This is a genomic window from Aquimarina penaris, assembly GCF_040786285.1.
Taxonomy (GTDB): domain Bacteria; phylum Bacteroidota; class Bacteroidia; order Flavobacteriales; family Flavobacteriaceae; genus Aquimarina.
Map to the genome: position 1 here is coordinate 173,015 of NZ_JBFMKQ010000004.1, position 115,343 is coordinate 288,357.

91 protein-coding genes and 1 tRNA gene (2 of these 92 running past the window's edge) are annotated in these 115,343 nt (G+C 34.6%); 58 read left to right on the plus strand and 34 right to left on the minus strand.

The features are described 5' to 3' along the window. The 4 genes from ABW637_RS17710 to ABW637_RS17725 all read right to left on the minus strand — a co-directional run. Positions 1-107, minus strand: the beginning of a protein-coding gene (locus tag ABW637_RS17710; RefSeq protein WP_367586057.1) for a hypothetical protein. The gene continues 1,102 nt to the left of window position 1, outside the view; only the first 107 of its 1,209 coding nucleotides appear in the window; its start codon is at positions 105-107; its stop codon lies beyond the left edge, outside the window. A gap of 382 nt (positions 108-489) precedes the next feature. Next, positions 490-1,263 carry an outer membrane lipoprotein-sorting protein gene (locus tag ABW637_RS17715; RefSeq protein WP_367586058.1) on the minus strand — a complete coding sequence of 258 codons (774 nt, stop codon included), beginning with the start codon at positions 1,261-1,263 and terminating at the stop codon, positions 490-492. Positions 1,264-1,386: 123 nt separating this feature from the next. Continuing rightward, positions 1,387-3,768, minus strand: coding sequence for an efflux RND transporter permease subunit (locus ABW637_RS17720; RefSeq protein ID WP_367586059.1), 2,382 nt, complete (start codon positions 3,766-3,768; stop codon positions 1,387-1,389). Between the two features lie 267 nt (positions 3,769-4,035). Continuing rightward, entirely contained in the window at positions 4,036-4,632 is a 597-nt protein-coding gene (locus ABW637_RS17725; protein WP_367586060.1) for a TetR/AcrR family transcriptional regulator, read from the minus strand. A 176-nt stretch (positions 4,633-4,808) separates the two neighbouring features. Between ABW637_RS17725 and ABW637_RS17730 the strand changes: the two genes are divergently transcribed. The 5 genes from ABW637_RS17730 (at position 4,809) to ABW637_RS17750 (ending at position 8,259) form a co-directional block, all read left to right on the plus strand. Then, on the plus strand, positions 4,809-5,390 hold the full coding sequence (locus tag ABW637_RS17730) for a TetR/AcrR family transcriptional regulator (RefSeq protein WP_367586061.1): 582 nt from the start codon (positions 4,809-4,811) through the stop codon (positions 5,388-5,390). Between the two features lie 7 nt (positions 5,391-5,397). After that, entirely contained in the window at positions 5,398-5,835 is a 438-nt protein-coding gene (locus ABW637_RS17735; RefSeq protein ID WP_367586062.1) for a DinB family protein, read from the plus strand. 64 nt (positions 5,836-5,899) lie between these two features. Further along, the gene (locus tag ABW637_RS17740) at positions 5,900-6,652 is read left to right on the plus strand and encodes a hypothetical protein (RefSeq protein WP_367586063.1); all 753 of its coding nucleotides are present in this window, start codon (positions 5,900-5,902) and stop codon (positions 6,650-6,652) included. A 67-nt stretch (positions 6,653-6,719) separates the two neighbouring features. Further along, positions 6,720-7,139: an SRPBCC family protein gene (locus tag ABW637_RS17745; RefSeq protein ID WP_367586064.1), complete on the plus strand. Its 420-nt coding sequence runs from the start codon at positions 6,720-6,722 to the stop codon at positions 7,137-7,139. 121 nt (positions 7,140-7,260) lie between these two features. Continuing rightward, positions 7,261-8,259: a zinc-dependent alcohol dehydrogenase family protein gene (locus tag ABW637_RS17750; protein WP_367586065.1), complete on the plus strand. Its 999-nt coding sequence runs from the start codon at positions 7,261-7,263 to the stop codon at positions 8,257-8,259. A gap of 30 nt (positions 8,260-8,289) precedes the next feature. Here the strand turns inward: ABW637_RS17750 and ABW637_RS17755 are convergent, their stop codons facing one another. Next, a complete protein-coding gene (locus ABW637_RS17755; RefSeq protein WP_367586066.1) occupies positions 8,290-8,649 on the minus strand; it encodes a hypothetical protein in 360 nt (119 codons plus the stop codon). Positions 8,650-8,736: 87 nt separating this feature from the next. Between ABW637_RS17755 and ABW637_RS17760 the strand changes: the two genes are divergently transcribed. The 8 genes from ABW637_RS17760 to ABW637_RS17795 all read left to right on the plus strand — a co-directional run bounded on the left by ABW637_RS17760 (position 8,737) and on the right by ABW637_RS17795 (position 16,007). Beyond that, on the plus strand, positions 8,737-10,461 hold the full coding sequence (locus ABW637_RS17760; protein ID WP_367586067.1) for a tetratricopeptide repeat protein: 1,725 nt from the start codon (positions 8,737-8,739) through the stop codon (positions 10,459-10,461). A 123-nt stretch (positions 10,462-10,584) separates the two neighbouring features. Continuing rightward, entirely contained in the window at positions 10,585-11,427 is an 843-nt protein-coding gene (locus tag ABW637_RS17765) for a hypothetical protein (RefSeq protein ID WP_367586068.1), read from the plus strand. A gap of 351 nt (positions 11,428-11,778) precedes the next feature. Then, positions 11,779-12,360, plus strand: a complete 582-nt coding sequence (locus ABW637_RS17770) for a TetR/AcrR family transcriptional regulator (protein ID WP_367586069.1) — start codon at positions 11,779-11,781, stop codon at positions 12,358-12,360. A 50-nt stretch (positions 12,361-12,410) separates the two neighbouring features. Then, entirely contained in the window at positions 12,411-12,881 is a 471-nt protein-coding gene (locus ABW637_RS17775) for an SRPBCC family protein (protein ID WP_367586070.1), read from the plus strand. A 14-nt stretch (positions 12,882-12,895) separates the two neighbouring features. Then, on the plus strand, positions 12,896-13,792 hold the full coding sequence (locus ABW637_RS17780; RefSeq protein ID WP_367586071.1) for a hypothetical protein: 897 nt from the start codon (positions 12,896-12,898) through the stop codon (positions 13,790-13,792). 13 nt (positions 13,793-13,805) lie between these two features. After that, positions 13,806-13,934: a hypothetical protein gene (locus tag ABW637_RS17785; RefSeq protein ID WP_367586072.1), complete on the plus strand. Its 129-nt coding sequence runs from the start codon at positions 13,806-13,808 to the stop codon at positions 13,932-13,934. 114 nt (positions 13,935-14,048) lie between these two features. Next, positions 14,049-15,161, plus strand: a complete 1,113-nt coding sequence (locus ABW637_RS17790; protein ID WP_367586073.1) for an SRPBCC family protein — start codon at positions 14,049-14,051, stop codon at positions 15,159-15,161. Between the two features lie 3 nt (positions 15,162-15,164). Further along, positions 15,165-16,007, plus strand: a complete 843-nt coding sequence (locus ABW637_RS17795; protein ID WP_367586074.1) for a helix-turn-helix domain-containing protein — start codon at positions 15,165-15,167, stop codon at positions 16,005-16,007. A gap of 184 nt (positions 16,008-16,191) precedes the next feature. Here ABW637_RS17795 and ABW637_RS17800 read toward each other — a convergent pair whose 3' ends face one another. The 10 genes from ABW637_RS17800 to ABW637_RS17845 form a co-directional block, all read right to left on the minus strand. Next, positions 16,192-16,731 (minus strand): DUF2911 domain-containing protein, encoded by a 540-nt coding sequence (locus tag ABW637_RS17800; protein ID WP_367586075.1) that lies wholly within the window; start codon positions 16,729-16,731, stop codon positions 16,192-16,194. Between the two features lie 26 nt (positions 16,732-16,757). Next, positions 16,758-17,279 carry an SRPBCC family protein gene (locus ABW637_RS17805; protein WP_367586076.1) on the minus strand — a complete coding sequence of 174 codons (522 nt, stop codon included), beginning with the start codon at positions 17,277-17,279 and terminating at the stop codon, positions 16,758-16,760. 18 nt (positions 17,280-17,297) lie between these two features. Further along, on the minus strand, positions 17,298-17,930 hold the full coding sequence (locus ABW637_RS17810; protein WP_367586077.1) for a hypothetical protein: 633 nt from the start codon (positions 17,928-17,930) through the stop codon (positions 17,298-17,300). Between the two features lie 40 nt (positions 17,931-17,970). Further along, a complete protein-coding gene (locus tag ABW637_RS17815; RefSeq protein WP_367586078.1) occupies positions 17,971-18,579 on the minus strand; it encodes an SRPBCC family protein in 609 nt (202 codons plus the stop codon). Positions 18,580-18,697: 118 nt separating this feature from the next. After that, positions 18,698-19,573, minus strand: coding sequence for an RNA polymerase sigma factor (locus ABW637_RS17820; protein ID WP_367586079.1), 876 nt, complete (start codon positions 19,571-19,573; stop codon positions 18,698-18,700). Positions 19,574-19,640: 67 nt separating this feature from the next. After that, positions 19,641-20,171 (minus strand): DinB family protein, encoded by a 531-nt coding sequence (locus ABW637_RS17825; RefSeq protein ID WP_367586080.1) that lies wholly within the window; start codon positions 20,169-20,171, stop codon positions 19,641-19,643. A gap of 74 nt (positions 20,172-20,245) precedes the next feature. After that, positions 20,246-20,977, minus strand: a complete 732-nt coding sequence (locus tag ABW637_RS17830; RefSeq protein ID WP_367586081.1) for an alpha/beta hydrolase — start codon at positions 20,975-20,977, stop codon at positions 20,246-20,248. A gap of 74 nt (positions 20,978-21,051) precedes the next feature. After that, positions 21,052-21,561, minus strand: a complete 510-nt coding sequence (locus tag ABW637_RS17835; RefSeq protein ID WP_367586082.1) for an SRPBCC family protein — start codon at positions 21,559-21,561, stop codon at positions 21,052-21,054. A gap of 90 nt (positions 21,562-21,651) precedes the next feature. Next, positions 21,652-22,512, minus strand: coding sequence for a phosphatidylserine decarboxylase (locus ABW637_RS17840; RefSeq protein WP_367586083.1), 861 nt, complete (start codon positions 22,510-22,512; stop codon positions 21,652-21,654). Positions 22,513-22,823: 311 nt separating this feature from the next. Next, on the minus strand, positions 22,824-23,699 hold the full coding sequence (locus ABW637_RS17845; protein WP_367586084.1) for a DUF6503 family protein: 876 nt from the start codon (positions 23,697-23,699) through the stop codon (positions 22,824-22,826). A gap of 247 nt (positions 23,700-23,946) precedes the next feature. Here ABW637_RS17845 and ABW637_RS17850 point away from each other — a divergent pair, with 247 nt between their 5' ends. From ABW637_RS17850 to ABW637_RS17950, 21 genes are all read left to right on the plus strand, one after another. Beyond that, positions 23,947-24,825 carry an RNA polymerase sigma factor gene (locus tag ABW637_RS17850; RefSeq protein ID WP_367586085.1) on the plus strand — a complete coding sequence of 293 codons (879 nt, stop codon included), beginning with the start codon at positions 23,947-23,949 and terminating at the stop codon, positions 24,823-24,825. A 41-nt stretch (positions 24,826-24,866) separates the two neighbouring features. After that, positions 24,867-25,733: a helix-turn-helix domain-containing protein gene (locus ABW637_RS17855; RefSeq protein WP_367586086.1), complete on the plus strand. Its 867-nt coding sequence runs from the start codon at positions 24,867-24,869 to the stop codon at positions 25,731-25,733. A gap of 75 nt (positions 25,734-25,808) precedes the next feature. Then, positions 25,809-26,207: a putative quinol monooxygenase gene (locus ABW637_RS17860; RefSeq protein WP_367586087.1), complete on the plus strand. Its 399-nt coding sequence runs from the start codon at positions 25,809-25,811 to the stop codon at positions 26,205-26,207. Between the two features lie 112 nt (positions 26,208-26,319). After that, entirely contained in the window at positions 26,320-26,823 is a 504-nt protein-coding gene (locus tag ABW637_RS17865; RefSeq protein WP_367586088.1) for an SRPBCC family protein, read from the plus strand. A 20-nt stretch (positions 26,824-26,843) separates the two neighbouring features. Continuing rightward, positions 26,844-27,440 carry a DinB family protein gene (locus ABW637_RS17870; RefSeq protein ID WP_367586089.1) on the plus strand — a complete coding sequence of 199 codons (597 nt, stop codon included), beginning with the start codon at positions 26,844-26,846 and terminating at the stop codon, positions 27,438-27,440. A gap of 74 nt (positions 27,441-27,514) precedes the next feature. After that, the gene (locus ABW637_RS17875; RefSeq protein WP_367586090.1) at positions 27,515-28,135 is read left to right on the plus strand and encodes an SRPBCC family protein; all 621 of its coding nucleotides are present in this window, start codon (positions 27,515-27,517) and stop codon (positions 28,133-28,135) included. Between the two features lie 404 nt (positions 28,136-28,539). Next, the gene (locus ABW637_RS17880) at positions 28,540-31,599 is read left to right on the plus strand and encodes a SusC/RagA family TonB-linked outer membrane protein (protein WP_367586091.1); all 3,060 of its coding nucleotides are present in this window, start codon (positions 28,540-28,542) and stop codon (positions 31,597-31,599) included. 5 nt (positions 31,600-31,604) lie between these two features. Beyond that, positions 31,605-33,179 carry a RagB/SusD family nutrient uptake outer membrane protein gene (locus ABW637_RS17885; protein WP_367586092.1) on the plus strand — a complete coding sequence of 525 codons (1,575 nt, stop codon included), beginning with the start codon at positions 31,605-31,607 and terminating at the stop codon, positions 33,177-33,179. A 19-nt stretch (positions 33,180-33,198) separates the two neighbouring features. Beyond that, positions 33,199-34,632 (plus strand): hypothetical protein, encoded by a 1,434-nt coding sequence (locus ABW637_RS17890; RefSeq protein ID WP_367586093.1) that lies wholly within the window; start codon positions 33,199-33,201, stop codon positions 34,630-34,632. A gap of 53 nt (positions 34,633-34,685) precedes the next feature. Then, positions 34,686-35,663 (plus strand): glycoside hydrolase family 16 protein, encoded by a 978-nt coding sequence (locus ABW637_RS17895; protein WP_367586094.1) that lies wholly within the window; start codon positions 34,686-34,688, stop codon positions 35,661-35,663. 234 nt (positions 35,664-35,897) lie between these two features. Continuing rightward, a complete protein-coding gene (locus tag ABW637_RS17900; RefSeq protein WP_367586095.1) occupies positions 35,898-37,385 on the plus strand; it encodes a xylulokinase in 1,488 nt (495 codons plus the stop codon). 7 nt (positions 37,386-37,392) lie between these two features. Further along, entirely contained in the window at positions 37,393-38,718 is a 1,326-nt protein-coding gene (xylA, locus tag ABW637_RS17905; protein ID WP_367586096.1) for a xylose isomerase, read from the plus strand. 7 nt (positions 38,719-38,725) lie between these two features. Then, complete coding sequence (locus ABW637_RS17910; RefSeq protein ID WP_367586097.1) at positions 38,726-40,342, plus strand: sodium:solute symporter; 1,617 nt, start codon at positions 38,726-38,728, stop codon at positions 40,340-40,342. Positions 40,343-40,353: 11 nt separating this feature from the next. After that, positions 40,354-41,010: a fructose-6-phosphate aldolase gene (fsa, locus tag ABW637_RS17915; protein ID WP_367586098.1), complete on the plus strand. Its 657-nt coding sequence runs from the start codon at positions 40,354-40,356 to the stop codon at positions 41,008-41,010. A 26-nt stretch (positions 41,011-41,036) separates the two neighbouring features. Then, positions 41,037-41,738, plus strand: coding sequence for a phytanoyl-CoA dioxygenase family protein (locus tag ABW637_RS17920; RefSeq protein ID WP_367586099.1), 702 nt, complete (start codon positions 41,037-41,039; stop codon positions 41,736-41,738). After that, on the plus strand, positions 41,739-43,076 hold the full coding sequence (locus ABW637_RS17925) for a glycoside hydrolase family 2 TIM barrel-domain containing protein (protein ID WP_367586100.1): 1,338 nt from the start codon (positions 41,739-41,741) through the stop codon (positions 43,074-43,076). Positions 43,077-43,084: 8 nt separating this feature from the next. Then, positions 43,085-44,077, plus strand: a complete 993-nt coding sequence (locus ABW637_RS17930) for a Gfo/Idh/MocA family protein (protein WP_367586101.1) — start codon at positions 43,085-43,087, stop codon at positions 44,075-44,077. Positions 44,078-44,091: 14 nt separating this feature from the next. Then, positions 44,092-45,630 (plus strand): sugar porter family MFS transporter, encoded by a 1,539-nt coding sequence (locus ABW637_RS17935; RefSeq protein ID WP_367586102.1) that lies wholly within the window; start codon positions 44,092-44,094, stop codon positions 45,628-45,630. After that, positions 45,630-47,228: a glycoside hydrolase family 43 protein gene (locus tag ABW637_RS17940; protein ID WP_367586103.1), complete on the plus strand. Its 1,599-nt coding sequence runs from the start codon at positions 45,630-45,632 to the stop codon at positions 47,226-47,228. The genes ABW637_RS17935 and ABW637_RS17940 overlap by 1 nt, the downstream gene beginning before the upstream one ends. Before the next feature lie 10 nt (positions 47,229-47,238). Beyond that, on the plus strand, positions 47,239-48,384 hold the full coding sequence (locus ABW637_RS17945) for a glycoside hydrolase family 26 protein (protein ID WP_367586104.1): 1,146 nt from the start codon (positions 47,239-47,241) through the stop codon (positions 48,382-48,384). A 12-nt stretch (positions 48,385-48,396) separates the two neighbouring features. After that, positions 48,397-49,437, plus strand: a complete 1,041-nt coding sequence (locus ABW637_RS17950) for an aldose epimerase family protein (RefSeq protein ID WP_367586105.1) — start codon at positions 48,397-48,399, stop codon at positions 49,435-49,437. A gap of 356 nt (positions 49,438-49,793) precedes the next feature. Here the strand turns inward: ABW637_RS17950 and ABW637_RS17955 are convergent, their stop codons facing one another. Further along, the gene (locus tag ABW637_RS17955) at positions 49,794-50,831 is read right to left on the minus strand and encodes a LacI family DNA-binding transcriptional regulator (RefSeq protein ID WP_367586106.1); all 1,038 of its coding nucleotides are present in this window, start codon (positions 50,829-50,831) and stop codon (positions 49,794-49,796) included. A 161-nt stretch (positions 50,832-50,992) separates the two neighbouring features. Beyond that, positions 50,993-52,042, minus strand: coding sequence for a hypothetical protein (locus tag ABW637_RS17960; protein ID WP_367586107.1), 1,050 nt, complete (start codon positions 52,040-52,042; stop codon positions 50,993-50,995). Between the two features lie 251 nt (positions 52,043-52,293). Here ABW637_RS17960 and ABW637_RS17965 point away from each other — a divergent pair, with 251 nt between their 5' ends. Further along, the gene (locus ABW637_RS17965) at positions 52,294-53,727 is read left to right on the plus strand and encodes a hypothetical protein (RefSeq protein ID WP_367586108.1); all 1,434 of its coding nucleotides are present in this window, start codon (positions 52,294-52,296) and stop codon (positions 53,725-53,727) included. Positions 53,728-53,873: 146 nt separating this feature from the next. On the opposite strand, the gene ABW637_RS17970 is transcribed toward ABW637_RS17965, so the two are convergent. Next, positions 53,874-57,920 (minus strand): T9SS type A sorting domain-containing protein, encoded by a 4,047-nt coding sequence (locus ABW637_RS17970; protein WP_367586109.1) that lies wholly within the window; start codon positions 57,918-57,920, stop codon positions 53,874-53,876. Positions 57,921-58,110: 190 nt separating this feature from the next. Then, positions 58,111-60,999, minus strand: coding sequence for a helix-turn-helix and ligand-binding sensor domain-containing protein (locus ABW637_RS17975; protein WP_367586110.1), 2,889 nt, complete (start codon positions 60,997-60,999; stop codon positions 58,111-58,113). Positions 61,000-61,425: 426 nt separating this feature from the next. On the opposite strand from ABW637_RS17975, the gene ABW637_RS17980 reads away from it, so the two are divergent. Beyond that, positions 61,426-63,051, plus strand: coding sequence for a long-chain fatty acid--CoA ligase (locus ABW637_RS17980; protein WP_367586111.1), 1,626 nt, complete (start codon positions 61,426-61,428; stop codon positions 63,049-63,051). 66 nt (positions 63,052-63,117) lie between these two features. Here the strand turns inward: ABW637_RS17980 and ABW637_RS17985 are convergent, their stop codons facing one another. Further along, positions 63,118-63,747 carry a LysE family translocator gene (locus tag ABW637_RS17985; protein ID WP_367586112.1) on the minus strand — a complete coding sequence of 210 codons (630 nt, stop codon included), beginning with the start codon at positions 63,745-63,747 and terminating at the stop codon, positions 63,118-63,120. 76 nt (positions 63,748-63,823) lie between these two features. Beyond that, positions 63,824-64,381: a dihydrofolate reductase family protein gene (locus ABW637_RS17990; protein ID WP_367586113.1), complete on the minus strand. Its 558-nt coding sequence runs from the start codon at positions 64,379-64,381 to the stop codon at positions 63,824-63,826. A 397-nt stretch (positions 64,382-64,778) separates the two neighbouring features. On the opposite strand from ABW637_RS17990, the gene ABW637_RS17995 reads away from it, so the two are divergent. Beyond that, positions 64,779-65,987 (plus strand): cytochrome-c peroxidase, encoded by a 1,209-nt coding sequence (locus tag ABW637_RS17995; RefSeq protein WP_367586114.1) that lies wholly within the window; start codon positions 64,779-64,781, stop codon positions 65,985-65,987. A gap of 183 nt (positions 65,988-66,170) precedes the next feature. Here the strand turns inward: ABW637_RS17995 and ABW637_RS18000 are convergent, their stop codons facing one another. Both ABW637_RS18000 and ABW637_RS18005 read right to left on the minus strand, forming a co-directional pair. Continuing rightward, positions 66,171-70,100 (minus strand): family 16 glycosylhydrolase, encoded by a 3,930-nt coding sequence (locus tag ABW637_RS18000; protein WP_367586115.1) that lies wholly within the window; start codon positions 70,098-70,100, stop codon positions 66,171-66,173. 38 nt (positions 70,101-70,138) lie between these two features. After that, on the minus strand, positions 70,139-72,190 hold the full coding sequence (locus ABW637_RS18005) for a cellulase family glycosylhydrolase (protein ID WP_367586116.1): 2,052 nt from the start codon (positions 72,188-72,190) through the stop codon (positions 70,139-70,141). 685 nt (positions 72,191-72,875) lie between these two features. Here ABW637_RS18005 and ABW637_RS18010 point away from each other — a divergent pair. The 8 genes from ABW637_RS18010 (at position 72,876) to ABW637_RS18045 (ending at position 92,272) form a co-directional block, all read left to right on the plus strand. Next, positions 72,876-74,453, plus strand: coding sequence for a solute:sodium symporter family transporter (locus ABW637_RS18010; protein ID WP_367586117.1), 1,578 nt, complete (start codon positions 72,876-72,878; stop codon positions 74,451-74,453). Then, positions 74,454-77,264 (plus strand): helix-turn-helix and ligand-binding sensor domain-containing protein, encoded by a 2,811-nt coding sequence (locus ABW637_RS18015; RefSeq protein WP_367586118.1) that lies wholly within the window; start codon positions 74,454-74,456, stop codon positions 77,262-77,264. Positions 77,265-77,520: 256 nt separating this feature from the next. Continuing rightward, on the plus strand, positions 77,521-80,538 hold the full coding sequence (locus ABW637_RS18020; protein ID WP_367586119.1) for a SusC/RagA family TonB-linked outer membrane protein: 3,018 nt from the start codon (positions 77,521-77,523) through the stop codon (positions 80,536-80,538). 4 nt (positions 80,539-80,542) lie between these two features. Further along, entirely contained in the window at positions 80,543-82,009 is a 1,467-nt protein-coding gene (locus ABW637_RS18025; protein ID WP_367586120.1) for a RagB/SusD family nutrient uptake outer membrane protein, read from the plus strand. A 12-nt stretch (positions 82,010-82,021) separates the two neighbouring features. After that, positions 82,022-83,611, plus strand: coding sequence for a PKD domain-containing protein (locus ABW637_RS18030; protein WP_367586121.1), 1,590 nt, complete (start codon positions 82,022-82,024; stop codon positions 83,609-83,611). 15 nt (positions 83,612-83,626) lie between these two features. Further along, positions 83,627-85,240 (plus strand): glycoside hydrolase family 16 protein, encoded by a 1,614-nt coding sequence (locus tag ABW637_RS18035; protein ID WP_367586122.1) that lies wholly within the window; start codon positions 83,627-83,629, stop codon positions 85,238-85,240. A gap of 135 nt (positions 85,241-85,375) precedes the next feature. After that, positions 85,376-87,697, plus strand: coding sequence for a beta-glucosidase BglX (bglX, locus tag ABW637_RS18040; RefSeq protein ID WP_367586123.1), 2,322 nt, complete (start codon positions 85,376-85,378; stop codon positions 87,695-87,697). 252 nt (positions 87,698-87,949) lie between these two features. Then, positions 87,950-92,272 carry a glycosyl hydrolase gene (locus tag ABW637_RS18045; RefSeq protein ID WP_367586124.1) on the plus strand — a complete coding sequence of 1,441 codons (4,323 nt, stop codon included), beginning with the start codon at positions 87,950-87,952 and terminating at the stop codon, positions 92,270-92,272. A gap of 445 nt (positions 92,273-92,717) precedes the next feature. On the opposite strand, the gene rsgA is transcribed toward ABW637_RS18045, so the two are convergent. The 3 genes from rsgA to ABW637_RS18060 are packed head-to-tail and all read right to left on the minus strand — an operon-like array spanning position 92,718 to position 95,113. After that, positions 92,718-93,785: a ribosome small subunit-dependent GTPase A gene (gene rsgA / locus ABW637_RS18050; protein ID WP_367586125.1), complete on the minus strand. Its 1,068-nt coding sequence runs from the start codon at positions 93,783-93,785 to the stop codon at positions 92,718-92,720. Between the two features lie 55 nt (positions 93,786-93,840). Then, positions 93,841-94,272, minus strand: a complete 432-nt coding sequence (locus ABW637_RS18055; protein WP_367586126.1) for a hypothetical protein — start codon at positions 94,270-94,272, stop codon at positions 93,841-93,843. A 31-nt stretch (positions 94,273-94,303) separates the two neighbouring features. Further along, positions 94,304-95,113, minus strand: a complete 810-nt coding sequence (locus ABW637_RS18060) for an MBL fold metallo-hydrolase (protein WP_367586127.1) — start codon at positions 95,111-95,113, stop codon at positions 94,304-94,306. Positions 95,114-96,239: 1,126 nt separating this feature from the next. On the opposite strand from ABW637_RS18060, the gene ABW637_RS18065 reads away from it, so the two are divergent. The 7 genes from ABW637_RS18065 to ABW637_RS18095 all read left to right on the plus strand — a co-directional run bounded on the left by ABW637_RS18065 (position 96,240) and on the right by ABW637_RS18095 (position 101,937). Beyond that, positions 96,240-96,956, plus strand: a complete 717-nt coding sequence (locus tag ABW637_RS18065) for a PspA/IM30 family protein (protein ID WP_367586128.1) — start codon at positions 96,240-96,242, stop codon at positions 96,954-96,956. Between the two features lie 94 nt (positions 96,957-97,050). Further along, positions 97,051-97,419, plus strand: a complete 369-nt coding sequence (gene speD, locus ABW637_RS18070; protein WP_367586129.1) for an adenosylmethionine decarboxylase — start codon at positions 97,051-97,053, stop codon at positions 97,417-97,419. Next, positions 97,420-98,220 carry an ion transporter gene (locus ABW637_RS18075; protein ID WP_367586130.1) on the plus strand — a complete coding sequence of 267 codons (801 nt, stop codon included), beginning with the start codon at positions 97,420-97,422 and terminating at the stop codon, positions 98,218-98,220. A gap of 5 nt (positions 98,221-98,225) precedes the next feature. Then, on the plus strand, positions 98,226-98,759 hold the full coding sequence (locus tag ABW637_RS18080; protein WP_367586131.1) for a DUF4178 domain-containing protein: 534 nt from the start codon (positions 98,226-98,228) through the stop codon (positions 98,757-98,759). A 10-nt stretch (positions 98,760-98,769) separates the two neighbouring features. Further along, complete coding sequence (locus tag ABW637_RS18085; protein WP_367586132.1) at positions 98,770-99,471, plus strand: hypothetical protein; 702 nt, start codon at positions 98,770-98,772, stop codon at positions 99,469-99,471. 33 nt (positions 99,472-99,504) lie between these two features. Then, complete coding sequence (locus tag ABW637_RS18090) at positions 99,505-100,374, plus strand: DUF350 domain-containing protein (RefSeq protein WP_367586133.1); 870 nt, start codon at positions 99,505-99,507, stop codon at positions 100,372-100,374. Positions 100,375-100,398: 24 nt separating this feature from the next. Then, entirely contained in the window at positions 100,399-101,937 is a 1,539-nt protein-coding gene (locus tag ABW637_RS18095; protein ID WP_367586134.1) for a polyamine aminopropyltransferase, read from the plus strand. On the opposite strand, the gene ABW637_RS18100 is transcribed toward ABW637_RS18095, so the two are convergent. Together ABW637_RS18100 and ABW637_RS18105 are read right to left on the minus strand one after the other, a co-directional pair. Beyond that, positions 101,934-103,445: an NAD(P)-binding protein gene (locus tag ABW637_RS18100; protein WP_367586135.1), complete on the minus strand. Its 1,512-nt coding sequence runs from the start codon at positions 103,443-103,445 to the stop codon at positions 101,934-101,936. The two genes, ABW637_RS18095 and ABW637_RS18100, sit on opposite strands and share 4 nt — an antisense overlap. Positions 103,446-103,454: 9 nt before the next feature. Next, entirely contained in the window at positions 103,455-104,996 is a 1,542-nt protein-coding gene (locus ABW637_RS18105) for a polyamine aminopropyltransferase (protein WP_367586136.1), read from the minus strand. Between the two features lie 324 nt (positions 104,997-105,320). Here ABW637_RS18105 and ABW637_RS18110 point away from each other — a divergent pair, with 324 nt between their 5' ends. The 4 genes from ABW637_RS18110 to ABW637_RS18125 all read left to right on the plus strand — a co-directional run bounded on the left by ABW637_RS18110 (position 105,321) and on the right by ABW637_RS18125 (position 107,750). After that, positions 105,321-105,953, plus strand: coding sequence for an AraC family ligand binding domain-containing protein (locus tag ABW637_RS18110; RefSeq protein ID WP_367586137.1), 633 nt, complete (start codon positions 105,321-105,323; stop codon positions 105,951-105,953). Positions 105,954-105,956: 3 nt separating this feature from the next. Beyond that, positions 105,957-106,340: a hypothetical protein gene (locus ABW637_RS18115; RefSeq protein WP_367586138.1), complete on the plus strand. Its 384-nt coding sequence runs from the start codon at positions 105,957-105,959 to the stop codon at positions 106,338-106,340. After that, complete coding sequence (locus ABW637_RS18120; RefSeq protein WP_367586139.1) at positions 106,321-107,379, plus strand: hypothetical protein; 1,059 nt, start codon at positions 106,321-106,323, stop codon at positions 107,377-107,379. Before ABW637_RS18115 ends, ABW637_RS18120 begins: the two co-directional genes overlap by 20 nt. Positions 107,380-107,609: 230 nt before the next feature. Beyond that, on the plus strand, positions 107,610-107,750 hold the full coding sequence (locus ABW637_RS18125) for a hypothetical protein (protein WP_367586140.1): 141 nt from the start codon (positions 107,610-107,612) through the stop codon (positions 107,748-107,750). Positions 107,751-107,982: 232 nt separating this feature from the next. Here ABW637_RS18125 and ABW637_RS18130 read toward each other — a convergent pair. Together ABW637_RS18130 and ABW637_RS18135 are read right to left on the minus strand one after the other, a co-directional pair. Continuing rightward, positions 107,983-108,056, minus strand: a tRNA-Arg gene (locus ABW637_RS18130). Between the two features lie 183 nt (positions 108,057-108,239). Then, on the minus strand, positions 108,240-109,577 hold the full coding sequence (locus tag ABW637_RS18135) for an SPFH domain-containing protein (protein ID WP_367586141.1): 1,338 nt from the start codon (positions 109,575-109,577) through the stop codon (positions 108,240-108,242). A gap of 379 nt (positions 109,578-109,956) precedes the next feature. On the opposite strand from ABW637_RS18135, the gene ABW637_RS18140 reads away from it, so the two are divergent. Beyond that, complete coding sequence (locus tag ABW637_RS18140) at positions 109,957-110,469, plus strand: adenine phosphoribosyltransferase (RefSeq protein WP_367586142.1); 513 nt, start codon at positions 109,957-109,959, stop codon at positions 110,467-110,469. A 48-nt stretch (positions 110,470-110,517) separates the two neighbouring features. On the opposite strand, the gene ABW637_RS18145 is transcribed toward ABW637_RS18140, so the two are convergent. The 4 genes from ABW637_RS18145 to ABW637_RS18160 form a co-directional block, all read right to left on the minus strand. Then, entirely contained in the window at positions 110,518-111,324 is an 807-nt protein-coding gene (locus ABW637_RS18145; protein WP_367586143.1) for a hypothetical protein, read from the minus strand. A gap of 110 nt (positions 111,325-111,434) precedes the next feature. Beyond that, positions 111,435-111,587, minus strand: coding sequence for an SsrA-binding protein (locus ABW637_RS18150; RefSeq protein ID WP_367586144.1), 153 nt, complete (start codon positions 111,585-111,587; stop codon positions 111,435-111,437). A gap of 69 nt (positions 111,588-111,656) precedes the next feature. Next, positions 111,657-113,879 (minus strand): M56 family metallopeptidase, encoded by a 2,223-nt coding sequence (locus tag ABW637_RS18155; protein WP_367586145.1) that lies wholly within the window; start codon positions 113,877-113,879, stop codon positions 111,657-111,659. Between the two features lie 3 nt (positions 113,880-113,882). Further along, a complete protein-coding gene (locus tag ABW637_RS18160; RefSeq protein WP_367586146.1) occupies positions 113,883-114,239 on the minus strand; it encodes a BlaI/MecI/CopY family transcriptional regulator in 357 nt (118 codons plus the stop codon). A 178-nt stretch (positions 114,240-114,417) separates the two neighbouring features. On the opposite strand from ABW637_RS18160, the gene ABW637_RS18165 reads away from it, so the two are divergent. Beyond that, a protein-coding gene (locus tag ABW637_RS18165; protein WP_367586147.1) for a calcium/sodium antiporter crosses the window boundary here: on the plus strand, positions 114,418-115,343 show its 5' portion. 28 nt of this gene lie beyond the right edge of the window; 926 of the gene's 954 nt are visible here — the first part of the coding sequence; its start codon is at positions 114,418-114,420; its stop codon lies off the right edge, out of view.

The following is a 115,343-nucleotide window of genomic DNA, read 5'->3' on the forward strand; positions in this document are numbered from 1 at the left end:
TTTAATTCAAAATCATGATTCACTTTTTTGGGTGTTTCATTTTGAGAATGAATACTTTGTAAGCTATATAGCAGTAGTATTATAAAATAGATATATTTAACTTTCATGTACTAAATTTTAATGCTTTGATCTTTTACAAATCCAAGGGTAGTGAGCATTATTCCAATTAGAATAATGAATAATAGAGCAATAAAGAATGGGTTTTGATATAGAAAAAATAATCCTAGAGTGCATAGACAGAAAAATACTCGTATTGCTATAGTCCATTTGTATATTTTTTCGACTTGATATTTAAAAATCAGCAGGACCAAAAATCCTAATCCTAAGAACATCATACCCAATAAATTTCCTAAATCTGATGGATATATTGTATTGCTCTGTAAAATGGAAAACACAAGGCCGGGTCGTAACAATAGTAACAATCCACTAACCAAAAGAACCGTTATGGGGTATAATAGACTTAGCCTTGTGTATTTCATTGTCTTTTATTTATTGTCCGGCTCTCTGCAGCGCAACCTGAGTGAAATCTTCCTCGACTAGGTTAGCCTCAAAGTTATATTCACTAAATTTTAGTAATGTCTCTTTATTACTTTGGTGATTAACCATATTGAAAGTCAAAGCTCTCCAGTATTTTCCTTTGTATAATTTGTAATCACTATAATTTAGTGTCTTTAAAAGAGAGTTTTTACGATCGTAGAATTCCACTTTTTCAATACGATACCCTTTATCTTTATTATACGTTACAATACGTCTTGTATACCCTGATTTTGGATCAACTGGATCTTGTTCGACAATCAAAAGACTTCCCTTTTCTTCTAGAAATTTATAAGAATATTTCTCTACTTCTTGTGAAGAAAGATCTTCATAAGCAAACTCGCTGCCCACAAAAGGACCAGACTTATTATTAGATGATATTCTTTTTACTCTTTTGATTGAGGGCAAGAATAGCCACTGATCATCTGATCCAACTTTATGAGTAAAAGTTAAGGTAGAGGTTCCTTTTACATCTTTGGGACTATTAAAAACAATCATGGATTTATCCCCATCTTCTGTTTGTTCCAACGTTCTGGTCACTAGTAAACGTTCACTGGTTTGGCCATTTTTGTTTTTCAGAGTCATTTTCAGGTTTACTATCGAGCTGTTAAACCCTTGATCTGCTTTGTCTGCCGCTATGGCAATTTGTAACCCTCGTTCTTCTGCACTTTGTGCAGATAAAGTTGTTATTCCGAATATTGCGACTACCGCAAAAACTATTTTTTTCATTTTTAATATGTTTTTATTATTTATAACTTGATTTACTATATATAAATAACAGCAAGATTTGAGCGATTCGTCTCGGGCCAATCAAACTCAAACCCTACTGTTACATCCTTTTTTATTATAAAGCTATTTGTCTAATTGTATTTGAGGTTTTAGTTCTTCTACAGGAGCTTCTACTTCACTCTTTTTACTAACAAGAATTAGTAATGATGGTAGTAGAATGAAATCTATAATTAGTGCAGAAAGTATGATTATAACGGTTATCCTTGCCATGTAACTATTTAGAGCAAATGATGAAGTAGAAAGTACAGCGAATCCTGCTAAGAGTACTATTGTTGTGGTTACTAATGCTTTACCAACCGTTTCAAAAGCGTAAACAACTGCTTGTCTAGAATCATAACCTAATTCACGTCGAGCTCTAAGGAACTTACTCATAAAATGCACTGTGTCGTCTACTATGATCCCTAGTGTCATCCCAAAAACAATCACCATCCCCGTATTGATCTGTGCCTTGTACATTGCCCAAAAACCAAAACCTACCAGAACCGGAGTTACATTGGGAATAATACTAAGTAATCCTAGTTTGAAGTTTCTTAAAGCAAACATTAAGACCAATGAAATTAGGAGTAATGCAATTATATTTCCCTTAAACATGCTGTCTGCCTGTCGAAATCCAAGTGTAGAGAACATCAAGGTTGGACTTACGCCTATGGCATGCATAGATTCTGGGGTGTTTTTCTGTAACCAGTTTTCGGCTCTTTTAGAAAAAGCGATCATTTCTGCGCTTGAGATATTTTCGATCGTTACGGTAACTCGTGTCTCTGATTTATCTACGTTTATTTGATTGTTTAAGTCTAAACCAAAGGGTAGTGACAGTTCATATAACAGTAAGTATTGAGCTGCTTCTTCACGATTATCAGGAGTACGGTAATAACTTTCGTTATCCCCATGCATAGATCGATTTACTCTACGAGCAACCTCACTAAAGGCATTTACATGTACCACCTCTGGTTGTTCGTTTAACCAGTTTTCAAAGGCATTTAATTTTTGAAGGTATTCGGGATTGTTTATTCCTCCACTTTCTCCACTTCCTACCGAGAATTCAACATTATAAATTCCGGTTAGATTTTCACTAATGTAGTCTGTATCACTTCTAAATTCTACAGTTTCATCGAAATAATTAATAAACTCATCATTAAACTGATTTTTTGTAGCTAGATAGGTAAGTCCACCAATAACAGCTAATGAAATCAGGGATAATCTTACAGGTTGCTTAGCTACAAAACGACCAAGATTAGTGTATAAACTAGTTTTCTCTATTGTAGCTTCTTTTTTAGCTTTTACTTTTATAGGTAAAATAGCCATAAGAGCTGGTAAAGCCGTTGTAGAATATAAGAAGGCCATTGTCATCCCAAAAGCCGTAATATTACCTAAGTCCCAAAACGGCGGTACATCACCAAAATTCATGGTTAAAAATCCAATAACTGTTGTTAAGCTGGTAATAAATACAGGCATAAAATTAAGCCGCATGGATTCAGCCAATGCATCTTTTTTGGTATATCCATCTTTCCGCATTTTTTGCAACATGGTGATGAGAATATGAATACTGTCGGCCACTGCCAGTGTTAAGATCATGGTTGGAAATACTGATGAAGGAGGAGTAAGTTTTATACCCAAGATTCCTACAAACCCAATAGCACTCATAATTGAAAATAGCACAACTACCAGAGTGGCTACGGTGCTAAAAAAACTTCTGGTGAGAATTAACGTCGTAATGATTACGATGACTAACATGATCATGGTAAGCATTAAATCTCTCATAGAGGATTCAAAGAAAGCCGTGTTTAAAGGAACCAAACCAGATGAATGTACTTGAAAATCAGGATGCTTCTCTTTAAAGTCTGAAATAGCTCCGCGCACAAAGGCCGTCACCTCAGGTATTTCTTTAGCACTGTCTTCTCCTGGTAGTCGAACAGTAACATTGATAGCCGTTACACTCCCTTTTTCGTTTAATAAACGATTTACCAAAAGCGGTTCTTTTAATGCCTTTTCTTTAATGCTTTTAATCTCTGCATCCGTTTTAGATGCAGATTCATAAGATAAATCATCAACATACAAATCATCTCCCTGGGCACTAGTATGCTGAAAATTGGTAATGGCATCAACTCTTGAAGAATAAGGGGTATTCCATGCCTCTGCTGTTAACTCTTCTATGGCGATTAAGTTTTCTTTTGTGAAAACATCTCCGTTAGAAGGGGAGAGTACGATTACAATGTTGTCATCTTTGGTATATTTTTCTTGTAGTGCATCAAAAGCTTCCAATTCTGGATTAGATTCACTGAAAAATACGTGATAATCACCATCAAACTCCATATTACCTTGCGAACCAAGCCCCATAGCGATAATCAAAGTTGTAATTAATACAGGCCATTTGAATTTGATTGTAAATTCTGCCCATTTTTTTGCAAACGCATTCGTGGCGTTACTTGCTTTTTTAAGTGCATTCATATTATTTGTTGTTAGTTGACCAGTCGACTATGTACTTAAACGAAAGCCTTCCTGATACAGATTGTTATGAGTTTTATATTTAGACGATTTAATTCTGGATAATAGGACAGATCATAAAAAGAAATTGAACTAAAATTGTTAAATAATTGACCGGTCGGCTATTTTTTATATGTTTTTATTTGAGCGTTAAGTTATAGTTTATAAGTTATTCGAATAGTATTTAAAAGTTAATAACTGACCAGTCGTCTATTAAATATTTAAAAAAAATTATTTTAGTAGAATCATTCTGACCATTTTAGTAAAATTATCAATAGGATAGGCACTATTCATTGCTTTCATTGTGATCATTGCCCCTTTGCCAGCGTCTTCCATAAAAGCAACAAGATCTGAAGCTTCAATGTTAGAGTCGACTTCACCAAGTTTTTGTGCTTCTTTTATTACTTGTGTTATATGTGCCTTGATCATTTCGGTCTTGGTGTTAATAGCATTCCGAATCGCTTCATTATGTTCTGCCATCTCGTTCGCTAGGTTACAACCCATACAACCCATTTTACAATCAAATTCTTCCTTCAAAACCTTTGAATGAAACTCATAAAAATCGATAACTCGTTGTCTTGGTGATACCGACTTATTTTGCAAAATCTCTAATGCGGGCGGAAATTGCATATCAAAGTACTTTTCGATAGATTTAACCGCAAAATCTTCTTTACTATCAAAATAGAAATAAAAAGAACCTTTAGGTACACCAGCTTCTTTTACAATATCATTTACACTTGTAGCATTATAACCTTTTGACCATAGTAGCATCATACCCTTTTCGATAAGGGCATCGGCTTTTATTTCATGTTTTAGGGTCTTTGACATTGTTTGTTACAATTCTGAGGCAAAAATATGACCACTCGTCTAGTAAAACAAAATTTTAAGTGTTAAAGTTTTGTTTATAGCTAGATAACTCTTTAAAAATAAAAAATTTTGGTCCGAATTTGTGGATACTAATAATTATTCTATATTTGCTATTAGATGGATCAGTCTAATTGATTATGAATATTAAACATAGCAAAGAAGATATTATTAAAACCGGAATGAATTTATTCCGGTTAAAAGGGTATCATCATACAGGAACCAAAGAGATTATTGGTGAAGCTGGAATATCCAGGGGATCATTTTATAACTTTTTTAAAGACAAAGATGATTTTGGTGTACAAGTTTTAGATTATTATACTAAATGGACTTCGGATTATTTAGAGGAATTATTATCAGATACGGACAAATCACCTATGCAAAGGATTATACATTTGTTTACCGAATTTGTAAATACTTATAAAGAGGTAAACTATAAATGGGGATGTCTTTTGGTAGGAATGACCCAAGAATTGGCTGGTATTAATGAGGTTTTTACGAAGGCTTCACGCAAAAATTTTGAGACACTTATTGATCCTCTTTCCGATTGCATTGAGGAAGGACAAAAAAAGGGTGAAATATTGAACCTATGGACTCCACGACAATTAGCAATGAATGTCCTTGCAGGGTATAATGGAAGCTTAATTCTTATGAAATCCGGCCTGAATAGTGAGCCGCTTGATGCTTTTCTTGCACAATTAGAACATTCACTTAAATCCTAGAAATAGTATGACTACAAAGGAATTGGTAAAAAAATGGAAAGGGAACAAAAGGTATACGTTAAAATTTATTGAGATGATGCCCGAAGAACATTTTGATTTTAAACCAGTAGATGGAATGAAGACTTTTCAATCTCAGATTAGTCATATTACCTCCTGGCTAAGAACACACAGCCGGTTTGTGACAGGCATAGAGTTCCCAAAGGTAAGAACAAGTTCTAAAGAAATGGTTTTTGATGCCCTGGAGAATTTTTTTAACACCTTTATTGCCAGCTTGGAAACCTTGACCACAGAACAACTTACTGAGGTAGTGGATGTATGGTATGGAAAAACCACTAGGTATCAAATTGCCAATGTCATGGATAATCACCTTTCGCACCATCGTGGTCAGATGGTGGTATACCTGAGACTAGCAGGACACAAACCACCTTCCTATATTGGATGGTAGTTTTTTTATTTTTTAATTAGACAGACTGATCTATATAATTAATTTTAACCTTTAATCCATAAAAATGAAAACGAAAAAAAATCTTTTTAGTATGCTTCTCACAATTGTGGTTACATTACCATTATTGGCCTGTAAGAACCCTGCTAAGTCTGCATCTTTTACTATTAAAGCGGGTGCCTTAGTAGAAGTGATGTATATTGATGCATCATCTCAAGTAACCAATAAAGTAGAGGGACTGCTCCCTGCTTTTTCGAAAAATGTATCCTCAATAGGAGGTGAAGTATTAGCCAAGTTTAAGGTAAGCAACTTGGCCAATACAAAACGTAAAATGACGCACATTGTTTTGTTACAATGGAGTGATATCTCAAAAAGAACAAATCTACAGGGGCAAGATACTTTTAAAAAACTACTGGAGGCCGTCGGTAAAGAAAACATCCAATTCGGTTTCTTTGGAGCTCAACAGGATACACCAGTAACTTTACAAGCTGATAAAATTTATGACTTTACGAGTGCTTGGTTTATAACTGATGATCCCTGCGCATTTCCACCATTATTCCAGGTGTTAGGAGGTTATTTTCAAAAAATAAACCCCATAACTAAGGCATACGGAATTTCGCAAACAGCTTTTTTCGGGCCGCATCCTGCTATGCCAAAAGAACCAAATGCGTTCATACCACATATGTTCGGAATCTTTGAATGGCAAAAATACGAGGATCGGGAGGTGTTTAACAATGATCCGAAATATACGGCGCATGTAGACGTACGAAATGCTGTGCTTAAGGAGATGGATGTAATTTTTGCCAAACTAATGCTATAATTTTTTTATCAATCACATAAATAGATTGGTCTGTTTATTTAATGTTTAACTTTTATTATTTCTTACAATGAAAAAAACAATCAAAACAACAAATTTTGTAAATGCGCCTTTGGATAAGGTATGGGCCAAAGTAGGCCCCGGTACTAATATGGATAAATGGATGCCTATCGTTGCCAGTTGTACCGTAGACGGGAACAAGCGAGTATGTGGGACTCACGAAAACGGAACTTTATATGAAACAATTTTGCAGTCTGATGAGGAGAACAAAATATTTCAATATCGTATTGATGAGCAATCCATGCTTCCTGTATCCGGAATTATAGGTACTATGAAGCTCTCAGAGAAAAATGGAGGGACTCAATTGGATTGGGATGTTGAATTTGATATCTCAGAAGAACACGAAGGCGCTTTTTCAGAAATAAAAGCAAACACTGAAGGGCTGTATCAGATGGCTGCAGCCAGTCTTGAAGAATATACCAATAGTTAGTTTTAGAGATGCTAAATCGGTCCTTTTTAAAAGGACCGATTGGCTTTTTAGATACTATAGGATTTATAACATTAACATGTTTACGGTTAAAAACTTAAAACAATAACATAACAAATAGGCTATGTATAAAAATGTGAAATTTAATAATGCTGAAGGCCCTAAGGCGCTAGAAATCATAAAAGAAGCTATTCCTATACCTGGAGATAATGAGGTTGTAGTACAAATGAAAGCAGCTGGATTAAATCGTTCAGAACATATGTACATGAACGGTGTTTATGTAATCGATCCAGTTTTTCCTTCATTAATAGGAACTGAAGGCTCCGGAGTTATTCATACCAGAGGTAAAAATGTAACCGATTTTAGTATAGGGGATGCTGTATGTATTACGCCTAATATTCTGCCGAACGAATATGGAGTTATCGGTGAATACGTTTTAATTCCTAAAGAAGCTTTGGTTCCAAAACCTCAAAATCTTTCATTCGAGGAATCCGCATCAGTATGGATGTCGTTAACAACTGCTTATTGCGGTTTAATAATGAATGGTGGACTCAAAAATCAATCCGGACAAACTGTAGTTGTAACAGCCGCAAGTGCTCCCATAGGCGTTGCAGCCATGCAAATGGCTAAAAAATATGGAGCTACTGTTATTGCTACATCTCGCACTTCACAAAAAGATGCTTTTTTACTTGAAAATGGAGCAGATTATATCATTCATAGTGATCAAGAAGATATTTCAGAAAGGATACTCGCGATAACCAACAGCAATGGGTTTGATATTGCATTAGATTTAGTGTTAGGTTCTTTTACAGGAAAACTTGCATTGGCTGCATCACAGCATGCCACTATTGTTGCAGGAGGTATTTTATCTATGGAAATACCACAACTACCCTTTTTTCCTGTGGTAATGAAGAATTTAAAGATAGTAAGTTTTCATGTAGTATTTCATTTACTACGAAATCCCGAAGCATTCAAAAAAGCAGAAAAGGAGATTTTTGAAGGTTTACAATCCAATACGTACCGACCGGTAATAGATAAGATATTTTCATTAGACCAGGTAGCAGAGGCGTATGAGTATTTTGGGACCGGCAATCAAAGAGGGAAAGTAGTAATTACTATTTAGGCTAAACAAGATTACTCATATCAATTTTATTCATTTACCACGAGACTTACGAACTGGAGGGATATTGCCGATCAAAGGGCTATTGCTCTTTATTAGCTCCACAATTTTTTCAGCACTTTCTTCAAAATCGTCAGCATCTTCAGGAAGCAGGAGCCAGGTTTTAATCTTATACGTTTCCAGATTTCTAAAAGAAGGAAACATGGATTTTAAAGCTTCATGATGTTCAATTTTGGTGGCAATCCAAATACCATTGTCAATGGGGTTATCATCTTTTTGTCTCGTAGCCAAAATGATCTTTTCACCATAGTATATAGCAACATTGCCGAACATCCTTTTTGTTCTTACGGGTAGTGAGTATATTAGATCAAGTATAAATTCATACGGAATCATAATTCAAAAGTATATGTTTTGATAACCTTAACCTTCCCATTCCCTACAAATTTCTAAAAGAGTTTTAATTACTTTTATCTTTATCATATGTCAAGACGAATAGTCATATTGCCTTTTGATACCAAAAATGTTCACCTTCAATATTTTGTAGAGAGCATACAGGATTTGTTGATCGAAGAGTTGAACCGTTCCAGAACTTTCACAGTAATCTCTAAAGAATCTGCAAAAATAGCTTTTGAATCATCAAAAAATATCCAAGGTATCCCTAAGCAACTAGATGTTTTTGAACTGATCCACGGATCTATTGAAGAAGAAGATACTATTAATATTAAGATATGTCATTACCAATTGAATCCTGAACATGTTGAAACAAGGGGATTTTCGATATCCCATACTAATATTTTTGCCATAGGAGAAAAATGTAAGGAGATGATGCTTGGGTTTTTAGGTATACAAAATGAGGTTTCGGCTTCCTTAGGACATTATCGCTCAATACAACCGAATTCTTACCAAAAACTGATATTAGGCAATTATCATTTTAATCGTTGGACACAGGACAATGTTGCTGAGGCTATAGACCTGTACCAAAATGTTATCGAACATGAACCTGATTACGCATCGGCATATCTAAAATTGGCTAAATGTTTTATTTTTCAGGCAGGAAGAGGATATGCAAAGCCTAATAATGTGTATCCCAGGGCACGAGAGGCCGTAGAAAAAGCATGGGATCTACAACCTCATTCGGGCGAAGCAATCATTTATAAAAATCTGATAGACTTCTTTTATGATTTGGATTGGAGAAATGTGTATAAAAGTATTGAAAAAGGACTTGCAAATCATGTTGATGCAAGTGAAGCCTATCAACAACTTTCGTTTTTTTGGTATGGCTTAAAAGAATATGATGCCGCTTTGGACGCATTGTATTCGGCTCTTGAGTATGACCCTATTTCCACAGGAATTCTTAATATGATTGGAGATGTGCAGTTAAGTGCTAAGCGATATGATAGTTCGGAAAAAACCTTCCTGTCTATTCTTAAGATGGTACCCAATGATGCAGCTTCTCTAGAGAACCTTCTATATATTGCCGCACTACGGGGTAATCGATCAAAATGCTTGTTCTACTTGGGTAAATTAAGAAAAATACTTCCCAGAGAAGAGCGTTTTGTCCCTAGAATGGCCTATGCCTTCGGTAAATTCGGAATGGAAGAAGAGGCGAGAGCATATCTTGATTATTATGATACCTTAGAAAAATTAAAACCGTATCGAGTTTTACATAATTTTAAAGCTCAGGTATATTCTGGCTTGGGAGATTGGGAAAAAGTTATGGATTGTATCGAAAAAGGCTGGAAAGCAAGAACAGGAATTCTTTATATCCTCACCGATCCTCAGTTCGAACCTATACGAAAATGGAAACGCTATCGAAACTTGATTTCAGAAATTCAGCTTCCGAAAAAGGCTGAAGATATTCATTATATAAGTTTAACAACCGATATCAAAAAAAGTATTCGTGTCAATCTGAAAGCATTATTATTTATAAAAGCAGAAGATAATTATACAAGACTGTATTTTTTTCAAAATTTCAGGGTTGAAGAAAAGTTGGTACGAGCAACTTTAAAGACTATAGGAAGACAACTACCACAAAATTTCATTCGAGTTCATAAAACATATATACTGAATATTGATGTACCGTTTCAAGTATTTGGAAATTCTAAGACCAGATTTATTACTCATACCCAGCACGATTTTGAGATAACTGTAAGTCGCGGCTTGGATAAAACTATTTTGAAGTTTCTTTTAGAAAAATCCCAATAACTACCCTTTTACTACAAATCCGCCTTATTTTTCCTAATAACCTACCCATTGATAACATAAAAATTAAAGAAAACCGGTTTCTTCAGATTTTTGAGGTGTTCATGATAATTTAAAAATGGAATAATGAAAACACTTCAAACATTTACAATGGCAGTACTTATTGTCGCAACGACTACAATGTCTGCCCAAAAATGCGATCCAACGGCTTGCAAAACAACAAAAGAAAAGAAAATAGTTATGGTATCAGGAAAAATGTCCTCTTCAACAAGTAATGCAGGAATAGCTGCAGATGGTAATCAAAAAAGTATAAACGATAGTGATTATGTGTTAATTGATCTAGTGGTGCTTAATATGGGTTATGGAGAAAAAGACAGGGCCGCGTATAGTAAGAAAACAGCTAAAATTGCATCAAAATACCAATTGAAGAAAGCACAAAGTTATGGTATTCAGTCTCATCTGGCCGGTATGGGGCCAAAGAATGCTTTCGAATTTAATTTATGGACCATGCCTTCACCTACCTCAATGGCAGCATTAGGGCAAGATCCAGCATATCAGGCCAATGTTCCTAACCGGGATAAAATACATGATATGAAAGCATTAACCTTATTTTTGGCTCGACCAAAAACAGGATTTGGTGGTTTTACACCAAAAGACGGGAAATCATATTTACTTGATTTTGTAATTATGAATGAAGGAGCAGGTGCATTACAACGATCGATTTATAATTCGAAGGTTCGCAAGATTGCCAAAAAACATAATGTGGATATGGTTGCCTCTTTTGATGTTTTACAAGAATTGGGAGGAGCAATTCATAATGTATTAGAAGTAAATATATGGGAGATGGATAGCCCAGCTAGTATGAAAGCTTTGGGAGTTGATGCAGAGTATCAGGCCAATATAGAATTTAGAAATCAGATTCATAATATGCAGGATCTTACCTTATATATGGCCAATGCAAAGCGGTAGGAACTAAAACGTTAAAATCCCTAGCTGTTCAAAGTTCGAATAAATGAAAAATAAAAAGAAAGAATGGTTTAAATCTCTCTTTGTATGTGATTGTAAAGGCTGCAAAAATAGAAATGATAATGCTATAGATGATAAGAACCCAAAGCGCAGTTTTTATTACACTCTTTTTAAAGGAGGACAATAACGAAATGATGGGTCTACATGAATTTGTATGAATGATGAATGGTGAACAACAGGGAGAGGCCAACCTTTGGTTTCTCCCTGTTTCCCTATATAGATAAGGTTTTGGGGGTAAAGTAAAAATTAAACCAATTGGTCTAAATTAAAAATATTTTATATATTTGTCCCGCTATGGGATACAAGCATAACAAAGAAGATATATTAGAAACTGGATACCAGGTGCTTCGTAAGAATGGGTATCATGATGTAGGGATTAATCAAATTTTAAAAGAAGCAGGTATTCCTAAAGGCTCTTTTTATAACTTTTTTGAATCCAAAGAAGATTTTGCCAGACAAGTAGTGGAGTACTATGGCTGTAATAACAGTAACTGGATAAAAACGCTTTTCGACGAATCCACGGAAACTCCAATTAATAAACTGAAATCCTTTTATAAATTATTGGTATCCTACAATGAGCAAGATAATTATAATGGCGGTTGTTTGGTAAATTCTATGAGCAATGAGGTTGGACGAAATAGTGATACGCTTGCGGCAGAGTTGGATAAGCAATTTAAACAGTGGTTGGTTATTATTAAGGATGTTGTAAAAGAAGGGCAGGAGTTAGAAGAGATCACCACCAAGTATTCATCCATGGAGATAGCAGAATACCTACATTCAGGTTTTTTCGGTACATTTTCCAGGATGAAGGTTACAAGAAGTAGGACATATATGGATGTTTGGATCGAAATGACTTTTAACTTCATAAAGGCTTAAATTTTTTTGATTATAAAATAAGTAGAACGGTCTAATTATATAATATAAATATGAAATCACTTAACGTAAAATCCTTTACTAATGCTCCTGAGCAAATACAGGTCAGTCGGCTGGTTGAAGCCTCTATCGATAATGTTTGGAAAGTAGTTGCCGATCATCAAGGTATGACTCAATGGATGCCCATGATCAAACATGTACATCTTGTGAAACCAGATGCCAAGGGCACCTGGGGAGAAGGCTGTGAACGACACTGCCAGTTTGGTAATGATCTGCTCCAGGAAAAAATTGTGCATTGGGATCCACCGTATGGGTACGCCTATAGTATTGCCGATATGCATATTGTAAAAAATCATGTCGGGCATATTGAGCTCATGGAAAAAATGGATGGAACCCTGATAACATGGACTCAATATTTTGAACCTCAAGGCAATTTCGTAAAGAAATGGATGGCTAAAAATATAATGTTGCCACAGGTAATGAAAAAAGCCCTTAAAAATCTAGAAAAGAAAACCGCTGCATAAACTTTAAATCATAAATGATGAAATCAATTCTTAAAATTTTAGTGATTACCTTGATCACTGTTGGAATACAATCCTGTAAATCGGTTGATCTTCGAACCGAGGTAGTACTTAATAACCCAAATAGTGATGAACAAAAAGGAAAACAACTTCTTGAAAAAGCTGTGAAAGCTATGGGATATGATAAATTAACAGATGCCCAAGTATATGAAGTAACTGCACAATTTAACTGGAAAGGAATTTGGCTTACCATGCCCATGAATGCCTTACCTGGGAATAATAAAAAGGATATTAAATTCCGTTTTGTTACGAATTCTTTTGATGGACAAGTAGAGTATTTAGAAGGCCGCAAGAAAGGAACGATTCAAGGATTACAGTCCTGGGAAGGGTATAAAACCGAGGTAAAAAGTGATTACCTGAAACAACATGAGCATGATCGTTATATCTGGGGATTGGCGACCTATCACTATTTATTAGAAGCTCCTTACAGAATTCTCAACGAATGCGATGTGATGAGGTATGCAGGTGAAACTAAATTTCAAGGAAAAGCGTTTGATCTGGTATATGCCACCTGGGGAACTGAAGCACCCAATAAAAAGTATGATCGATGGCTTATTTATATCAACAAAGAAACTGGATTTATTGATATGCTCCAAGTAACGATCAATGATTTCTTTTTACCCATGCCAAAGGGAATGCAACATGCCACGGTACATATAGAAAGAGAAAAAACGAGTATAGGAACTCATATGCCTAACAATGTGATCATTCAGTTAAAATCGCCCAAAAAAAAGGAAAGCAAAGTATATTCTTTTGCGCTTCGGGATTATAGATTTGACACTTTTTCAAAGGAAACACTATATCCCATTGATGATTTGAAATTCTATGGCAACTCAAAACCCGAAGCAGAATAAATATTGTAGACCAATGAAAGAAAACAAGAAAAAATGGGTGATGTCTTTGTTTAAAGAAGATATCGAAGATATGCCACCTACACCTAAAAAGAATAAAAACAACCTAAAAAAGGATTATTTCTTAAAACTTTTTAGGCAATAATACTCAAGACTCCTCTGCAGGAGTCTTTTTTGTTACAAAATTACCATTATTTGAGCTTATTCTCCAGATGATTTGTGCGCTGTAAATCGATCTTTGAACAAAAATACTTCTAAGATGAAAACAGCAAAATTAATTACAGTAAGTATGCTTCTTTTAATCTCTACAACGTATATAAAAGCACAAGATATGGATAGAAAAAAATCGAACATTCAAGCAACTTATAAAATTGAGATAAATGCTCCTATAGATAAAGTTTGGGAAGTACTTGCAGTGGATTATGCCGGTATTGGTAAATGGGCCTCGGGAGTAAATCATGTTGTAGAATCCAGTGGAGAAGGGATTACCGCCAAACGATTTTGTTCAATAAGCGCATCAGGATTTAATGATACCCGAGAACGTGTGATCAAGTTTGAGCCAGAGAACCATTATTTTGAGTATGAACTGTATGAGGGATTACCGGGTTTTGTAAAATATTCAATTAATAAAGATAAGCTTGTAGCAAAGGGAAACAAGACCATTTGGATATCTACAAATGATATGCGAGTTGGAGGATTTATGGGGCTCACCATGAAATGGATGATGCGAAAACAACTTACCAAAGTTCTTGAGAACAAAGCGCAAGAGCTTAAGTACTTTGTTGAAACAGGAAAACCACACTCCAGAAAGGTGAATATTATGAAAAATAAAGCTATTAAGGATACAAAGATGAGAGAAAAGGTCATGTCTGTTGTCGTAGAGCGGGATATTGATGCACCAATAGATAGAGTATGGGAAGTATATGGGAAAGGTTTTGCCGATATTTCTAAAAGTCATCCAGATTGTCCACACTCAGAATGGTCACCTGGTCATGATACTGCTCAAGAAGGAGCAATGCGTGTGATGTATATGACCGATAGTCGTAAGAAGAAATATTTTGTGGATAAGATTGCAAAATATAATCCCGAAAAATACCATATCACCATTGAGATTGTAGATAAAAAAGGTTATGCCAATATGAATAAAGAATATACTTGGGTGAATATGGATGCAGAAGAAATAACCGAAAAGAAGACTCGATTAAAAATTCGTTTTAATTATCTTACTAAACCTAAGTTTTTTAAGGGTTTGGCTAAAGGACCTTTACGAAAAGCTTTTGAACGTTATGCTTATGGGATTGATTATTATGCCAAAACGGGAGAGCCTGTAACCAAGAAAAAATGGAAAGAGATTAAGCATTTGTATCGATAAAATATGATATTGAAACAACGACATATGGAACTTGGAGGCAAGGCGGTAATTAGTCACTTTACCTTTCGTCCTCCTTTGGTCGCTGCAGCTGATATGACCAATGAAGCCTGTTTTATATTTCCTATTCAGACTCAAGGGAACTTGTATAGAGTAGACGGGAAAACACAGGTTGGAAAAAATCAGGCGGTATTAATGAAATGCGGTACTTATGTTAACAAATGGCATGGTATAACCCAAGATCAAGTAGCCGAAGTAGTAATTCTTAGGTTATTTCCTGAGATCATTCAGTCTGCTATTAACGCAGATATTGGGAGTAAGATACAGGAGCGTTTGAATAAAGAAAGAACAACGGCAGTGATACAGCTTGATGTGCTGCTAAAGAAGTTTTTAGAGGGGCTTTTCTTTTATTTTGATAACCCTACTTTGGTAACTGATGAATTGGTAATGCTGAAGATCAAAGAACTTACCTTGTTACTGCTTAATGCAAAGGACTCTGACCCAATAATTGAGCTATTGAACAACTTATTTAACAAAGAGTTGTATACTTTAAAAGAAATAGTAGATGCCAATCTATTCGAAAACTTAACATTGGTAGAATTGGCTTCCCTTGCCAAAATGAGTATTTCAACCTTCAAAAGAAAATTCAAGGAACTGATAGGTGACACTCCAGGAAGGTATATCAAGAACAAACGCATGCAACAAGCAACTTACTTGTTAGCCAATACCTCAAAAAGAGTTTCGACAATTGCCTATGAATGTGGATATAGTGATCCTGGATATTTTGCTAAGACTTTCAGGAAAGAGTACGAGCTGTCACCCAAAGATTATAGAAATATCAGAGCATAAGAGTGTTATATTTAAGCTAAAAGATCAATTATTTGAAGACCATAATTAATGACCCAAATAAAATAATGTTCAACTTCCACAAAGAAGCAATGCCAGTTTATCAATCATTTAACCATCATACTTAAAAAGATAAAGTGGTAACTGGCATTGCATTTTAAAAAGATAAGTTTCAGGGATTAGCGTCTTAATTGTAAAAAGGAACCTCTACAATGGTATCATCCCATCCTAAGAACATATGATATCCTTGGTCTGCGGCTTCAAAAACAATACTAAACACTTCTATGGCGTTCTTACTTTTTTTAACAGGCACTTTTATACGAGCTACATCTTTACTTTCTTCATATGAAAATGCTCCCCAACTATTCAAATCTGAATTAAGGATAACAGTCCATTCCTTTTCTCCAGGGATAGTAAATAGAGAGTATGTACCTGCTTTTATGGTATTACTTCCAAATTTGTAATCTTGGAATAGTTCAATTTCAGTAGATTCATCGGCTCCGGTGCGCCATACCTTTCCATATTTCTCTAAGCTACCAAAGATGACCCTTCCATTTTTTTGTGGACGGCTATAGATTACTTTGATAGTGGGTTTATCTTTCCATCCTTTTTTGGCATATGCAATATCAGTAGGACTTTTTTGAAGTCCTGTAAACTTTTGAGCTATTACAGGTGGCGCTGTTAAAAATGCCACTACGATAAGTGAAAGTATTACTAATTTTTTCATGGTAAGATCGTGTTTAAATTATTTAATTAGATTCTGTTTTTTTCCTTTTTATATTTTGCAAGAGTTGCTTTCTTTCTAGGGTGTGTATCACCAGTTTCGGCATATACTTTTAATTCTTCAAGAGCTTCTGTTAAAATTTTATTCATATTCTTTTTCATCATTCCTTTCATTAATAAACCCATAACTCCTTTTGTTACCATCTCTACCTCCATTGCTATTTCTGTACCTTTATTCTTTACTTCGTGTGTCCAGGTATTAGTAGCTCTTATAACCATTTTAGGCATACCCTTTACTATTTGATACTTAAAGCGGTAATTTTCAGGGTCAAATTCAATGAGTTGTTCACTAGTTTTACTAAAGCCTTTATAACTAGGTTGACAGACTCTTTCATTGCAAGGTGCCCCATTAATACCTTTTCCTTTTCCTTCGGAAGCATTAACACCTGAGATCCATTTATGCACATTGCCAAAATCTAGTGCAGTTATCCTCCATAGTTCTTTCCTAGGGATATTAATTTGAATCGATTTTTTTAATGAAATTTGTTGCATAGTTGTTTTTTTATAGAGTTAGTTGCTTGGAGGTCCAGGAAGAGATACATCTACTGGATAAGCTTCTGGATTGCCTTTTAAAAGTACTTCACCACCCAAATTTGCTATGCCAAAATCTACTCCGGCATTCATTTGTATTGTAAAAAATTTCTCGAATCCAATTTCTCCTCCGGGGAAAGGTTTTGCATTATCAAAATCAAAATAGCTATTCATTATATGTAGGGTTTTTCCACCTGAATCTTTTTTGAAGAAGTGAACTACTTCGAAGTTTTTTACTGGAAATGGCACCGTTGTTTTTTCCGTGTCTACCTCAATAATTATAAAATTAGGATAATTTACTGCTACTATTCTTTGAACTAGCACTACGGGTTGTTTGAACGTACAAGTCATTACAGAACCCACACCAAATTCACCCCGTTTGTCAGACTTACTATGGTCCCATATCCGTGTTTCAAACCCAGGAGAGAGTGCTCCATCAAAGACCAAAGCGTTAAATATATTTTTTGGTTTTGTGTTGTAAATGGTTAGGTTAGAAGTTCTGATTTCCTCTTCAGAATGAATTCCTACCGTATTACTTGATGATTGACCAAAACCAAGACGTATTTGCAATAATAGAGCTAAGCACAATAAAGTTTTAAATATATTTTTCATTTTGTTAGAATTAATTGCTTGTAAAAGCCTTGATTGAGTTTTATTTTTTTGCTTGCTCTGCTTTATACTTTTTATTAGCAGCTATTTTTCTGGGATGCGGTTTACCAGTTTCTGCAAATACTTTTAGTTCTTCTAAAGCTTCTCCAAGTCTGGTGCTTACCGCTTCTTCCATTGTTTCTTTCATAATTATTCCCATTAAGCCTTGGAGTTCCATATTTACTACCATCGTCATTTGCGTTCCATTACCTTTGGTCTTGTGTATCCATTCGTTTGTTCCAGACTTCAACATATCTGGCATTCCTTCCGTACCAGTATATTTAAACCTATAATTATCGGCATCATACTCCACAAATTGTTCAACAATCTTGTCAATACCCGCTACCGCCACATAACAGGCCCTTTCGCCAACAACAGACCCATTGAGCCCATTTCCTCTTCCTTCAGAAACATTTACTCCTGCATCCCATTTTGAGTTGCCCCCAAAGTCTAAAGCTGTGATTTTCCAGAGTTCTTCTTTTGGCACTTCGATATAGATGGTTTTACTTAGTTGGACTTTACTCACTTTTCCAGATGTAAAAAGAAAAGCCAATAAGACTATTCCTATTAGTCCACCAAAGACAAGTCCTATTCTTTTTAAAATTAGCTTCATTGATACTTTTAATATTTGTTTATACTGTTTAGACAACACTAAGAAGCAAGTGTGAAAACTTTGAATAAAAAAAGCGAGACATTAACTGCCTCGCTTTTTGTTTTGGATCTAATTACTATTAATTAAGGTTCAATTTTGATTTCCAATTAGAATTCTCAATGACTTTGGTTATAAAGGATTTACGATCAAAATCTTCTTTGAAGGTTAAATTTTGATACAATTCGGCATATCGTTTGTCCATTTCATCAATCATAAAATCGGCATCTTCTTTTATGAAGTTTTGAAATCGCACATATTCTTTCTTGTTGAAAAGCAAATCTTTAGCATTTATTACTTCCATATCTACTGCAACCTTTACTTTTTTATGACACCGACAGGGGTTGGATTTGTTCACTAATCCACATTTATTTTGCATAAAGGTGTAAAGGTCTTTGCGAGCCTTACTTAGTTTAGCTCGAAAATTATCCTTGCTAATTTGCATAATTTCTGAACCTATAATATGATCACCACCCATCATTTCACCAATAATAAAGATAAGCCGTTGTTCACGTGTAAGACATAGGAGCATTCCCGAAATACAACTATAATTCATTTCCTTCACCAATTCTCGAGATTCCTTTTGCTCTACCTCACTCATATCATGATTTGGTATAGAATCCAGAGCGTAGGCCATATCATCAAAGCCGGTTAGTCTTTCTTCACAATGTTTCTTTTTTTCATTGAGGAAGTGATTTACCACTATGCGGTATGCCCAAGTTCTAAAGGTGCTATTGAATTTAAACTTACTTAGATGCGTAACAATTTTAAGCATTGCCTCCTGGGTCAAATCTGCAGCGTCATTGGGGTCTTGAACCATTTTCCATGCAACATTATAAATATATGGTTGATGTTTACGCAGTAATTCATCCAATGCGTTGCCATCACCTTTTAAGGAATTTTTGATTAGCTCTTCGTCGCTACTATCCGATACGTATGATTTTGAGAATGGATTCATATGGTTGTTTATCTATTTGGACAACAAAGATTAGTAGGTGTGAAAGATTAATTTATAAAAATTTATATTACAAATAACGTTCTTTTATCACTTCAAAATGATGTTTTTGATGCCCCGAGATACACATACCAATCATACGTACAGAAGTTTTAAAACCATCAAGAGTACCAAGGACGATCAATTCTTGTTGACTGAAATTTTCAAATAGTTCCTGGGTTTTGGTTCTCACATTACGAAATTCTTCTAGCAATTCTATTTTTGTTTTGTCTTTGGCAGGAGCTACTGTAGTAGATTGATTGTAATAAATCGTGTGTTTTTGCTCAATATTGCGGCCTGCCACAATCTGGGCACGTTCACTCATAATTTGTTCATAAGAAATGATGTGCTGTATTACTTCACGAATCGTCCATTTACCAGAACCGTATCTGTACCCAAATTTATCTTTTGGTATGTTTTTAATAAAGGATATCATCTCTTGTGTTGTGTTTTCAAAAACTTCGGTGAGTGTCTCTCCTTTATACGATTTATTTGAATAATAAGAAATGGCTTGGCTGTACTCATTGTCAGGTATGGTGTTCAAGTATATTTGATTTTTCATTTCAGATGTTTTTTTTGGTGTTTGTCCCTGGCAGAAGGCCAAAGTAAGACAAATGCACACTAATGTGATAGTTTTCATTGGTGTTGTTTTAAGAGAAAACCTAACATTACTTCTAACTGCCCGTTCCAATTTTTAAAATCATGTCCTCCCTTTGTTTCAAGAGTTTTGATAGTATACTTTTTAGAAGTATATATGGCTTTCAAATCTTTAAAATAACTTTCGGCATCATTAATACCTGTAGAAAGAAAAATGTTGAGGTTTTTATTTTTAGAAAAGGTAATATCTTTCATTAACTCCTCTTTTTTGGGATAGATAACCGGAGAAAGCAATCCAAAGTTCTTAAAAGCAGCAGACTTTGCAGAAAAATAAGCTCCATTCAGCCCGCCAAAGGAAATCCCTATCAACGATCGATCTTCGGGATTAAAAGTTTGACCCATGGATTTTTCGATAGTTGGAAGCAGCTCCTCTTCAAAAAAGGCCAAATATTTTGGGTTATTAAAAAAGTAATTATTGCGATTGTCTTTCCCTGTTTTTGGATCAATAGTACTTACAAACACATAAAATGCTTTTGGGATTTTTTCTTCCTTAGACAGCTTTTTAATAATGTTTAAGCTTCCATTCTTTATAAACTTTTTACCATCTGTAACATATACAATAGGCTTGTTTTTATTCCTAGAATCGGTGTCATAAGAGATGACAGTTATGTTTTTTGATAATCGTTTACTGGTAATCACTGTAGATTGCTCCTGCGATAGAGAAGTAAAACAAATAAAAAATGGACATAATAGCACAAAAAAGCATTTCATTGTAGTATAGTTTTGATTAAAGATGCTTGAAAATATACTTTTCAAGCATCTCTCTAAATGTACTAAGTAACACGTTATTTCGACGCTGCAACAGCAATATTGCTAATCATCTCACCTGCTGATTGGTTCAAGAATCCTAAAAACTGCTCTTCAGTCATCTGGGGGTTTTTCATAAACTGCTCGTAGCTACTGGTCCAAACAATCATAGATTTTTTGTACCCCAGATCGACTACTTTGAAATTGTTGACCATTCCTTTTACCGGAACACCTTCCAGAAGTGCATAGGTATACGTTCTACCAAGATCATCAAATCCTACTATACTTTCTTTAAAATACCCTTTTCCGTCGGGAGTTGTACAAACACGCTGTCCACCAATCCCATGATTCCCTGTCCATTTTACATTGGCAACAGCAGACGAATATTTGTCAATATCATCCATTTGTCTTAGTTTCCCCCATACGTTATCGGCAGAAGTTTCTACTACTCTGGTCAACGTTACCTTGGCATTTGCTTTTTGTGCATTGATTTGTGTAAAACCAAACATGGCCACAGCCGCAAAGCTTATTAATTTTACTAATTTCATGATCTATGTTTTTAAAAGTTACTAATTACTCTTTTAGATTCAGAAATAAGTAAGGTGTGACAACCAAATAATATTTTTCAATGTTAAACATTAGTATTCTGCTCCCATGTACACCAAACTGTTTTTAAAGTGATGTTTAGGCATTTCAGGAGAAATCATACAACAGGTAGAACCCAAATAAAATAGCGCAATTTCATCTAGCATCGAAACTTTAGCATCGAGTTTTATATTTTTTGGTAGTTCAATTGTACCCACTGCTGGACCGCCAACAATAGATAAGTGCCATATCCTATCGTTATTGTCTTTGATGTCAATATTAATTCGCTCATTCCTAAATGCAGGGATAGAAGGGTTATTTTTATAAAACCATGGACGTAAAATGACTAAGTCTCCCTGAATATATTGCACCCGAGTAATCACTCCGTCAACTGGGGCGTGTATTCTGTGGTAATTCTTATTGTGCAAGAACACATTAGTAAAAACATGATCCTTATTAATTACCTGCTCGTCTATTCCGAAGATTTGATGAACCGATCTTATATCTCCTTTTACATTTGTTTTCCGGATCTTATGTACATGATCGATATCGCATAACACCCCCTCGCAGGGCCAAATGTGTTTAGAACTTACCGTAGGAAGTTCTTTGAATTTTCGTATAAAAAAATCTTGAAACGTATGGTATTCGGTTTTACCAAACGGAGGTGTAAATTGATCTAGATAATTATCCTCGTCGTAGTGAAATTTGCAATATGGATTAATTAGATGTCTAGATATTTTAAGGTTGAAAATTGTAGCATATACTTTTGAGATGAAGCGTTGAAATTGACTTGGTAAACTACCCCATATTTTTAGAGAAAAGAACTCGTATAATGAAACGTGTTTAATTTTTGGGGGATCTGAAACATCAATTTGATAATCAAATTGTGAAGAAATTTGAATCTGTTTGGACATGATTTTTTGATTAATGAATGAAATAAATTTCAATGTATGGACTTTTCTATACTAAGTCAATAGGGTATTCCCCAAAATCTTCTTAAATAAGCTAAAATATGTTAAAATTAAGCGACTGTTTGTATTTCAGTTTCTTATGATATGAAATAGAGAAGAATAAGATAAAATGACTAAAAAAGATTAAGAAAATTAGGTAAGCTGAAATATAATTTTGGCCTATTGTTTTAAAATTTATCATGTCGAAGATTGACAAGGATTCCCCAAAACTTCGACATGTTTAGTGTATGATTTAACTTATATTTTGAAACGGATTATATTTTCAAATCTTCTGGTTTAAATCCGTTATTAAATTTGACATCGGTAGAAATTTCAGATAATGAAGGTTCTTCAGGAAATTGGCCTTTATCATCAGGGATATAAGCGTATCGATGTGTAGGTACTTGTATACCATCAATCTCGGTGTACTTTACTTTCATTAATAGCACAGTTTCATTAATCCCCCAGGCAGGTAGAGAGAAATAGAACTGATCGATAAGTTTGGTTTCTGGATTAACAAATAAAATATAGGCATCATTGGCTTCTTTACCTGTTTTTTGAGGATCGTAAGTAACGGTAACTTTATCATAAGCTTTTCCACCTACAGTTTCTTGTCCTACATATTCATACGTGGTTCCCGGATCACCGATTTTAAAGTTCATCGTAAACCAATAATAATTTACTTGTCTTAAGAAATCTGCACTGCCAATTACTTTTTCATCTGTAACTTCTTTACCATCCATGCTTACCGAAGCTTTACCTTTTGCATAGTTTTGGATAATTGGTTGATCACCTTCTGGTAGAACATTAACCTGATGGGTGGTATATTTACCCCAGGAATATTCTCCATCAAAAATATAACGTTCTACAGATACATCTTTTTTACCGTCAGCTTGTTCATACGTATAGGTGTATTCTACATCTTTGAGATTCCAGAGATTGTTCCACTTTCCAGATGCATCTGCTACAGCCTGGATAATGGTCTCAGGTTTATTTATATCATAAGTAATTTCTTTCTCTTGAGAAGGAGGTGCTGTTTCTTCTGTTTTTTCGGTTTCAGTCTCCGTATCGCTTTCTTTTTTCTGATTACAGCTTATCAATACTAAATATAAACTTAGTACTGTTGTTTTGATAATTTGAGTGATTTTCATGATGTTGGTGTTTAAGAGGTTATATTGTTTTATTAATATTCTTTTTTATTACAGGAAATTGTAAAAAAGACCTTATTAAAGGTATCAAAATCAATGCAATAATTAAAGTTCTTAACATAAGAATAATGAGGCCTAATTTCGTTTCCAAATTCAAAAATCAATAAGCAATATTATATGTCTAAAAATAAGTACCTTTAAACTTGTCACACATTCAAAAATATCGCATCTAAGTAAAAAAAGGTGTATCATGGAAAACCCATTTTTAAAACAATATAAAGGCGATATTACGGACCTGCAACTAGTGAATGAAGTTAAATCGGGCAATAAAAAGTCATTAGAAACATTAATTTTAAAACATCAACCATACATATATAATATTGCATGGAAGATGGTGCGAAATCCAACCGATGCCGAAGATCTCACACAAGAAGTAAATATCAAGATCATTACCAAACTTTCTCAATTTGAAGGAAAAAGTTCTTTCAGGACTTGGTTATATAGAATCGTTGCAAATCATTTTTTAATGACCAAACGTAAGACTTCGGGTACTGTTCTTAGTAGTTTTGATGCTATGGAGCAGGCCTTGGATAATACTCCAGAGGTACCGCTTACAGAATTAGAACAGAAAGAAAACAAACAAGTAATACGGGAAATGAACTATATGTGTATGAGTGGGATGCTATTGTGCTTAACCAAAGAACAACGATTGACATTTATTCTTGGAGAGATGTTTAACGCAGATCATACGATCGGTTCTGAAATTTTAGGAATATCTAAGGATAATTTTAGAAAAAGATTATCTCGTGCAAGGGCAGATATATTTAACTTTATGAATGATAAGTGTGGTTTGGTGAATAAGAGTAATCCATGCCGTTGTCACAAAAAAGTAACCTATGCTATCAAAGGTAAGGCTATAGATAGTAAAAACCTGCTTTTTAACCGTTTAGAGTATTCAAAGTTTAGAAATATATTGAGGCCCAAAGCAGATAAAATGCTGGATTACGTTGACGAAAAATACAGCGAACTCTACCAAGAACTTCCTTATAGAAAGAATTTTGATAAAAAAACCTTTTTGGAGGATATTGTTAATGACGAGCATATCAAAAATCTAATGAATCTTAATTGAAAGTATTATATTAGATAGATTCTCAAAACAAGAGGAAATAGATGATACTTGTATACAATAAAATATTCCTTCTGGACAAAGTGGTTTTCGGACAGGTAATAGCTAAACCTACAACTAGAACTGCTGCTACCACGCTAGAGGAGGCATATCTATTACATGTTAAAGAAGGAGAATGTTGGGTGTTTTCTGAAAGTGATAAGCTATTTATTGGTAAAGGCGAATCTGTTGTGCTTCAGGGAATGTATGTGGGGAATATGATACCCGATATGAAAACGGGAATGTTTGAAGCATTATCGGTTCGGTTTCATCCAGAAATACTTAAATATGTTTCTCAAAATGATCTATCCTTATTTTCCTGGAACAAGAATCAAAAGATGCTTCAAACCACTGCAAAACTGGAGGGATCATTTCTTATTGATAGTTATTTTGAACAGATACAATATTATTTTAAGAATAGACATTTGATAACCGAAGAAATACTAGGTTTGAAAATTAAAGAAATGGTATTACTCTTGCTGCAAACAAAACAAGCGGACAAGGTAAAACAGATTTTACAGCAACTTTTTGACCCAGGAACTAAAAGTTTTAGAGAAGTAATTGAAACACATATATATTCTGACCTTACTTTAAGAGAGTTATCTCACCTTACCAATTTGAGTCTGTCTTCTTTCAAACGACATTTTGAAAAAGAATACCACACCACACCAGCCTCTCATTTATGGAAGAAGAGACTTAATAAAGCGAAACATTTGCTAGAAAACTCTAATGACTCGATTTCGGAAATTGCATTTAAGTGTGGTTTTAAAACTACAAGCCATTTTTCCAAAAAGTTTAAGAAAAGCTTTGGGGAGACACCTACCTCTTTCAAATTGAACCTCACAGAACACAAATTGAACACTACAGAATAAGCTTTATTAAGGCTGTATTTTAATTTTACACATGTTGATTTTGATAAAAAATCGAAGTGTATAAACTAAAACAGTATGAACAATTATTTAAAAATGATGTTACAATGTTTTTTCATTGCAACACTATGTATTTCTTGTATGACAACAAAAGCACAAACAGCAGATGAGCCAAAACTAGCTTTGATTTTAAAATTTTACCCTACTGCAGGTAAAAAAGAAGCCTTCAAAAAGGAGTTGCATACCCTTTTGAATAAATTAGCAAAACAGTCTAATTTTGTCTCCGTAGCATTTCACGAAGATGTAGATGATCCTAATATTATTATACTCTATGAGGTTTGGAAAGAAGAAAATCCAGGAGTCTTTATGCAAAAAACGAATGCGAATCCCGATTTTCAAGCTTATCAAAAAAACATAAATGGGATGCTTTCTAAACCTCCTGAGGTGCAGTTTTTAAAACCTTATAATTCTTTGTGAATTGATTATTGACATTATATAAAGCCCGAACAGATAGTTCGGGTTTTTTTATACCAAGTCGTCACAGTTCTTTCTTTCCTACATCTAAGTTGTAAACATAAAGTATAGTATTATGAAAATTCAACAAACCATTAGTGTAGAAGCACCTGACCAGAAGATATGGGAAGTGCTTTGGGATCAATATGATCGAGCCTGTGATTGGGCCAGTACCGTAAACCATTCTGAAAAAAGGAAGGTGCCCGATTCTGAATATAATGGGCGTAGCTGCCATTCGACCTGGGGAGAAATTAGTGAAATAGTGGATAATGTAGATGAGAAAAATATGACCTACACTTATCATGCAGATGGACTCCCATCAATGATGAGAAAAGCGAAAAATACCTGGAAAGTTTACCCTAAAAGTGTGAATACCTCAGAAGTTTCCATTGATTTGGAGATAGAGCTAGCCCCGGTTCCAAAAGCACTAATGAGCTGGATGATAGTACCAAAGATGAAAAAAGATATCATTCAAACATTGGTTGATCTCAGATATTTTGTTGAAACGGGTAAACAAACTGTTGCCAAGATCAAATCTGATATAAGATACTTTAAAAAACATCCAGCCAAAGCTTTCTAAAACTCTAAAATGTATAAATAATGAAGTCAATTCAAATTAAACTATTGTTACTGGTAATAATGAGTACTATATCGTGCAATACACAAACAAAAGAACCGAAAATTGTTGAAAAAGAAGTAATCAAAGAAATCTATAAACCCATGGATATACAAGTTTTAAAATCTCAATATGATCTGCATGCAGGTTTGTTTTCAAAAAATCTAGACGGCATAACCGATACCGAAGCAAATAAACGAATTAATAATGCAAATAGTTTGGCTTGGATAGCAGGACATACGCTCGACATTCAATATAACCTTTCTATGTTATTAGGGTTGGAGACTCAAAATCCATATGCAGAACAATTTGCATTTGGAAGCAAATTTGACCCTAAGGCTAAGTATCCATCATTATCAAAAATGAAATCAGACTGGGATGCTTTATCTCCCAAAATTTCTGAAGCACTTGGTAAATTGACTCAAGAACAGTTGGAGGCAAAGGCCCCATTTCCAATCCCTTTTCCCGAGCAAACCATGAGAGGTTTGTATGCTTTCCAAATGCATCATCTGGGATATGAATTCGGGCAAATTGGGTTATACCGAAAGTTCTTAGGAAAATCATCATTTAGTTATCAATAAAAACAAAGTGTGACACTAAGCTTGTCGAAGTGCACATTTTAGAAAAGAAATATCAAATAATAAATAACGGAATTATGAAAACAACAATAAAAATGTTGGTTGCAGGTATTGTATTGGCAATATTTAGCACCTCAGGATTCTCTCAGAGCATGTCAAAAAAGTACAGAACACTAAAAGTAGAGACCAAAATTAATGCGCCCGCAGAAAAAGTATGGGAAGCCATGGTTTTAGATTATGGAGAAATAGCCAATTTCTCACCTTATATCTATGCCTCAAATTATATAAGCGGTTCAATAAAAGGAGAAAAGGGAGCACAACGCAAATGTAGTTTTAATGAAAAGGGATCTCGTTGGACTCATGAGCGTATTGTGGATATTGATAATTCAGCCATGGTGATGCGTAATATTGTAATAGATGCAGAAAAATTTCCTTTAGATATGGATAACTCTCAGGCTTTCTATCGTGTAAAAGATAATGGAGATGGAACTTCTACAGCGTCTTATGAATTTCAGTTCAGGACCAAACCAGCTTTTATGGGGGCAATTGCAAAAGGCAGTTTTCGTAAAACTCTAGCCGGTACTTTAGTAGGTCTAAAACATTATGTAGAAACCGGTGAAAAGGTAAATGCTGAAAATGGGAAATACAAAGAAGTTAAAAAGAAATACCCGAAAGCAACCGTAGTAAAAACCAGATAGTATACCAAAAATCTAAAGATTTAATTAAAAAATGACTCGCATGTATTTGCGAGTTTTTTTTGTTTGAGTGACGACAATGATAATGATTACCAATTATATCCTTTCCCTTTTTTTTGAACTAGTCCTGTTTATGAACTTTCGGTGTTTTATAAAGACTATTATTTACTTAAACGTTTGCGAAAAAAAGAATAATTTTTCTTTTTTGGAATATAAAGATCTATTAAACAGTTGTTTATGATTTTTATTTGAAGAAAATAAATTTTCTTAATCGTGTTTTTGAAAGCCTTCTATTTATGTGTAAACCGTACTTTTTTTGAATGAAATCTCATAAAAAATTAATTTAGAACCATTAAAATTCACAAGAACAAACAAAAACAATCAATTAATAATTTAAAACAGTCAGTATGAAAAATAACTTACTAAAGATTCTTTTTATTGGGATCGTTTTGATGGTAAGTAACACTTATTCACAAAGTGTTTCGGGAATAGTTACTGGAGAAGATGGGATTCCGGTTCCAGGAGTAAATGTAATTGTTAAAGGAACGACTAATGGAGCATCTACAGATTTTGATGGAAATTATTCGGTCAATGATGTATCAAAAGATGCAATTTTGGTATTTAGTTACTTAGGCTTTCAAACCCAGGAAATTCCAGTTTCTGGGAAAACAACGATAAATGTTTCATTACTTTCTGATTCTCAGGCTCTAGATGAAGTAGTAATTTTGGGATATGGTCAGGTTCAAAACAAGAAAACGTTGACCACTGCAATCGCAACAGTAGATCCCGACGTCATAAAACAATTGCCCATATCTCAAGCAGAATCTGCATTACAAGGAACGGTGCCTGGGGTAGTGGTACAGCAGAATTCAGGATCTCCAGGATCTCCTCAGACCGTTAGAGTAAGAGGAATCGGGACACCTAATAATTCAGATCCTCTTTATATAGTTGATGGAGTTCAGGTGCCTAGCTTAACATTTTTAAACCCTAATGACATCAAGTCTCAAACAGTGCTTAAAGATGCTGCATCTAGTGCTATTTATGGTTCTAGAGGTGGTAATGGTGTAGTTTTGATTGAAACGTTAAGAGGAAAAAAGAGAAGTTCAAAACCAGAAGTCTCAATTCGAGGCTATTATGGTATTCAGAGTTTGGCAAACAAACCTGATTTAATGAATAGAGATCAATATGTACAATACTATAATGAAGGTGTTGCGGCAGCCGGAGGAAATTTGGCAGCCGGTTTCAGAGGTGAATTTACAGATGCAGAACGCCAAGCACTACCAGATACAGATTGGTATGATGTGTTGTTTAACGATGCGCCTATCCAGGATATATATGCTTCAGTAGTAGGAGGAGGAGAAAAAGTAGCTTATGCAGTTTCTGGTGGTCATTTTGGACAAGAAGGTATTCTTGGAGGGGATAACAAAGCCGAATTTAATAGAAGAAATATTAGAGGTGCGTTTGATGGAGATATAACAGATCGGTTAAGTTTTAATGTTGTGGCTCAATATCAGAAACAAGAACGGTATAATGTTTCCCAAAACAATGGTGGGGCAGGAGTCGGTATAAGTAGCTTTATTAATGCATTGCCTCCAATTTATCCTGCATATGATGAGCAAGGTAATTTTTTCAACCCTGGGTTACAAAATAGTAGTCCAACTGCAAACGGAGTGCCACTAAACAGCCTTGGTGCAGTACAAAATCCATTATTCTCCCTGGCATTACTGGACTCACAAACCGTTCAGGATATTCTAAATCTATCAGTTTCTTTGGATTGGAAACCTATTGATAATCTAAAAATCAAAGGGAATTATGGAGCATTTAGTGCATCTATTTTTAATCGATCTTTTTTACCGCTAATACTTCAAGAAAATCAAGAATATGATACCACAACCAATGTGTTTTATCAAGAAGTATTGAATAAAGGTATTACAAGACAATATGGAGGAACAGCAGAATATTCTTTCCCAAAACTGGCACAAAAGTATCATTATTTAAGTGCTCTTGCAGGTTATGAAGTTGTGGATACTAAATTTATTGGTGGCCCAACGGTAAGAACTCCAGGACCATTTTTTGTAAATGATTTCGAAAGTGTCAATTTTGCTTTATCTGTTGAAAATAATGCTGATGCTACAATAACAGCAGGTTCATCTATACCTTTAGGATTGCAATCCTATTTTGGAAAAGTTGATTATAATTATAACGATAAATATTTACTTAGTGCGGTTATAAGAAATGATCAATCTTCTAATTTTGGACCCAATAAACGTTCGGGCTGGTTTCCAGCTGTATCAGCAGGTTGGGTAATCTCTGAAGAACGTTTCTTAGAAGATAGCAATAACGTAAATCTTCTTAAAATTAGAGGAAGTTGGGGAGTGAGTGGTAATGATGGATCTCCTAGAGCATTGGCTTACAAAGCGTCTGTAAACAACCGATCGGCTTATGCAGGTCAACCGGCGATTGTATTAACAGGGTTATCTAATCCAAACCTGCAATGGGAAGAAATTACGCAACTCAATGTAGGGCTCGATATCAATGCATTTAATAATAAACTTGGCTTTACTGCAGATTATTATGTGAAAGAAACTAGCGGTATTTTGTTACAAGCGACTACACCTTTAACTTCTGGTGTTAACCCTTCTGTAGAGAATACAGGTGATATCGAGAATAAAGGTTATGAATTTATAGTATCCTGGAGAGATACCTATGCCAGTGGATTTTCTTGGAATGCTAGTGTAAACCTCGGATTTAACGAAAATGAAGTAACAAGTTTAGGTGAAACTTCTTTCATAGATAATGCTCAGGCACAACAATTTCAAGGAACAATTTCTAGAACTAGAGTGGGAGACCCTATTGCTAGCTTTTTTGGATTTGTTGTCGAAGGCAGAGATGCTGCAGGTAATCTAATCTTTGCAGATATGGATGGTAGCGGTAATAATAAATTAACTCCAGACGCAGATGATAGAACAATTATAGGAAATCCTAATCCTGATTTCACCTTTGGAGTAAATCTTGGTTTTGATTATAAGGGATTAGATTTTTCTGCATTCATGTCTGGAACTGTCGGTAATGATATTTTCGATGCTACAATTCGATATGATGCCGTGGGTACAAATAGACCTTCATCATATATAGAAGAATCCGATACTCCAAGAAATATTGCAGCCACTACTTCAACAAATGGAGAACAGTTGATATCCGATTTTCATGTAAAAGATGGTTCTTATATGAAATTGAAGAATGTAACTTTAGGATATACCATTCCTGAATCAGCAGTTAAGTCAATAGGCGCATCATCTGTAAGAGTTTATGTTTCGGGTCAGAACTTATTTACATTAACTAAATATTCTGGATTAGATCCAGAGATTGGACAAAATAATTCAGCTAGCCCTTTAAATATAGGGATTGATCAAGGGTTTTTCCCGCAATCACGTAACTTTTTACTAGGTTTTAATTTTAATTTTTAAAAACAATGAAAGTATTTAATTATATAGAAACAAAAAGGGTAACACAAATTTTTATGTTGCTTCTTAGTGGGGTGGTATTATTTCCTTCTTGTTCTGATGACATATTAGATAAAGAACCCATAACCGAAATTGTTCTGGATACAGCTTTTAATACAGAAGAAGATGTAGTATTTAGTCTTAATGGTGCTTATGATGCCTTGCAATGGCAAAATGTTGCAGGAAGTCAAACTTTTCCTTTAATGCAACAAGGAGTAAGAGCAGATGACCTACATTCTCAATCGGCTGCTTTCTGGCAACCAGGTGCACAGTATGATCAATTTAATACTATTACACCGACTTTGGCATCTGTAGCTTCGGTATGGAGTAAATGGTATCAAGGAATTGCAAGAGCTAATTTTACTATAAAAACCGCAGAAGAGTTTGGCAATTTTGAAACCTCTGGATTACAAGATCAAATCATAGCCGAATCTAAATTTTTAAGAGGATTGTATTATTTCGAGTTAGTACGTCTTTTTGGAGGAGTTCCTCTTTTTGATGAACCCATAATTTCTGCAGATCAAGAACAATTTAAACCCAGATCTTCTGAAGCAGACGTGTATACTTTTATAGAAAATGATTTAAAAAGTGCCGCAGCTATATTGCCGCTTAAAGGAGGCGAACGAGTACAAGGTTCGGCAACATCAGGTGCTGCTTTAGCATTGCTTTCCAAAGTATTCTTGTATCAAGAGAAATGGACTGAAGCAGTTGATGCTGCACAGCAAGTGATCAATCAAGGAGTGTATGTGTTAGAGTCTGATTTTAGAAATAATTTTCTTCAGACCACCGAGTTCGGGGCAGAGTCTGTGTTTGAAATTAATTATGTTGATGGTTTTTCTACCGTTGATTTTAACAATGTTCCTCAAGCACAAGATGGCTCCGGAATGTGGAAATGGAGTTTCCCTTTCCTAACGGGCTATAATTCTTTCAATAATTTTATTCCCAGACAAGATTTGGTTGACTTTTTTGATGATAGTGACCAAAGAAAAGCTGCTACATTTTTACTTCCTGGGCAAAGTACAAACTCTCCTGGCTTAGCTGCATTAGGATGGGATCCTGTTCCTAACGATTTTGGGTATGCTATAGGAGTTAATACAGGAGTAAGAAAGTATTTTTTAACGTTTGAAGAAGTACAAGAGCTAACCACCGAGTTTCAATCTCCTTTAAATGAAAAAGTGATTCGATATGCAGATGTATTACTAATACATGCCGAAGCATCCATTATGGGTGGCGGAGGTAATGGCTCAGATTCCTTTAATTTGATTGTAGAAAGAGCATATGGGGCAGGTAACCCCGCTATTCCTGCATATACTATGCAAGGGGTTAGAGATGAAAGACGTAGAGAATTAGCTACAGAAGGATGGAACCGATTTACTGATCTGGTACGTTGGGAAAAGGCCGATGGGGGCGGAGTGATCAAAAATGCATTAAATGCGGTTGGTAAGTTTGGTTTTAATGCTCCTAGAGATTTATTATTACCGATCCCTCAGCAAGAAATAGATACATACCCTCAAGGGATGTTAGAGCAAAATCCTGGTTATTAATAATAGTAAGCTTAAAAAAATGAAAAAAATAATTAATATAAAATCGTTTAGAAAAGCAGGAGTGTTAGTAATGACTCTAGGTCTTTTCATAGGTGCTTTTTCTTGTACCGAAGATACAGATTTCGGATTGCAATCCATTTTGCCTTCTCATAATGATGGTATCCAAAATCTTGATGAGGATGGTATAGATTGTGGTGGGGGAAGCGGTATAGATTGCCCAAGTTGTGAGGATGGTATTCAAAATCAGGGAGAAGAAGGAGTAGATTGCGGAGGACCTTGCAGTAATGTGTGCCCCGAAGCTACACCAAGGTTTGATGCTTTAGTAAATGCCGGATTACCATATTTTCATTCATTCGAGTTAGAGGACTCTTCAGTAAATTTAGAGTTACCGGCGGATAACAGTGTTATTTTAGATTTCGGTGTTCCAGATCCAACAGGTTTAGATGAGATAGTAGGAAGATATACTCGTCCTGAAGGAAATGTTGCTGATGGTTTTTCGGATTTTAAGTTTGAAACGTTTTCTTCAACTATAGATTTTTCATCGTACAATAAATTTACATTAGATGTTTTTATGCCTTCTGATAATGGGTATGATGCTAGCCTGGTACCGATGGTCGAGATCATTTTATTAGATTCTACAAACCCAATGTTTTGGGAGACCTGGACTGTTTTAAATGCAGTAGTTGATCCAGCAGATTTTGATTCTTGGGTTACCGTTGGTTTTGATGGCGGTGCTGCACTGGCAGCAGCAACAATTTATAATACTATTGCAATTAGAATTGGAGGGTCGAATCACCAGATTCCGGCAATATTCTATCTTAGAGATTTCCTTCCAACTACTAGTTTAGTACAACCAGGCACCCCTCGAGCTGATGCCTTATCGTCTAGCGGATTACCAAGATACTTCACATTTGAAGCTGGTGATGCATCGTCTGGGTTAAATTTAGAACCTAGAACTACAAATGCAGATGGTAGTGCATATAGTCAAGGAGTAAATATAGCATATGGAGTAGCGGACCCTGCAGGTAGTATTAACGGGGTGGCTAGAATAGTGCGACCAGAAAATGGACCTTTTGGTGGTTTTGAGGATTTAAAATTTCAGCCTCAAGAGGAAGTAATTGATTTTTCAGAATATCATAAGTTCAAAATAGATGTATTTATCCCTTCTACAAATGATTTTTCAGGATCATTAACTCCAACTGTAGATTTAATCTTACATGATGATAATCCTGATTTCTTTAACCGTTGGACGGTGATTACAGAAACAGTAGCTGAAGCTGATTTTGATAAATGGATCACGCTAGAATTTGATGGTACTAATGCGGCGGCTGCAGGATCAGGAACACTGTTGCCAAGCAATACTTCATACACAATATTTACATTACGTGTAGGTGGAAGTGGTCATGGAGAATCAGGAGAATTCTTTGTAAAGGATTTTGTACCTTTTAAATAAAAAATAAATAAAAGGGAGAAGAAATTCTTCTCCCTTAATGTAATGCTATAACAATGATTAAAGAAAGAACATATATATACATATTCATTATACTAGGAATGCTTTTGATCGCATCTTGCTCATCGAGTGATGATGGAGGTTCTGGAACACCAAATCCAGTAGCCGCCACATGTACCGATGGCATTCAAAACGGTAATGAGACGGGTATAGATTGTGGTGGAAGCAGCTGTGATAGTTGTCCAACAGGAGTTGTTATTCCTACTTCTGGATTTGATGCACCTACATCATATGATGGTTATGATATGGTTTGGAGTGATGAATTTAATGATAACGAATTGTCATTGCAAAAGTGGTCTTTTAATATAGGAGATGGGTGCCCAAACCTATGTGGATGGGGTAATGAAGAATTACAATCCTATACCAATAATGCCGAGAATTTGTTTTTTGAAGAAGGTAATTTAGTTATTGCAGCAAGAAGTGAAGGAGGATCTAGTTATTCTTCTTCCAGAATTAATACAGACAATAAATTTGAGTTTCAATATGGTCGAGTGGATATAAGAGCAAGTATGCCCTCTCCCAGAGGAACATGGGTAGCTTTATGGCTTTTAAATCATAATTATACAATTACTAATCCAGGAGCTTGGTGGCCTAATGGCGGAGAAATTGATATCATGGAGTATTTAGGTGAAAAGCCTACTGAAGTTTTTGGAACCGCCCACTACGGAAGTGATTTTAATAGCCGTAGATTTAACTCTAAAGAATATCCAGCCCCAGATGAAAATTATAACAAAACATATTATGTGTTTTCTATTATTTGGGAAGAAAATAAAATTACTTGGTTAGTAAATGATGTAGAATATCACTCAATTACACCATCCCAAACTAATGGTCAACCGTACCCTTTTAATGATGAGTTTTACTTGATAATGAATCTTTCAGTAGGAGGGAACCTACCCGACGCATCACCTTTAGCCACTGATTATCCTGCTTTTTTATTAGTAGACTATATCAGGGTGCATCAAAAAAAATAGAAATACCCCATTTTATATTTGAATAACAAGCTAGTTTTTGATTGATTAAGGAAGGGAGTTTTTTCTCTTGTTCTCTAGAAACGACTCCTTTTCTAATCTTATTTACAAGTTTAAAAAAGAAATTATTATAACTAATTACGAAAATTCTAAAGGTAGATTTTCGGTGATTTGATGGATAGAAGTTTCGTCTCTGCTAAATAAGTTGAAATTTTGTCCCATACAAAAATTCATATAATGTATTACATAGGTTTTGACATAGGAAGTTCCTCTATAAAAGCTGCTTTGATTCATGCCGAAACGGGTAAATCAATTGCTTCTGTAAATGAACCTCAAGAAGAAATGGATATTATCTCAATTCATAAAGAATGGGCAGAGCAAAATCCAGAGTTTTGGTGGGAATACGTGTGTAAGGCTTCGAAACGAATTCTTAGAGAAAATGCTGTTAATAAGGATCAAATAAAAGGAATAGGGATTTCATACCAAATGCATGGTTTAGTGCTATTAGATGAAAAAGGAGAATTGATTAGAAATTCTATCATCTGGTGTGATAGTAGAGCAGTAGAAATAGGAAATAAAGCTTTTATAAATATAGGCGAAGCAAGATGCATGACAACTTTGCTCAACTCACCGGCAAACTTTACAGGATCAAAACTGAAGTGGGTAAGAGATAATGAACCCGAAAATTATAAAAGGATTGATAAGTTTTTATTACCTGGAGATTATATCGCATATAAATTTACAGGAGTTGCCAACACTACAAAATCAGGGCTTTCAGAAGGTACGCTTTGGGATTTCAAAGATGATCAACCTGCACGTTGGTTATTAGAGTATTATGATATTGATCCAAACCTTATACCCGAAATAGTTCCTACGTTTTCGCACCAAAGTGAGTTGTCGGTAAAGGGAGCCGAAGAAAGTGGACTTAAAGAAGGAATACCTATCCTATATAGAGCTGGGGATCAACCCAATAATGCATTATCGCTTAATGTATTTAATCCCGGAGAAGTAGCAGCTACAGGAGGCACGTCTGGTGTTATCTATGCTGTAACAGATAGTCTTTTTGCAAAAGAAGGAGTGAAACTCAACAATTTTGCGCACGTTAATCATACCAGAGAAAAAGCTAGTATAGGAAAACTTTTGTGTATTAATGGAGCCGGAATTCAATACAGATGGTTAAAGAATAACCTTAATCTTGAAACGAACTCCTATCAAACCATGAATTCTCATGCATCAAAAGTCCCGGTGGGTTCAAATAACTTGCAACTGATTCCTTTTGGAAATGGTGCAGAGCGAATGTTTGATAACCAAACGATAGGTACTCATATTTGTAATTTGAATCTAAATAAGCATACTCGGTCACATATTTTTAGAGCTGCATTAGAAGGAATTGCGTTCTCTTTTGTCTACGGAATGGAAATTTTGAAAAAAGATAATACAGAAATAAAAGTAATTCGAGCAGGCAATGATAACCTGTTTCGCTCAGAAATTTTTTCGAATACTGTAGCAACATTAATCAATCAAGAAATAGAAATTTATAATACAACTGGTGCTATTGGAGCAGCTCGAGCGGCTGGACTAAGTGATGGCACATTTAAAGATTTCGGTACCATGATTACCAAAAATGATCATGTGATGACGTATCATCCTCTACAAAATCAAGATGATTATGTAGAAGCATATAAAAATTGGAAAAAAGAATTAAATAGAATTATAGAAAAATAAAGTACAGATGGCTTTGATAGGAAATAAAGAATATTTTAAAGGTATTAATGATATAAAGTTTGAAGGAGCTGCTTCAGATAATCCAATGGCGTTCAAATACTACGATGCGAATAAAGTGGTTGCCGGTAAAACGATGAAAGAACATTTTAAATTTGCCATTGCATACTGGCATACCTTCTGTGGTACAGGAGCTGATCCATTTGGGCCAGGAACACTTAACTTTGCCTGGGATACATCTGAAGATGCAATTACCGCAGCAAAACAAAAAGCCGATGCAGCTTTTGAGTTTATCACCAAAATAGGATTTGATTACTTCTGTTTTCATGATTATGATTTGGTTAGAGAAGCAACGACGTTTTCAGAATCAGAAAAAAGACTATCAGCCATTGTTGATTATATCAAAGAAAAACAACAAGCTTCCGGCGTAAAACTTCTTTGGGGTACTGCAAATTGCTTTTCGAACCCACGTTACATGAACGGTGCAGCTACTAATCCGGATTTTAATGTCTTAGCAAGAGCAGGCGGGCAGGTAAAACTGGCTTTGGATGCCACAATTGTACTTAATGGTGAAAATTATGTGTTCTGGGGAGGTAGAGAAGGATATATGTCACTTCTAAATACCAATATGAAACGTGAATTGGATCACATGGCTACATTCTTAACAGCAGCAAGAGATTATGCAAGAGGACAAGGGTTTAAAGGAACTTTTTTTATTGAACCTAAACCTATGGAACCAATGAAGCATCAATATGATTTTGATACCGCTACATCCATTGCTTTCCTAAAAGAACATGGTCTTGATAAAGACTTCAAGATTAATATCGAAGTAAATCACGCTACCTTGGCACAACATACTTTTCAACATGAAATACAAGTTGCAGCAGATGCAGGAATGCTAGGTAGTATAGATGCTAATAGAGGTGATTATCAAAATGGTTGGGACACAGATCAATTTCCAAACAATATTGCAGAAGTTACCGAAGCGATGTTGGTATTCCTTAAATCAGGAGGGTTACAAGGGGGTGGTGTCAATTTTGATGCTAAAGTGAGAAGAAACTCTACCGATATGGAAGATGTTTTCCTGGCTCATATAGGAGGTGCAGATGTATTTGCACGAGCATTAACCATAGCAGAAAGAATCATTTCTTCATCCTCATATGATAGTTTAAGAGAGAAAAGATATAGTTCTTTCGACTCTGGAAATGGTAAAGCATTTGAAGAAGGAAAATTGGATCTAAACGAGCTTTATAATATTGCTAAAGAAAATGGAGAGTTAGAATTACAAAGCGGTAAGCAAGAATTATTCGAAAATATCATCAACCAATATATCTAATATTCACATGAAATCAGTATTAGAGTTTGGGGATTGGATTGTTTTAGGGTTGTATTTTTTAGCCTTAATAGGAGTAGCCGTATGGGTGATTCTTCAAAAAAACAAAAATACCGAAGATTACTTCCTGGCCGGTAGAAATGTGGGGTGGTTCGTAATAGGTGCATCTATCTTTGCCTCTAATATTGGTTCTGAACATGTAGTAGGCTTAGCCGGGACTGGTGCAGAATCCGGGATGCCAATGGCACATTACGAGCTTCATGCATGGATCGTATTGGTGCTTGGTTGGCTGTTTCTTCCTTTTTATATGCGAAGCAAAGTCTTCACAATGCCAGAATTTCTTGAGAAACGATTTGATAGTAGATCTAGATGGTTCTTATCCGTTTTTTCATTGGCGGGCTATGTAATAACTAAAGTATCGGTAACCATATATGCAGGAGGAATAGTGGTTTCAGAACTAATAGGAATCCCATTCTGGTATGGTGCCATAGGAATAGTAATTTTTACTGGTATTTATACCGTAGTAGGAGGGATGAAAGCTGTAATTTATACTGAAACATTACAAACCATCATTCTTATTGCTGGTTCTGTTATCATTACCATATTAGGGCTACATGAAGTAGGCGGTTGGGATACATTAAAAGAAACTGTAGGCTCTAACCATTTCAATATGTGGAGATCTATGAACGATCCTGATTTTCCATGGACAGGATTACTATTTGGAGGTACTATTGTTGGGATTTGGTATTGGTGTACCGATCAATATATTGTGCAACGTACATTGGCGGCCAATAATATTAAAATAGGAAGAAGAGGAGCAATATTTGGAGCCTATCTTAAGATTTTACCCATTTTTATATTTCTTATCCCAGGGATTATAGCATTTGCATTAGCAAAACAAGGAGTATTAACGTATGAAAAAGCCGATGAGGTATTTCCGATACTAGTAAAAACATTATTGCCTGTCGGACTTAAAGGGCTTGTGGCAGGAGGTCTGATGGCGGCGTTAATGAGTTCGTTGGCATCAGTATTTAACTCCTGCTCTACAATTTTTACAATTGACATCTACAAGAAGCTTAAGCCATATACTTCAGAAAAGCGATTACTTAACGTAGGAAAACTTGCCACGGTAATTATGGTGATTATGGGTATAATTTGGATCCCGATCATGAATAAAATTGGAGGAGGCGTTTTGTATCAGTATTTACAAAGTGTACAATCCTATATTGCTCCACCCATTACAGCTGTGTTCTTATTAGGTGTGTTATGGAAGAGAGTAAACTCTAAAGCGGCAATAGTAACCTTGTTTTCTGGATTGGTAATCGCCGCATTAAGAATCACTGCAGAGATATTTAAAGAAGATGTATCAGGAATCATGCACCAGTTCGCAACCATAAATTTTGCGCATATGGCAATTTTCATGTTTATTTTTTCTGTTATCATATGTAGTACAGTTAGTTTACTTACGAACCCACCAAGCTATGCTGCAATTGCAGGACTATCCTTCGGGACATTAACCAAAGAACACAAATTAGAGAATAAAGAAAGTATTACATTATCAGATATTATACTATCTGTTTTATTAGTGCTTATAGTAATAACCATATTGTCCTACTTCGTAGGATAAAACTAGAAGAAATGAAGTTTTTTATAGATACAGCAAATTTAGATCAGATAAAAGAAGCACAAGCACTTGGCGTATTAGATGGTGTTACGACAAATCCGTCATTAATGGCAAAAGAAGGCGTAAACGGAAAAGAAAACATCCTAAATCACTATCGTAATATTTGCGAAGTCGTAGAAGGAGATGTTTCTGCAGAGGTTATTGGAACTACTTTGGATGAAATGATTAAAGAGGGTGAAGAGTTGGCGGCATTACATCCACAAATTGTAGTTAAAATACCTATGATAAAGGAGGGGATAAAAGCCATAAAATATTTCACAGATAAAGGAATCAAAACCAATTGTACTCTTGTTTTTTCATGCGGACAAGCATTACTTGCAGCAAAAGCAGGAGCAACATATGTATCTCCATTTATTGGAAGATTAGATGATATTTCAACAGATGGTTTATTACTTATTGATGAGATTCGAAGAGTATATGATAACTATGGTTTTCAAACACAAATTCTTGCAGCATCAGTAAGACATACGATGCATGTGGTGAATTGTGCCAAAATAGGAGCAGATGTTATGACAGGTCCGCTTTCGGCAATAGAAGGGTTACTAAAGCACCCATTAACAGATAGTGGTCTGAAGAAATTTCTGGAAGACGCACAATTGATGCAAGTATAATATCATTGATTATAAAAGGAAGAGATATGGATGAGGATTTAATAATAGACGAATTTTGGGAAAATGGTTTCATTATTTTTGAAAACTTTTTCAGCCCGGTATTAATGGATGAGTATAATGACAAGATACTTGATCATTATGGAGTTAACCCCGATTGGGAACATACTGATGAGTTTATCACAAAATCTGCTGTAGAAGTGATCCCATGGTTTCCATATAGGGAAGGAAAACGATATTTTGACAGGATTAATAATGATAAGCATTTTAATGCTATTACAGATCTTATTTTAAAGGAACATTGGAATAATCTGTATTGTATGATGATGTTTTCTAAAGCGGGTAGTGTAGGTCAGGCATGGCATCAAGATTGTTCACCCGATGATAAAAAGTTGTATAATCTTAATAGATTAGTCTATACACACGATATTACAGATGAAACTGGTGGAGAAATAGTGATTTTTCCTAAAACTCATAAAGCAGGTATATTACCAGCGGGTATTCCTAATGAAGATCTGGAAGGTCAATTAGTTTTAAAACCAAAAAAAGGAACGGTAATTTTCCTACATGGGCATTGTTGGCATCGAGTAATGCCAGTAAAAAAAGATAGAATTTCATCTAATTTTAGAGCAGTCCCTAAAAATACTCCAGAGGATATAACCGACATCTGCGTATATCGTAATATGCGCTACAAATTTTCAACAAGTGAAGTAATAGAAGAACGTAATTAAATGATGAAAAAACATATTTTTTTAACTCTCATTAATCTACTTTTTTTCTCTTGCATAATAACAAGTCAGAAAAAAGAAAATAAAAATAATAAGCCTTCAATGGTTGAGGTGAAAGAAGTAGAAGGGCAATATAATTTTTTCGTAAACGAAGAAAAATTCGAAATAAAAGGTGTTGGCATTAATTATGCCGATGGTCATGATTTTGAAGCTTTACATAAAGCTGGAGGTAATGCTTTTCGAACCTGGACTGTAAAAAATGCAGAACAAGAGCTGGCTGCAGCCGAAAAATACGGATTCATGGTGGCTATGGGTATTAGTATCGGGAAAGAACTCTATGGCTTTGATTATAATGATAGAAGAGCGGTTGCTGAACAATTTAAGAAAGTAAAAGCCATTATAAAAAGGTATAAGAATCATCCTAATGTACTATGTTGGGTAGTGGGTAACGAATTAAATTTGCTATTTAACGAAAACGGTACTTTGCGACCTGTAAATCCAAAAGTGTATGATGCTATGGCCGATATCATAGATTTTATACACAAAGAAGATCCCAATCATCCGGTTACTATCACATTTGCAGGGGTTATCAAAGAGCATTTAAAAATAGCCTTAGAACGTTGCCCTCAAATCGATATGGTGTCGGTACAGGTATATGGGGATTTAGAAAATGTAGAAGAACGTATGAAGAATACGGGTATTCAAAAACCATATATGATTACCGAATTTGGCCCAATGGGCTTTTGGGAAATGCCAAAAACTGAATGGAATAGAGAAATTGAAGAAATTAGTGGCCCCAAAGCAGATGGGATTTTAAATAGAATACAAAAAGGACTAATCAATAATAAATCTGGTAAATGCTTAGGTGGATTTGCCTTCGAATGGGGGCAAAAACAAGAACGTACACCTACCTGGTACGGGATGTTTCATAAAGACGGAAGTCAAACAGAAACCATAGACAACCTAACCAAACTATGGACTGGGAAATATCCCGAAAACCAGGCACCACGGGTTGATTCTTTATTACTTGATGGTAAAAAAGCAACCGAGAATGTATATCTGAAACCAAAACAAAAATATACAGCGCAGGTATTTGCTTCAGAACCAGATAATGATACCTTAGTGTATAAATGGGTAGTTTCAAAAGAAGTAATCACCAGGAGTCAAGGAGGCGAAAAAGAACTAGAGCCGCCGGTAATAAATATAGAGGTTCTTTTAGATAAAGAAGGTAAATTTACCTTTTTGGCCCCAAAAGAAGGGGAGTATCGAATTTTGGTGTATGTCTACGATAATAAAGGCAAAGCAGGAGGAGGTAATATTCCGTTTATGGTAAAAAAATAAATCAATTAATGACGGCATATAAAAAAATAAAATGGGGGATCATTGGGCTAGGTAACATAGCGCATCAATTTGCTAAAGATCTTGCTCTGGTGTCTGATGCAGAATTAACTGCAGTAGGTTCTCGAACCATGGATAAAGCAAAAAGCTTTGCTAACCAGTATAATGTCAAGAATATTTATGGGTCTTATGATGAATTAATTGCAGATCCGGATCTTGATATTGTTTATATTGCTACACCACATGATTCTCATGCCAGTTTAACAATAAAGTCTTTAGAACAGAATAAACATGTGCTCTGCGAGAAACCAATAGCACTACATTATAATGAAGCTGTACAAATGATAGAAACTTCCAGAACGCAGCATAAATTTTTTATGGAAGCCTTTTGGACGCGTTTTAACCCTTCAGTTCAAGAAACCCTAGCAAAGATTAAAAATAAAGAAATAGGAGAGGTAAAGTATATCAACGCAGACTTTGCCTTTAATGTAGGAACCCCTCAGGGTAGAATGATTGATATTAATACAGGAGGAGGATCGTTATTAGATATGGGCGTGTATCCATTGTTTTTGGCTTATGTAGTACTTGGGATTCCGGATAAAATATTAGCTTCTGCCAACTTTTATGAGTCTGGAGCAGATAAACAAACATCCATGATTTTACAGTATGACAATGCACAAGCCGTATTGCATAGTAGTTTTGTATCTCCTTCAGATATGGTAGCAACAATTAGCGGAACCGAGGGTAGAATTCGATTAAATACCGTCTGGCATGAAACGCAATCATATTCTCTTATTAAAAACAATCACGTAGTAGACTATCAATTTCCAACCAAAGGAAAGGGGTTTACATACGAGATAGAAGAATGTCATCTTTGTATCAGAAATCAAAGAATAGAAAGCGAGATCTGGTCACATCAAAATAGCCTTGATCTTATTAAAATAGTAGATGAGGTAAGAAATCAAACAGGATTAAAATTTCCTTCAGAAAAACAGCTTAATTAATTTTAGAAAATAATATGTCAAGAAAAACACTTTTTATAGCATTCGTGGTTTCCCTGGGAGGGTTCCTATTTGGTTTTGATGCAGGGATTATCTCAGGAGTTATGGAGTATGCCGGTCCGCAATTCGATTTAAGTGTTGGCCAACTGGGGTGGGCAGTAAGTAGCCCGTCTTTTGCTGCCATGATTGCGATGTTGTTGGCTGGTAGATTAAGTGACCTTGTTGGAAGAAAAAAAATATTGTTGATCGTCGCATTTTTGTATGCACTATCGGCTCTATTATCTGCATATGCTATATCATATCATATGCTTTGGATTGCCAGAATGATAGGAGGGCTGGCTTTCGGAGCTGCATTGATACTAGCACCTACTTATATTGCCGAAATTTCAACAGCAAAAAATAGAGGAAAACTGGTTTCAATACAACAATTAAACATTGTATTAGGGTTTTTTGGAGCATTTCTTTGTAATAACTATTTGAATGGATTGAACAATATTGAAGGTGGTTTTTTTACCGATGAAAGTGTATGGCGATGGATGTTAGGAATAGAGTTAATACCTGCCCTATTATATTTTATATTATTGTTCTTTGTCCCCAGAAGCCCACGTTGGTTATTTGTAAAAGGAAAAGAAGAAGAGGCAAAAAATGTGTTAGTTAAGTTGCACGGAAAAACTACAGCCAATATTGAAGCTGAAGCAATAGCTAGTAATATCAATAAAGAAAAAGGGAGTAAAAATGCTTCTATATCTGAGTTATTCAAACCCGCCATTCGCTTTATACTTGTCGTTGGATTAACTATAGGAGTATTACAACAAATTACAGGGATTAATGCTATTTATTTTTATGCGACCTCTATTTTTAAACAAACTGGTATTGGTACTAATGCTGCATTTGCATCTGGTGTTTTATTAAGTTTTACAACTGTTGTATTTACAATTGTAGCCATGTTTTTAATTGATAGACTAGGAAGAAGACCATTACTTTTGATTGGTATTGGTGGCATTGCAATTAGTCTATTACTCTGTGCCTACGGATTTAATCAAGCCACATATCAATTAACCAAAGAAGAAATAGTACAACTAGAAGATATTGATCAACAAAAACTAATGCCAATTTCGGGTAAAATTTTTGAAAATGATGTTGATTTTAAAAACACGATGACAGAAATCCTGGGAACACAAATCTATGCCAAAAACGAAGGAGCAATCCTTGAGGTGGCTACAAATATGAATGCTACTTTGGTGCTAATCGGTATTTTAGGATTTATCGCATGTTTTGCATTTTCATTAGGTCCGGTGATGTGGGTAATGTTGTCAGAATTATATCCCAATAGATATAGAGGATTGGCCATTGGCTTTATTGGGTTTGTAAACTCATTTGCAAGCTGGATCGTACAACAAGTATTCCCTTGGGAACTTGCTAATTTGGGTAATGCTATGAGTTTCCTGATTTTTGGTGTAATAGCATTGTTTGGCTTCTTTGTTTTACTTAAAATACTACCAGAGACTAAAGGAAAGTCCCTGGAGCAAATAGAAAAAGACTTGATTACGAATTAATGAGTATGATCAATAATCCAATATTAAAAGGTTTTAATCCCGATCCGTCAATTATACGAGTAGGTGAGGATTACTATATTGCTACCTCTACTTTTGAGTGGTTTCCCGGGGTGCAAATACACCACTCTAGAGATCTTAAAAACTGGAAAGTGATTGCTCAACCACTTAATAGAGTTTCTCAATTAGATATGAAAGGTAATCCCGATTCTTGTGGAGTATGGGCACCTTGTTTGTCTTATGACAATGGGATGTTTTATCTGGTATACTCTAATGTGCGATCTTTTGATGGTGTGTGGAAAGACACTCCTAATTACCTAGTGACTACAACCAATATTACGGGAGAATGGTCAGATCCGATTTATCTAAGTTCTAGGGGGTTTGATGGATCTATGTTTCATGATACTAATGGAAAGAAATACTTCCTCAATATGTTGGTTGATCATAGAAAAGGTAAATTTTTTGGAGGTATAGAATTGCAAGAGTATGACCCTAAACAAAAGAAACTGATAGGCGATGTACAGTATTTACACCCTGGAACATCATTGGGGTGTACCGAGGGGCCACATATTTTCAAGAAAGATGGGTATTATTATTTGTTATTAGCCGAAGGCGGAACAGAATATGGTCATGCAGAATCAATTGCTAGGTCAAAAACTCTTTTCGGGCCCTATGAAATCCATCCAGATACGGCAATCATTACTTGTGCATCTGATCCATCACATACTCTTCAAAAATCAGGACACGGTGATTTTGTAGAAACCCCAAATGGTCGATGGTATTTTGTGTTCTTGGTGGGTAGACCATTATCGGAACACGGGAGATGTATTTTAGGGCGTGAAACTGCCATAGAAGAAATAGAATGGAGGTCCGACGGCTGGCCATATTTAAAAAGCGGATCAACATTACCACGACTCGAAGTTCCGGGATTAGATGTAGAAGAATTTCCATTTAAAAAGACTTCAATAAGAGATGATTTTGATGCTAAAGATCTAAGTATTGATTTTCAATCCTTACGAATTCCTAGAGATGAGAGCTGGGTTTCACTTTCTGAAAGAAAAGGTTTTCTTCGACTAAAAGGAAAAGAGAGCTTAGCTTCTATACATACACAGGCACTCATAGCCAGAAGAGTACAACATTTTAAAGTAGAAGCATCGACTTTAATAGAGTTTGATCCAAAAAATATTCTAGAAATGGCTGGGGTGGTATTTTATTACAATACGGGTCATTATCATTACCTACATGTGACTTCTAATGATGAAGGAACTAAGAAATTGCTAAGAATCATTTCTTCAGATCATTTTGCAATGGTAGAGCAAGAGCAAGAAATCGATATTACGGGTCAAGAACGTATTGTTTTAAAAGGGGTTCTTAATCATACGATACTTCAATTTTATTATAGTATCGATCAAGAGAATAGTTTTCACCCTATTGGAGATGAATTAGATGCCAGTATATTATCAGATGATTATGTGCGTGATAGAGATGAGCGATACAGACCAGCATTTACAGGAATGTTTGTGGGGATGTGTTGTCAGGATTTAGCATACAATAAAAAACATGCTGATTTTGATTGGTTTGAGTACAAGGAAATAAACTAAAAAAGGGATTATGTATAAAAAAGTAATCGTGGTGTTAAGTGTTTTAAGCATTTTAGGATGCAAGAATGAATCACAACCGAAAGTAACCTCAGAAGAGGTTAATGAAGACAAGATAGAAACGCCTAAAAGAAAACTAGCTAAATTCGAACCTAAAGAAGGAGAAGTACTGCTTTTTGTAGGTCAAGAGTTAGAAGCCGTAGGAGGATTAGAAAAATATAATGACGGGTATCTTGATCATTTTGATACTCCAGCAGGTTGGACCACCTATACTAATATTAACCCTGGAGAAAATTCTTTCGGAAGAATACAGGAAGGTTTAGATGGTTTATGGGAAACCCACGATTGGGGAGATCATGATTATAATGCAACCTTGCAATTAAATGATCCTGATTATGCAAATATGGCTTTAGCAATAGGGCTTCAGTTTGTAAATCACGAAGAAAAAGTTGCCGACGGGACTCATGACAAATACATCAGTAAACTAGGAGATTTTTTATTATCTTTAGGTAAAAGGCCAGTGTTTTTGCGTATTGCCTATGAGTTTGATGGAGATCCTTGGAATCATTATGATCAAGAAAGTACCATAAAAGCATATAAAAGAATGGTGGATATGCTAAGAGCCCAAGGAGTAACCAATACGGCATATGTATGGCAATCTACAGGGTTTATGTCTCCCGAAGATGGGCAATTAGAAGCTTGGTACCCAGGTGATGATTATGTAGACTGGTTAGGTTTTTCATTTTTTAACCGTTGGGAAGATCAAAAAATGATCGAATTTGCGCGAAAAAAAGGAAAACCTGTATTTATAGCTGAAGCATCTCCAACAATTTCTGATGTCGATGCAAAAACAACAGGCAACACAATTGAAACACAATTAAGTAATCCCCAGCAAGCTGAAGAGGCTTGGCAAAAATGGTTTATCCCATTCTTTAAAACTATTGATGAAAATCCAGATGTAGTAAAAGCTGTGCATTATATAAATTGCCATTGGGATTCTCATCGCATGTGGTTTGATAATCCGACCTTTAAGAAAATTGATGCAAGATTACAGCTTAGTGATTCGATAAGTAAACGTTGGAAAACAATTACATCTGATCCAAAATATATTAAATCATCTCCTGGATTATACGATAAACTTTGGAATGATGTTCAATAAACAAGCCCGAAATTGAAGACAAAAAAGAGAAATATAAAACAAAAATCATCTGGTTTTCATAACCAAAATGAACTCTTGATTTTATCGTTGAAGAATGATAATGGAATGCGATTACGCATTACCAATTTTGCAGCTACCATAATGAGTCTAGAAGTTCCTGATGCCAATGGAAAATTAGTTAATGTTGTTGTTGGTTTTGATTCTTTACAGGATTATATCGAAAAATCGAAAAACAAAGTATCAAGATTTCTTGGTGCTTCTATAGGTAGATATGCGGGTAGGATTTTTAATAAAAAAATAACGGTTAATGATATTGATTATCCACTGTATCACGAAGATGGAATCCATTTGCATGGTGGTAGGCATGGTTTTGATGAACGAGTTTGGGACGTCGATTATATTGATGAAGATGAAATGTCGATCTCTCTTTCGTATCTAAGCGAACATCTAGAAGAAGGGTATCCTGGAAACCTTAGAGTAAAAGTGACATATCAATTGACCAATGATAATGAATTAAAGATTACGTATCAGGCAATTTCTGATCAGGATACGGTTATAAACCTTACAAATCATGCATATTATAATCTAAATGGAACAAATACGATTACTGATCACATCCTACAATTAAATTGCTCTAATTACCTGGAAGTAGATCATAAACAACAACCAACAGGAGTTATAAAATCTGTTTTGGGAACTAAATATGATTTTCTTACTTCACAGAAACTAGATAAGCTTGAAGAGAAAGGAAGTATAGATGATACCTTTATTTTTGATATAGAAAAAGAAGCGAAAGTTAGTATTTGTGCTAAAGAAAGTGGTATTAAAATGGAAGTCTATACGAATCAACCTGCAGTAGTAATTTATACACAAGAAAAGTTTCCGGATTGGGATTTTAGGAAGGGAGTAAAGTATGGTAAGTTTCCGGCAATCTGTTTTGAAACCCAAAACTATCCAGATGCTCCAAATCATACCAATTTCCCATCTGCCTTATTAAAAGCAGGAGAATATTATAAGAACCGAAGTGTTTTCAAATTTAGTATACAGCATTAGGAAAAAACCTCTACATAAGACATATTCAATAACTCATTGTGCATTTAGATATTTTTTAGCCAAACTCCGTCAATTCGAGTGCTTCGACTTTAGGAGAAGTGTATCGAGAATAGGATTATTGGTTAAAAAAAGCTATTCTCGATACATTTTGTCTTCATTTCATTACGCAAAATACTCGAATTGACGCTTTTTTTGTAATGATTTTCCTAAATGCATAACGGGTATTCAATACTATGAATGTACATTGGCAGGAGCTCTTTACATTTTTAAAAATAGCTCTCGCAGGGGTGCAGGAACTCTTTATATTTTTAAAAATAACTCTCGCAGGGGTAATGAAGTTTTATTATATACGATATTTAATAAGGAAGAGGTTTTGTAGTTTCGCGCTCAATGAGGTTAGTTTTTATCACTTTTGTAGTGTGCGAAGTTTCAGAATTTTCATTTTCTAATTTCTCAATGAGCATCTTTGTTGCCGTTTCACCCAAATAAATCCCATGTTGACTTATAGTGGTAATGGATGGAGTAACATGCCTAGGTAATACTCCATTGGTAAAGCCAATAATAGAAATATCTTCAGGAACTTTATATCCTTTTGATTTAACCATTCTTAATGTGCTCACAGCAGAATCCTCTTCTAGGCAAAGCATAGCATCAACCTTTTTATTAGAACCAAGTAGAATTTTTAGTAATGTATCAATATCATTAAACTCATCTACCTTCAGAACTAATGACTCATCAATAGGAATATTAGCTTCTGTTAGGGCTTTTTTATAGCCCTCTAATCTTAATTTTCCAACACTTAGATTATGAATGGTGGATACAAGGGCTATATTTTTACATCCTGTTTCAATAAAATGATTGGTCGCATTATAGGCGCCTTCTTTATCATTTACAATAACTTTGTCGCATTCTATTTCATCGGTTACACGATCAAACATTACCACAGGAATTCCTTGATTAATCGTATTCTGGAAATGACTAAAATTTTGTTTTACTTGTGTTTCTTCTGCAATAGATAAAATAAAACCATCTAAAGCAGAGTTTTTAAGAAGCTCCATAGCACTAACTTCTTTCTCATAAGACTCATTTGAGATACAAGTAATAAGATTATATCCTTTTTCGGTTGCCGTTTTTTCGATACCAACAAATACTTTAGTAAAAAAGTGATTTAGGATATTGGGTATAATAACCCCTATTGTTTTAGTTTTTTTATTCTGTAGATTTAATGCTATACTATTGGGTTTGTAATGGTGTTCTTTTGCATACTCCTGAATTTTAGCCTTGGTTTTTGTACTGATCTCATAGCTGTCATTCAAAGCTTTGGATACAGTAGCAATAGAGACATTAAACTCATTAGCTATATCTTTTAATGTTATTCTTTTCTTTTTGGTCATTGTACAAATTATATGCCTTCAATTTATAAGAAAGATTCTATAAATTTCAATAAAATTATAAAAAGAAATAAGGGTTTGGTGATTTTATGACCAAACCCTTATCCTCTACTTAGGGCAATACTACACAACTAAAGGTTGTGAATAATTAATAATGGGGCTTCCTAATTGTTTGAGTCATATCTTTTAGATGCAGCGTTTACACCAGGTTGCCATGTTCTGGTAAAGTTTGCCATATTATCTTGAACCAACTGAGGTAAGTCTCCTGCATATTTATCTAATGCACCATCACCTAGATATAATCCAACGTATGCCAATACATCGTCTGTTGCAAGTCCACCATTAATGGTAAAGATAGGCTCAAGATTTAATACTTGACGAGGATCAGAACCTTTAGCCATGCTCGCTTCATTTCTTGTTAAAATACCATCATTATTAGTGTCCAATAAATCTGTAAATTCAATAGCAAATTGATCACCGGTTTTACCGTTGATATTAATACCTATAAGCAAAGCTTTCATATATATAAGGAAATCACTTTTAGTCATGGTTGGGTTGATAGAAGGAACATTTCCTTGATAACCACACTGTGCAATGAATTGATCACTAATATTAATACCCAAATTTCTTTCAATATCTAAAACAGCTTCTTTTGTATTACAAGGGTTACTAACTACACCTTTAGAACTTACAAATAAACCGTCACTATTCATACATCCACTTCCGTTGGCAACTACTGTCACGCAGGTTAAATTATCAGGGTTATAGTTATACTCTCCACAGGGTGTTCCACCACCACCGTTTCCGCCGCCGTTTCCATCGCCACCACCATTACCATCACCGCCGCCGTTTCCATCTTCATTACAACCTCCTGCTTGCGCTTGGTTTGCATCTGTCCAGCATTGACCACAAGCCGAATATGGGTGAGAAGATGGGCAATCGTTGTTTTGGTTGCCACCATTATCTCCGCCACCGTTATCTCCACCACCGTCACCACCTCCAGTGTCGGTACAACCACCAGATTGCGCTTGATTTGCGTCTACCCAACATGCTCCACATGCTTCATAAGGATGTGAACTAGGGCAGCTTGCTTTACCATTGGCATCAATAATTTTTGATACTGAAGCATCTGAATCGAATCCATCACTTTCACAAGAGACTGTTACTGCTAACAGTAACATTGAGAAAATAGCTAAGTTAAATACGTGTTTCATTTCTTACAATTTTAATGTTTACTTAAATTTTTTAGTGCTTACATAAAGTAATATTGGTTAGGACTTTATGTTCAAATTTTACGAACTCAATCGTTTGAGCTAATTTCGGTAAAAAACATATTTCTGTACTGGTAAATAATACTTCAATAGTTCCTGACTCATACACTTTTACCACGCATTTTGTGCTAAATGCAATTATAGCGCTGTTTTTTTAAATAAAAATCTGTTTTTTTGCTAAAAAAATAGGATTAATGAGATTGTGTTCGAAATACTTTGGTTTAGCGTTAATTTTTTTGTTTTTAGTTAGTTGTAACCCCGAAACTAACGCAAAAAAGACAGCAATAGTACAATTAGAAAAGAATAGTTTTATAAGTAGTGGAGGAAAAGTTAATGGAAAACTACTTTGTCCAACAGCTGTGAATGATGTGATTATTAAGCTAGATAGTTTGAGTCTTTCACCAAAAGAGGGATATCCAAAAATGACTATTAATGGTATTCAGGATTTCATTCAAAAGAATAATATCAATAGTATTGTAGAATTATTAAATAAGCTGCCCGACCACTATAAAAATAATTTTTCTCTAGTAGAACATACAAAAGGAGAAGGGCAGTCGAACTTAAGATTTCCTAGAATTGTCTTATTTGGACCCGATGGTGTTTTCTTAATGAATATTAGTACAAAACCTGATGATCCAAAACATGATTTATTGGATTGTGCAGAATTGAATGAAGAAAGTGGCATATGGGAGTTTTCGCAATTTGATTTTACAGAGAAGAAACCAAAACTGCATAGAAATCCTGAATCTTGTATACGATGCCATGGGGATAAACCAAGGCCCGTTTGGGGTACCAATATGGATTGGCCAGGGGTTTTTGGAGATAATGAAGCTGCAGGACCTAATGGAGAAGCATTATCCTATAAACATGTGTTAAGAATGAGAGAAATCATTAAAGGGGAAACATTTTCTGATCGATTTGATTTTTTAAAGTGGTCAGATCAAAAACTTAGCTCGGGTGGAATTCGACGTATAGCTGATAATGTTTTTGGGGCAGAATTGTTAGTTTCTAATTTGGCAATGGGTACTGCAACTGCCAGAGGTGTGTTTGTTAGGATGAAAAAAGAGCAACCTAAGAAATATAAAGCGCTTAGAGAAGCATTATTATTATTAGGGTATGAATATATGGTAAATGGAATTTTAAGTGATCTGGAAAAGCGAAATATAGAAGAACTTGTTAAGAGTTATGGAGGATCAGGGGGAAATATAGATGACCTGTTATTCGTTTTAGGAATCGATGCCAAGGAATCATTTTCATTAAGTACTCTTGCTAAAGAGGAAAAACCGAAAACTAATTGGAGTTTAGGAGCAGGGGATCTATATGAGCAGGTTTTATTGCAAGTGCTTTATGATGTGGCTAAAGATGACCAGGATTTAAACCAGATATTACTTTCGGTTCCTAATACCCCGGGGATTTTTGGGTGTGAAGATTTAGGAAAAAATATAAAAGAGGTAATCGATTTTAAAATGTTACATATGCATGGCCTTCTGGGTCGTGCAAGATATGAGGTGAATAAAGTGTACTATCCTCAGGATGTAGAAAATATAAAAGCAAAAGTTTTTATACCTATTTATGAAAAATTAGCACCCTATCTAAAGAAGAAAATTGAAGCTAGTCAAGTATTATGAGAGTTAACTAATACAATATCGATATTAAAAAGGGGTTGATTCTAAGAATCGACCCCTTTTCGGTTAAAAGCAATTAAATTAGAAATTATTCTTCTTAAATTTAATTTTAGTTAAGTTGAGTTTGTGTGAAGAATAATACCACTTCTCTAATTTATTATTAATGATTTAGTGGTTTTAGTTTTGTTTGTATTAAGAATAGTAATTAAGTACATTCCTTTTTCTACATCATTCAGATTTATTCTTATTTCATGATCTGATGGTTGTGCTATTATGGTCTTAATGGTTCTGCCATTTAGATCACTAATTAATATCTTTCCGATGGTTTTACTTCTTACCACAAATATCCCTTCAGATGGATTTGGAAATATTGATGTTTTAGGCTCTACAGTTTTGGCTAATAGACGATTTGACGATAATCGAGATTGTAATAACTGGCTATTAAGACTGCTACTGCCATGTAGCCATATTGATTTATCAATTTCTGACTTCCAGTTATTGGCAATAGTTGAATTTACCTGAACTCCGGCACGACCCCAATATCCGTTGGCTCTGTTTCCTTGTCCGAATAATGCAGTATCATCTTCCCAGTTGGCATTGATATAATGTACTTGTCGTATGATATCTTTATTATCATAAATATACTCGAAGAAAGGAGCAAACCATTCATTCCAAAGTCCATTTGCTGATTTATTTACACAACCTTGTGCTGCATTACCATCCCATACGTTAGAGATGTTGCAATCTCCCAGGTTAATTAAATCATATCCTTGCGGAGTTGATTCGGCAATGTATACAGGTTTGTTTTTGCTTCTTGCAAACGTAAGAACCTCATTAGCTTTTTCTCTTTGCGTAGGAATTCCTGGTAATACCGATGTGGTTTCATCGGGTGTTATAAACCATGATAGTCCCATCCAATCTACATAATCATCACCAGGATACCAGCTTTCGATATTTCCAAAGTTACCTTCTCCAAATTGTATGTCAAGCACATCATCAATAGGTGAAGAGCTGGATTGCCATACATAAGCGACATTGGTAACACCTTCAGAACGCATAATATCGACTACGCGCTTATAAGCGTTGATATAGTTGGCTCTGTTTTCGTAGCCTACATTCCAGTTGCCATCAAATTCGTAGCCTATTCTTAAATATATCGCCCGATCACCATATCTTTTGCAAAATGAAGCTAATCTTTTAATTTCGTTATCCCATTGCCCTTGACTTACTTGGGCTAAACACCCCTGGCACCAGTAATTGATTCCGTTTGCGGTTGCTTCTCCTTCGGTCATACTTAATCCGATCGATAAACTCGAATTTGGATAGGCGAAAACAGAGCTACGGGCATTTAAGGGCCCTGCTCCCCAATCCACATCTATGGATGTACCATTTCCGTTCGTGGCTACTCCTCCGTTAGCTGTTTCTCCCAATGCCCCGTATTGAGGAAATTGCGAATCTAGTAAACTATAGAAAGAGATATATGTTTTAGTTCCTCCCATTTGAGGAAATCCTTTGCCTTGTACACCACCATCATTATAATCTTTTACAGTTTTAAGGTCTTGGCCTATGGTAAGCAGGATTTTGTCATTTGGGGGAAGTAACTTAGCACTTAAGCCACTTGTATTGCAAGGTTGGCAACTACCTCCACAATCTACTCCCGTTTCGTCTCCATTCTGGATTCCGTCATTGCATGTAGGATCAACAGGACAAGGCTCACAACTACCACCACAATCAATACCCGTTTCATCTCCATTTTGGACACCATCGTTACAGGTTAGAGTGGTTCCGCTTTCAAAAATTCGAACATTTCGAAAACTACTTGTGTTACCAGACCCACTATCAAAATCATTAACCAATACAAGGTACATTTCGTTACCAGTATAATAATCTCCTACAGGAATACTAAAAGATACATATCCACCTGCAGTGTAGTCAAAATCACGATTCCCCCAGTTTTGTGTTCCGTATAACTGAAAAATCTGAGAAGAAGACAATGACTCGTTACTATCAAAACCTATCCCGTGTATTTCACCTTGTGATGTGCTTTGAAATTCAAATTCTAATACTGTATTGGCAGTAATAGTATATTTTGTGTTGGTTCTTCTCCATGTATTGTCGGTTAATGCGGCTGTAAACCCGGCATCTTGGATAGTAATATTAGCAGCAGTATCCTGATTAGAAAATGAAGAAGTTCCCACTTGATTAAAGTTTATACAATCTGAACATCCTCCGCCACTACCAGCAGCAATAGTTACTGCTCCAAGATTTTGTGGACATTCATTATTACCCCATCTGGTATATACTTGATAAGTGCCAGGGGCTAGATTTGAAACTGTAGTAGATCCACTGTTGTCAGGAACATTGTAAGGATAACTAGAGCCACCATTTAGGCTAAATTCAATATTTGTTCTACCTGAAGTGTTAGAAAAACTAAATGTAATGCTTCCATCATTTAACCCTTGTGAGCTTTCATCAGTTTTGCTTACTGTGGCATTAGGAATATCAGATCCTGTACAGGGTTCATTACCGCCATCATTTTCACTTATAAAATTGAGGTAATCTACATTTAATGCAACATCTCCACTATTGTTTACTACCTGGAAAGATGCTCCTGCGGGTACGACCACATTTAATGTAACCACAGTATAAGACCCAACCCAGGCTCCGTTAGAAGTAAAATTAAGATCTCCTTGATCTTGTCCATTCACTTTTATTGAAATCTTTCCCGTGTTTTGTGAAGCATAGATAAATTCTACTTTATCTGCTTTTGGAGCATTTGATATGGTAAATCCATTTCCGTTACCATCAAGATACGCAACACCTTGGCCATTACTTGCAGATCCATCATTATAATATTGCGCTTGCCCTGTTAGGTTTCCTGTTTCGGCTTCTATTTTTGTAATTGTATTTCCTCCGCCGGGATTACATGGAGCACAACTACCGCCACAATCAATACCAGTTTCATCTCCATTTTGGATACCATCATTACATGTGGGTGCAGTTTGACACGGCTGGCAACTTCCTCCACAATCTACACCGGTTTCATCTCCGTTTTGTATCCCATCATTACAAGTTGGTGCGGGTCCTGATGTAATTCCGAGATCATTTAATAGATTTGGTCCACCGTGTAGAAAATTACCATTGTTAATATAGTTGTTCCAGTTTGTTGAAATGGTATTGTTTGCTTCAATTCTGGTATCACCCCAAAAACCGTTATTGGCATCTGGCCATTTCCATTGTGGTTGGGATTGCCAGTCTGCATTAATGTAGGCCACTGCTCTTATTACATCTCTATTGTCATCTACGAATGGAATAAGCTGATCTCTGAAGAATTGATTCCAAATTCCTTGTCCTCCTAGTTGTTGTGGAGATCCAGGATTATCGAATGGATGAAATGTTCCTTGATCAAATTCATGATATTGTGCCGATACTTCGGCCATCATAATGGGTTTATTTCGGGTTCTGGAGAAGTTTAGAATATAGTCTAGATTGTCGCCATTAAAGTTTTCATCAAAAAAGAAAAACGACAGGCCTACGTAATCTACATATTGATCTCCGGGATAGTAACTATCAATACCATTTTCTGGTGTAGCGCCCCAAGTGGCAGATTGCCATACATAGGCAACATTAGTCACTTGTTTTTGATTTAAATAATTTACAATATATCGATATGCCGCTTGATATTTACCAGGGTTATAATTATTCCAAGGCCCATCGAATTCATATCCTATTCTTAAATAAATAGGTCTGGGGGCATTTCTTTTGGCAAAAGCAGCAAATTTATCTAGCTCGTCATTATGTTGCCCATTTACAATTTCGGTTAATCCATTGGGATGATCTTCTCCTTGACCGTCATTTTCTTCAACCATCCACAATCCTATAGCCAGAGCTGAGTTTGGATATCGATCTAATGCGGCTTGTGAACCGATATCGCCTGCGCCATAGTTTGTAATGCTATTTAATCCAGCCATAGTATAGACATCTGTGTACATCGTTACTCCGGCGGGTGTGGGGAAACGCCCGCTATTTACATAACCTGCTACTGAGCCTAAATCCTGACCTATGATTACCATAGTCTTACCATTTATAGGCGCAAACTTACCGGGTATTGTATTTTGTGAAAAAGAAGAAAAGCATCCTATCCATAATATATGGATAAATAAAAATATGCTTTTTGTTGTATTGGAAATTAACATGATTAGTGATTTTTAAATTACCAATTACTTAGATGTAATTGATATGTATTTTAATTACTAATTCAAAGTTAAGAGGGTGTTTTATAAAGATGATATAATCGGGGTACTTTTAAAATACTGAAACACTACAGTTTTACTACGCAAAGTATATTTTGGCGAATAGATTCCTATATTTTAAACCAAAAAAAGCCTAAAACCGAATGATAAAATCTGTGAGATTGACCGAGGTGTCAAGATTCATTTTCTTCCTAATTCTGAAGCGCAAAGATTCTACTCCTCGATATGAAATACCCATTAAAGGGGCAATTTCTTTACTAGACAGGTTTAATTTTAGGTAAGCACATAGTCTTATTTCTCTAGGGCTTAGATCTGGATACCTATCTTTTAAGCGTTCTAATGAGTTGTCATGAATCTGATTGAAATGAGTTTCAAAATGTTTCCAATTACTCTCACCTTCTATTTGATTTTCTAATAATTTTATGGTGTCCCGAAGTTGTTTTCTAATCTTTCCTTCAGACTCATTATAAATTTCGTTTAAAGATTTTTTTAATTGTAATAACTGATTATCTATTTGTACCGTTTGCATTGCCGATGATGCAAGTTCTTTATTTCTAGATTCGAGGTCTTCTTTTAGAGTTTTATTGTCTTTTTTTATCTTCTCATTTTTGGCTTTAAGCCTTTTTTCCTCAAATTTTACTTTTTGTAATTCGATTTCTCTTTTGTGTGCAATTTTAAGTTTTTCTATTCCTTTTTTACGCTGTTCGTTTTTTATCCATATAAATGTGTAAATCGCAAGAATTAATAGAATGCTATAAACGATAAACATGGGTATGGATTTATACCATGGGGGCTTGATTTGAAATTTGAAAGAAGTTTCATTTCCAATTTTATTATATACATTTTTTGCTCTAACCTTAAATATGTATTCTCCAGAAGGTAGAAAATTGTACTCTTTTTGTGTTTCGTTGTTCCAGTCAGACCAATCTTCATCCAAGCCATCCAGATAGGTTTGATAGGTTATAGAACCAGGGTGTTCGAAAAACGGAGCTACAAATGAAAAATTTAATTTGTTTAAATTAAAAGGGATAGGTACTGATATAGAATCTTTTCTTATACCCGTTACATAATCCTCTACATTACCATATACAATAGAATCTTTGATTTTTACATTTCTAAGTAATGTACCCAGTTCTTTATTATAGTTTAGATTAGAGTCTTCGTGATAAATGATTAAGCCATTTTTGGAAGTGAAACCCAGGTCTCCATTATCAAATGATATAAACTTTTCGAAAGCTGGAATAAGTTGTGTTTTTAATCTTTGAAAAGGAACACGTTCTATAGTATGATCCCCATTCGGTGAAAAATCTATAATCCCGATATCATCGTTTCTATCGTACCCTTGGATAAAGAGTACTTTGTTTTCTGAAATACCAGTTAACCTTCGGACTAAATTGTGATTTGTTAATATGCTTGTATATTTACTATTAACCACCATCGAATCCGTTTTCTTATCATAATTATAAACTCCTAATTGTGTACCGAATAATTGAGAGTCATTGGTGTCTAGTAAACTAATGAATAAGTTACTCGGAAATCCTTTTTGTTGATCATATAATGTGCTTTTTATAACTTTGGTATAGCCAGGGTCTAATTGTAATTGAAAAACACCTTTGTACCCATGCGATACCCACAAGGTGTTGTTTTTATCAAAGACGACTTCTCTGGCAGTTTCATGAAAACCTTCAATTTTATTTTTTAATTCCCAAATCCCATTTATCTTTTCGTATACAATCAATCCGTTATAAGTTCCTTGAATAATTAGATTTTTGGTATTGGGTACACGCACAAAATTCCATCCACCCTTAATTTCACTAATCGGTTCTATTTTATTGTTTTGAAGAATAAAAGATCCATTGTGAGCTCCAATAAACAAGGTGTCGTCAATCACCGTTAGATTCCATATTTGACCTTCGATTCCTGTGGCTTGTTTAAATATATCGCCATAGTAATTTTGAGGCCATTTACTATAATATAAACCATTAGATGTAGCTATATATAAGGTGTCATTATGTTTTTTTACATCGTAAGTTGTACCGTATATCCCATCTTTTTCTGATAAGGTATAAAATGGAGATTTTAATTCTGCATAACTAATACTTCCTTCTAAAGTGATCCATAAATTTTCGGATCTGTCTATAAATAAATCCAGGATATTATTGCTAAGAAGTTCATTATCACGATTTAGTTTTTGTAATAGATTTCCATTCTTATCTGAAAAAAGCACACCATTGTTTGTGGTTCCAATACAATATATTCCATTACTTAGAAGAATTCCGGATGATACATTAATGTTTGAAAAGTCGAAAAGCTCATTATTCCCCCATGATTTTAATACTCCATCTTTTATTAGGTGGATTCCATTTTTGGAGGTAACAATTAACAAGGATTTTCTACCGTATGGGAGTATTCGTTCAACTGCATAATTCGAAAGTTCGTTGGAAGTATAAAGGAGTTCAATTTGATCATCGACCAGAGTATGTATGGCGTTTGAATTATCTACAAAATAAAGAGTATTATTAATTTTCGAAGCATGTTTGATTCCATTGTTATGCGCAATACATTGAATTTTATTTTCTAAAATATTGTATTTTATAAGCTGCTCATTTGTACAGAAATATATGTTATTCCCAACTTCAAAAATCTCCCATACCTGTGAGAAATGCGTACAATTATCAGTTAATAAGTCATTTAATGAAACATAGTATATTTGGTCAAAGGTATTTTTTGTGGTGAAGCCAATTTCATTATTACTACCAATATATACTCTGGATCCGTAGGATAATAATGAGCTAATTGGAGATCGGTTTTTTGGCTGTAAAAGGATATTCCAGTCTTTGCCTGTGAATTCTAGTAGTCCATATTCATTTGCAAAATATAGTATTCCGTCTGTGCCTTGAGTAATATCAAAAGTTTTTGGAGCTGCTTTGCCAATAGTAGTGTTAGCATAATTTCTCACTTCCGAAACCTTCTTCCATTTTTTTTGTGCGTTAGCATGTAAAATGGAAAACAGTGACAGCATGATAAAGACTGTACTGTGTTTTACTATTATTTTGGGTAGTGACGAATGCATTTTGTTGTTTTACAACGGTTCTCTTTTTGTTAAAAATATGTCAAATTAATAAATAATCACTAAAGAGGAAAGAATTCTTACTCCTGGGCTTATCTAAACAAGAAGTAAAGTATTGCTGGACAATGAAGTATTTAAAAAATAATGGGTTCTACAGTAGAAAAGTCTAAACACGAAAACGTTTGAGTGATTTGTAGGAATAGAGGTTGTTATTCGCACGTTTTTTGACTTTTGAGGTGTAGTTTACAATAGTTAAACCTGTAGAGATCATCTAAAAATCAAATTAATTTATTAGTATGTTGCTACTGTTTTAATTAACAGTTGATTTTCGTAAATTTAAGTTTTGATTACTACTCTTATAACTTAAAACCACCTATCATGAAAGGACAAATCATGTCTTACCAGCTTACTACTAATGCTATTTTAGAGTATGGTAATAGCGTTTTTCCGCATCAATCAATAATTAGTCATTTACCCAATAAAACAAGACATGAGTATAGTGTTGCAGATCTCTACAAACGATGTAAAAAACTTTCCAATGCCTTGATTACTAAACTAGGGGTTAAACGTGGAGATATGATAGGTACTTTTGCATGGAATCACTATCAACATGTTGAACTGTATTATGCGATTCCGGGTGCAGGTGCTATATGTCATACCATCAATATTAGATTGTCTGAGCAACAGATAGAATATATTATTAATAATTCTGAGGATAAAATCATTTTTGTTGATGCTTCTTTGGTCCCAATGTTGGAGAAAATGGCTTCGCTTTTGATTACCGTAGAGCATTTTGTGATTATTAACGCTTCTTCTGGTTTTAAAACTACATTACCTAATGTTGTTGATTATGAAGATTTATTAGAAGGTGTGTCTGATGATTTTGATTGGATAAAGAGTGAAGAAAATGATGCTTGTGCAATGTGTTATACCAGTGGTACGACCGGTCAACCCAAAGGAGCCTTGTATTCTCATCGTTCTACTTATCTTCATGCATTAAGTATTATGTCACCCAATGCAGGGTGTTACAGTGCAAATGATACCATACTTTTAATCGTACCACAGTTTCATGTGATGGCATGGGGGTTTCCGTATATGTGTTTATTAGCGGGAGCAGCAATGGTACTTCCGTCAATAAATCTTCAACCAGATGCAATAATAAGTATGTTAGAAAAAGAAAGAATAAATAAAGCCAATGGTGTGCCTACCATTTGGCTTGGAGTATATGAAGCATTAAAAAAGAATCCACCCAAAGAAAAATTGGCGTTAGAGGAATATCTCGTAGGAGGATCAGCATTACCTCAAAGTCTTATTGAAGGTTTTGAAAAAGATTTTGGAGTAAAGGGAGTACACGCATGGGGAATGACAGAAACATCTCCTTTAGGAAGCATATCAAGATTACAACCCAAACATAAAAACTTACCGCCAAAAGAGCAATTAAAAATACGAGCCAAGCAAGGGATAGAAATACCGGGGATAGAACTAAGAATAGTACAGGAAGATGGCACCGTAGCTCCAAGAGATGGGGTTGCAGTAGGTGAGTTAGAAGTACGAGGTGTATGGGTTATTGATTCATACTATAAAACGACAAGTAGAGAAAAATTTTCTGATGATGGGTGGTTTAAAACCGGTGACGTAAGTACAATAGATGCTGATGGATATATGGAAATTACCGATCGCACTAAGGATCTTATAAAAAGTGGCGGGGAGTGGATATCTAGTGTCGCCATCGAAATAGCAATAATGGGTCATGATAAGGTAATGGAAGCGGCAGTTATAGCAATACCCGATAATAAATGGGTAGAACGTCCGCTTGCAGGAGTTGTTCTAAGGAATAAAGAACAAAAAGTTACCCCAGAAGAATTAATAGCCTTTTTAGGAAAAGATTTTGCTAAATATCAAATTCCCGAACATTATGTGTTCTTAGATGAAATCCCTAAGACCAGTGTGGGGAAATTTAATAAAAAGGAAATGAGACGCCTTTATTCAGAAGGGAAATTATAAGTTACTGTCTTATTATTCTTGTGTTTTAATGTTTTTTGTTTGCTCGATGAATCATGAGTTTTCATCCTAATTATTAGTTCTCTTTACCATCGATAACATCAAACCACTAAAGATTAATAACGTTCCAATAATTTTGTTTTGCAAATGGATTTTCTCTCGATTCTCGAGGTATCTTTTTAATTTTGAAGCGAATTTGACATATACTAATAAACAAATTCCATCAATTGCTAAATAGGTAATTCCGAGAACAATAACTTGTGGCGTGAATGCCAAATTTTGATCAATAAACAGAGGAAAAAGAGCTGCAAAAAATACAATTGCTTTTGGGTTTGAAGCAGACATAAAAAACCCTTCGCTATAGAGCTTTAAAAAGCTTTTTTCCTGTTTCTTTTTTTTGAATTCTCCAATTTTGGGAACTGAAATGATTTTTACTACCCCCATGTATATTAAGTATCCAACACCCACCCATTTTATTAGGCTAAAAATTTCTCCAGAAGAAATTACTATCGATGCCAACCCCAGAGAGGATAACATTATTTGTATAGAATTGGCAGAAAGATCTCCCAATATTGTTCCTATTGTTTTTTTAGCCCCATGACTCATGCTGTTAGCCGAGGCTAGTAATACACTTGGTCCAGGGGTTACACCAATTACTAAAACTGTCCCGATAAAAGAAATCCAAAGTGTAGTATTCATATTGATAGCTTATTAATTGGTTAGTGGTTTATATATGGTTGATACGAAGTAATAATTATACGTTTTACGGTATATGTTATTCTTCTTTTTTTACTTCATACCATAATTCTACCATTCCGTCTTTGTATGTTGTAACGTCTTTTAGATGCAATAGCTGTTCTTGGCCGATGTAATCAAAAAATAGTGTTCCGTCACCCAAAATAATGGGCATGATCGATATTATAATGTCGTCTGCCAATTTCAGACGCATAAATTCTTTGGTCATCATTGTTCCTCCAACCATCCATATATTCTTATATTTTGACTTTAGTTGGTGATTTACAAGTTTTTCCAGATCACCTGAGTAAAATTCGACATTTTCTTTGTCAACCATCAGATCTCTATGGGTTAACACGATAACCGGGACATCACCATAGGGCCATCCAAGTTTTAGTGCATGTTCATATGTTCGAGAACCCATAACATAGCAGTCTATGCTTTTGATGAACTTTGCCACATCTTCTTCGGTAAGGACAATCCCTTTCTCGTAATTATCAGTCGATTGAAGCCATGAAACTGTCTGGTCTTTTTTGGCAATAAAGCCATCAAGACTCGAAACCATATGTATTGTCACTTTTGATGTGTCTGTTGCCATTTTTCAAATATCAACAAGAATAGCATAGTTAGTAATTGCTATTATTTCTATAAAAATAATAATTACCAATAAAAATATTGGTCAATTTTGTCTGATATCTGAAATAACTGTATTTAAAAGCGGCACCGATAGAGTCAAAACTGGTAATCATAGATGTTTACGTTTAATATTAATCTGGTTAGTATGTATAAGAATACCAATTCTCCAAACTCTTATCTTTTTTTGAATGACCCAATTACATCTTGTATTGAAGCTTCTTATGAATTCTTAATAAAATGTTAACTATATGTTATAATTATGTATTTTTGTTAAAATAATTAACAAAATAAAAAAGACACTTGACTTTTTAGACTTTCTATAGTCTAACTAGAAGTAATCAATTTTAAAGCCCTAAAATATGAACTTAAAAAAAATAGTATTGTCTATGTCTATAGTCACATTAGTTTCTTGCTCTGGTGATGAGGACGGCTATACGGATATCTCAAATGAAAATTCGGATACTACCGAAAACCCTACATTTACAGGAAGTTTAACCGTACTTCAAAATGTTTTTGGTGATAATATAGATCCTAATAATTTGGATAATTATGCGAATCAAGTTGTTCCCAACTATGTTACCAAGGATAATACAGGTGGTAATACGATAACAGATGCTAAAGCAACACTAGGTCGAGTTTTGTTTTATGATAAAAACCTATCTGTTGATAATACCATTGGTTGTGCAAGTTGTCACCAGCAAGCCTTTGCATTTGGTGATAGCAATGATGTAAGTACAGGAGTAAATGGTGTAACGGGTAGACATAGTATGCGTTTAATTAATACAAGATTTGCCAGAGAAACACGTTTTTTTTGGGATGAACGTGCTAATACATTAGAAGAACAAACTACACAGCCTATACAGGATCATGCCGAAATGGGCTTTAGCGGGCAAAATGGAGATCCGGCACTATCAGATCTTTTGATAAAGTTAGAAGCCTTGGATTATTACCAGGAATTATTTCAGTTCGCCTATGGCAATACTACCATAACCGAAGCACGTTTACAAGAAAGTATGGCTCAGTTTATTCGCAGTATACAATCTTTTGATGCTAAATATGATGTAGGTAGGTCAGTTGTTCAAAATGATAATCAGCAGTTTCCTAATTTCACAGCACAGGAAAATGAAGGAAAAGATTTGTTTTTTAGACCACCAAACGAAAATGGAGCAGGATGTATAACGTGTCATGCTGCACCAGAGTTTGATATTGATCCAATGAGTTTAAATAATGGTGTTATTGGTATTTTTGCAGATGCCACGGCAACCGATCTTACGGTAACCAGAGCACCAACCTTACGAGATGTTTTTAATAGTTCGGGAGTTATTAATGGGGCATTAATGCATGATGCCAGTATGGCTTCTGCAACTGATGCTATAGAGCATTATAATGATATTGATGCTACGGGAAATACAAATTTGGATAACCGTTTGCGTGGAGGACCAGGAGGTAATGGGCAGAACCTTAACCTAACTACTGCAGAAATTCAGGCGCTCGAAGCATTTATTAAAACACTATCAGGGACCAGTGTGTATACAGATACAAAATGGAGTGATCCTTTTATCAATTAATTAGTATTGGTATTTAGAATATGAAGTGATTTAGGTAATATTATTTCATGATCCAGGCAAAGTACTGTTTTAAGAATCACTTAACTTTGTTTCAAAAAAGAAGCGAGCTTCATTTCTGAAACTCGCTTTGTAATTCACATTTTTTGTGATTCATTCGTGACCTCGGCTGGATTCAAACAGGAACTATTTTTTCATTAATTTAATGCTTTGTTTTTTAGAATTTCCGTACAGGTTTAAAAAGAAAAGACCTTTTTCATGATTTCTTATATCCAAATTGATATTTAACTCTTTAGGATTAATTTTTTGTTTTAGAACTATCTTTCCAAGTATGTCAACTATTTCAAGATTATTAAAGTTATGTGTTGTGGATAATTGTATTTGTACTTTATCTAATACAGGATTAGGGAATACCAATACATTCTCTTTCAGATCATTTTTTGACTTTGATACTCGTAATGCATTACATTGACCAGCAACAAAATTATGTCTGGAATTAGCTGTGTTATTTTCACCTCCTGTCGACAAACTATACGTATAATAGAAATAAATAGTCTCACCTTCTGATGCATTGATTTGGTATGCTTCATTTGGGCTTACGATATATCCAGGATATGAACCTGTAGCCGATGTTCCATAATATAGAATACAAACAGTATCACCAGTTCCTGTAACTTCTGGTTTGAATGTTATTGTAGGATTTATCACATCTGATGAAATCTCATAGCTATATTGACCATTAGCAGCAACTCCTGAACAAACTATACCTCCTCCAGGGATATTTGTTGCTTTTTTAAATTCGATGAAATTGATATTCAACCCCGGAGAATCAAATACAATTCGTATCTCGTGTGTTCCGGATGTGATAAGAATATTTTCTGCAGTAACGGTCTGATAATTTTGCCAATTCCCTGTGTTTGGAGTAGAAATTACTTCTGTAATAGGAGAACCATCCAATTCTAAATGAAAAGAGCCATTTCCCCCAGGTGACGCTACTCTAAAATCAATATCATAAGTATTTGATGCTTCTGTAGCCTTAATATCATACGCTAACCATTCGTCAGCATCAATCCAACCAACATTATACAATCCTGTTTCATCACCTGTAGTTTCAATATCTACATCATCTTGTCTATTATATGCACTGCCACTATTTCCTGGAGTTGAATCATTATAACCAACTCCCGGACCGCCAGGCTTATAATCTTCGGCCTCTAAAATACCAGGGATATTGGTATAAGAAATAGGAGTATTGTTAGTTACTTTGATAGTAGCAGTACCCGAAATTGAACCACTTGTAGCGGTAATACTAAAACCACCTACCGAGGAACTCGTGTATAATCCATTGGTGTCTATTGATCCTCCATTGGTTGTCCACGTGTATGCTGCTGATATGGGATCGCCGTTTTGATCATATCCTTGAGCCGAGAATTGTTGTGTTGTACCTAAAGTAATTTGAGTAGCCGAAGGGGTTAAAACAATACTGGATAACACCGGATTAGGCTTAGTAACGTCTTCTTTTTTCAGAATACGCAAATTATCCATGTAAAAGGTTTCTCCAGATGCTATACCTGGATTAAAAAGAAAAACAACACTATCAATCTGGCTATCACTTACTACCAAATCTGGGGTTGCTGTTAGAACAAATTCAATCGTATGCCAGGTATTGGTTTCCTCAACTTTAGCTTGATAAATACTATGTCTTCCGATAGGATAATTTTCACTGGTGGATAATGTTCCAGCTTCTAATTGCCAACTTACAATGGTTCCGATGGGAGCAGAAGTGTAAATATCCATAGCAAACCTTTTTTCTTCAGCAACATATGCACTGGCATCATTTATAAAGGATGTATCAAAAAATAAAACATCGTAAAGCTCACTTATATCTCTTGAATATTTACCGGTTTTTATAGACGAATTTATAGTATTGGGTGATGGGTTATTGGCTGCAAATTCATAAGTACCTGTTGTTGTAGGATTGTATACCAAATTATTAACGTTCTCAAAATCCTGAATCATCTCTAGGAAGTTATAGTTTGCAGGTAGTTTTGTTTTTCCTATTCTGAAATTGTCGATGTAATATGTTTCTGAAGTATTAGAATTTGGATTAAACAATATCGAAATTTCGTCAACTGCTACACCAGATGTTGCTACATCTGGGGATGAAGCATATGCAAATTCAATCGTATGCCAGGCATTTTGAGCCTGAACCACTCCTATATATTGGCTATTTCTTCCGAATGGAAAATCATTTTCAGAAATCACCTGATTTTCTAAGCTTAATGTTATTTCTGTCCCTATTGGCGCAGAAGTATATAGATCCAAATAAAAGATGTTATCACCTTCTACAAAAGGAGTACTATTTTCAATCACATTGGTAGAAAAACTAACGACATCATAAAGCTCTGTAGCGCTTCTAGTATAACTAGCGACATTGCTACTAGCGTTAACATTGTTTGGGTTTGGGTTAGGTATTTTTGGACTATACTCTCCGTTTTCAAAGAAAACAGTTAATTGATCTATATCTTCATAGTTTGAAATAATTTCTTCTTCTAGTAAAATTGCTTCAGGAACTTGCATTTTTCTGAAATTATCAAAGTATACAATATGGTCAGTATTACTATTTGAATCAATCAATACGACAAATTGATCTGTTTCAGAGGCATTAACATTGGTGTCGGGTCGATCTAATAATTCAAATTCTAGAGTTTCCCATTCATTTGTTGTATTTGTTCTTGCAATATATCTACTATGTCTTCCTGCAGGATAAGTGTTTGTTGATGCCGAGCTATTTTCAATTTGTAGCATAAACTCGGTTCCTATAGGTGCATTACTATACACATCTACCCAAATCTCCTTTTTACCGGATACAAGTTCTGATGCATTTCCGATATTAGAAGATGATATATAAAGTCCGTCATAGATTGCTCCTGATGATCTTTGGTATTTTCCAACGAGTTGAGAAGTATTTATACTATTTGGACCTGGATTTGTAACAGATTGATTTAGAATACCATCGGTGACCGATGTGTAGGATATATTTCTGTTCGCATCAAAGTCTTCATAGACAAAGTCTAAGGACCTTTTCGGAATTACTTCCACATTCATTTCTAAGGTATTCTGATCACAACCCGGAGTATTGATTTGCACGAATACATTTCCACCACTAGTACCCCAATCTACCGTAATTGAGTTAGTGCTCTGACCTGAAGTAATTGTTGCGCCATTCGGAACTGTCCAGCTATAAGAAGTATTATCGCTAGGGGTAACCGTATATCTTTTATTAGATGTTCCTGTCTCAACTCTATTATCTCCAGTTAACTCTTGGCTCAAGGTACCATTGTACACCCTAACATAATCAACTTCCATTTGGGTAGGATAATCAGACGGGGTTGGCTGAATGTTACCTGTATAGGGTGTACCTGGGCCACCAACTGCAACATTAAGTATGATATACCAATCTCCTTGAGAAAAAGGCCAGGGATCTACTGTGTTTGCAGGAGTTACTGTATGGTATAATTGATTATCTACATACCATCGTATCTCGTTTGGTTCCCATTCTACAGCATATTGATGAAAACCCGCAGAAAGATCTAGACCGGCACTATATTCCCTACCATTAAATCTCCAACCTCCATTAGAGTAATGAACCGTACCACCAACTTTTTCAGGATTTTTATGTTGGGCCTCCATAATATCGATTTCACCAGTAAAGGGCCAATTTCCATTTTCGGGAAGCATCCAAAAAGCAGGCCATATTCCGCCAGCCGAAGGGAGCTTAATACTGGCTTCATACCTTCCATATCTTGAGTTGAATTTCTGGGAAGTTGTAAGTTTTGACGATGTGTATTGTTTACCACCAAAGCTTTCATTTTTGGTAGTAATAATAAGCTTTCCATTACTTAGACTAGTATTTTCTGCTCTATAGTATTGTTCTTCTGCATTTCCCCATCCACATAGACTAGGGCATCCGTCTCCAATATCAAAACGCCATTTGCTTTGATCTACTGAGTTGCCTGAAAATTCGTCACTAAAAATTAGATCTGTACACTGGGCTCGAATATTCAACACTAGAAGTAATAGTAGTAGTGTTGTTATAAATACTTTATTTTTCATAATAGGAGTTTACGTTATTTCTTCTGATGATTTTATGGCTACTTTTTTGTGAATTGAAAAGATCTCTTTTGTGATCCATCAATTATTGTGAGGATATAGTTGCCGCCCTTTAAGCTTGAAATATCTATTTTATTGTGTTCAAAGTTTATTTTGGACTGAAGAATAGCTCTTCCGGTAAAGTCAGAAATGTAGATTAAAGACGTTTCATCTATTCCTGTTACATTTAGAAAATCTTCAGCAGGAATTGGATACAATCTGACAACAGTTACATCGTTTTCATTCAAATTAGTAGTAGGAATTATTTGAAACCAATTGATATTCCAATAATTACCGGTAGCCATTAATCGTAATGTTTGACTTCCTTTGGAAAGATTGATTATTCTTGTTACAGTTTTCCAGCTTTGCCACCCCCCTGTAGGAGATTCATTAACAGATGTTACTATTGTATTTCCGAGGAGAAGATCAAATTTAATATTTTCACTAGAGGCCGCTACTCTAAAATTGATTGTATACTGTGCGGTTTCAGGTACATTTAAACGATGATCCATATAATCTCCAGATTCAATATAACCTGCATTTTGTCCACCACCAGTATCTGTTGTAGCCTCAAATCTTATACCAGATTGGGCGCAAAAGTCTTCAGCTTGAATTAAGCCGGTTATAGATTGACCGTTATCTGTACATGGTCCTGGAGGTACTACATTTTTAATAATTTGAAACCAGTTGATATTCCAATTATTACCTGTTGCGGCTATTCTGAATGTTTGGTTTCCAGCAGAAAGATCGATCGTTTCTGTGACTGTTTTCCAATTTTGCCAACCTCCCGTAGCAGAGCTATTCACAGAGGTTATCATTGTATCTCCGGTGAATAGATAAAACTTAATAGTTTGGTTAAATGCCGCTACTCTAAAATTGATTGTATACTGTCCAGTTTCTGGTAAATCCAAACGATAATCCATATAATCTCCAGATTCGATATAACCTGCATTTTGCCCGCCACCAGTATCTGTTGTAGCCTCGAATCTTATGCCCGATTGAGCGCAAAAGTCTTCAGCTTGTATTAAATTACTAATATTTTGACCATTACCTGTACACATAGTAGGAACGGTTGTATTGTTCCAGTTTTCAATAATATTTTTTAAATAAAAACCGGTCTCTGTTAGGTTATTTGCAAGAAGACCTGAAACTCCAGCATTACCTGCTACAACAGAAGCTCCTTCGACTTTATCACTTACAGACCAATTTGCATGACTAATATGATTGTCCTTCAAAAATTGCATCCATTTTTCGGTTTCAGGTTTGTCAGCGCCCCCATCTCCATTGGCATTAACAGCTCCCCATTCTGTTACAAATAGGGCTATTCCATTATTCATAGCTTTTGTAGCTTCATCTCTTAAGAATTGTTTGTGGTCACCTGCATAAAAATGTAGGGTATATGCAATGTTGTTTTGCGTTAAAGGGTCATTTGAAGCGTCTACTACTTTTTGTGACCATTGAGGTGTACCTATAATAATCAAATTATCGGGATCAACTGCTCTAATAGCATTAACTACTGCGTTTGCATAGGATTTCACAGTACTCCAAGATTGAAAAACGGGCTCATTATATACTTCATAAATAACATGATCATTATTACCATACAGTTGCGCCATTTCCGTAAAAAAATCAATCGCTTCTTCTTGGTATTCTTCGGCTTTATGAGTATGCCAGTCAATAATAACATAAATACCTTCTGCAATTGCTGCTTCTACTACAGCTTTTACTTTGTTCTTTTCTCTTGCTGAGTTTGTGATGTAACCTCCTTCTTCTTCTACACCCATAGCCGCTCTAACGATATCACTTTTCCACTCCTTAGCAAGGTGGCTTACCGTATTAGAGTTGTAAAATTTTCCGCCGACATCCCAGTTACTCCAAAACAAGCTATTACCAGCAAGGCTTAGAGGTTTGTTGTTTTTGTTGACTACTTTGTTACCTAAGACTCTTAAGCGGCCGTTTTGATCTACAATAGATTGCCCTTGTGCACAATTGGGAATAAGATAAGTTGCAATAAAAATAACCAAATAGATTACACATGTTTTTTTTGATTTCATAATTTTGGTTTATATAAGTTAGTTAATTCTTTAAGTAAATGTTAAAATTTTGTTGTTTCAAAAATACTCTAAAGAGGTAGTAAAAGAATCTTTTGGCACCACTACAAAAAACATACAGTATTGCTACAATAGAAATTGTAAACAGGAATAAAGTGTTTTAAGCCCTTTGATTATGAAGAGTTTTGAAATCAATTTAGATTTCGTGACACATCAATAAAATATAATTCTGTGTAGATATGTTCTAATTTTGTATAGGTAATGTTGTGTGTTTTTGTGTTTTTATTAAATGCAATTGGAGTGGAAAGTGTTAAATTTTTACAATTCTGCTTAGCATGTATTTTTTAATAGAATTGTATTATACTGATATTATGTGTTTTATGAATTTTTTTGATATGTATGTAGAAAGGTTTCTTATGATAAGAAATAAAAATATATTGAATTTTCGATAATTATTAGATCGACTATGTTCCTATTAGATTAAAAATTTAGTGACAAGATTGATGAATTGAAAATGTTAAACTAGGAATAAACCCTGAACTGATAGAAAATTGATGTTGAGCTTTTTTAGAAAGCTCCGAAATAACTATACAAAAACTATACAGCAGTACTTTTTTGATTCAATATCTACAATTTTTATAGTAATATCTAATATTTTTAGTGATTCACAAATTATTAAAATTTTAACATGAGTATTATTTCATTCGTAGGATTTACACTTTTAGTGGCAATTATATCATATATAGCGACCAGAAAAACTGATGAGACATCATCAGAAGGTTATTTTTTGGGTGGGCGTAGTCTAACAGCTGTAGTAATTGCGGGGTCGCTATTACTTACCAATCTATCAACAGAACAAATAGTAGGGCTTAATGGCCAGGCATTTACAGAAGGTATTCTTGTTATGGCATGGGAAACATTGGCTGCTATTGCTATGGTAATTACGGCAATTTTCTTATTACCTAGATACCTTAAAGGTGGAATTACAACAGTTCCTCAATTTTTAGAACGACGTTATGATACTACAACAAAAGCAATTACCTCAGGGTTATTTTTATCAGGATATGTAGTGGTATTTTTACCGGTTGTTTTGTATACAGGCTCATTAGCAATTACCACAATGTTTGATATTCCTGAGTTATTAGGAGTGTCAAAAAACGCTTCGATATGGATTTGTGTATTTGGTATAGGTATTACGGGGTCTGTTTATGCAATTTTTGGGGGCTTAAAAGCTGTAGCAGTTTCTGATACGATTAATGCAATTGGATTATTGATAGGAGGAATTATGATTCCGGTTTTTGGTTTATTGGAAATAGGAGAGGGAAGCATTTCTGAAGGAATTACTATTTTAATGACAACAAATCCAGATAAATTTAACGCTGTTGGTTCTAGTGAGTCATCTATTCCTTTTGCTACAATATTTACAGGAATGATGTTAGTACAACTATTTTATTGGGGTACAAATCAAGCAATAATTCAGAGAGCATTAGGAGCTAAGAACCTTCAAGAAGGTCAAAAAGGGTTGTTATTAGGGTCTTTTATAAAAATATTAGGTCCAATCATTGTGGTTTTGCCTGGTATTATTGCTTATCATCTTTTTGGTTCAGAACTTGCCACTGCAGATGAAGCCTATCCTAAATTGGTAAGTAGAGTATTGCCTCTTTCTTTGGTCGGATTTTTTGCTGCCGTTTTATTTGGTGCAATACTAAGTTCGTTTAATAGTGCATTAAATAGTTCTGTTACTCTTTTTGGAATAGATATTTATAAAGAATACTTTAATAAGGAAGCAACTGAAAAAGAGGTGGTAAAAGCCGGTAAGAGATTTGGTGTTTTATTGGCAGTTTTGGCAATGATAGTTGCTCCTTTTTTGGCAAACGCAGGCAGTATTTTTGAGTATTTACAAAAGATTAATGGATGCTACAGTATCCCAATATTGACAATTATAGTAGTGGGGTATTTAACAAAACACGTTCCAGCAATTGCAGCAAAAGTTGGGATAATTTCAGGTGTATTCTTATACGTACTTTACATACTACTTGATGAATTTATATTGGTTGATATATTGCCGCACTTCTTGCATGTAATGGCCATCCTTTTTGTACTTAATATAGTTATTATGTTGATAATTGGTAAATTGTATCCTAGAGAAAATGCTTATAAGCAAGAGTATACCATGGAAGTTGATATTACCCCCTGGAAGTACACAAAAATAGTAGGCGCAATTATATGTTTAATTGTAATATCCACATATATTTATTTTAGATAATTGAAATATCATATAAAAATATCCCTATTATTATTTCTGCTTCTGCTTTCTACAATAGCAGAAGCTCAGGAATTACCGCCAATAGAAAAGTATTTGCCAGAAAATTATGGAGGTGAGACTCAAAACTGGTCTATTTCTCAGGCAGATAACAAATACATTTATGTAGCCAATAATAGAGGTTTATTAGAGTTTAATGGTGCAAATTGGAACTTGTATCCTACGCCAAATGAGACAGTAATGAGATCTGTACACGTGATTAATGATCGTGTTTATACAGGTTTTTATATGAATTTTGGATATTGGAAAAAAAATGACTTTGGTAATCTGGAATATACATCGTTAAGTGATGTTATAGAGGATCGTTTGATAGAAGACGAAGAATTTTGGTATATCGTTAATCAGGAAAACTGGGTCTTGTTTCAATCACTAAACAGGATTTATATTTATAATGCTGATACTGGTGAAATTGATATCATAGAATCTAAAGCAGGTATGCTTGGTATATTTAATGTTAATGGCGTAATTTATTATCATGACATAGATAAAGGAATTTTTAAGATTGAAAAAGGTAAACCAATATTGGTTACTGATTTTTCTATTGCAAAAAATAATAAAGCGATTAATATCTTCGAGACTCATAATGGAATTCTAATACTTACAGGCTCTAATGGTTTTTTTGAGTTTTCTAATAATAGTATCCGTAAATGGAGCACTCCTGCAGATGAATTATTAAAAAAATCAACAATATTTAGTAGTATACAACTAAAAGACAAAAGCTTTATTTTAGGCACTATATCTAAGGGACTCATTTATCTTTCTTCAAAAGGAGAAATAATATATCAGGTCAATCAGAGCAAAGGATTAAGCAATAATACGATTTTGTCATTATTCGAGGATATTGAAGAAAATATATGGCTGGGGTTGGATAATGGCATTAACCGCATTAATATAAAATCTTCGATAAAGCTTTTTAATGATGCCAAAGGTAATATAGGTACCGTATATACTTCTGTAGTTTTTAAAGATTTTCTTTACCTGGGAACCAATCAGGGGTTGTTTTATAAAAAACTGAATGTTGATGAGCAATTCAAGTTTATTGATGGTACTAATGGTCAGGTTTGGTCACTTTTTATTTATGATGATTCACTTTTTTGTGGACATAATTTTGGAACTTTTCTTATTAAGAATAATGTACCTAGATTAATTTCTGAAATACAAGGTGGCTGGATTTTTAAAACCATTCCAAAGCACTCCGATTTGTTGTTGCAAGGTACGTATAAAGGGCTCGCTATATTAGAAAAGAAGAGTGGCAATTGGGGAGTAAAGTATAAAATAGATGGGTTTGATTATTCGGCAAGATTCTTAGAAATATACCATGATGAAATATGGGTGAATCATGAAAAAAAAGGAATCTTTAGAATCAAAGTAGATGAGCAATTTTCAAGAATACTTGGGATTACTAATGACTCTTTACTTGAGATGGGAAAAAACTCAAATGTAATAAAGTACAAAGGAAATATTCTATATGCACATGAAGAAGGTGTTTTTTCTTATAACAAAGAGGAGAATAGGTTTGAGAAAGAAAATGTGGTAAACAAAGTTTCAGGCAACGAAAATTATAACACAGGTAAACTTATAAAAGATAATATTGGCGGATTATGGAGTTTTTCTAAAGATAATATCGGTTACATTTCACAAAGTCAATTTTCAGATGATTTAAAAATTACCGAAATACCAATTCCAAGATCTTTGAGAAAAGAAATGTTTGGTTTTGAGAACATAACTCATATCAGGGGTGATGAATATCTATTAGGTACAACCAATGGCTATATGATTTTGGATGTGTCTAAAATCAATTTTAAAGAACATTCTATTATATTAGACAAGGTATCTGTTAGGTTTAAGGGTTCCAAATTTAAGGAAGTGCCTTTTTCTAAAGAACAACCTCTTTTTGAATCCAATCTTAATACAATTTCTTTTACCTATACTATTCCAGAATATGATGAATACTTAATTTCTAAATTTCAGTATAAACTAGAAGGCTTCTATGAGGACTGGAGCAGTTGGAATACCAAGTCAAAAATTGTTTTTGAGAATTTACCATTTGGAGAATACACCTTTATGGTCAGAGCTAAGACAGGTAATACACTAACAGAGAATATAGAAGAGTATACATTTATAATAGATAGACCCTGGTATTTGTCTGTGTTAGCAATTATAATGTATTCCTTGTTATTAATTGTTATGCTGTTTTTAATACATCGAGCATACAAGCGCTATTATACCAAACAAAAACAAAAATTAGTAGAAGAAAACAAGAAACAACTTGAACTCAAACAATTAGAGAGTGAAAGAGAAATTATGAAATTGAATAATGAAAAGTTGACTCAGGATATAGAAAGTAAAAACCGAGAATTAGCTTCGTCAACTATGAATATTATTAAAAAGAACGAGATTTTAAGCACCATCAAAAAAGAACTTCAAAGATCCGAAAATGAAAGAGGGGATTTTAAAAATGTAGAGCGAATCATTGATAGAAATTTAAACAATAAAGACGACTGGAAACATTTTGAAGAAGCTTTTAATAGCGTTGATAAAGATTTCTTAAAAAAGCTAAAAGCAAAGCATTGTGATTTAACTCCTCACGATTTAAGATTTTGCACCTATTTACGACTTAATTTATCTTCCAAAGAAATTGCGCCTTTATTGAATATTTCGGTAAGAAGTGTTGAAATTAAAAGATATCGTTTAAGAAAAAAGTTAAAATTAGAGCATTCTGATAGTTTAGTAAACTACATCCTTGAGATTTAATACTACAACATCTTCATATAATACCTTAACATTACCTATACTTTAACGTTGTAGTTGAACTATAATTTAAGATTTTCTGCATATTTTTTAATACACATTATAATAGTATTACTTCCTGTTTTTAATGGGGTTTTTACTCAAAATCCCTTAATGCCTAATGATTTTTTTTCCTCATTGTATATTTTTTGTTGTGGTTCATTGTTGAGAATTTGCTATGAATACTCTCTAAGTTTGAGTAAACCAAACGTAAACATTTATGAAAATTGCATATTTCGCAATAACCATGTTCCTAACCACGGTTATTCATGCACAGGAAATTCAGATTAAGGGAAAAGTAACAGATACAAATGGGATGCCCTTACCCGGAGTCAACATAATTATAGAAAACACTTCAAATGGAACGACTACCGATTTTGATGGTGATTATGTTTTGAAAAATGCTCCTATTGGGAGTACCATGGTATTTTCTTCTATAGGATTTGAAACTCAGGAGATGGTGGTTGGACAAAATTTAATAGTCAACATTATCCTAGAGGAGGATAGCGAATCACTAGAACAGGTTATAGTGATAGGTTATGGGACACAAACTAAAAAAGAAATTACAGGAGCTGTTTCGGTTATAGGCTCCGAAGCGATTGAAGAACTTAATGCAGTAAGAGTGGAGCAAGCACTGCAAGGGCAAGTCGCAGGCGTAAATATAACATCACAATCTGGTGCTCCTGGAAGTAGTTCTACGATATCCATTCGTGGTATAACAACCAATGGGGATAGCAGGCCTTTGATTTTGGTAGATGGAAACGTGATTGAAGATTTAAGTGTTATTAATCCCAATGATATTGAAAGCATTAATGTGTTGAAAGATGCCACAGCCGGTATATATGGAGTTAGAGCGGCAAATGGGGTAATCTTGATTACAACAAAATCAGGAAGGAAAAATCAAGAACTAAAATTCGAGTTGGATACTTATACCGGATTTCAGGAAACTACCCGAAAAATCCAGTTGCTAAATGCAACTGAATATGGATTTATTACTAATGAAGCTTTTATTGCAGGAGGAAGCACACCGCCATTTACAAATATTGCTGTTTTAGGAGAGGGAACAGATTGGCAAGATGAGGTATTTAGAACTGCAGCAATTTCTAATATTAATTTTAGCGCAAGTGGAGGTGGCGGAAACTCAACATATTCTGCAGCAACCTCTTATTTAACACAAGATGGAATTGTAGGAGGCAGCAATGCAAGTTTCGAACGTTTTACAGCAAGGATAAATTATAATTTAGAGTTTCTGAATAATTTTAAACTTACTACATCTGCCATCTATACACAAACAGATCGACAAACATTACCTGAAAATTCTCTGGGTTCCGTTCTGTTTAATGCCATAAATATGGCACCCAATCTATCAATACGTGATGAAAATGGTGATTTTACACTGGCCGAAGGATTAGGTAATGAGGTAATTAACCCGGTAGCACAGATAGCAAACTCTTTTAACGATACTAGAATTAATAAAATTAGTGGAGTGGTAGGTCTTCGTTATAATTTTTTGAAAAACTTTAAGGTTGAGTCCAGATTTCAGTTTAATTATGCCGAAGTATCAGAAAAAAGATTTGCTCCCGAAGTTTTTTATGGCTCAGGAAAAGTATTTAATGTAGATCGTAACAGTGTTACCGAAGATGATGATATTTTTAGAGACTTTACCTGGGACAATTTCCTGACCTATGAAAATACCTTTGCAGAAGATCATAATCTGAAATTACTTCTAGGAACGTCAGTATTTAAAACTACAGGTGAGTTTGCTAGTTTTACAGGTTTTGATATCCCTAATAATTCTTATGATAATGCCAACCTTTCACAAGCGTCGGATATCGTAGATAATTTTATGAACGGAGGAAGCACTTTTGATGCAAGGTTATTATCATATTTCTCAAGGTTACAGTATAATTTTAAAGGTAAATATTTACTTTCTGCAGTGATCAGAAGAGATGGTTCGACTAAGTTCGGCCCCAAAAATAGATTCGGATATTTCCCATCTGCCTCATTGGGATGGGTGGTGTCCGATGAATCTTTTTTAACCAATAGTAGTTGGTTAGATTTTCTGAAGTTAAGAGCCAGTTACGGAATTATCGGTAATGATAGGATTCCAGATTTTAGGTTTGTTTCACTACTTGAGGGAGAAGGAACTTACGTAATAGATAACGAATTAGTTTTCGGAGAAGCCATAAAAGCCCTTTCTAATCCCGAAATTAAATGGGAAAAGCAAAAAACATTCGATCTTGGTCTGGATACAAGATTTTGGAAGAATAAAATTGATGTAACATTTGATTATTTCAAGAAGAGAACAGAAGATTTACTGGTAGTATCTCCGGTTTCTGGTATTCTTGGCGCATCAGCTCCGGGATCAGAACCACCAGTTGTCAATGCAGGAATAGTTGAGAATGAAGGATACGAGTTTAGAATTAGTTATAGTGATAAATTATCCGAAAACTTCAAATTTAATGTCAGTTATAACTTCACAGCACTACAAAATGAAGTAGTTTTTGTAGATAGCGAAAATGGTTTTATTCCGGGAGGATCTTTTGGCGTAGGGCAAGATTCTCCGGCCAGAATGGAAGTAGGAAAACCTATAGGATATTTTTATGGTTTGCAAACCGATGGAATTTTTCAGAATCAAGCTGAAGTAGATGCACACGCTACTCAGGCAAATGCTGCACCAGGAGATTTAAGATATGTAGATAGTAACGGTGATGGGCAAATTGATTCGGAAGATAGAACAGATATAGGAAACCCTATCCCCGATGTGATCATGGGATTCAATATTGGATTTAATTATAAAAAATTTGATATTACTTCTTATGCATTTGCCTCTTTGGGTAATGATATCGTTCGAAACTATGAACGTAACCAACCCTTGGTGAACAATAGGAATGGTTTTTTAGATCGTTGGACCGGTGAAGGAACAACAAATTCTTTTCCAAGAGTAACTACAGGTGCTAATTCTAATACTTTGTTTTCAAGTTTTTATGTAGAGGATGGTTCTTATCTAAGAATCCAGAATGTGCAATTTGGATACACCTTTGGAGATGCAGATATGGAGTCCATAGGCATTGATAAATTGAGAATTTATGCTTCTGTAAATAACCTGTATACGTTTACAGAATATAACGGGTATGACCCTTCAGCCTCATCAGGAGATCCAATCGGAGGAGGAATTGATCAAGGATTTTATCCTGTACCAAGAACATATTTATTAGGAGTAAATCTTAAATTTTAATACGATGCAAAAAATAACATATACCGTAAAATCAATACTCTTTTTTGTAACACTTACAGCAATTGTCTCTTGTAGTGATGATTTTGTAGATATTGATTCGCAAGATCCAAATTCAGAAGACTTTTTTAATACAGAAGAAGAGTATCAAGATGCTTTAATAGCTGCATACGATCTGTTACAATCCACTTACATTAATGTGATGTTGGGTGAAATTGCCTCAGATAACACCTTGGCAGGAGGAGAAAGTGCTACAGATGTTCCTGGGATCCAGGAAATAGATAATATGACGCACACTCCTGTAAATGCACAGCTCAGGGATATATGGTCTTGGATGTATGCTGGTGTGAATCGAACGAATTACATTATGGAGTTTCAGGATAAGACTGATTTTCCAGGTAAAGAAGCGGTTATTGCTCAAACCAGATTTTTAAGAGCTTATTATTATTTTGAGTTAGTAAAATGGTTTGGAGACGTTCCTTTGGCAATAGATAAAAGGATTCAATTTGGAGAACAATTTGATATCGACAGAACCCCAAAATCAGCTGTGTATACACTGATAGAAGAAGACCTTCAATTTGCTGCTGAAAACTTACCAGCTACTCAAGCTGAAGCAGGTCGAATAACACAAGGCGCAGCAAGGGCTTTGTTAGGAAAGGTATTTCTGTTTCAAGATAAGTTTTCAGAGGCGGCAACTGTTCTAGATCAGGTGATTTCGGGACCTTATGATCTGGTTGCAGACTACAATATGATTTTTGAACAGGAAGGAGAAAATAATATAGAATCCATTTTTGAAATTCAGTATACCGATGAAGAAGGTGCTGGGTTTGATTGCTTGCAATGCAGTGAAGGTAATGTGGCTGTTGGTTTTAATGGTATACGCAATTATTCGGGACCATTGTTTGACTCGGGCTTTAGTTTTAATTTACCAACACAAGAAGCGTTTGATGCTTTTGAAGTTGATGATATTAGAAGAGATGTAGCCATTCTGGATATCGATGCCTGGGCTGCGGATACCGGAGCTACTTTTGTAACAGGTTTTAAACATACGGGCTACTACAATAGAAAATATATAGCTCGCCAGGGAGATTTAAACACTGGTGATGCCAATCTAACAAACCCCAATAATTACAGAGCTATTCGATTTGCAGATGTTTTATTAATGGCCGCCGAAGCACACAACCGGAAATCATCAAGCAATGATGCACAGGCTCTGATTTACCTTAATAGAGTAAGAATAAGAGCACAGCTCGCAGATGTTTCTTTTACCGGCGCTGCATTAACAGATGCAATTTATAATGAACGAAGAGTAGAATTAGTAGGAGAAGGACATCGTTTTTTTGACTTAGTAAGAACCGGAAGAGCGGCACAGGAGATCGATGGTTTTATTAATGGGAAACACGAAGTTTTTCCGATACCATTAATAGAGATTCAATTAGCAGGAAATAGATGGGAACAAAATCCAGGATACTAAAAAAATAAAAAGATGAAAATTTTAAAATTATTAGTACTACTATGTATAGTGTCATTTGCATTCAATGGGTGTAATGAAGATGATACCTCGTTTGATATTAAACAAATATCGGCTCCGACTGATGTATCTGCCAATTTTAATATAGCTCAGGATGATTCTGGTCTTGTGACTATTGTACCTACAGGAACTGCGGCATCTTCATTTCAGATTTATTTTGGAGATATCGAAAATGAAGAACCAACCGTAGTTTCACCGGGTAGTTCAGCAACACACATCTTTAGTGAAGGAACATTTACTGTACAAGTTATAGGAGTTGGAGTGACAGGACTCACCAGTGAGTTTGTACAAGAGGTGGAGATTTCATTCAGAACCCCAGAAAATCTTATCATTACCATTGAGCAAAGTATTATAAACCCTGCAGTAGTTACAGTAGGCGCAAGCGCAGACTTTGCTATATTATTTGATGTGTATTTTGGAGATGTAAATGATGAATCCCCCGTTTCTATAATGCCTGGTGAAACTACAGAGCATACCTATGCGTCCCCAGGGGATTATACAGTGCGAGTAGTCGCCAAAGGGGGAGGAACGGCTACGGCAGAGACTACCCAGGTTGTAACCATTTCCGATGCCAATAATCCGGTCACACTACCGATAGATTTTGAATCACTTGCAGTAAACTATGGTTTTGTGAGTTTTGGGGATGCTGTTGCACAAGTTGTCGACAATGCGAATCAATCAGGGATTAATACTACTGCAAAGGTAGGGCAGTTAGTAAAACCCGCTGGAGCACAAGTTTGGGCAGGAACCTTCCTGCAATTAGAAAATCCGATAGATTTTTCAACGAATAAAATATTCAAAGTGAAAGTGTTTTCACCCAAAAGCGGAATCATTGTCAAGCTTAAAGTAGAGAATGCTACCGATGACACTATTGGTGCAGAAGTAGACGTAGTCAATAGCGTAGCAAATGATTGGGAAGAATTAACCTTTGACTTTACTGCGATAGATACCAGTAACGAGTATCAAAAAGTGGTGATCTTCTTTGATTTTGGAGTTGAAGGTGATGATACTGAGTATTTATTTGATGACATTGAGTTAGTTAACGAACCTATTATAGCCGCTCCAACTCCAACAATACCTGCAAGTAATGCAATTTCCATGTTTAGTGATGCCTATACAGATGTCACTGTAGATACTTGGCGTACGGTTTGGTCTGATGCTACTTTTGAAGAGGTTACTATAGCAGATAATCCTGTTAAAAAGTATAGTGCGTTAAGTTTTGTGGGAATCGAAGCTACAACATCTCCTATTGACGCTACTTCTATGACGCAATTTCATATGAATGTATGGTCTGCAGATGCAACGGAACTTAGAATTAAGTTAGTGGATTTTGGAGCAGATGGAGCTTTTGGAGGAGGAGATGATGTAGAGCATGAGGTTACAATTTCTAGCCCTTCTCAGGGTGAATGGATAAGTTTAGATATCCCATTGTCAGATTTTACAGGACTTACCACTCGGGCAAACATTGCGCAACTAATATATTCGGCATCTCCATCAGGAACTGCAACGATTTTTATAGATAACATATTTTTTCATAACCAATAGCTTTAAAACATAGACATGAATACAATAAAAAAAACAAAATATATGCTGCTATTAAGTATTCTTTTATTGATAGGATGCCAGGATGATGATGCAACGTTAGGAGCGATAATCCCGCCTACTAATTTACAAATAGAAGCAGTCATAGAAGATGGCCAAACAGGTAATGTGATCATTACCCCTAAAGCAGATAATGCACTAAATTTTCATATTTTCTTTGTCCCAAACAGTACTCCGGTTTTAGCAAAGCCGAATGAATCTCAAACATTTAGATATACACAATCTGGTCAATATTCTGTTTTAATAACTGTAGTCGCCTTTGGAACCGGAGGTTTATCTTCTTCAAAGTCTATAGAACTGGATTTAGATGTGAGATTATTTATAGATCAGGAAACGCTACAGATGATTGGCGGTGATGGTACCAAAAGATGGGTTTGGGACAGCAGTGTGGGAGGTCATTTTGGGGTAGGGCCTATTACTAATGATTTCCCTGAGTTCTTTAGTGCTTCTCCTAATCAGTTAAATCAATGTGTATATGATGATGTACTGGTGTTTAATTATGACGCTAATGACAATTATAGTTTTGAGCTGATTACCGGAAATAATAATGAATCCTTTATTAATTGGTCTGAAATTACCAGCTTTTTTCCTAATGATACCCCTACGCAGTTTGTTGATGAATGTAGAGATATAACAGGTCAGATAAAAACCAATACTAATTTCGTGATTTTTGAAAATGACGAAGGAAAACAGGTCATCAATGTAGAGAATAGTATGTTATCCTACTGGTCTGGGGCGGTTGAATACGAAATAGTAGAACTTACCGCACAGAAACTCGCTGTTAGAGGGATTCAGGATGTGTCTTCAGATTTTGGCGGTGGTCAGTTGGCTTGGTACCATACTTTTGTGCCTGAAGTAATAGGAGAAGAGGTATTACCACCTTTTGATAACTTGGTTTGGTCAGATGAGTTTGATGTGGATGGAGCACCAAATACTGCAAATTGGACATATGATTTGGGTACTGGTGATAATGGATGGGGTAATAACGAATCGCAATCCTATACTAATGATCCAAGTAACGTAATTGTAGAAGGTGGAGTATTGAAAATCATTGCCAAAGCTGAAAATGGAGGATATACATCTGCAAGAATTAAATCTCAAGATTTATTTGAGTTCAAATACGGTAGAGTAGAGGTGAGAGCCAAACTGCCTACAGGAGGTGGTACCTGGCCTGCAATATGGATGCTAGGGGCCAATATCACAGATGTAGGTTGGCCAGAATGTGGTGAGATTGATATTATGGAATATGCAGGGAATAATCCGGATGTTGTGTCTAGTGCGCTTCATTTTCCAGGAAACTCTGGGGGTAACCCTATTTTCAAAGCTACCGATGTTCCCGGAGCATCTAGTGATTTTCATGTGTATACCGTAGAATGGTCCTCAAATAAAATCGTTTTCTCAATTGATGGAGTAGAATATCATAGCTATTCTTATTCCAGCAACTCAGCATTTTATAATAATGATTTCTTTTTAATTCTTAATGTAGCCATGGGAGGAGGCTTTGGGGGAGCAATTGATGCAGGGTTTGTCGAGTCATCAATGGAAATAGATTATGTAAGAGTATATCAATAAAAAGTAATTTGATAGTTAGTTTAATTTGTTCTCAATTGGGAGGTTATATCCCCAAATAACCTCCCAATTATTATAGGTAACTTCTGATATGAATTTTAAAATGATTTGCAGAAGAAGTGTTAAAAATGTAAACACATGAAAAAAAGGATTAATATTTTTATCGTAACAGCTGTTATTGGTTTACTTGTATTAGCCTGTAATCTTTCGACAGAAACGCACAAGGAGTTAGCGATAGGCGCTACTTCAGATGATATAAATACAGAAATTGAAGCTAAAGTAGATTCACTACTTTCTATAATGACACTCGAAGAGAAAATAGGCCAGATGAATCAATATAATGGGTTTTGGGATCTAACGGGTCCTAAACCAGCCGATCGAGCCGCTGCAAAAAAGTATGAACATCTTCGCAAAGGCTGGGTAGGTTCTATGCTTAATGTGAGAGGTGTTAAGGATGTAAGAGCAGTGCAAAAAATTGTTGTAGAAGAATCAAGATTGGGGATTCCTTTGATTATTGGTTTTGATGTAATTCATGGATATAAAACGATGAGCCCAATTCCGTTAGCAGAGTCTGCAAGCTGGGATATGGAGGCTATTCAGAAATCTGCTGAAGTTGCTGCACTAGAAGCTTCGGCAGCGGGAATCAATTGGACATTTGCTCCCATGATTGATATTTCAAGAGATGCACGTTGGGGTAGAGTTATGGAAGGAGGAGGAGAAGATCCATATTTAGGATCTAAAATTGCTGAAGCACGGGTAAAGGGCTTTCAAGGGCAAGACCTTTCCAAAAGTACCACCATTGCTGCTTGTGCTAAACATTTTGCCGGGTATGGATCTGCCGAAGCGGGAAGAGATTATAACACCGTCGATATCAGTACGTCTACCTTACATAATATTGTTTTACCTCCTTTTAAAGCTGCTAAAGAAGCTGGTGTGAGAACCTTTATGAATTCATTCAATGAACTTAATGGTGTTCCTGCTACCGGAAATAAAATGCTTCAGCGAGATATACTAAAAGATGACTGGAATTTTAATGGCTTTATTGTTTCTGATTGGGGTTCTATTGCCGAAATGATTGTACATGGTTATGCGAAAAACGGTAAAAGTGCAGCAGAAATGGCTGCTAATGCTGGATCAGATATGGATATGGAATCTTATTTGTATGTCGAACATTTAGCCACTTTAGTCAAAGAAGGAAAAGTCGAAGAAAGTTTGATTGATGATGCAGCTAGAAGAATTCTAAGGGTGAAATATGAACTAGGGCTATTCAATGATCCATACAAGTATTGTAATGAAGATCGAGAAAAAGAAGTTATAGGAAGCAAAGCCAATCATGAAGCAGTATTGGATATGGCTAAAAAATCTATTGTTCTCTTAAAAAATGATAAAAAACTACTTCCATTAAAAAAAGAAAGACAAAGAATTGCCTTAATCGGAGCGTTAGCTAATGATAAAAACAGTCCATTAGGAAGCTGGAGAATTGCGGCAGATGATAATACAGCAGTTTCGGTATTAGAAGGAATGCAACAATACAAAGAAAATACATTAGTGTATGCTAAGGGTGCTGATGTATCTGTTGGTGAAACTTCATTTGTAAACGAAACTAAAATTAATACTACCGATAAGAGCGATTTTACAGAAGCAAAAAGAGTAGCTAAAAATGCAGATGTTGTGGTTATCGTTTTAGGCGAAATAGGTTTTCAGAGCGGTGAAGGACGTAGCAGAACTGAGCTAGATTTACCTGGAGTACAGCAAGAACTTTTGAAAGAAATATATAAAGTAAATCCAAATATTGTTTTGGTCCTAAATAATGGTCGTCCGTTAGCAATTACTTGGGCAGATGAACATATCCCCGCTATTTTAGAAGCATGGCATTTGGGTTCTCAAAGCGGTAATGCCATAGCACAAGTGTTGTATGGGGATTATAACCCTAGCGGTAAATTGCCAATGACATTTCCAAGAAGTGTTGGGCAAGTACCCATCTATTATAACTATAAAAATACAGGAAGACCAATAGAACCGCAACCAGATTTGGTGTTTTGGTCTCACTATTCTGATCAGAAAAACACACCTCTATATGCTTTTGGACATGGACTGAGTTATACCACATTCAATTATAAAAACTTAAAAATAGAGACCATCAATTCTTCAGTATCTAATCCCCAAATTAAAGTGGTTGTTGATGTCACAAATTTAGGGGATCGTGAAGGTAAAGAAGTAGCTCAATTGTACATAAGAGATCCTTTTGCAAGTACAATCAGACCGGTAAAAGAATTGAAAGGCTTTGAGATGGTTTCATTAGAACCAGGAGAAACCAAAACAGTAAACTTTATTCTTGATAAGACGACTTTAGGCTTTTATGATAATAACAATAAATGGATAGTAGAGCCAGGAGAATTTAGAGTTTTTGCTGGAGGAAGTTCTGATAATACTATTCAATCTAATTTTGAATTACAATAAATAAAAAAAAACAGGAACCAGTAATTCTGGCTCGATATTGTTTTCTGAAGTAATTGTGCACAATTACTTCTTTTGAGACTTAAAATGTAAGCTTCATTATTAACCTGATGAATAGTGTTTACTATTCAATTCTCAAAGCCAGTTAACGATATCAACGCATGAAAAAATTAAACTTTCTATATACAATTTTGCTGTATCTATAAGGAATTCGAATGCAAAAATCTAATGAATTTAACGTAATAAACACTCGACATGAAAACAAAATTAGTAGTGCTAATCACTATTTTTTCAATAGGATTATTATCAATAAGTGATCTCCGAAGTCAGATCACTCAAATGGGAAATGGTAGTTACACTACCGTTTTTCCCGGTGTAGATGCAGCAGGAAGGAATAGTTTTCCTTCAGGTACTCCTGGACTTTCAGGAATAGCCGCAACAAAACCTGTTCCCACTAATGATTGGTGGTCAGATTTAATGAAAACAGACCATGGAGCAAAGGCATTTAATTACCCTTTGTCATTTAGATCGTTATCCAGCGGGCTTACTATAAATTATACCATTCCTTTGGCCTCAGGGCCCAAAGACTACCGTCAACCAATGAGTGATGTTCAGGCCATTGTTGTTGGTGTTGAAGGCCTTGGAGCAACAAGCTCAACAGCTTCTGATCATTCTGATTGGAGTGTGACCATGAATTGGGATGATAAATTTTACAGCACAATCAATATTGGTTCTCCTTTTGTATATTTTGAGAAAAGCAATCCTACGGCATTGGCTAAAGTTTCAGTTAATTTTAATGGAGCAGGTGCTAGAGTCGATGGTAATAAACTGATTATTGAAAACAATATGAATAATTCAAATTATGTTGTTTTTGCGCCTGCAGGATCTACTTGGGTAGGCAGTAATGGCGTATATACCTCTACATTAAATGGAAAAAACTATTGGTCTATGGTACTATTACCATTTGGAGTAGATTTGACTACGGCAATCAATGAATATGAGCAGTATGCTTATGTGTTTCCCGGCAAGACAACAGTAGATTGGAACTATAATGAAACCTCTGGTTCGGTTAGAACTACGTTTACAGTTACTCCAGATGTAAAAGAAGGAAGCAATACCAAAGTTCTACAAGGACTTCTTCCGCACCAATGGGATCGACTTGCTTCAGATTCTCCTCGACCTGCAGGTTACAATTATCCTTCTGTACGCGGCACTATCAAAACCTTAGCCTCTAACAGTTTTGTTGTAGAAAATACGTTCAGTGGTATTTTACCAACACTTCCTGATCTTGGTAAGTATACGGCTGGTTTTGACCCGGGAGTTTTGTCTCAAAAGATTGATCAAATTAAAAATGATGGGCTACCAGAATGGACGGACTCTTATAATCAGGGACAAGATATGAATCGTCTGATACAAGCAGCAAGAATCGCTAATCAAATGGGAAATATAGAAGCCCGAGATCTTCTTGTGAATACGGTAAAAGTACGATTAGAAGATTGGTTATCTGCTGAAGGTGACGAAGTAGCTTTTCTTTTTTATTATAATTCTGATTGGAGTGCATTGCTGGGATATCCGGCAGGGCATCGACAAGATGTAAATCTTAACGATCATCACTTTCATTGGGGATATTTTATTCATGCAGCAGCAGCGGTTGAGCAATTCAACCCTGGTTGGGCATCGCAATGGGGAGATATGATTAATCTGTTAGTACGAGATGCTGCTAATCCATCCAGAACCGATAGTATGTTTCCTTTCCTTAGAAACTTCAGTCCTTATGCTGGACATAGTTGGGCCAATGGTTTTTCTTCAGAACCTTTAGGAAATGACCAAGAGTCAACCTCAGAGTCTATGCAGTTCAATTCTGCACTAATACATTGGGGAACGATAACCAACAATAACGAATTAAGAGATCTTGGGATTTATCTATATACCACAGAGTTATCGACAATTCAGGAATATTGGTTCGATGTAGAACAAAGAAGCTTTCAGCCCGAATATGCCTATGAAATGGTAGCCAGGGTTTGGGCAAGTGGTTACGATAATGGGACTTGGTGGACCGATGATGTTGCGGCCTCTTATGGTATACAGTTGTATCCTATTCATGGCGGCTCATTATATCTAGGACATCGTACGGATTATGTAGAGAGAGTTTGGCAAGAAATGACTCAAAATACAGAGGTGTTAAACAATACACCTAATGATAATCTATGGTATGATACGTATTGGAAATTTCTGTCTTTTAAAGATCCTCAGGAAGCACTTTCATTATATAATTCGTATCCCGAAAGAGGTATGAAAGTAGGTATTTCTGATGCACAAACCTATCATTGGCTTTATACTATGGCATCTCTTGGACAGGTGGCTGAAGAAATTACGGCAGATTATCCCATTGCTTCTGTTTTTAATGATAATGGAAGCCTTACCTATGTAGCTCACAATTATGGTAATTCACAAATCACGGTTCACTTTTCTGATGGATATAGCCTGGTAGTTCCAGCCAATAGTATGGCCACAAGTCGAGATGTAAATGTTGATATTACATTATCTGCCGACAAATCTGAAGTTCCTTTAGGAGGAGATGTTAATCTTACCGCTCTTACTACCGGAGCTGGTATTACAAAAGTAGAATTTTATGTTGGCGGTACCTTAATTGGTACAGATACTACTGCACCTTACACGCTTAATAGTGGAGCATTGTCTGCAGGCTTTCCAAGAATATATGCAAAGGCATTTGTAGGGAATAATCTTAATATATCGAATACAATTCCTATTCAGGTTGGAGATCAATTAGCATATTCAGGAACACCGGTTGCGATTCCAGGTACTATTGATGCTGGTCAATACGATGTGTTTGAAGGAGGAAACGGTCAAGGTATTGCATATTCAGATAATGATGCTTTTAATCAAGGTAATTTCAGACCTTCTGAAGGCGTAGATGCAAACAGTACTACGAACGAAGGATTTACTGTGGGTTGGATTAATTCTGGTGAATGGTTAGAATATACAATTAATGCGGCCAATGCTGGTCGTTATAGAGTAACATTAAGATATGCTTCAGGAGATGCAGCTGGGGGAGGACCATTTTGGTTTGAACGTGATGGTATCAAAATTAGTAATGATATCAGTGTACCTTTTACAGGAACAAATTGGGATGTATGGCAAAATGAAATCACCGAAGATGTACATCTTATTGCTGGTGAGCAAGTGATTAGAGTGATGGTGGGTAATGGAGGTTTTAACCTAGGGAAAATGACTTTTGAATATACAGGACCACCTAGTGATGAAGTCTTGACAAGTATTGTAGTCACGCCTTCAAATGTCGATGTATTAGTGGGAGAGGTACAGCAATTTACTGCTCAAGGATTTGATCAAAACGGGAATCCTATGGCAGCAGTATACAGCTGGACAACTGATGGGGGATTAATAGATGTTAACGGACTTTATACAGGTTCATTACTTGGTGATCATACCGTCACGGCAATTAGTGGTTCGGTTTCAGGTTCTACTACTATTAAAGTTTCAAACAACACATCTACTACGTATACGATACTTCCAGGGATTTTAGAAGCCGAAAATTACAAACCAGGAGGACAAGGAATCGGTTTTAGTGATTCTACCGTAGGAAATACTGGCGGTGAATACAAACAAGATGATGTAGATATTGAAATCACAGGTGATGGTAGTGGATCATATAATGTAGGTTGGATAGATGCTGGTGAATGGTTGGCGTATGATATTAATGCTACAGAATCATCAAACAGCTATGATATAGATTTTAGGGTAGCGTCACCTGGCGGAAACGGTTCTTTTCATTTAGAATTAAATGGTTTACCTATTACTGAAACCCTTTCTGTTCCCAATACCGGAAACTGGCAAAACTATCAGACCGTAACCGTTACTGGTATCAATATCCCAATAGGTCAGCAAGAATTACGTATCGTTTTTGACAGCAATGGCTTCAATTTAAATTTTATAAAATTCAGAGCCACCTCAACCGATAACAATCAGGAAGATTGTTTAGGAACTGCATTGAATCAACAGTATCGCTATAAAGTTTCTTCAGATACGGCGGCCCCTAGTATAACATTTATACCGGAAACTGTGGGAACTGGCGATACTGTTTGTATTCTATATTATGGTACATCAGCTACAGGTTCATATCCTGGATATATTGTAAGCCCCAATGAACCCTATCAAATCAATGCGCTTGAAGGAGAAACAATCTATTTCTATTATACGTATAGCCTGTCGACAGGAGGTGAAAACAATACGGCAGATCAGCGACATAATTTTACAGTAGGAGATTGTAATAATTCAAAATCATCTGTACTAAATATGGATTCTAAGATATTAATTTATCCAAATCCAATGGATCAGGTCATAACATTGTTTGGCTTAGATAATGTTTATAAGGTAAATATTTATGATGTAAGCGGTAAACTAGTCCAATCAAAATCTATGACTAAATCCCAAAATCAACAATTTATGTATGTAAACTTATTGGCAAAAGGATTTTATATACTGAAAACATACTCTAAAAATAATGAAGTTACAACTCATAAAATACTTAAGAATTAATATGCTTTGTGCGAGTCGTTCTAAAATAAATTGTCGGCCAAGATGATTTGATAAGAATCATGGAAATGGATGAAACTTTTTGAAGGGACGTGATGAGGTGGTTTTATGATTTTAAACTCAGCCCATAAGAAAGCAGTTTTATATGCAAATAAAAAAGCTCACCATTTTGGTGAGCTTTTTGTTTTAAAGTGATGTTGGTAGGATTCAGACCTGTTTCTTCTAGACTTTTATTTTTAGGACTATAACCATATCATCAAAATCTGTTGACTGATGTATTGACCGTCTATTTAATTCAAGTGAACTCATTTGAATTTCGTTTCAAAATGAAGAATCTTAAATTTTTACATCAAAATATTTGACAGGTAACCTATTGTTTATTAATTATAGAATACTTCACAAATTAACGTTAAAACATAAAATATGGCTATTGTGTTTGAAGTATTATCTACATGTTACCTTTGTGTTTTTGGTTTTTAAACTGTTTTATCATTTTCCCAAAATCCTTGTCTTTCTTGCGACGCTCGGCAACGGTAGATTCAAAATGCTCTTTTTCACGCTCCATTTTCAGGTAGTTTTCATAGGAGGCATGGTCAATATTACCTTTCTCGACGGCTTCAACAACCGCACAACCAATTTCTGTTGTGTGTGTGCAATCCTTGAATCTACAATCGTAAGATAACTTTGCGATGTCATCGAATGTACTATAAAGCCCAGATTTGGAATCTGTAATGCCGATTTCCCTCATTCCTGGATTGTCGATTAAAATTCCACCGTTTCCCAGAACGATCAGTTCTCTATGGCTGGTAATATGCCTTCCTCTATCGATACTTTGGCTTATAGCACCAGTGTCCATTATTTTTTTACCACTCATCTTGTTCAGGAGTGTTGATTTTCCGACACCCGAGGAGCCTAATAAGCAATATGTCTTGCCTTTTTTTATAATAGCTGCTAGTTTGTCCAGTCCAAAATTGGATTCATTGCTTATGGCTATTAATGGAACTTTTTTGATTCGTTGGTTTATTCGATTTATAAGTTTTTTTAGCTCCTGTTCATCTATAAGGTCGATTTTGCTAAGCACTATAATGGGTTTTACTTTAGAAGCGTTACAGATTGCCAAATACCTTTCTAACCTATTAATATTAAAGTCCCTGTTTACCGATTGAACAATAATACCATAATCAATGTTTGTAGCGATTATCTGTATATGCCCAGATTTCCCAACTGCTTTTCTTTCAATTATTGAATGTCTTGGATAAATGGAATGAATCAATGCTTTGTCCTCATCATATTCGGAAATGGCAACCCAATCCCCAACAGCAGGAAGATCATACCGGCTTTCAGCAATATATCGCAAATTGCCAATGAGCTCAGAATCAAATTCCCCTTTATCTGTTTTTACTGTATACCTGTCTTTGTGTTCTGATACAACACGACCCACATTAAAAGAATCCAGATTTTTATCTTTTCGATATTCTTCTAAGCTGGTAGTATATCCTAATTCTACAAGTGTCATTTTTTATTTTGTTACTGTCGATTGTTTAACCTGTCTTTCTAATAAATTGAAATTCTCATTTCGCAGCTCCAATGGTACCTATCAGATAGAGTAGGCCTGTTAATAACGAACCTATCGATAAAATAATAAAACGGAACGGACGAGCATGCTGTACAAATTTCATAATATCTGAAGGAAGCATTAGAGCACGCAAAAGGTAAATGATTGCGATACCAATTAGTGTTATACGCATCAATGGAAGTTGTCTAATAATACCTGCTCCAGAAAGTCCATAAAACCCCCAAACAACGAACATGATAACCAAGCCTAGTGTAACCCATATGGTAAATGATGAACCTTGCTCGGTAAGTTCAGAAAGTTTTGAAGCACCAAAGTACTCATAAAGTTTTGGCCTTATAGCAAGCGCAATATGTAATAATGCTATAAGAAAACTCAAAACGCTACCTACTATAAGAAGGTTCTTGCTTGATAAATATATATGCTCCATTTGATTCCTTTTACTATTAGATTTATATAGTTTACTCTAATAGGGTAACCGTTATATCTTTATCGACCAGAGATTTGAATTTTATCAAATCGGCCTTGTTCTTGAGTTCATAATGCATTGGTATAACTAACTTGGGTCTGATTTTATTGATTATTTTGGAAGCCTCATTAATACTCATGGTGAGGTTGTCTCCTCCGATGGGTACCATAGCTATGGTAATATCTTTGATTTTTTCCATTTCTGGAATGTAATCTGTGTCACCTGCATGATATATTCTGATGTCACCCCCAAGCGTTAAAATGTAGCCAACATTTTTCTTGGATTTTGGATGTGCCTTTATCCATAAGAATACATTTTTGGTGTTGTATGCATGCACTGCTTCAGTATTTATGCTGCCCATCTTAATGTTGTCATCAGGTATTACGGTTCGTATGGTATATCCTTTTTTAGAAAGCTTTTTCATAACCTCTTTTGGACATATGAATATAGTTTCGGGGCTAACAATTTGCTCGATAGTTTTAAGGGAATAATGATCAGGATGTGCATGGGTAATAAATATATAATCAGCCTTTCTTGATATACCCGTTTCAACAGGGTCTATGTAAATCGTTTTCCCTCCCGATACAATTTGAAAACTTGATGGAAAAAAATCAGACTTGTTCACCTTGATAGCTCCCCAGGTGGTAATCTTCAAATTTTCATTGAACTCAATAGTTTGGGGGACGGGATTTCGTTTGTCGCTAACACTTACTTTTACCATGGTACAACTTTGAATTGTTACTACTATCAGGAAGATATATACCCAGCGAAATCTTCCTGGATTTAACTTTATCTCATCCATTTTTTATCAAATTGGAAGGCAAAATTAAAACTCAAAGTCTGTCTAAAAAATGATAAAAATCAGTTTCGGGTTTAGAATTATACTATTCCGAATCCAATCAAAAAATTAAAGACCCGCAGGTCTATATGGTAAAACGGTTCTTAGATTGGACTCTTTTCTTTAAGTAAGAATTTTTTGTTTTTAATTATTCTTTATAGCTGTCAAAATAGCCCTTTGATGAACCTCCTTAGGAATGCCCAGATGAATGAGGAAAACACATTTGTTATCTACTATAAAAAAGGTTGGGTTAAATTTTTGCAAGTTTCATATTCCAGAAAACAAAAAAAGTCTGCATTTTCATACAGACTTTCCATTTATTTGTGACCTCGGCAGGAAAGAGTTCAAACTTTTTAGAAGAAGATACTGCCTTAATTCTCAGATTATCAATCGATTTAAAAAACCACTATTTGATATAATATTAAGTCTTATCTGACTCGATATGAATACTCCGTAATTCTCCAATATTTATTTTAACAAAGTTGAGCCTCCGAACCCATATCTACTTAAGACGAATACGGGTTTGAGTCTGTTTCCCGTTACTAGAAATAACCTTCTGAATTTCATAAGGTTATTCTTGTTTAGAATTGTTTTTTTTTTGAGAATTCACAAATGAGCAAGAGTTCAAGACCAAAAGTTGTGTTTATACAAATATTCTGGTTAGTCTAAAGAGGAAGAATTCTATATTTTTAACTCCTCTGAATTACGTTTTAAAGGCTTTTTTTTGGTATTAAAGTATTCAGATGAAGCATTCGTAATTAGATTGATAGAGTATTCTGAATAGAATTACAATTGATTGTAATCATATGATTTCCCAGATTATAAAGAAAGACAAATATTTACATTAAAGTTAGTGTTTGCTAAATAAAATAGCAAATTAACGCATATCGAAACTCTTCCAATGTATAATATAATGAAGTTTCACAATGATTCTCAAGACTTTTCAACATTCAATTCTTTTGAAAAAAATTGAACTCTATATTTTTGCTAAAAATATTAGCAATATATAAAATATGTATTATATTTGTGTCCAAATAAAGTAACATATTGTGGTGTACGCATTACAAATTAATAAAATATAAAATATAATATGAGTTTATTTAAGAGATTATTTACCCTTGGAAAGGCAGAGGCAAATGCGGTAGTAGATAAATTAGAAGACCCTATAAAAATGACAGAACAGGGTATTAGAGATATGAAAAAGAATTTAGAAGATAGTTTAAAAGCTTTAGCAGAAGTTAAAGCACTAGAAATTAGATCCAAAAATGACATTGTAGTGGAAACTCAAAGAGCTTTGGATTATGAAAAAAAGGCGGTTTTATTACTTCAAAAAGCAGCAGATGGAAAAATTACATCAGAAGAAGCTGATCGATTAGCAAGTCAAGCTTTACAAAAGAAAACAGAGTCGGAAGGACATTTAGAAAGAACTAAAAAAGAACAGGCTTTATTTAGTCAAAATGTTAGTAAATTAGAACGCAATGTTAAAGAATTGAAGAATGATATTAGTTCTTGGGAAAATGAATTGAAAACGCTAAAGGCTAGAGTAAAAGTAGCTTCGGCTACCAAAAACTTAAATAAACAAATCTCAGAGATTGATTCTTCTAATACGATTTCTTTATTAGAGAAAATGAAAGACAAAGTAGCAGAAGAAGAAGCTTTATCTGATGCCTATGGCAGTATTGCTAATAAAGGAAAGTCAATAGATGATGAGATAGATAATGTGCTTAAGGATGATCCAGAAAATAAGGTTTCGGATAGTTTGGCAGAACTGAAAGCTAAAATAGCATCCAATAAAAAGGATGTGTAAAGGATAAGTTAAATCTATAAACATAAAGTTTATAGATTTTTTGTATTATGATAATTACTAGTAACTAACCTTAAAGAAAATCCCACTAATAATAATGAATGGACTAGGATTGCATATACTTATGGAGTTCCATGAGTGTTCTGTTGATATTCTTGATAAATTAGATATCTTAGAAGTTTCAATGAATGAAGCAGCAACTTTTGCAGGAGCAACGATCATAAAATCAGTATTTCATCAATTTGCACCCCAAGGAGTGACAGGTGTTGTGGTTATTGCCGAAAGTCATTTAGCAATACATACCTGGCCAGAATATGGATATGCGGCAGTAGATTTTTTTACTTGTAATACAGATATGGATTATCTTTTGTCTTATCAGTTATTAGCCGAAAAACTGAAATCTAAAAGGCATTCGTACAAAAGTGTAGAGCGAGGTTTGATTAATAATATAGTAGAAAGCAACTAAATGAATTACAATAGCATTAAAAAAAGATCCTATGAAATTCTAGAAAAAGGAGAGCCTGATGACCAATGGAGTAGAAGAGTAGATTTATTTATTGTCTATCTAATTTTTTTCAATGTTCTTGCTATTGTCTTAGAGTCTATTAACTGGTTAAGAAAAGACTACCAAGATGTTTTTGATTTTATTGAACTATTTTCTATCTGCATTTTTACGATTGAATATATATTTAGAATATGGTCAATTACAGAGAAAGAAGAATATTCAGCGCCCATAAGGGGAAGGCTAAAATATTTATTTTCTTTTTATAGTATTATTGATTTATTGGCTGTTGTGCCGGCTTATATTCCTTTGTTAGCTACTGTAGACGCTAGGGTTATTAGAGGGGTAAGATTAATAAGGTTATTTAGAATTTTAAAATTATCAAGATATAATAATGCTTTCAGTCACATACGTCATGTAATCTCATCTAAAAAAGAAGAACTAATAATTTCGCTTTTTGCAGTGCTAACATTATTAGTTGTCTCATCAAGTCTAATGTATTTTGTAGAAAATGAGGCGCAGCCAGATGCTTTTTCGAGTATACCGGCAACCATGTGGTGGGGAGTAGCTACACTTACAACAGTGGGATATGGTGATGTATATCCTATTACAGGGTTAGGCAAGCTTATGGCAGGGATCATGGCAATTTTAGGAGTAGGATTGTTTGCATTACCAGCAGGTATTTTAGCAAATGGATTTGGAAATTCATTAGAAAAAGGGAATCATAGCACAACATGTAAACATTGTGGTAAAAATATAAATTAATGGATATGGGAATATTTAATTTTTTCAAAAAAGACAAACCTGAAAGTGTCGTTGACTTTACAGTAAATGATCTCAAAAAAGGATTTATCCTTGATTATTTTCTAAAAACTTGGGAAGTTAAAAATGTATATGTTTATGATTGGGGTAATAACTCTTTTTCTAGAGAATATTTCTTGGATTCAGGTGATGAATCACTCTATCTTTATGTAGAAGATGATGATGAATTAATCTGTTCTATTTGGAGTAAAATAGATATATTGGATATTTCGCCTAGTTTAATAGAAATTATTAATTCAACCGACGAAGCACCTAATTCTATAAGTTATAATAGTGCTACTTTTGTGAAAATAAGTTCTAATTTAGGTCATTGTATGGAAGAAGGTGATGAAGAAGCGTATGATGAACTTATTAATTGGACGTATCAAAATAGTGATAACAAAGAGCTAATCTCTATAGATAGAGTTGGTGAAGAAGAATTTGAGGTAGCTCACGGTAATTATGTACAAGAGTTTGAGTTTTCTAATATTCTTCCAAGATAAAAATGTAAAAATGAGCAAATCAAATTTTGTAAAAGTAATAATATCAGGATTTCTCATCATAAGTGTTATGGCTTGTGGGACTAAGGATTTCAAAAAAACACCATTGGATAATTATATTGTAGAGAACAGTAACGAAAAAGAATTCTCTGTAATTTTAGAAGACATGGATGTCGATGGGACTTTTTTCAAAACGTATTTACATAAGTATAGGGTTATTAAACACAAAGAAGATGGTACACCCTATGAGCAAGTTTCGGATTGGACCGAAGTAGGTGAGAAATTCTTTATGAAACACGAAGATAACTTAGGAATGGTTATTTTAGAAAAGCAAGGTCAAGGAAAGATTTCTAAAACCGCATCACCTCCTGGATATCGATATGTGGGTGATGACCGATATGGTGAATGGAGAACTCATAATGGCGTTACTTTTTGGGGATTCTATGGACGTTACATGTTTATGAATCAGATGTTCGGTATGATTAATAGACCGGTTTATAGAAACGACTATGATACCTATCATGGTGGCGGATACTATGGGTCTAGAAATTACTACGGTCCAAAAAAAGGAAGCGGTCGACTTTATGGTACGAATTCTTCTCATACTAGAAAAGAAAGGCCTAATTTCTTTAAGCGAAGAGCTTCTAAATCAGGTTGGTCTTCTTCGAGAAATAGATCAGGAAGTAGATCAAGGAGTACAGGTTTTGGTAAATAATCTTTTAATAACAAGTCATTAATTCAATAGAATATGCAATTTAATTTTTTAGAGACTATAGATAATTTGATTACAGCATTAATCTATTTAATCGTAAGTTTTGTCTTATTCTTAATTGGTAAAAAAGTGTATCAATTGTTCCATAGAAGCATTAATATGGATCAAGAATTAGTAGAAAAGGATAATCTGGCGTTTTCATTTGCAAACGTCGGTTACTATATTGGATTGGTGATCGTAATATCTGCTGTATATTCTGGTGAAGGAATTGGACATATTGTAGATGATCTTATAGAAGTTGGGATATATGGTTTACTATCCATTCTTTTACTAAATATATCTATTTTGATTTCGGATAAAGTCATATTAAGAAAGTTTTCAATAAAAAAAGAAATTGTAGAGGATCAAAATACCGGTGTTGGTATTTTAGAAGCTGCTATATGTATTGCGAATAGTCTAGTGATTTATGGAGTAATTACAGAAAATCAAGATAATTTTTTCGAAATACTTATTCTTTGGATGATTGCACAGTTTGTTTTGGCATTAGTGAGTGTAGTATATAATAAGATAACACCATATGATATCCATGAATATATCAAAAAGGATAATGTAGCTGTAGGTATTGGTTTTTCAGGAGCTATAGTTGCAGTCGCTAATCTGGTGCGTTTTGGAACACAAATGGAAGCGGATAGTTGGATTATAGTCGGAGAGAATTTATTGTTAGAAACGGGGATAGGGCTATTGCTACTGCCTTTAGCTAGGGTTTTAACTGATAAAATATTACTGCCTAAAAGAAACCTTACTGATGAAATTATAAATCAAGAAAAACCAAATATTGGAGCTGCAATCATTGAAGCTTTTTCATATATAGGTGGATCGATACTTATCTGTCTGAGTTTCGCATAGGATTCTACTTTTTTTAAATTATTTATGCTGAAAACAAATACGGGCTTATGGCTTAAAATTGCCATTTTTGCGACAGGAGTTTCTGGGTTAACTTCAGAATTTATTTTGTCAACATTGGCATCTTATTTTATAGGGAATGTAATAGTGCAATGGACTATTGTATTATCTATAATGCTGTTCGCCATGGGAATTGGTAGTCGTATGAGTCGATTGGTAACCAAACGTTTATTATTAGCATTTCTCTTCATAGAATTTTCATTATCCGTTCTGATTAGCTTTTCTCCATTATTAGTATATGCATTGGCGGCAAAAACAGAATTTATAAGTATAATTATATACATATTAGCATTGTCTGTTGGTTTTTGTATAGGATTTGAAATCCCTTTAGCAACAAGACTTAATGAAACCCATGAGTCTTTAAACAAAAATATTTCTAATATCATGTCCTGGGATTATATAGGGAGTCTTATAGGAGGTCTATTGTTTGCATTTTGGGGGCTGCCGGAATTAGGAATTACAAATACTGCATTTGTTTTTGGAACCCTAAATTTTATAGTAGCAATACTGTTATTTTGGAACTATAGAAGTATGTTAATTACAGAAAAAAAATGGATAAGTACTAGCATATGCGTGTTGGCCGTTATTTTAAGTGCTGGGTTTGCTTCGTCAGGAGAGATAATTTTATATGGAGAACAATCAAGATATAAAGATAAAATAGTCTATCAAGAACAATCCAAATACCAGCATATTACGGTTACACAATGGAAAGAACATTATTGGTTGTACATTAATGGGAATCAACAGTTAAGTACTTTTGATGAGTTTCTATATCACGAACCAATGGTACATCCCATTATGGCTTTAACTCCTGAGCATAAAAATATTCTGATTATCGGAGGAGGAGATGGTTTTAATGTAAAAGAATTACTGAAGTATGAAGAAGTAAGTACGATTACACTTGTAGATTTAGACCCTGCGATGACAAAGCTAGGTAAAGAGTTTGACGGGATTGTAAAATACAATGAATCAGCATTGCAAAATCCTAAAGTAACCATAGTTAATGATGATGGATTTACTTTTCTGGAAAAAAGCGAAATGTATTATGATATCATAATAGTCGATTTGCCTGATGCCAAAACTATCGAAATTAATAAACTCTACTCGCTAGAGTTTTATCATTTAGCACATCATGCTCTGAGACCTAATGGTCATATCATCACACAGGCTGGAAGCCCTTATTATGCGACAAAAGCGTTTTACTGTATTGATAAAACGATGAAAACGGCTGGTTTTACTAATTTACAAATGCATAATCAAGTGCTGACTTTAGGTGAGTGGGGTTGGATATTGGGGAGTAAAAAATATACCAAAGAGCAGATGATAAAGCAATTAAAGCAAGCTTCATATAAAAACCTTAATAATAAATGGCTTAATAAAGAAGCGATAGATTTAATAACCTCTTTCGGTAAACCCCTTACAGACACATCTCAGGTCGAAATTAATACAATTAATTCTCCTATGCTGTATAAGTATTATTTGGATGGTAATTGGGATATGTATTAAATATTCGAAACCATTTTTGTAGCTTGTATTCCAGAATCCAAAGCATCAAATAAGAGTGGTAAGCGACCTGTGTCTGCTCCCGCAAAAGCTAGACCATCGTTAAATAGATTTCTAGATCTAGTCAGATAACCGGGTTGGGGAATTGGCATTGCGTGCCCCAGTAACTTGATATATACTTCTTTTACAGCAAGACTAATGTCTTTTTTGTAATAAGTAGACATTTTGTTGATGGTTTCATGAACAATCGAGTCATAAGACGTCTCCAAGTTTTGAACACTGTAATGGTGCATATCAGGAAAACAATAATATGCAGTAAGTACTCGATCATTTTTGGAATTTTGAATTTTAGAGTCAGCAAATCCTAAAAATGTAGCGTCTGTAGATATAAAATCATTTTGCCATTTACTGTTGGGTAATTCAATATCATCGGTAAGGACTATATTAATAATGACCCAGGGAGTGTACGAAATATCATTAAAGTGATGAAATGATGTAGGATTTATATATTGCAAAGAGTGCTTTTGACCTGCATAAATTATAGTATTTGAAACTACTTTTTTTCTCACACCATTTTTAATGTCTAATATATCTGCCTGCCATTTTTCGTTCTCCTTTTTCAATCCAAAAACCAAATGATTACAATGGATATTGCCAGAAGGAACGTAATCCTTCATTTTATTAATAAAATAGTAATTCCCTTCTGTAGGCGAAAATGTTTTTATGTTTTTGTTCGTGTAATAAGGTCTGCATGTGTAATAATGAACACCGGCTAAGGCCGAAATTTGTTTAGTAGTACCCCCATAGTCATCAAGCATTTGATAATCTATTGCGTTGATAAATGTACTATCTATAGGTAGATATTTATCAAGGTATTCATAAAACGTAATTTGATCAAGATAATGGAGTTCTGCAGGGATTAAAGTACTTGGTAGAGGACATTTACCCCTAAAACTATGGATCAGGTCAAAAAAGTTTTTGCGAAGCTCAGAATTTAATAGAACTGAAGATTTCATTTCTCCATGCACATAACAAGCTTCTTCCTGATGCGGAGCAATAAGATGCTGTTGATCTACAAAATCCCATAAATTAGTATATGAATTGAATTTTATAACATCTAATTTTTTTAATAGTTCTAAACCTTCATATCCATAATTATGTAAATAAGTATGTTCGTAATGCGCTCCTTGAGAATAAAGTACATTATTAATAGATAAAGCACTAGATGTACCTCCTAAGGTTGAATTTAATTCACAAACTATAAAATCATTTGATGGTAAAGAACAAGCCGCAGCCATTCCAGATATTCCTCCTCCCACAACTAGTGTTTCTGTAGTTAATGTCGTAGTAACGGGTAACTGAATTGCAGATTTAACGAGATGCCCCGTAGTACTGTTAGAATCAATATGGATAGGGAAATTAGGTTTAGATTTGACCTGCCCATCTGATTTTTTGCAGGCTGCGATAGTGATCAGCCCTCCACTAATATATAAAAATTGACGTCTATCCATGAATGTATACTATAAAAATTTAGCCCATGTGCCATCTAAATAATATTTGTAGAGTACAGGGTTACGAATTGTATTTACCTCTATACTATCTATTTTGATTAAATCTTTACCAAAAGAGGTCATCAAGTTCATAGATTCATTTGTAATCCATTCTACCTCTATGTCATCAAAAGTCATGTCCAAAAGTCGTTCTTTAAGCTCGCTTTTACTTTCGTGTTTAGATCCAATTACCCAACCCCATTCTCCAAATGAATAGACATGATTACGAATTGGAAGTACATTAAAACCTGAATCACCTATTGTTTTTTCGATAGATCGAAATGCTTTAGTAGTGTAATAAGGACTTGCAGCCTGTGTAATAATATGTCCAAAAGGTCTTAGCCTACGATGGCAAAGTCGATAAAATTCTTTGGTGTATACCCTATTTAAATCAATGCTTTTAGGATCCGGAAAATCCAGAATCATGACATCATAGAATTCTGAGCTGTTTTCTAAAAACTGAAATGCATCTTGATTGATTACCTTTACTTTTGGATCATAATATGCACTATCATTCATCTTTGTGAAAATCTCATTCGATTTTCCGATTTTTGTCATTTCGGGATCAATATCGACTAATGTAATTTGTTTTACACTTTCATATTTTAAAACTTCTCTAATAGCACAACCATCTCCAGCACCAAGAATTAGCACATTACGAGGATCCTTAGTAAGTTTCATTACCGGATGCACTAAAGGTTCATGATATAGAAATTCGTCAAAAGTGCAAAGTTGTTTGCTGGAGTTTAAATACAACCAATAGTGTTCTTTCCATTGTGTAATAGTAATTTTTTGATAACGTGTTTGCTTAGAAAATACTACTTTATCATTATATCTTTTTTGTTCACCGTACAATACAATTTCATCCGCATTATAGCTTAAAAACAAAATGGCACATAATATAGCTGGAATCGCTATATTAAAAGATAATTTATAAGAGGTGTCAATATATTTATTGAGTCTTATAAAAAGAGCAATAGCTACTAAAAAATTGATTCCTCCAAGAATAAAAGGAGTATGGGTTAATCCCAAAAAAGGGAGCCCTACAAATACAAAAAATAACCCACCAATAAGGCTGCCATAGTAATCATTCTCCATAACACCGGCAATATTGGTTCTTAATTCTTCATTTTCTTCATTGATTCGGGTTACTAACGGAATCTCTACACCAATTAATAATCCAATAGCAATGCTAAAACTATAGATGATTACTCCTATGTTTTCTGTCATCCCCATTAAGAAATAAGTAGTAAGAGCAGCAGTAGAGGTGAGTATCGATAATAAAAGTTCTGCGATTAGGAATTTTTCTAAAATTTTAGTGGTAAAAAATGTACTCAATCTACTTCCTGCTCCCATAGAAAATAACATGATCGAAAGTATCATCGTCCATTGAAATACAGAATCTCCAAGGAAATAAGTAGCCAAGGTGGATAGGATGTATTCTGCTACAATCCCAGATAATCCAGTAGCAAATAACGCTAGTTTAAGGATTCTAGACTTTTTATGTGACAATTTAGTGTATTATTAGAATTTACAATCGTGCTCGTATAGTCGTTTCAAAATTACATAGAAAAAAATGAAAGAAAGTAGACTACTATGATTAACTTATATAAAGTGTGTATAATACAAAATTTTGCAGATACTATAGTGGTAATTTAATTAAATGTTTAGTTTTGAAGTTATATATTATATATAATTCCCATAGATTAAAATCTGGGTTAATTATCTAGGGATTGGTTAAGTCTGCAAGAAGTATTAAGTTCAAACTTACTTTTTTTTAGTTTCGAGTCAGAACTCAAAGAATTAATCCTGATAACATTATGTTTATTTAAAATTATGACGAACGAAATATTCGGAGCGCACTATTTTCATGCAAAAAATCAAGATATATTTGAGAGTGATCTAAATCAGCTTTACTTTTTTACTTCCTACATAGGGTTGCAAAAAATAAAAGTAGAAAAGGGAGATTGTGTGTATTATTTTGATAGTGAGTTAAAAGAAGTAAAAGTACAGAAAGGACCTTGTACAATAAATTCAAAATATTTGGCAACTGTAATCAGAGGGTATATGCATCCGAATGCCAGTTTTTCTTTAGAGGGAGTTACTACGCTGCCTTATGTTAATGGATGTTCTACAAAACAACTGCTTCCTCCGATTAGGTTAGGAGACCCAACATTGCAATACCTTAAAATGCCTCCTTTTAGTAAAGAACAAGAGCATCATATTCATTCAACCTTTCGGGTTGTTCTAATTTTAGAAGGGGTAGGAAAAAGTATTGTGGGAATAGAAAACAGAAATATAATAACAGATTTAGAACCTGGTTCGGTATGTATATTAGAACCAATGTGTCCACATCATTTCGAAACGGATACAGAAAAACCATTAATAGCAATACCCTTACATATTTATTCCTCAATAGGTGCGTTAGAAAAAAATCACCCAATGTTTAACGGTACTATAATGATATAATAAATGGAAAATGAAAAAATAGATAAAATCATTATTGATTTCTTAGAAGAATTCAATAATATGTGTACAACTACAAGAAAAGATTTTTTAATACGAGAAAGAATTGTTACCTATGAGCATAGTTCTTCGGTTAAAAGATATAACATTACTCATCAAATAAGAAGAAAAAATAATGAGTGGCTTATAGAAGGAGTTAGTACTATTTTTTGGGTTTTTAAAAGAAGATTTCCTTTGTTGAGAATTAATCGCATCAATGATAAGATTCGTTTTACAGGATTGTTTACATCTTCATTTTTAGATTTTGACATACAACTTGTTGAAAGTCAGTTGCAGGAGTATTTAGAAATTTGTAAAAAACAGCCTGAAGATGTCTTTACCAAATCTTGATAACCAGGTGTATTATTTATCCAAAAAGCAATTGTTTCGCAATGGTTTATGGAAAAAAAAAGTAAATCCTATATATTTAAAAAGTTGTGAGTTTTTTGGAGCAATATTAATAGATCGAACGGAAACTATTGATTCGGGAATTAATTTTAAAATTATAGATAAAATACCGGAAGAGTCTAATACCGATTTAACTTTTGATGAGATATGTAGTATTAGGGCAGCTAAGATTATTAGTTCGACAAAAGGCAAATTAAAAGTATTATGGTCAGGCGGAATAGATTCTACTGTTGCTTTGATTTCATTAATTTTAGAATTAACGGGTACAGCTGATATTGATAGGCTACAAATATTATTGTCTAAAGAGTCTATTATTGAATACCCCAATTTTTTTAATGATATCATAAAAGATAAACTGAATTATGAAATCATTCAGACCAATATCATAGATCATATTGCGCAAGATGAAATTATTATATCTGGGGAGCACGGAGACCAACTTTTTGGAAGTGATAAACTTAAATACTCAATTATTACCGGAGATGCTTTTAGTCCATATTCTGAAATTTTAGATTTTGTTATCACGAGAAAATTAGGAACTTATAGATACACAAATAAAATTATTGATTTTATAGAACCCCAGCTCAAGAAATCTCCAATTGAAATAATAACACTATTTGATTGTTTATGGTGGTTAAATTTTTCTTTGAAATGGCAAACTGTTTCTATGAGATTAACTCATGGAATCAATCGTCATCATTATGATTTGGAATCAACAGTGTTTCATTTTTTCAAAAGCACAAATTTTCAAAAGTGGTCGATGAGTAATCATAACTGTAAAATAAAAAAAGAATGGAATTCATACAAATATGTTGCTAAAGAATATATTTATCAGTTCCATCAAGACGATTTTTATTTGATCAAAAAAGAAAAAGAACAATCACTAAAAGAGGTACTTGTTAATAGACATACAAATTTTAATGTTTGGGACTATTTCAAAAAACATAAAAGACCTAGTAAAAAATGGATAACACATCGATGATAAGGGTATAGGTGTTGTTTAGTCACTTTGAGAATCAAGAAACCCTCGAATTATTAGCTGTCTTTGTTGATTACAAATAGTGTTATTTAACTTTCATTCAAAAGATAAGAATATCAAATTTTTAGTCAAGTTATTATTTTGGGGTAATCTTCTATGTTTTAGAAACTCCTCATAAGCTTTTGGGTCTCTTCTCGAACCGCCCATGTTATGATTTTTTTGCCAATAAAAGTATGAAAACTAAAACAAAAAGCCTTACCGAGTATCAAACTAAACCAATAAAGGATACGGTTCTTGAGAAATCAAAATTAAAAAAAGTATACGGTGGAGCACACAGTGATGGAGACCCTTTTCCAGAACCCAGTAGACCATAATTGGAACGTAATGAAGGCAAGTAATTTTGGGATGTCTATTATCAGTTAGGTAAAACGTATTTAGACAAATGTAGATTGCTATATTAAAAACATAATATAATTTTGGGGATGCTCGCTCTTCTTGTTGTATTATCCAATTCTATATATACCAAAATTAATTAAAACAACACTCACAAGTGGTGAGTATAAAACAAAGAACCACGACTGTAAAGACGTGGTTTATTGCTTATAGTGACCTCGGCAGGATTCAAACCTGCAACCTCTTGAGCCGTAATCAAGTGCACTATTCAGTTATGCTACGAGGCCGTTTTGCGGGTGCAAATATAAATGTTTTTATTATAGTTGGCAAAATTTATGTTGACTTTTTGATAACTAAAAAAAGCTACTTGATATACTTTGGTAAAATAATATTCAAAGATATAATTCAAGTAGCCTGATATTTAATACATAAGCCATTGTTATGTATGATATCTTCAAGAATTAATTAGTTTATTTACTCTGTTTCGACATCATTTTTTTGGCTAAATCTGCTCCAATTAAAGATTGTAACAAGTTTCCGTCATTGCTTTGCTTACCTCCATCTTGTATATAGATTTCTGGTAACCTTAACTCTTTAAGCTCTCGGGCTATATTCACAGAGGTTTTGTATTCCCACTCTGCACGTTCTTGTGGTGTAAGACCCGCAGTAACCAATTTCGCATTTTCATAAGATTGTGCATCGGCCATCGTTTTTTGAGTTTTGGCTTTAAATTGTGCTACCTCATAATTCTTGCGTTCTTCGATAAGATTAAACTCGGCAACTTTAGCTTTGGTTTCTGCTTCAATAGTTTTTTGAATTTGCTCTTTTTCTAATCGAGCACGTTCTGTTGCTTTTTCAGCTTCACCTTTTGCAATTTCTTTTTGAGCACGATAAAATTGACGTTCTGCTTGTTGCTTTTCTAATTGTGTTTGTGCTACCTCTTCCTTTTGTAATTGTAATCGCTTGTCAAAAGTAGACTCCCAATCAATTTCGGTAACAACGGCTTGTACGACAGTAAGGCCATAGGCTCTTAAAGAATTTCCACGCTCTCTTATAGGCTCTCCATTGATGTATTTTATTCTATAACGCTTTTGTTTAGATTCTTTATTTGCTACCGTTCGTACTATTGTACTATCCCCAATAACTTCTCTTTGCTCACTTGCAATATATTCTTCCAGAACATACATTCCGTTTTCTAGCTGATCTTTAAAATATCTATCAAAATCAGAAGCTTGACCAGAAATATAGTCTTGGGCATCCATCAGTTTACAGGTGTTTTTTATTGATTGATCGATATTGGGTATAATACGCGAACGAATCAGGTTTTTTTCTGTCTTATTACGATCTGCAACCGATAAAAATTGATCTTCGTCTGCAGTGTTTATACTGATTACTACAGAAGTCGCAATCCTAGCTTTTACCGCATCGCTAAATGCCCAATATTTGGCAACGTCTACATTGGCATACTTGCTTTGTTCACCCAGTTCGCCATCGTTTTTATTTGGGATTACATATTTGATTGGTAGTTCGAATTGTATTGGAATCAATCGTCCCCACATTTTGGTGTTGATGCCTTGATGCACTACAGCCTTTTGACTTCCCCAAGGATATTGTACGGCATAGGCTGTACCAGGTTCTGCATAAAAGAACATTCCTGAGATGACACTAAGTACAAGGCCGAGGCCGATCATTCGAAAATTACGTTGTTTTGTAAACCAGTTTAGAATTTTGACAGTTCCAAAAATTGGTTTGATAATAAGCATGATGATTCCGGTAAGAACCATAAGGATTCCTATAAATGTTAGCATTTTAAATAGTTTTAAATGATTAATTGATAATTTTTAGCTTACTCGAAGAAGTAGTTTTGTTTACATAGTTTCTATATTTTATGATTTATAATTTGATATAATGGGTTGATTGTTTTTTTAATATATCTGAAGAAAAATTATTAGAAAAATATTTATACTAAAATCTGTAAAAGTAATTACAGATATGTAACTAAAAAGACAAATTATGTTTCAAAATGTAATCTATATGTCTTGTTTCTAATTATTTTTTGTAATTAAAATGATTGGTTTTTATTGCATAGTGTAATTTTTGTAGGGTGCATTTGAGCTTTATTTTTGTTCTGAAGGGGATTTTTATCTTTTTTTAGCCTCTTTTTTCAATTTTCATTATTTTCGGCCGATGAACATACAAGATTTTATTAGAGATATTCCCGACTTTCCGAAACCCGGAATTTTATTTAAAGACATCACACCATTATTGGCAAATCATAAAGCGTTGATTAGTTGTGCAGATCAGTTGGCAAATTTTTGCCCAGAGCATACAAAAATTGACAAAGTGATCGGTATAGAATCCAGAGGGTTTATTATTGGCGGAATGATTGCAGAGCGTTTAGATGCTGGTTTTGTGCCCGTGCGCAAAAAAGGGAAGCTCCCGTATGATGTAAAATCAAAAAGTTACGGTCTTGAGTATGGAGAAGATACTTTAGAAATTCATACCGATGCGATTGCCCCTGGTGAGCATGTTTTAATTCATGATGATGTATTGGCAACGGGAGGCACAGCTAAAGCGGTTTGTGATTTGGTACAAGAGTTGGGCGGAGTAGTAGTACAATGTAATTTTATTATGAAACTTGATTTTCTTAACGGGAAGGATAAATTAAGTGTTCCCGTATCTGCATTATTGAATTACTAAAAAAAGCCTTCATTAAATTGAAGGCTTGGATAAATTTATATAAGTTATTTACTTCTTGGTGGTCACTATGATAGCACCATCCTTTGCCTTGTTACCATAAATACTAATAGCAGTTTCTGGTTTAAGAAAATCTACCTCGGCCAGTTGATCAGATTTTGCCAGGTTGTCCAGGGTTTTAAAATCAGACTCTTTTCCGTCAATAATAATTAGCTTTTCTATCTCGGGATTATCTACAAAGTTAAATTTCTGATTATTTTTTCTATGGAAAGGATGTAATTGTTGACCATTAAAAATTAAATTTCCATCCTCACTTTCTTCAAAAGTAAAGGAACTCATGATTTGATCTTTGAATTTTTGAATGTTAAAAGATAATGAATCAGTGTGTTCATCAAAGTCGAAATCAAAAGCAAAATTGTGCTTTTTCATAATACTATCCATATCAATTTTTGGGTACTTAAAACCAGATTGATTGGTCCAGGCGGTAATATCAAACATTCCAGAATTAGTGATATATAAACTTCCATTTTTATAACCTAATTCTATTTGTGAAATCGGAGTATTGGAAGACGAAGAGTATTGGCTTTTCGATTTTCCTTTTTTAAGGATGAGACTTAAACTTGTGATTTCATTCTGATCATTATATTCAACCTTTTTTAGGATTAATTCTATGCCATTTTCTGCAAAAAATGTCTGAAGATCTTCTAACTCTTTCTCAGAGGTATTTTTATTGATTATGGCCGTTATTTCATCTGACTGAACAGGGTTAACAATCGATACCTCGCCCGGAATTTCGGTAAATGCTGTTAAGGAAAGCATACCTAGTATGCTCATTCCTAAAATGAACCATTTTTTCATACTAAATATTTTTGGTTATGTATTAGGGTGTTAAAGCGTCATCTTAATTACGAATAAGAATGACTAATGTTGCAAAAAAGTAATCTTGTAGTATGATTTATAGTATGTTCTTAGCCTAGAGCTCTTTTAGTTACATATAACCTCCACCCAAATAGAAGTAACTGAAGCTTTGAAGCTTTGGCTAGATCTAAACGTCTTTTTGTAAAACTTGGTAAGATTAATTTGTTTGCTTTTGCAAGAATTAAAAATAGTTGTTTTTTCATACTACGAAAATAAAAAAACTCGCTCTATTAGAGCGAGTTTTTGATTGAAATGATATAGGATATCTATCTTTAGAATTCGTAAAAACCTAATTCTGGGCCTTTATTCGTCATTGAAATCAAGTGTGCTTTTTTATGTTTTTTTCTGTATTCGTCATCAATTTTGGTGGTCATACTTTTCATAGGTATAGCATTTTCTATAACCACAACTCCATCTTTACCAATATCGCCATATTTGGCAATAGCATAAGTATCTAAATAAACTAGGATTGCTTCGCTCGTAAGAAAGGTTTTTTCCAGGATATCAGATTTTTGATGTTGTTTTCCATTGATGATAAATATTGGTTTTTCACCTAAACTCCATAGTGTACGCGCATTTTCGCCGTTATCTATAATTATTGTCTTAGCAACTTGAGTTTTTGGTGTAAAGAAACCAATTTCTTCTGTTTTGCCATCTTTATCTACTTTAATTTGAAATACAATAGGTTTTATAAATTCATACTCATTATTGGTTTTGTACGTTTCCTGATTACCAAAAGCGTCTTTGTATTGCATTTTGATAGCTGTGATAAGATTGTTTTTGAATGTAACGTCACTAAACTCAAAATCGACATTAAAATGTTTCTTAATGAATCCTTTAAACTCTGTAAGTTCTTCTATTGTACTTTCTTTGGTAATATCTTTAGAGAGAGAACCTAGACGAGGTTTTATCGAGTCTTGAGGTTGTTTTAGTTTTTGTTTTGGGAAAAATCCATATTCGGGTGTTGTTTTAGTAATTTTAAAGAATTCTCCTACAGTATTATCGCTTTTTTGAAATATATCAAAGCTTTCTTTAACGGTATTTACTTTTTGAGCATCATTAAAAATTAGAACACCATCTTGTGCCTTTGAGCCGTACCTGTCTTTGGCTTCAGTATCCAATAGAAGTTCTATCCCTTTGGTTACCAAAAAAGCCTGTCCTACTAATTCAGATTTTCTATATTCTTTATTGTTAACAATATATATAGGATTTTCTCCAAGTTTATGTAAAGAAGAAGTCATTTTTTGAATTCGTGCTTCTTGTTTATAAGTAAACCCTTTAGGTATGGTTTTAAATATAGCATCTTTTACTTTTTTGTCTTCATCTAACTGAAGTGTGATCAAAATATTTGGTATCGATTCATCAGAATCTGAGTCATTATATGAGGTTATATGCCCCGATTCATTTTCAATACTGATATTAATTTTAGAGATTAGGTTGTTGGTATACTCTAAAAGATCAAAATTGAGTTTTACGTTGTGTTTTTTCTTAAGCGCTATTGCTATATCCTCTAACTCTTCACGAGTATTTTCCTTTTTAATTTCGATTTTTAGCTCACCAGATTTTGTTTTAATGATTTCTTGAGAGAAACTGGCATCTGCTTCCTTGTATTCTATTATTTCTTTGGTATTGAAGCTCCATAGAAATAATGAAAGCAAAGGAAGGATAAATACAAATTTGACTAAGTTTTTCTTTTTCGATGGTTGTTTGTTTAACATAAGTATTCGTTTTTTAATTAATGATTGATAAAAGTTATTAGTTATTGTTGAATAATTGTTTGATGAAACGTTTACTAGCGCGAACTGGTAAGCTTTAGTCGATGAGATCTCGTTTAATGCCCCTTTGTCGGCAATAAATTCAAGATTTTGTTCTAAGCTTTTTTTATAAAGCCACGCAAAAGGATTAATCCACTGAAAAATCAACATCAAGTTGGCTAGTAAAAGATCCATGGTGTGATATTGTCGCGCATGAATCTTCTCATGGGCAAGAATCATATCTAATTCTTTACTTGAATGAAGAGATGGATTGTATACTATAGCGTTAAAGAAGGAAAAAGGAGCAATATCGTGCTTAATTTCAATAAAATTGAATGTGCTTTTACCTTGATTTTCTTTTTTATTTAATAGCTTTTTTAACGATAGTATCTGGGTTACAAAACGAATAAAGAATAGTAGTGTACCAATACCATAAAAAGAAAAACCAATTTGCCACCAATTGATTGGAGTTGTTTCTGAAATTACTTTTTCAGAAGGATTGTTGTTAGCTATAGGAGTACTAAAAGAATTGGTTTCGGGTGTCAAAAAACTAGTATTCTCTATATATGTAATTGTAGTGAATTCTAAAAACGGCAAACACAGAGAAAATATAATTCCAAGTAAGAAAAAATACCTGTTTGCAGTAAAGAAGGTGTCTCTTTTTAATAGAAAATAATATACTAAATAAAATAGTGAAAGTAGTATACTTGTTTTGAAGAGGTAGATTAAAATGGGTTCCATATTTTATTTTTTTTCTTCGATTATTTTTAAGATTTCTCTTAATTCATCTGCGGTAATTTTTTCTTCTTTTGCGAAAAAGGAAACCATATTTTTATAAGAGTTATTAAAATACTGCGTCATGGCTTTATTAACAAAAGTGTTTCGGTATTGTTCCTTAGTAATAATTGGAAAGTACTGGTGTGTTTTCCCAAAAGCCTGATGACCAACATATCCTTTGTCCTCTAGATTGCGTATGATGGTGGATACGGTGTTGTAGTGTGTCGAATTATTAAGTTCGGTTTGTACCTCTTTTGCAAAAGCTTTTTTTAGCTTCCATATCGCCTGCATGATTTCTTCTTCTTTATTTGTGAGTTTTTCCATAAGGATATTGTTTAAAGCTCCAAACCTACAACTATAATTTTAGTTACACAACTATTTTTATAGTTATGTAACTATTTTTGTAGTTTTTAAAATAGAATCTAGCTGGGCTATTACTTTTTTTAGTGATACTTGTAAACTCCCAAATACTTATTTTATATTCGCAGGCAAATGTTAAGCTATGATGTTAAGTATACTTTATGTGTTAATAGGACTTGTTCTTTTGGTTGTAGGAGGGGAGTTTTTGGTTAGATCTTCGGTGGCATTATCTTTTAGACTTAAACTTTCTAGGATGGTTATTGGTTTAACAGTAGTTTCTTTTGCTACATCTGCTCCAGAATTGTTGGTTAGTGTACAAGCTGCATTAGATGGATTATCTGATATATCATTAGGGAATGTAGTTGGGTCTAATATAGCTAACATTGGACTAGTGCTTGGGATTACGGCGATCATAGGGCCATTGGCAATCGATAGGGACTTTTATAAATTTAACTGGCCGGTAATGGTATTACTGTCTTTTGCTTTATTTGTTCTTTTGGATAATGATGGAGTGCTTAGTCATTTAGAAGGGCTTGTTTTATTTGCCTCATTATTGACATATCTTTTTTTATTAATAAGAAGATCGAGAAAGTTTTCGGATACAATGCTTGAAGAAGTTGATGATTCTCTTCAAAAGACATCAAATTTTAAAATTTTCGTTTGGTTAGCAATAGGGGGGTGCGCTCTTTATTTTGGATCAGAGTTATTGGTTAATGGTGCCGAAGCCATTGCGTTAAAGATGGGAGTTAGTGAAGGAGTAATAGCGGTAACTCTTATTGCTGTAGGGACAAGTGTTCCCGAATTGGCAGCTTCTGTTATTGCGGCACTTAAACAAGAAAAAGCTATTTCTTTGGGGAACCTAATAGGGTCTAATATTTTTAATATTGCTTCTGTTCTGGGTATTACAGCAATGATTGAGCCAATAGCAGTAAAAGATGAAAGCTTAATGAACGTGAATATTTATTGGATGCTTGGTTTTGCAATAATTCTACTTCCTTTAGCTTTTATACCCAAAAGAATGATTATAGGTCGTCCTAAAGGTTTTTTAATTTTTGCGGCGTATTGCAT

Bases quoted from the DNA above. Each gene is read 5' to 3' on its own strand.
- ABW637_RS17715 (WP_367586058.1), bottom strand. From the start codon at position 1,263: ATGAAAAAAATAGTTTTTGCGGTAGTCGCAATATTCGGAATAACAACT.
- ABW637_RS17720 (WP_367586059.1), bottom strand. From the start codon at position 3,768: ATGAATGCACTTAAAAAAGCAAGTAACGCCACGAATGCGTTTGCAAAA.
- ABW637_RS17725 (WP_367586060.1), bottom strand. From the start codon at position 4,632: ATGTCAAAGACCCTAAAACATGAAATAAAAGCCGATGCCCTTATCGAA.
- ABW637_RS17730 (WP_367586061.1), top strand. From the start codon at position 4,809: ATGAATATTAAACATAGCAAAGAAGATATTATTAAAACCGGAATGAAT.
- ABW637_RS17735 (WP_367586062.1), top strand. From the start codon at position 5,398: ATGACTACAAAGGAATTGGTAAAAAAATGGAAAGGGAACAAAAGGTAT.
- ABW637_RS17740 (WP_367586063.1), top strand. From the start codon at position 5,900: ATGAAAACGAAAAAAAATCTTTTTAGTATGCTTCTCACAATTGTGGTT.
- ABW637_RS17745 (WP_367586064.1), top strand. From the start codon at position 6,720: ATGAAAAAAACAATCAAAACAACAAATTTTGTAAATGCGCCTTTGGAT.
- ABW637_RS17750 (WP_367586065.1), top strand. From the start codon at position 7,261: ATGTATAAAAATGTGAAATTTAATAATGCTGAAGGCCCTAAGGCGCTA.
- ABW637_RS17755 (WP_367586066.1), bottom strand. From the start codon at position 8,649: ATGATTCCGTATGAATTTATACTTGATCTAATATACTCACTACCCGTA.
- ABW637_RS17760 (WP_367586067.1), top strand. From the start codon at position 8,737: ATGTCAAGACGAATAGTCATATTGCCTTTTGATACCAAAAATGTTCAC.
- ABW637_RS17765 (WP_367586068.1), top strand. From the start codon at position 10,585: ATGAAAACACTTCAAACATTTACAATGGCAGTACTTATTGTCGCAACG.
- ABW637_RS17770 (WP_367586069.1), top strand. From the start codon at position 11,779: ATGGGATACAAGCATAACAAAGAAGATATATTAGAAACTGGATACCAG.
- ABW637_RS17775 (WP_367586070.1), top strand. From the start codon at position 12,411: ATGAAATCACTTAACGTAAAATCCTTTACTAATGCTCCTGAGCAAATA.
- ABW637_RS17780 (WP_367586071.1), top strand. From the start codon at position 12,896: ATGATGAAATCAATTCTTAAAATTTTAGTGATTACCTTGATCACTGTT.
- ABW637_RS17785 (WP_367586072.1), top strand. From the start codon at position 13,806: ATGAAAGAAAACAAGAAAAAATGGGTGATGTCTTTGTTTAAAGAAGAT.
- ABW637_RS17790 (WP_367586073.1), top strand. From the start codon at position 14,049: ATGAAAACAGCAAAATTAATTACAGTAAGTATGCTTCTTTTAATCTCT.
- ABW637_RS17795 (WP_367586074.1), top strand. From the start codon at position 15,165: ATGATATTGAAACAACGACATATGGAACTTGGAGGCAAGGCGGTAATT.
- ABW637_RS17800 (WP_367586075.1), bottom strand. From the start codon at position 16,731: ATGAAAAAATTAGTAATACTTTCACTTATCGTAGTGGCATTTTTAACA.
- ABW637_RS17805 (WP_367586076.1), bottom strand. From the start codon at position 17,279: ATGCAACAAATTTCATTAAAAAAATCGATTCAAATTAATATCCCTAGG.
- ABW637_RS17810 (WP_367586077.1), bottom strand. From the start codon at position 17,930: ATGAAAAATATATTTAAAACTTTATTGTGCTTAGCTCTATTATTGCAA.
- ABW637_RS17815 (WP_367586078.1), bottom strand. From the start codon at position 18,579: ATGAAGCTAATTTTAAAAAGAATAGGACTTGTCTTTGGTGGACTAATA.
- ABW637_RS17820 (WP_367586079.1), bottom strand. From the start codon at position 19,573: ATGAATCCATTCTCAAAATCATACGTATCGGATAGTAGCGACGAAGAG.
- ABW637_RS17825 (WP_367586080.1), bottom strand. From the start codon at position 20,171: ATGAAAAATCAAATATACTTGAACACCATACCTGACAATGAGTACAGC.
- ABW637_RS17830 (WP_367586081.1), bottom strand. From the start codon at position 20,977: ATGAAATGCTTTTTTGTGCTATTATGTCCATTTTTTATTTGTTTTACT.
- ABW637_RS17835 (WP_367586082.1), bottom strand. From the start codon at position 21,561: ATGAAATTAGTAAAATTAATAAGCTTTGCGGCTGTGGCCATGTTTGGT.
- ABW637_RS17840 (WP_367586083.1), bottom strand. From the start codon at position 22,512: ATGTCCAAACAGATTCAAATTTCTTCACAATTTGATTATCAAATTGAT.
- ABW637_RS17845 (WP_367586084.1), bottom strand. From the start codon at position 23,699: ATGAAAATCACTCAAATTATCAAAACAACAGTACTAAGTTTATATTTA.
- ABW637_RS17850 (WP_367586085.1), top strand. From the start codon at position 23,947: ATGGAAAACCCATTTTTAAAACAATATAAAGGCGATATTACGGACCTG.
- ABW637_RS17855 (WP_367586086.1), top strand. From the start codon at position 24,867: ATGATACTTGTATACAATAAAATATTCCTTCTGGACAAAGTGGTTTTC.
- ABW637_RS17860 (WP_367586087.1), top strand. From the start codon at position 25,809: ATGAACAATTATTTAAAAATGATGTTACAATGTTTTTTCATTGCAACA.
- ABW637_RS17865 (WP_367586088.1), top strand. From the start codon at position 26,320: ATGAAAATTCAACAAACCATTAGTGTAGAAGCACCTGACCAGAAGATA.
- ABW637_RS17870 (WP_367586089.1), top strand. From the start codon at position 26,844: ATGAAGTCAATTCAAATTAAACTATTGTTACTGGTAATAATGAGTACT.
- ABW637_RS17875 (WP_367586090.1), top strand. From the start codon at position 27,515: ATGAAAACAACAATAAAAATGTTGGTTGCAGGTATTGTATTGGCAATA.
- ABW637_RS17880 (WP_367586091.1), top strand. From the start codon at position 28,540: ATGAAAAATAACTTACTAAAGATTCTTTTTATTGGGATCGTTTTGATG.
- ABW637_RS17885 (WP_367586092.1), top strand. From the start codon at position 31,605: ATGAAAGTATTTAATTATATAGAAACAAAAAGGGTAACACAAATTTTT.
- ABW637_RS17890 (WP_367586093.1), top strand. From the start codon at position 33,199: ATGAAAAAAATAATTAATATAAAATCGTTTAGAAAAGCAGGAGTGTTA.
- ABW637_RS17895 (WP_367586094.1), top strand. From the start codon at position 34,686: ATGATTAAAGAAAGAACATATATATACATATTCATTATACTAGGAATG.
- ABW637_RS17900 (WP_367586095.1), top strand. From the start codon at position 35,898: ATGTATTACATAGGTTTTGACATAGGAAGTTCCTCTATAAAAGCTGCT.
- xylA (WP_367586096.1), top strand. From the start codon at position 37,393: ATGGCTTTGATAGGAAATAAAGAATATTTTAAAGGTATTAATGATATA.
- ABW637_RS17910 (WP_367586097.1), top strand. From the start codon at position 38,726: ATGAAATCAGTATTAGAGTTTGGGGATTGGATTGTTTTAGGGTTGTAT.
- fsa (WP_367586098.1), top strand. From the start codon at position 40,354: ATGAAGTTTTTTATAGATACAGCAAATTTAGATCAGATAAAAGAAGCA.
- ABW637_RS17920 (WP_367586099.1), top strand. From the start codon at position 41,037: ATGGATGAGGATTTAATAATAGACGAATTTTGGGAAAATGGTTTCATT.
- ABW637_RS17925 (WP_367586100.1), top strand. From the start codon at position 41,739: ATGATGAAAAAACATATTTTTTTAACTCTCATTAATCTACTTTTTTTC.
- ABW637_RS17930 (WP_367586101.1), top strand. From the start codon at position 43,085: ATGACGGCATATAAAAAAATAAAATGGGGGATCATTGGGCTAGGTAAC.
- ABW637_RS17935 (WP_367586102.1), top strand. From the start codon at position 44,092: ATGTCAAGAAAAACACTTTTTATAGCATTCGTGGTTTCCCTGGGAGGG.
- ABW637_RS17940 (WP_367586103.1), top strand. From the start codon at position 45,630: ATGAGTATGATCAATAATCCAATATTAAAAGGTTTTAATCCCGATCCG.
- ABW637_RS17945 (WP_367586104.1), top strand. From the start codon at position 47,239: ATGTATAAAAAAGTAATCGTGGTGTTAAGTGTTTTAAGCATTTTAGGA.
- ABW637_RS17955 (WP_367586106.1), bottom strand. From the start codon at position 50,831: ATGACCAAAAAGAAAAGAATAACATTAAAAGATATAGCTAATGAGTTT.
- ABW637_RS17960 (WP_367586107.1), bottom strand. From the start codon at position 52,042: ATGAAACACGTATTTAACTTAGCTATTTTCTCAATGTTACTGTTAGCA.
- ABW637_RS17965 (WP_367586108.1), top strand. From the start codon at position 52,294: ATGAGATTGTGTTCGAAATACTTTGGTTTAGCGTTAATTTTTTTGTTT.
- ABW637_RS17970 (WP_367586109.1), bottom strand. From the start codon at position 57,920: ATGTTAATTTCCAATACAACAAAAAGCATATTTTTATTTATCCATATA.
- ABW637_RS17975 (WP_367586110.1), bottom strand. From the start codon at position 60,999: ATGCTGTCACTGTTTTCCATTTTACATGCTAACGCACAAAAAAAATGG.
- ABW637_RS17980 (WP_367586111.1), top strand. From the start codon at position 61,426: ATGAAAGGACAAATCATGTCTTACCAGCTTACTACTAATGCTATTTTA.
- ABW637_RS17985 (WP_367586112.1), bottom strand. From the start codon at position 63,747: ATGAATACTACACTTTGGATTTCTTTTATCGGGACAGTTTTAGTAATT.
- ABW637_RS17990 (WP_367586113.1), bottom strand. From the start codon at position 64,381: ATGGCAACAGACACATCAAAAGTGACAATACATATGGTTTCGAGTCTT.
- ABW637_RS17995 (WP_367586114.1), top strand. From the start codon at position 64,779: ATGAACTTAAAAAAAATAGTATTGTCTATGTCTATAGTCACATTAGTT.
- ABW637_RS18000 (WP_367586115.1), bottom strand. From the start codon at position 70,100: ATGAAAAATAAAGTATTTATAACAACACTACTACTATTACTTCTAGTG.
- ABW637_RS18005 (WP_367586116.1), bottom strand. From the start codon at position 72,190: ATGAAATCAAAAAAAACATGTGTAATCTATTTGGTTATTTTTATTGCA.
- ABW637_RS18010 (WP_367586117.1), top strand. From the start codon at position 72,876: ATGAGTATTATTTCATTCGTAGGATTTACACTTTTAGTGGCAATTATA.
- ABW637_RS18020 (WP_367586119.1), top strand. From the start codon at position 77,521: ATGAAAATTGCATATTTCGCAATAACCATGTTCCTAACCACGGTTATT.
- ABW637_RS18025 (WP_367586120.1), top strand. From the start codon at position 80,543: ATGCAAAAAATAACATATACCGTAAAATCAATACTCTTTTTTGTAACA.
- ABW637_RS18030 (WP_367586121.1), top strand. From the start codon at position 82,022: ATGAAAATTTTAAAATTATTAGTACTACTATGTATAGTGTCATTTGCA.
- ABW637_RS18035 (WP_367586122.1), top strand. From the start codon at position 83,627: ATGAATACAATAAAAAAAACAAAATATATGCTGCTATTAAGTATTCTT.
- bglX (WP_367586123.1), top strand. From the start codon at position 85,376: ATGAAAAAAAGGATTAATATTTTTATCGTAACAGCTGTTATTGGTTTA.
- ABW637_RS18045 (WP_367586124.1), top strand. From the start codon at position 87,950: ATGAAAACAAAATTAGTAGTGCTAATCACTATTTTTTCAATAGGATTA.
- rsgA (WP_367586125.1), bottom strand. From the start codon at position 93,785: ATGACACTTGTAGAATTAGGATATACTACCAGCTTAGAAGAATATCGA.
- ABW637_RS18055 (WP_367586126.1), bottom strand. From the start codon at position 94,272: ATGGAGCATATATATTTATCAAGCAAGAACCTTCTTATAGTAGGTAGC.
- ABW637_RS18060 (WP_367586127.1), bottom strand. From the start codon at position 95,113: ATGGATGAGATAAAGTTAAATCCAGGAAGATTTCGCTGGGTATATATC.
- ABW637_RS18065 (WP_367586128.1), top strand. From the start codon at position 96,240: ATGAGTTTATTTAAGAGATTATTTACCCTTGGAAAGGCAGAGGCAAAT.
- speD (WP_367586129.1), top strand. From the start codon at position 97,051: ATGAATGGACTAGGATTGCATATACTTATGGAGTTCCATGAGTGTTCT.
- ABW637_RS18075 (WP_367586130.1), top strand. From the start codon at position 97,420: ATGAATTACAATAGCATTAAAAAAAGATCCTATGAAATTCTAGAAAAA.
- ABW637_RS18080 (WP_367586131.1), top strand. From the start codon at position 98,226: ATGGGAATATTTAATTTTTTCAAAAAAGACAAACCTGAAAGTGTCGTT.
- ABW637_RS18085 (WP_367586132.1), top strand. From the start codon at position 98,770: ATGAGCAAATCAAATTTTGTAAAAGTAATAATATCAGGATTTCTCATC.
- ABW637_RS18090 (WP_367586133.1), top strand. From the start codon at position 99,505: ATGCAATTTAATTTTTTAGAGACTATAGATAATTTGATTACAGCATTA.
- ABW637_RS18095 (WP_367586134.1), top strand. From the start codon at position 100,399: ATGCTGAAAACAAATACGGGCTTATGGCTTAAAATTGCCATTTTTGCG.
- ABW637_RS18100 (WP_367586135.1), bottom strand. From the start codon at position 103,445: ATGGATAGACGTCAATTTTTATATATTAGTGGAGGGCTGATCACTATC.
- ABW637_RS18110 (WP_367586137.1), top strand. From the start codon at position 105,321: ATGACGAACGAAATATTCGGAGCGCACTATTTTCATGCAAAAAATCAA.
- ABW637_RS18115 (WP_367586138.1), top strand. From the start codon at position 105,957: ATGGAAAATGAAAAAATAGATAAAATCATTATTGATTTCTTAGAAGAA.
- ABW637_RS18120 (WP_367586139.1), top strand. From the start codon at position 106,321: ATGTCTTTACCAAATCTTGATAACCAGGTGTATTATTTATCCAAAAAG.
- ABW637_RS18125 (WP_367586140.1), top strand. From the start codon at position 107,610: ATGAAAACTAAAACAAAAAGCCTTACCGAGTATCAAACTAAACCAATA.
- ABW637_RS18135 (WP_367586141.1), bottom strand. From the start codon at position 109,577: ATGCTAACATTTATAGGAATCCTTATGGTTCTTACCGGAATCATCATG.
- ABW637_RS18140 (WP_367586142.1), top strand. From the start codon at position 109,957: ATGAACATACAAGATTTTATTAGAGATATTCCCGACTTTCCGAAACCC.
- ABW637_RS18145 (WP_367586143.1), bottom strand. From the start codon at position 111,324: ATGAAAAAATGGTTCATTTTAGGAATGAGCATACTAGGTATGCTTTCC.
- ABW637_RS18150 (WP_367586144.1), bottom strand. From the start codon at position 111,587: ATGAAAAAACAACTATTTTTAATTCTTGCAAAAGCAAACAAATTAATC.
- ABW637_RS18155 (WP_367586145.1), bottom strand. From the start codon at position 113,879: ATGGAACCCATTTTAATCTACCTCTTCAAAACAAGTATACTACTTTCA.
- ABW637_RS18160 (WP_367586146.1), bottom strand. From the start codon at position 114,239: ATGGAAAAACTCACAAATAAAGAAGAAGAAATCATGCAGGCGATATGG.